Consider the following 106,970-nt stretch of genomic DNA (forward strand, 5'->3'; position numbering starts at 1 on the left):
CCGCCTCGTCCTCAAACGCCGGACGGGCTGAATATTCAGCCCCGGATGGGAGAAGGCCCCGCCGGCGGGGCCTTCGGAGCGGTTCGGCAGCGCCCCAAAGGGGCGCGGGAACTGCGCGACCAGCCACGACGGCGCCGCAGCGTAACGACGGCCCATCGCGGCACTCCCAGCGGAGCGTCAGATGTGGACTCCGCCCGCGCCCGCCTCCGCGTTGGCGCCGCGCTTCGTGAGCACGGCGACCAGGGCCGCGATGACCGCGATGATGCCGGCGACCGTGAAGGCCAGGCCCATGCCGGTCATGAACGTGTCGTGGATGACTCCCGTGATCCTGCTGAGGATCTCGGGCGTCATGCCCTGCGCCTTGGCGATCTCCTCCGGCACGTAGCCGATGGCCGCGGCCTTGTCGAGGCCGGGGGCCGGTGCGTCCGGCAGGCCGGCGCTCTTCCAGTTGTCCGCCAGCTCGGAGCTGACCTTGTTCGACATGACGGCGCCCAGCACCGCCGTACCGAGGCTGCCGCCCACCTGCATCGCCGCCTGCTGCAGGCCGCCGGCGACGCCCGAGAGCTCCAGCGGCGCGTTGCCCACGATGACCTCGGTGGCGCCCACCATGACCGGGGCGAGGCCGAGGCCCAGGAGGCCGAACCAGACGGACATCGGCAGGGTGCCGGTCTCGGTGGACATCGTGGTCATGCCGAACATCGAGACGGCCGTCAAGGCCATGCCGCCGACCAGCGGCACGCGCGGGCCGAACTTGGTGATCAGCGCGCCCGCGAGCGGCGAGGAGACGATCATCATGGCCGTCAGCGGCATCAGGTGCAGACCGCTGTCGACCGGGCTCATCCCGTGGACGTTCTGCAGGTAGAAGGTGACGAAGAACAGTCCGCCCATGAAGGCGAAGGCCATCAGCACCATCAGCACCGTGCCCGCGGAGAGCGCCACGGACCGGAACATGCCCAGCGGAATGAGGGGTTCCTTGACCTTGGTCTCCCAGAGGGCGAAGAGCGCGAAACCGATCAGCGATCCGACGAGGAACGCCCACGTCTTGCCGCTGCCCCAGCCCCAGGAGTCACCGGCCTTGATGAGCCCCCAGATGAGGGCGAACATGGCCGCCGACAGCAGGAGGATGCCGGGGATGTCGAAGGAGCGCGGCGCGTTCTCGGCGCGGTGGTCCTTGAGGATCCACAGGCCGACGGCGACCGCGAGGATGCCCACCGGCACGTTGATGAAGAACACCGACTGCCAGCTGACGTGCTCGACGAGCACACCGCCGAGGATCGGGCCGCCGGCCGTGGAGGCGCCGATGACCATGCCCCAGATGCCGATCGCCATGTTGAGCTTCTCGGCCGGGAAGGTGGCCCGCAGCAGGCCGAGCGCGGCAGGCATGAGGAGCGCGCCGAAGAGGCCCTGCAGCACACGGAACGTGATGACGAGCGCGACGCTGCCGGAGACTCCGATGGCCCCGGAGGCGATGGCGAAGCCCGCGACGCCGATGAGGAAGGTCTGCCGGTGGCCGAAGCGGTCGCCGAGCTTGCCTGCCGTGATGAGTGCGACGGCCAGCGCGAGGAGGTAGCCGTTGGTGATCCACTGGACGTCGGCGAGCGAGGCGCCGAGGTCCTGCTGGATGGCCGGGTTGGCGATGGCCACGATGGTGCCGTCCAGGGCGACCATCATCACGCCGATCGCGACGGAGATGAGCGTCAGCCATGGGTGGCCGCGCAGCCCCTTGGCCGGAGCCGGTGCGGGCGCGACCGAGGGGGCCTCGTCCGCCGGACCGGTCTTGTCGATGGTGGTCTGACTAGTCATACCGGCGAGATTATGACAGTTACTGACAGTTTACAAATCGTTTCACAAGTCGGTAACTGTCACGTTGCCCACCGGTATTCTGAGCTGCACATACGGGCGAAAAGGGGCCTTGAGTGAAGACGCGGCAACAGGCGGCGGACGTCGCGGAACGAGCGCGAACGACCGACACGGCAGCGCGGCCCGGACTGCGCGAACGCAAGAAGCAGCGCACACGCGACGCCCTCCTCCGCGCGGCGCTCGAACTCTTCACCACCAAGGGGTACGAGCAGACGACCGTGGACGAGATCGCGGACGCCGTCGACGTCTCGCAGCGCACGTTCTTCCGGTACTTCGCCAACAAGGAGGAGACCGCGTTCGCCGTCCAGGACATGGTGGAGTCCCGCTTCGTCGCAGCCGTGCGCGAAAGGCCCCCGCACGAGGCCCCCTTGGAGGCGATGCGCCGCGCCGTCCTCGACAGCTGGAACACGCTCGGCGAGGATGTCGCGGCCGTCGTCCCGGTCGAACTGCACATGCGTACGTTTCAGTTGATCGAGTCGACGCCCGTCCTCCTCGCCGCCCATCTGCGTCGCTCCGCGGAGCTGGAGGAGGAGCTGGCGCGCGTGATCGCCGAGCGCGAGGGCATGGACGTGGACTCCGACCCGCGACCCCGTGTCGCGGTGGCCGCCTTCAGCGGGGTGATGCGGATGACCGGGCGACTGTGGGGTGCCGGTGAGGACATCAGCATCGACTCCATCCGCAGGCTGACGGAGTCGTATCTCGACCAGATAGGACCGGCGTTGGCGGAGGACTGGGCCTGAGCGGAGCGCTCCGCTGGGGGGCCGCGATGTGCCGTCGGTTCGCTGTGGCGCCGTTGTGGCTGGTCGCGCCCACGCGGCGGAGCCGCATATCGATACAGCCCCGCACCCCTTTGGGGCGCTGCCGAACCGCAGCGACGTCGCCGACCCGCTAAGAGCGGCCGATTGTTACCTGTGAGGCGAAAGTTGCCTGCACGCTCTGTGATGGCCTCGTGCAAGGTGCGCCCGGTTTAGCCCAATTACCCCTCGCGAAACGTGATCTGCCTCACCCGTTGCATGGGTTGGCGTGCGGTTCTCCTAGGGTGTCCCGCAGTGACTTCTTTCGACTCGCCCCCGCAACTGAACGTGTGGCGCGCGCTGCTTGCGCTCGCCGTCGTTTTCGTCATGCTGGCCACGACCGGCTGGACGGCCGTGCGCCACCAGCGGGGCGCGTCGTCGCCGCTCGAGGCCGCCCGGTCCGCCTGGGCCCACGGCCACCTGGACGGGCGCCGGCTGCCCGGTCTCGACTCCTCGCCCCAGAGGATCGCCCGCTTCTTCGCCTCGCTCAGCGCGCACCAGCGCACCGGCCTCGCCCAGCGCTATCCGCTCGCGGTGGGCAACATGAACGGCGCCCCGGTGAAGCTGCGCTACCGCGCCAACCGCATCGCCCTCGACCAGGCACGCAGTATCGAGAGCAGGCGCATGCACGACAGGAGGCTCTCGGCCACCGGTCAGCTTGACGCCGGCCGCAGGATGCACCGGCTGGAGTCGCTGATGCGGCCGGACCGCAAGATCCTCGCCTTCGACCCCCTGGGTACCGGACGCGTCGCCGAGGTCATCGGGGATCTCAACCGGGCCAAGCGCGTGTCGGTGGTGGTACCCGGGGTCGACACCAATCTGCTGACCTTCCAGCGGAGCGACGACCGCGAGTACTCGGCCCCCGTCGGCATGGCCCGGGCCCTGTACCGCGCGGAGCACTCGGCCAGCCCCCGAAGCCGTACTGCCGTGATCGCCTGGGCCGACTACACCGCGCCCGCCGGGCTCGGCATGGAGGCGGCCACGGCCATGCGGGCCGAGAGCGGCGCAGTGCGCCTCAACGCGCTGGTACGGGCGCTGCCGGGCCGCTCCACCGTCGCCCTGTACTGCCACAGCTACGGCTCCGTGGTGTGCGGCGTCGCGGCCCACGACCTGCCGGACCGGGTTACCGACATAGCCGTCGCGGGCAGTCCGGGCATGCGTGCGGAGAAGGCCTCGAAGCTCGGCACGGGCGCGCGGGTGTGGGCCATGCGGGACCGCGACGACTGGATCCAGGACGTGCCGTACATGGAGGTCGGCGGGCTCGGTCACGGTGCCGATCCGGTCTCTCCGGCCTTCGGTGCGCGAGTCCTGTCCGCGGAGGACGCGACGGGCCACGCGGGCTACTTCGAGCCGGGCACGGACAGCCTCGCCAACCTCGCCGACATCGGCATCGGCGCGTACGGCGCGGTGCGGTGCGCGCACGAGGATGACGCGTGCCGGAGCGGTGTCTCCGGCAGGACGACGACCTGACGCGCGTAGAAATCGAAGGAACAACGGCCCGTCGCGGGAGGGACGCACGCGCGCGTGCCGCATACGATGAGCCGCATGGGTGACGTACTGGCCGGATTTCATGCCGCCTGGGAGTTCGAGTCGGACTCCGTGCTCATCCGCTTCGAACGGGGGATCAGGACGCCGAAGCTGTTCCAGGCGCTCGGTGAGCGCCGCATCCCCCACGAGGCGGTCGCGGCGGTGACGCTGACTCCCGGGAAGCGCGGGACCGTCGTCCTGCACGCCGTGCCCAGACCCGGCGCCGACCCGCTCATGGAGGCGGCAGCGGGCCAGCTCAAGGAGAGCGGTGACCCCTACCGGCTGGTGCTGCCGGCCGAGCGCGAGACGCTCGCCGAGTACTACGCGGACGAACTGCGGGCCGCGGTCGCCCGCGACGACGGCGAGCCCTCGGAGCGCTTCCTCGTGGCCGCGCCCGAGCCGCCGCTGCAGTTCAAGGCGTACGACGGGAAGGCGTCCTTCGACGGCGAGTCGGTGGCCTTCCGGTGGTTCTGGACGGGTGCTTCGTCGGCGAAGTGGAAGGCCGGCGACCAGAGGTTCCGGGTGACGGATCTCAGCGGCGTCGAATGGCGCTCCCCCGAGCTCTTCGAGGGTCATCTGCGGTTGCTGCACCGCGAGTCGTCCGTCGCGCGGCCCGCGCAGGCCGACCAGGATCCGGCGTCGGTCGTCTTCGGGCTCGGCTACGGCCCTGTGCACGAGTCGCTGCCCTTCGCCGCGTCGGTGCTGGCGGCGGTGCGGGCCTCCGGGGCGGCGGTGGACACCGGGGCGGCGGGGTCCCTGCCGGGCGCGGCGGTACGGGCTGCGCGGCCCGACCCGGCCGATATCGCGGACCGCATCCGCCACCTCGGCGAACTGCACAAAGCGGGTCTGGTGACGGACAAGGAGTTCACCGCGAAGAAGGCCGAGCTGCTGGCGGAGTTGTGAGCGGCGGGAGCACGCTCCCAGGCTCCGCGCCGGGCCGCCGAAGTGGCCCGGCGCGGACGGATTCCCAGCCCGTCTTCCCGGCTCAGATTCCCAGCTCGGCTTCCCGGCCCGGCGCGGACGGATTCCCGGCTCGGCGTCCTGGCTCGGCTTCCCGGCCCGTCTTACCGGCCCGCGTTACTCCCGCCCCGCCGAGGTGAACGACATGTCGGCGTAGCGGTTCCCCGCGACCTTGGCGGCGATGGGCTCCAGAAGCGCGAGCTCGTCGTCGGTGAGGGTGATACGCGTGGCGGCGGCGTTCTCCTCGACCCGGGTGCGCTTGCGCGTGCCGGGAATCGGGGCGACGGGCAGTCCGTGGACCTGGGCCCGCTGCTGCACCCAGGCCAGCGCGATCTGGCCGAGCGAGGCACCGTGCGCGTCGGCGACGGCGCGCACCGGCTCCAGCAGGGCCGCGTTGGCCGCCGCGTTGCCGCCGGTGAAGCGGGGGTGCTGGCGGCGGAAGTCGTCGGCGCTGAGCTCCTTGGCGGCGTCGACGAACGAGCCGGTGAGGAAGCCCCGGCCGAGCGGCGAGTACGGCACGAGGGCCACGCCGAGCTCGGCGGCGGCCGGGACCACGTGGTCCTCGATGTCCCGGCTGAACAGCGACCACTCGGACTGGACGGCGGCGATCGGGTGCACGGCCTGGGCCGCGCGCAGCTCGGAGCCGGTGACCTCGCTGAGGCCGAGGTGCTTCACCTTGCCTGCGGCGACGAGTTCGGCCATGACGCCGACCGTCTCCTCGATCGGCACCTTCGGGTCGCGGCGGTGCATGTAGTAGAGGTCGATGACGTCGACGTCCAGACGCCGGAGGCTCGCGTCGACGGCCTCGCGGATGTAGGGCGGGTCGTTGCGGATGATCCGCTTCGTCGGGTCGTCCGGCGGGATGGACAGCGCGAACTTCGTCGCGATGACGATCTCGTCGCGATGGGCCTTGACGAAGGGGGACAGGAACTTCTCGTTCTCGCCCGCGCCATAGGCGTCGGCGGTGTCGTACAGCGTGACACCAAGCTCAAGCGCCCGCTCGAGCGTCGCCCGGGCCTCGTCGGCGTCCGTCGGGCCGTAGGCGAAGCTCATCCCCATGCAGCCGAGGCCCTGAGCGCCCACCTCGGGCCCGCCCGTCCCCAGCTGCGTCGTCGGCATACCACTCATCAGGTTCAAACCCTCTCCGGCGCCGGCCTGGCGCCGCCGTAAAACTGGATCTTGTGGTCGAGCACGGCCAGCGTGTCCTGGAGCTCGGCGATACGGGCCAGCACGTCCCTGCGGGTCGACTCGAGCAGCTCCTGCCGCTCGTGGAACGTGTGGTCGCCCTCGCGCACCAGCTCGGCGTAGCGGACCATGTCCGCGACCGGCATCCCGGTCAGCCGGAGCTTGCCGACGAAGGCGAGCCAGTCCAGATCGCGGTTGCTGTAGCGGCGCTGGCCGGTGTGCGAGCGGTCGATGTGGGGCATCAGCCCGATCCGCTCGTACCAGCGCAGGGTGTGCGCGGTCAGGCCGGTGAAGGCGACGACCTCGCTGATCGTGTAGCGGTCCTGGCCGTCCGGGCGCGGATGGGCCTGCGGTGCCGAGGCGCAGACGTCGGTCTTGGTCGCGGTCTCGGTCGCGGTCTCGGTTGGGCTTGTGGTCGTGGTCCGTACGGGTGTGGCTGTGGTTTCCATCACCGTCATGGCCTCCACGCTATGGCCTTCGAGTGGACTCCAAGCAAGCGGGAACCGGTCAAGCCGCGGGAAAATCGGGAGACGGCCCGGCCCTCGGTCACTACGGTGCCGATCATGAGTCTTGTACGCCGCGCCCGGCCCGAGGACGCCGAGGAGATACTGAGGCTGCGTCAGATCATGATCGACTCGACCTTCGCCCCCGGCGAGCCGACCGACTGGCATGCGGCATCGATCATCACGGTACGCGGCAGACTCGCCGACCCCGGCGGGGACTTCGCGGCTTTCGTCGTCGACCATCCGGACCGGCCCGGTGCGCTGGCGACGATGGTGGCCGGGACGATGGAGTACCGGATCGGCCGCGCGGGCAATCCGCACGGCGCGGTGGGCCACGTCTTCAGCGTCGCCACGGACCCGGACCAGCGGCGGAAGGGATACGCACGCGCGTGCATGGGTGCCCTCCTCGACTGGTTCCGCGAGCGCGGGGCGGGCAGCGTGGACCTCAACGCCTCCAAAGAGGCGGAGCCGCTGTACGCCTCGCTCGGCTTCGTACGCAAGCCCGACCCCTCGATGCGGTTGATCTTGTAAGGCGCTTACGCTCGTACGCATGCAGAGCCTGGCGTTGATCGAGAACTGGCCGGTCCCGAACGCGGCCGCGGCCGTCGTCCGCGCGGACGGGACGCTCCTGGGGGCACACGGCCCCACGGGCCACCGCTTCCCGCTCGCCTCGGTCACCAAGCCGCTCGCGGCGTACGCCGTGCTGGTCGCGTACGAAGAGGGCGCGATCGAGCTCGACGAACCGGCCTGGCCCGAGGGATCAACCGTCCGCCACCTGCTCGCCCACACGTCCGGGCTCGCCTTCGACGAGCACCGGGCGACGGCGGCGCCGGGGACGCGGCGGCTGTACTCGAACGCGGGGTTCGAGGTGCTCGGCGACCATGTCGCCAAGGCGACGGACATCCCGTTCGCCGAGTACGCCCGGCAGGCCGTCCTGGAACCGCTCGGCATGACCTCCACGACGCTCGACGGCTCGCCCGCCAAGGACGGCGTCTCGACGGTCGACGACCTCGTCCGGTTCGCGGCCGAGGTGCAGGCGCCGCGGTTGCTCGACCCGCGGACGGTCGCCGAGGCGATGACCGTGCAGTATCCGGGGACGAAGGGCGTCCTGCCCGGGTACGGGCATCAGAACCCCAACGACTGGGGGCTCGGCTTCGAGATCCGGGACGGCAAGTCGCCGCACTGGACGGGGAGTTCTTCGTCAGCTCGGACGTTCGGGCACTTCGGGCAGTCCGGCACGTTCTTGTGGGTCGACCCCGTTGTGGGGGTCGCTTGCGTGGCCCTTACGGACCGGGCCTTCGGGCCCTGGGCCATTGAGGTGTGGCCCGCTTTTACGGATGCGGTGCTTGCCGAGGTCTGACAGCTGACGTTGCAAGGGCGTGCTCGGGGGTTTCAAGGGGTTGCCCGGCGTTGCGGGGTTCCGCTGTGCCCACCCGTTCCGCCCTGGGGGTACCTCCCAGGCCCTTAAGGCACTGGGGGAGGAACGATTGCCCACAGCGGAGGTCAGCCTGTGTCCGTCATCTCCCACATCAGTACCTCCGCCGGAGCCTCCGTGCCCGCCTCCAGTTCCAGGGCCTTCGCGTCGGCGATGCGGGCCGAGTCGCCGGGGCCCAACACCACGTGGTCCAGGTGGACTTCGCCCCTCACCACGTGGACGTAGGCGAAGGCGGCGTCCGGCACTGCGGTGCGCTCGCCCGCCGTCAGGCGCCGTACGTGCAGCATCGCGCCCGCCTCGGGCACCGCGTACGGCGTCGAGTCCGCGATGCCGTGGACGACCTCGTATGCGGGGTCGCCGCCCGGTTCCGCAGGGGCCAGCCACATCTGGATGAAGACCAGCGGCTCGGCGCCGTCGTTGCGCTCGACGTGCCGTACGCCGCCGCCCGCGCTGAGACGCTGCACGTCGCCCGGCCGTACGACGGACTCGTGGCCCTGCGAGTCGCGGTGGGTGAGCTCGCCCTCGACGACCCAGGTCACGATCTCGGTGTGGCTGTGCGGGTGCTCGGTGAAGCCGGCGCCGGGCGCCAGGCGCTCCTCGTTGCAGGCGATGACGGAGCCGAAGCGGAGATTGCCGGGGTCGTAGTGGGGCCCGAAGGAGAAGGCGTGCAGGGACTCGATCCCGGTGGCCGGGTCCCCTCCTCGATAGCGCTCGCCCGCGCGCCGTACGTCCATCACGGATCCCACGGTAGCCCCGGCCGGCCGCCCGTCCGTCCGGATGAGGCAGTCTTGTCCATGTGCCCGAACCAGAAGCCGCGCTGCCAGCGCAATCCGCATCCGTCCCGCATCCGCATGCCGCGACCCTGAAGCGGCTGGAGAAATCCTCCGGCAGCCTCGCCGCTCAGGCCATCGCACGGATGGACGAGACGCTGCCGTGGTACCGGGCGATGCCCCCGGAGAACCGTTCCTGGATCGGTCTGGTCGCACAGGCCGGTATCGCCGCGTTCACCGAGTGGTTCCGGCACCCGGACGCGCCCCAGGCCATCTCCACCGATGTGTTCGGGACCGCGCCGCGCGAGCTGACCAGGGCGATCACGCTGCGGCAGACCGTCGAGATGGTGCGTACGACCATCGAGGTGATGGAGTCCGCGATCGAGGAGGTCGCGGCGCCCGGCGACGAGTCCGTCCTCAGGGAGGCGCTGCTCGTCTACGCGCGGGAGATCGCCTTCGCGACCGCGCAGGTGTACGCGCAGGCGGCCGAGGCCCGCGGTGCATGGGACGCCCGCCTGGAGTCGCTGGTGGTGAACGCGGTGCTGTCGGGCGAGGCCGACGAGGGCGCCGTGTCCCGGGCCGCCGCCCTCGGCTGGAACTCCCCCGAGCATGTGTGCGTGGTGCTGGGCACAGCGCCCGACGGTGACAGCGAACTGACGGTCGAGGCGATCCGCCGGGCCGCCCGGCACGCGAAGCTTCAGGTCCTGACCGGGGTCCTGGGCGACCGCCTGGTCGTCATCGCGGGCGGCGACGACAATCCGCTGCGCGTGGCGAAGGCGCTGATCGGGCCGTACGCCCCCGGGCCCGTGGTGGCCGGGCCCATCGTGCCGGACCTGCTGGCCGCCACCAGGTCCGCGCAGGCCGCGGCGGCGGGGCTCAAGGCGTGCTCCGCATGGCAGGACGCTCCCCGGCCGGTGCTCGCCGACGATCTGCTTCCGGAGCGTGCGATCGCCATGGACCCCTCCGCACGCGAACAACTGGTGGAGGAGATCTACAGACCGCTGGAGGAGGCGGGTTCGGCGCTCCTGGAGACCCTGAGCGTCTACCTGGAGCAGGCGAGCTCCCTCGAAGGGGCGGCCCGGATGCTTTTCGTTCACCCGAACACCGTTCGCTACCGGCTCCGACGTGTGACTGACGTCACCGGCTGGTCGCCGTCCGATGTACGCTCCGCGTTCACGTTGCGCATCGCCCTGATTCTCGGGCGCCTGACCAACGGCGATCCTCAGTCGTAGCCAATTGTCGGGGGCCTACAATTCCCCCTGCGGTTCTTCGTCCCTGTCCCCACGGGCGGCTGCGGCCGTCCACAAGAGAGAGTGTGAGAGTGCTCGTACTCGTCGCTCCCGGCCAAGGCGCCCAGACGCCCGGCTTCCTGACTCCCTGGCTCGAACTCCCCGGGGCCGCCGACCGCCTCGCCGCATGGTCGGACGCCATCGGGCTCGACCTCGCCCACTACGGCACGCAGGCCGACGCGGACGCGATTCGCGACACCGCCGTGGCCCAGCCGCTGCTGGTCGCCGCCGGTCTGCTGTCGGCCTCCGCCCTGGAGGTCACGCCCGGCGCCGTCGCCGGCCACAGCGTGGGTGAGATCACCGCCGCCGCCTTCGCGGGGGTCCTGGACGACACCGCCGCCCTCCAGCTCGTACGGAAGCGGGGCCTGGCCATGGCCGAGGCCGCCGCCGTCACGCAGACCGGCATGTCCGCCATGCTGGGCGGGGACCCCGAGACCGTGGTCCCGCACCTGGAGAAGCTCGGCCTCACCCCGGCGAACGTGAACGGCGCGGGCCAGATCGTGGCCGCCGGCACCGTCGAGCAGCTCGCCGCGCTGGCCGAGGACAAGCCCGAGGGCGTGCGCCGCGTGGTGCCGCTGCAGGTCGCCGGCGCGTTCCACACCCGGCACATGGCCCCCGCGGTCGAGAAGCTCGCCGAGGCGGCTCAGGCCCTGACGCCCGCCGACCCGGCGGTCGCGTACGTCTCGAACAAGGACGGCCAGACGGTTGAGACCGGCGCCGAGGTCCTCGCGCGCCTGGTCGGCCAGGTGGCCAATCCGGTCCGCTGGGACCTGTGCATGGAGACGTTCCAGAAGCTGGGTGTGACCGCGCTGCTCGAGGTGTGCCCGGGCGGCACGCTGACCGGCCTCGCGAAGCGCGCGCTGCCCGGCGTCAAGACGCTGGCGCTCAAGACCCCCGACGACCTCGACGCCGCCCGCGAACTCATCGCGGAACACGCCGAGCAGACGGCCTGACAAGGAGCCTCGAGAGCATGTCGAAGATCAAGCCCAGCAAGGGTGCCCCGTATGCGCGCATCCTCGGTGTCGGCGGCTACCGTCCGACCCGGGTGGTGCCCAACGAGGTGATCCTCGAGAAGATCGACTCGTCCGACGAGTGGATCCGCTCGCGCTCGGGCATCGCGACCCGCCACTGGGCCTCCGACGAGGAGACGGTCGCGGCGATGTCGATCGAGGCCTCGGGCAAGGCGATCGCCGACGCCGGGATCACGGCCGAGCAGATCGGCGCCGTGGTGGTCTCCACCGTCTCGCACTTCAGCCAGACCCCGGCCGTCGCCACCGAGATCGCCGACAAGATCGGCACGAACAAGGCCGCCGCGTTCGACATCTCGGCCGGCTGCGCGGGCTTCGGCTACGGCCTGACGCTCGCCAAGGGCCTGGTCGTCGAGGGCTCCGCCGAGTACGTGCTCGTGGTCGGCGTCGAGCGGCTCAGCGACCTGACCGACCTGGAGGACCGCGCGACGGCCTTCCTGTTCGGCGACGGCGCGGGCGCGGTGGTCGTCGGCCCGTCCCAGGAGCCCGCGATCGGCCCGACCGTGTGGGGTTCCGAGGGCGACAAGGCGGAGCTGATCAAGCAGACCGTGCCGTGGGACCGCTTCCGGATCGGTGATGTGGCCGAGCTGCCGCTCGACAGCAACGGCGACATCAAGTTCCCGGCCATCACCCAGCAGGGGCAAGCAGTGTTCCGCTGGGCCGTGTTCGAGATGGCGAAGGTCGCCCAGCAGGCGCTGGACGCGGCCGGGATCAGCTCGGACGACCTGGACGTCTTCATTCCGCACCAGGCCAACATGCGGATCATCGACTCGATGGTGAAGACTCTCAAGCTGCCGGAGCACGTCACGGTCGCCCGTGACATCGAGACCACCGGCAACACCTCGGCCGCCTCGATTCCGCTCGCGATGGAGCGGCTCCTGGCGACCGGCGAGGCGAAGAGCGGCGACACCGCGCTCGTCATCGGCTTCGGGGCGGGTCTCGCATACGCCGCAACGGTCGTTACCCTCCCCTAGGCACCGTCCGGATCTTCCGGGCGGAAACCGCCACACCCTCTGGATACAGCGAAGGAGCGCCAACATGGCCGCCACTCAGGAAGAGATCGTCGCCGGTCTCGCCGAGATCGTGAACGAGATCGCCGGGATCCCCACCGAGGACGTCCAGCTGGACAAGTCCTTCACCGACGACCTGGACGTCGACTCGCTGTCGATGGTCGAGGTCGTCGTCGCCGCCGAAGAGCGCTTCGACGTCAAGATCCCGGACGACGACGTCAAGAACCTCAAGACCGTCGGCGACGCCGTCGACTACATCCTCAAGCACCAGGGCTGATCGACCGATCAAGGGCCTGGGCCCACCATGGGCATCGTGCCCGCCGCTCCGCCACCCGGCGGTGGCGCCGCTGAACCTTCGTATCCGTTGGAGAAAGAATTCCTGTGAGCTCGACCAATCGCACCGTGGTCGTCACCGGTATCGGCGCAACCACACCGCTGGGTGGCGACGCAGCTTCCACTTGGGAGGCTCTGGTCGCCGGCCGCTCCGGCGTCGGCCTCCTCGAGCAGGACTGGGCCGCCGAACTCCCGGTCCGTATCGCCGCGCAGATCGCCGTCGACCCGGGTGAGATCATTCCGCGGCCGCAGGCCCGCAAGCTGGACCGCTCGGCGCAGTTCGCGCTGATCGCGGCTCAGGAGGCGTGGAAGGACGCCGGTTTCACCGGCAAGGCCGGCGAGGACGCGTCCGTCAACCCCGACCGTCTGGGTGCGGTCATCGCCTCCGGCATCGGCGGTGTGACGACCCTCCTCGACCAGTACGACGTGCTGCGGGAGAAGGGCGTACGCCGCGTCTCGCCGCACACCGTCCCCATGCTGATGCCCAACTCCCCGGCCGCCAACGTCGGCCTGGAGGTGGGTGCCCGCGCCGGTGTCCACACGCCGGTGAGCGCCTGTGCGTCCGGCGCCGAGGCCATCGGCTACGCGATCGAGATGATCCGCACCGGCCGTGCGGACGTCGTCGTCGCGGGCGGCACGGAAGCGGCCATCCACCCGCTGCCGATCGTCGCGTTCGGCAACATGATGGCGATGTCCAAGAACAACGACGACCCGCAGGGCGCCTCGCGTCCCTACGACTCGGGCCGCGACGGCTTCGTCCTCGGCGAGGGCGCCGGCGTGATCATCCTCGAGTCGGAGGAGCACGCCAAGGCCCGCGGCGCCAAGATCTACGCGGAGGCGGTCGGCCAGGGCATCTCGGCCGACGGCCACCACATCACGCAGCCCGAGCCGTCCGGCAACGGCATCGCTCAGGCGCTGCAGAACCTGCTCGACGGGACCGACCTCAAGCCCGCCGAGATCGTGCACATCAACGCGCACGCCACGTCGACGCCGCAGGGCGACGTCGCCGAGATCAAGGCGCTGCGCAAGGTGTTCGGCGACGACGTCGACCACATGGCGATCTCCGGCACGAAGTCGATGACCGGTCATCTGCTGGGCGGCGCCGGCGGCGTGGAGACCGTGGCCTCGGTCCTCGCGCTCCACCACCGCATCGCCCCGCCGACCATCAACGTCGACAACCTCGACCCCGAGGTCAACGCCGACGTGGTCCGCGGCGAGGCCCGCGCCCTGCCCGAGGGCAGGATCGCGGCGCTGAACGACTCGTTCGGCTTCGGCGGCCACAACGTGGTGCTGGCGTTCCGCACCCCTCCTTGCGCCTAAACCGGCGCCGCTCTCGCGGACCTGGTTGCTCGCCGTTGGGGTTCCTCAATTAATGGTTGCGGTGTTCGTCGTTTCGAACACCGCAACCAGTACGTAACGAGAGAAGGCCCACCCGCATCACCGGGTGGGCCTTCTCTCGTTACGTGGGCTGAGTGCCCGTCAGACGACCTGGTGCAGCCAGCGCACCGGGGCGCCCTCGCCCGCGTACCGGAAGGGCTCCAGTTCGTCGTCCCAGGGCTTGCCGAGGAGCTTGGCGATCTCCGCCTCGAGGTCGGTCTCGCCGCGCTGTGCGCGGGCTAGGGCGGCGCGGAGCCGGTCCTCGGGGATCAGGATGTCGCCGTGGATGCCGGTGACGGCGTGGAAGATGCCCAGCTCGGGGGTGGCGCTGTAGCGTTCGCCCTCGGCCGTGGCGCAGGGTTCGGCCGTGACCTCGAAGCGGAGCAGGTGCCAGCCGCGCAGCGCGGAGGCGAGCTGGGAGGCGGTGCCCACCTGGCCCTGCCAGGAGAACTCGGACCTCCAGGTGCCCGGCGACGCGGGCTGCCTGATCCAGTCGAGGTTGACGCGCGTGCCGAGCACGCCCGCGACTGCCCATTCGATGTGCGGGCACAGCGCGCGCGGCGCGGAGTGCACGTACAGAACTCCACGTGTCGTCACCGGGACCTCCAGTGTGGGACGAGGTGCGCCATCGTCCGGCGGTCTCGCGCCCGTGCCAAGCGATTTTCCTCAAAAGGGACAGAGCAGACTTGTTGTAATTTAGCGGAACCGGTACAGCGGGGTGGACCGGCCGCCCTGTCGCTGCCGCGCCGGCAGCGTCCGGGCGCCACGGGGCCGAGGCTACCGTGCAGCGGGGCAAGGAGTGTGACGTACCGTCGGTCCCGCCGAAGGGAAACGCCCGGCATTCACCCGGCGGGACCCCCCGGGCCCCGGGAACGGCCACACAGGGCACATCGTTCACAGGGGGTGGACGGAACCACAGAGGGGAGCAGGCATGCGGAGCCGCAGCCGCCGCTTGTATGCCGCCGTCGCCGCTGTGACGGCGGCTTTGCTGGGCGCCGGCGGTCTGGTCGCCTGCGACGCCCTCGGTGGCGCATCCCCCGGTGCGACAGGTTCGACGAAGCGTCAGGCGGCGTCGCCCAAGCCGACGCCGGTCTGGGACCGCAGCCCGTCCTCGGTGGCCGCCGTGGGCGACTCCATCACCCGCGGGTTCGACGCGTGTTCGGTGCTCTCCGACTGCCCTGAGGTGTCCTGGGCGACGGGCAGCGACACGACGGTGCGGAGCCTGGCGGTGCGGCTGCTCGGGAAGCAGCGCGCGGCCGCCCACAGTTGGAACTACGCCGTGACCGGTGCCCGCATGGCGGACGTGGCCGCGCAGATGGAGAAGGCGGCGGCGCGCCGTCCCGAACTGGTGGCGGTGATGGCCGGCGCCAACGACGCGTGCCGCTCGTCGACGTCCGCGATGACCTCGGTGGCGGACTTCCGCGAGCAGTTCGAGAACGCGATGCGGACGCTGCGCCGCGAGCTGCCCAAGGCCCAGGTGTACGTGGCGAGCGTGCCGGACCTGAAGCGGCTCTGGTCCCAGGGGCGCACCAATCCGATGGGCAAGCAGGTGTGGAAGCTGGGCATCTGCCCGTCCATGCTGGGCGACGCGGACGTGGTGGACGCGGCCGCGACGAAGCGACGGGACACCGTGCAGAAGCGCGTGATCGCCTACAACAAGGTCCTGAAGGGCGTCTGTGCGCAGGACGACCGCTGCCGGTTCGACGGCGGAGCGGTCTTCGAGTACCGCTTCGGCACCCAGCAGTTGAGCCACTGGGACTGGTTCCATCCCAGCAAGGACGGGCAGGCACGGCTGGCCGCCATCGCCTACCGCACGGTGACGGCGAAGAACCCGCCCGGGTAGTACGGGCTGTGCCGTATCCGGGTGCCCGGAAGGTGCCCTGATCACGCGCCGCCACCGGCCCCGGCGTAGGGTCCTGATCATGCACAGCGAACTCTTCGGCACGCTCCCCGACGGCACGCCCGTCCACCGCTGGACCCTGGAACGGGGCGGTGTGCGCGTGCGCGTCCTGACGTACGGCGGGATCGTGCAGTCGGCCGAGGTCCCGGACCGGGACGGGCGCAGTGCCCAGGTGGCGCTGGCGCTGCCCGACCTCCAGGGGTATCTGGAGAACCCCGGGCCGTACTTCGGCGCCCTGGTCGGCCGCTATGCGAACCGGATCGCGAACGGCCGCTTCCAGCTCGACGGCTCCCTCTACCACCTGGCGCAGAACAACGGGCCGAACAGCCTGCACGGCGGCGAGGAGGGCTTCGACCAGCGGGTGTGGGACGCGGAGCCGGTGGAGTACGGCGTACGGCTGTCACGCGTGAGCCCGCACGGCGAGGAGGGCTTCCCTGGCCGCCTGGAGGTCTCGGCGACGTACTCGCTGGACGAGTCGGGCGCGCTGCGGATCGCGTACGAGGCGGTCACCGACGCACCGACCGTCGTGAACCTGACGAACCACAGCTACTGGAACCTGGCCGGCGCCGACGCGGGTTCCGCGGCCGCGGCCGGGCACGAGCTGCGGATCGCGGCGTCGCGGTACACGCCGGTCGACGCGGACCTGATCCCGACCGGTGAGCTGGCCGATGTCGACGGGACCCGGTTCGACTTCCGGGCGCCACGGAAGGCCGGCAGCGGATACGACCACAACTTCGTGCTGGAAAAGGGCGTGACGAGCGCTGCCGAGCAGGTCGCCGAGCTGTACGACCCGGCGTCCGGGCGGGTGCTGACCGTCGCCACGACGGAGCCGGGCCTCCAGCTGTACACGGCGGACCACCTCGACGGCGATCCCTACGCCCCGGGCGCCGGTGTCGCGCTGGAGACGCAGCACTTCCCCGACTCCCCCAACCGGCCGGAGTTCCCGAGCACGGTGCTGCGGCCGGGCGAGGTGTTCCGGTCGGAGACGGTGTTCGGGTTCGGGGTCCGGGACTGACATACCCCCGGCACGCTGGGCGGACGTACCCCGCACGCTGGGCGGGGTACCCCGCACCCCGTACTCAGACCTCGATCGTCGTGCTCAGGCGGCGGTCGGCGGCCGACCGGCCCGCCTGGATCTCGTACGCCCCGTTCACCACCGTCCAGGTGCCGGACTGCTCGTCCCAGATCTCGAAGGCACGGCGCGGAAGTGCGACGGTGACCTCGGCGGTCTCGCCGGGTGCCGCCTCGACACCCGCGAAACCGGCCAGCTGGCGCACCGGCCTGTCCGCGCCGGCCTCGACCGGCGCGACGTAGACCTGGACGACCTCGCGGCCCGCGCGCCCACCGGAGTTCCGGACGCGCACCGTCACCGTCGTGCCGTCCGTCTCGATCGATTCGTACGCCCAGTCGGTGTAGCCGAGGCCGTGGCCGAAGGGGTACGCGGGGGTGGTGCCCCTCTTGTCCCAGGCGCGGTAGCCGATGAACACATCCTCGGTGTAGTGCAGTTCGCCGTCGACCGGGGTCACCTGGGTGACGGGGGCGTCCTCGAGGGACACCGGCCAGGTGGTGGGCAGCCGTCCGCCCGGTTCGTATGCGCCGAGCAGGACGTCGGCCAGCGCGGCGCCGCCCTCCTGGCCCGGGAACCAGCTGAGCAGGACGGCCGCGACGTCCTCGCGCCACGGCAGCTCCACCGGCGAGCCGGAGTTGACGACCACGACCGTGTTCGGGTTCACGGCGGCCACGGCGCGTACGAGATCGTCCTGGCGGCCGGGGAGCTTCAGGTCCGTGCGGTCGAAGCCCTCGGACTCGACGCGGTCGGTGGTGGCGACGACCACGATCGCCGCCTCGGCGTCGCGCGCGGCCTCGACGGCCTCGGCGATCAGCTCGTCGGCGTCGCGCTGCGGCTCGCGGTGGACGAAGGAGAAGCCGACGGCCTGGATGGGGGCGTCGTCGATCTTGGCGACGACGCAGTGGAGGGAAACCTCGACCGGCTCGCCCGCCGTCAGCTCGGCCCGGCCGCGCTCGACCGGCGCCCCGAAGAACGCCTCGAACGGATCCGACTCCGTCCCGAGCCCCTGCGCCCCCTCGAAGAGCACCTCACCGGCGACGGTGAGCCGGAAGCCGCCGAGGCCGCGGGTGCCGAAGGAGTGGGCGCCGCTCTCGCGCGGGGTGAAGGTGCCGGTGAGTTCGACGCTGTGCAGGGCGTCGTAGGTGACGCCCTCGGGCAGGTCACTGCCCTGCCACTGGATCTGGCCCCCGGGCACGGAGGTCGTAGCGATGATCTCGCCGGCGGCGTCGCGGCAGACGGCCCGCAGCTCGAACCCCTTCCCTGCGGCGGCGAGTTCCTCGGTCGGGTCGGCGCCGAGCGCGTACGTCACGGCGCCCGCGGGCAGTGCGGCGGTGAGGCCGTCGAGCGGGGAGACGATGCGCCTGGGGAAGACGGTCGCGGAGCCGCCGCCGAGCACGCGCGCGTCGCGGGCGGCGGCGCCGAGGAGCGCGATCGTGCGGACGCGGGCCGGGTCGATGGGGAGGACGGGGTCCCCGCCCTGGACGGCTTCGTTGCGGACGAGGACGAACGACCGGCGGGCGACCTCGCGGGCCAGGGCCTCCCCGTCGATCTCGGCGGGCGGCTCGGTGACGACCGGTTCGGCGCCTTCCAGGGCGCCGACGCGGGCGGCGAGCCGCAGGACGTTGCGTACGGCCTCGTCGACCTGCGCCTCCTCGACCTCGCCCGCGCGGACGGCGGCCGCCAGCGCCTCGCCGTACACGGTCGCCGGGCCTGGCATGGCGACGTCCAGACCGCCCTCGATGGCGCCGGTCGTGGACCGGGCGGCCATCCAGTCCGAGACGTTGAAGCCGTCGAAGCCCCATTCGCCGCGGAGGATCTCGTTCACGAGCTGGCGGTGCTCGGTCATCGTCGTGCCGTTGACCGAGTTGTAGGCGGTCATGATGCCCCAGGGGCGGGCGTTCTCGACGATGGCCTCGAAGGGCGCGAGGTACAGCTCGCGCAGGGCACGGGCGGAGACCACGTTGTTCACGGTGAAGCGGTCGGTCTCGGCGTCGTTCGCGACGAAGTGCTTGACGGTGGTGCCGACGCCGCCGGACTGCACGCCCTGGACGTACCCGGTGCCGATGCGGCCCGTCAGATACGGGTCCTCGCTGTACGCCTCGAAGTGGCGGCCGCCGAGCGGCGAGCGGTGCAGATTGACGGTCGGCGCGAGGAGCACGCGGACGCCCTTGCGGCGCGCCTCCTGCGCGAGCAGGGTGCCGGCGCGGCGGGCGAGGTCCGGGTCCCAGGTGGCGGCGAGCGCCGTGGGGGAAGGCAGCGCGATGGACGGGTCGTCGGCGGTCCAGCGGACGCCCCGGACGCCGACGGGGCCGTCGGACATCACAAGCGACGCAAGCCCGATCTCCGGCAGCGCGGGCAGCGACCACATGTCCTGTCCCGCGAGCAGCCGCGCTTTCGCGTCGAGGTCGAGCTTGCCGAGCGCGGCCTGTGCGGCCGCCTCACGGGCCTGGTCTGCGTGGGTCTCCGCCACGGTGGCACCTCCTCGTTGAAGCCCCATGAGCGTCCTTCATCGCGCACCCGGCAACCTGTAGGGCGGTAGGTATCGTTATTTTCTCGTTACGGGGAGATGCCAGGGGCGGGAGCCGACAGGGCGCTGTTGACATGCAGCTGGTTGGCTGCCTATTTTTCATGCAGCCGAATGGCTGCATGAATGGGGTGGCGAGAGACGATGGACGAGGTGTTCAGGGCACTGGCCGATCCCAGCCGCCGCAGGCTGCTGGACAGCCTGAACGCGTGCAACGGGCAGAGCCTGCGCGAACTGTGCGCCGGGCTGTCCATGGCCCGCCAGTCCGTCAGCAAGCACCTCGCGGTACTGGAGGCGGCGAACCTGGTGACCACGGTGCGGCGCGGCCGGGAGAAGCTGCACTACCTCAACGCGGAACCGATCAACGCCATCGCCGAGCGCTGGATCGGCCAGTACGACCATGAGCGGGTGCGCGCGCTCGCCGACCTCAAGCGAGCATTGGAGCAAGAGCCCATGACCAGCAACGAGTTCGTCTACACGACCTACATCAACACCACACCGGAACGGCTCTGGCAGGCCCTGACCGACCCGGCGTTCACCCGCCGCTACTGGGGCGTGGCGTTCGAGACCGACTGGGCTCCCGGTTCGGCGATGGTCTGGGAGCAGGGCGGCGAGAAGACCGCCGACCCCGCCCAGGTCGTCCTCGAGTCCGAGCCCGGCCGCCGGTTGTCCTACACCTGGCACACCTTCACACCGGAGTGGGCGAAGGCCGCCGGGGTGAGCGACGACGTGCTCGCCCGGGTCTCCGCCGAGCGCCGCTCCAAGGTGACCTTCGAGATCGAACCGCTCGGGCAGATGGTCAGGCTGACCGTGGTGCACGACGGCTTCGATCCCGGGAGCACCGTGCTGGACATGATCCGCGGCGGCTGGCCGGCGCTGCTGTCCAGCCTCAAGACGCTGCTGGAGACGGGCGAGGCGCTGCCGGAGCCCGCGTCCGAGTAGCCGCGGCTGCTGTACTGGTCCGGCTGAGCCCCCACCGGCGAACGAGACGGCTGCAGCGGAACGGAAGGAAGCCCACACCATGGCCACCAGGGCACGAAGCGAGGAGCGCCGTGCGGAGATCCTGCGCGCCGCTCTCGAGGTGATCGCCGAGCGCGGTTACCGGGGCGCCAGCCTGGCCGCGGTCGCCGAGCGGGTCGGCCTCACACAGCAGGGGCTGCTGCACTACTTCCCCACCAAGGAGGCGCTGCTCATCGCCGTACTGGAGGAACGCGACCAGTGGGACTCGGTGCCCGACTCCCAGTGGCGGCTCGACCTGCTGGGCTCGCTCGTCGAGTACAACGCGATGCGGCGCGGCATCGTGCAGACCTTCTCGGCCCTGCTGGGCGAGAGCGTCGCGGAGGGGCATCCGGCGCGGGAGTTCTTCACCCGGCGGTACGCCGCGGTGCGCGGCAGCATGGCGCAGGTGCTGCGCGCCGAGTACGGCGACCGGCTGCCCGGAGGGCTGACCCCCGAGCAGGCCGCTCCGCTGATGGTGGCGGTGATGGACGGGCTGCAGTTCCAGTGGCTCCTCGACCCGGACGCGGTGGACATGCCGGACGCGTTCCGGGACTTCCTCCGGCTGCTGAGCGGCGACTGACCCGCGAACTGGGGTGCGGGAGCCGGTGCGACGGGGCGAACGTCAGGCTGATGCCCAGACCCGCGAGGACCGTGATGACGGCGACGGCATCAGTTCGGTCATGAGACGGCTGACTCCCCCTCCGCTATCTCCTCGTCGGCCTGGTCGCGCTGTTCCTTGTCGGCGGGGTGGTCCCGGGTGTCCTCGCCCAGCAGATCCCGCGCCATCAGCGTCGCCCCCGCCACCGCGCCCGGCATCAGGAACACCGCGACGAAGGGAACGAGGAACGAGACAGCCAGCGGAGCGCCGAAGCCCCAGGCCAGAGGCTTGCGGCCGCGCAACAGAGCGAGGCGGTCGCGGAGTTCGACGCCGCGGCGCTGCATCGCGACCGACACGAGCTCCTGGCTGAGGAAGAACCCGGTGACGAAGAAACCGAGCACGGGGATCACCGTCTGGCCGACGACGGGGATGAACCCGAGGGCGAAGAGCAGCACGCCCCAGAGTCCGGCCCGTACGAGGACGCGCAGGCTGTCCCGCGCGGAGATCCACAGCTCCCGCCAGAGCGGCAGCCCCGACTCCGGCGCGGTGCCGTCCGGCGACACGGAGCGGTCGACCCTCTCGGACAGCGCCTCGTAGAAGGGCTGTCCGACGAGCAGGGTCACCGCCGTGAAGGTGAGGACGGCGAGCAGCAGCCCCAGCGCGAACAGGACGGCGGTCAGGAAGCCGCGGAACAGGCCGAGCCAGGGCGAGGACCAGTCGTCGGCGAAGGGCGTGGCCCAGCCGACGAAGTCCCCGCCCCAGAGGGCGAGCGCGGTCAGTGCGGCGGCGTACAGCAGGAGGGTGATCAGGCCGGGCAGCAGCCCGAATCCGTACTGCCGCCCGTGCCGGGCCACCCACCGCTGTCCCTTGACCAAGTACGCGAATCCCGCCCCAAGATCGTGCATAGGGCGCACCTTACCGGGCGAGCCCCTTGGTCGGGCGCCTTGGGCGGGCACCGGTCTGGGCACACATCAACGCGGCATCAGCAAGGCCCTCCCCACCTGTGCGAACAGGCCCTTGGGATGGGCCCGGAACAGCGGCTCTGTGCCGAAGAGCACGACACGCGTACCGTCGGCGTCGCCGCTCACCACGGACGCCTGCCCGGCGGCCGCCGCAGGCCCGCCGCTCCCGTCGTCCAGAGCCCGCCAGTGGCCCGACACGAGCGGATCCTCGGCTGCGTACAACTGCTCGACGCGCACCCCGGATCCGAGGTCCGTGAACCACATCGGCGAGTACACGAAGCTGTGGTCGGGCGCGCCCGCGGTGACGGTGCCGCCGGCCGTGTTGACCACGCGCACCACGCCGTTGGCGTCTCCGTTGCCGGTGACGGGCTTCACCGCGAGCAGCCCGGCGTCGGCGTTGAGCGCGGCGCCGGTCGCCCCGCGTCCGACGAAGCCTCCGCCGGCGGCGAGGAACGCGTCGAGCCCGGCCCGCGCGGACGGGTTCAGCTGGTCACGGTCCAGCCCGGCCGAGACGAACAGCACGTCCGCCTTCGCCCAGTCGAATCCGGCGTTGAGGATCGCCGTGGACACCGGCACCACGTCGAAGTTCATCTCCCGCAGCGCGAAGAGTTCGCCGGCCGTGACGGCGGCCGCGACCCTGGTGCGGTGCAGCACGGCCCCGCCATCGGTCTTCGTGGCGTCGAAGGCCACGCCGTACGTCTCCGCGAGCGCCGCGGCCTTCGTGCGGGCCGACGACGGCACGATCACGCCGCTTCCGTCGTCCGCCTGCCGCACCGGAATCCCGTCGGCGAGGAGGGAGTTGAGGGCGGCGATCTCCCGCGGGTCGTCCAGCCGCAGCCGCAGGTCGCCGCTCGGCGCCACGTAGCCGGTGTTCGCGGCAGCATGGACCGTACGCGCCGGGACCGCGGACAGGTCCCCCGGCCCGCGCACCGTCTCGACCGTCGCGCCCCACAGCCGCCCCAGGCTCCACCCGGAGATGTCGTACATCGTGGACACCTTGTCGCTGATGTCCCGCCCGTCCGCGAGGATCACGTTCGCGAGGCCCCGCTTGGACTGGTGCATGTCGACGACGTACGAGCCCTTCGCGTACGACCGGCCGGCCAGCCGGAAGGCGCGGGTCGCGCGCTCCACGCTGACGTCGTTGGCGAGCAGGTGGTCCACCAGCCGTGCCGCGGCCGTCGCCGACCGCTGGGCGCGCCCGCCCGCCGGGATGACGTAGGCACGCGGGAAGTCGGTCGTGTACACGTCCTCCGGGCCGATGCCCGGCACGCCCGGCACCGTCTCCTCCGACACGGGCACCTGGGCGGCGCCCGCCGCGCCCCGCCGGAAGACCTCGATCTGGTCGGCGATCAGGGCGGTCCTGTGCGCCTCGGTGTAGGCGAGGGTGGCGCGCATGGCCGCGCCCGCGATGTCCACGTTGATGCCTGCCCTGCGCCGCAGTTCGCCGACGGGCAGCTCGTCGTACTCGTCGTTGTTGACGGCCATCGGGAACTCGATGGTGTGCGCGGCGACCGCGCCGTGGAACGGCATGTACTGCGGCGTGAAGATCGGCGGCCAGTCGTCCCAGCCCTCCGCCTGGTCCCGGAACGGGATCTGGGCGGGCTCGACGCCGTCCTTCGCGGGCGTGTAGCCGAGGCCGTTGACGGCGGCCTCCATGCCGAGGGCGTTGGCGTAGGTGTGCTTCAGGAAGAGGTCGTACTCGTAGTTCTCGCCGTGCGGGGGCGTCGTCGGCTCGATCAGGGTGCCGTTGACGTATCCGTGCAGGTCGAGCATCACGGCGGGCTGCTTGTCGATCGCGATCTGCCGGATCGCGCGGGCCTCCGGCTGGGACGCGGTGATGAAGTCGCGGTTGAGGTCGAAGCCGTTGGCATTGGCGCGCGTTCCGGCGATACGGCCGTCGGGGTTGGCGGTGATGTTGAAGTAGAGGCGGTTGTGCGCGAGCAGTTCGGCTGTCGCGGAGTCCTTCGCCTTCGCGAGCTGCTCGACGAGTTCCAGGGCTGCGTCCGTGCCCTCCCACTCGTTGCCGTGGATGTTGTTGTTGATGAACACGGGCGTCTTGTAGGAGGACTTGACGGTCTGGTCCTTGGCCGCGGCCGCGGGCGCGTTCTCGATGAGTTCGCGCATGCGTTCCTGCCGGGCCGCCTCGCGGGCCGACTCGGGCGCCGTGACCGTGACCAGGTACAGCGGATGTCCGCCGGCCGAACGGCCAGCGATCTCCACGCTCACGCGGTCGCCGAGGCGCTGCAGGGCGTTCAGCTTCGGAGCGATGGCGTGATACGGCGTCAGGCCGAGCTTGATGGACTTGTCGGCCGGGTTCTCCGGCTCCGAGGGGAGGATCTGGCGGCGCGGGTAGCCGAGTTGGGACCCAGAGTCGGATTCGGCTCCCCGGCCGGAGAGGTCCGGTGCCGGCTCGGTGAGGGCGCGCTCCGCCGCGGCCTCGGAGGCGCTGGCTGCCCGGTCGGGGGCGAGCGGTGAGCCCTCACGCAGGGCAGGGCTGCCCGGCTTCGGGACGGGATCGGCGACGGCACCGCCCGGGGCCAGCAGCAGGGTGCTCACCGCAGTGGCGATCGTGAGGGCGGTCAGGGCAGGTCTCGGTCTGTGCACACGGGCCTCCTGTGGGGTTCCCGGGACTCCTGAGATCGGTACGGGACTCCTGAGATCGGTACGCGAGGTGTATCGGTTCAACTCACGGACAACAAGAGGGCCTTGGCACATCGGACGCCCCCTGTGGAACCCGTACGTTCATGTGGGGAGGGCATGCTGAGGGCCGACCCGGCCGCCGCCGCGGGGCCGCACCGGAGCAACGAGGAGGGTCATGAACCCGATCCCCACCCGGATCCCCACCCCGATCACCATCCCGATCCGGATTCCGATCCCGACTCCGGACCACGCCCGGATCGTCCATCCCCGGTGTGGAGTCCGTGGCGCGCCTGGCGCGCAGCACGGGCGAGCTGTCGGGCCGGCTGTTCGACACCGCGGGGAACATCACGCGGATCGTCGCCAACACGCTTGATCCTCGCGACGGTTCGGGCGCGCAGACGCTGCGCATGCTGCAGCAGACCACCGCGGAACTCGCCGAGGCCAGCGGGTCGCCGCAGGCGCAGGAGGCCTTCTACCGGATCGTGGACACGCTCACGCGGCTCGGCACGACCGGTGCGCCGCTGGCCGTCCACCCCGTGAGCCGGCCCGCGCAGGCGCTGCTCACGGCGCTCGGGGACAGCCTGCTGCCGGTGCTGGACGCGGTGGAGCCCGCGGTCGAGGAGTGGGCGGCGGCGATCGACGAGCTGGTCGACGCGTCGTCGCCCCTGCTGCCGGCCGCGGCCGGGGCGGCGGCCGGGGCGCTGCTCCTCCTCACACCCGTACTGCTGGCCGCCGCCGATGTGCTGCGTGACTCGGGTCCCGAGCTGCAGCGGATGGCCGACGCGCTCACGGCGGCGCTCGCCCCGCTGCTGCCGATCCAGGTCGCGCTGGCCGAACGGGCGGCAGCCGCCGGGGCCGGGGTGGTCCGCTCCGCGCTTCCGCCCCTCGCGGACCTCACGGAGGCCGCGGCCCAGGCCATGAAGACGTTCCGCCCTGTCCTCGTCGCGGGCGAGGAGCTCCTGGTCTCCGGCCTGGAGCAGCTCCAGCCGCTCCTCCTCGCCACGGCGGCCCACACGGGCCGCCTGGCCCGCGCCGCGGCCGTCCGCGTCACCGCGGCGGCTTCGCCTGCGGCGGACCAGGGGGTGGTGGTGGCGGTCCACGCGACGTGACGGCTTGGTGGCGGATCGGCGGGGTCCGCTGGGTCGCCCGGGTCCGCGGGTCCGCCGGCCCCCCAAATGTCGGCTGGGGGCGGAGCCACCACCCAGGCGGCAGCCCCGTCAGTCGCCGTCGCCGCCCCCGACCCCCACCATCCTGCGCAGCATGTCCCGCAGGGACACCCGCTCGTCCCGGGAGAGGCTCGCCAGCGGCTCGCGGGCGAAGTCCAGTGAGTCCCGCAGGCTGCGCGCCGTCCGCACGCCCTCCTCCGTGGGCGCGGCCAGCTTGACCCGGCGGTCGGCGGGGTCCGGGCGCCGCTCCACGAGCCCGCGGGCCTCGAGGCGGTCGATGATCCCGGTGACGTTCGACGGCTCGCACTTCAGTCTCTGTGCCAGCTGCCGCATGGGCAGCGGCTCCAGGGACAGCAGCCCCAGGACGCGGGCCTGCGCGCCGGTCAGCGCGTGCCGGCCAGCCGCCCGCTCGTACTCCTCGTGGTAACGGGCCACGACGGTGCCGATGAGTTCGACGACCTCGAGGGTCAGGGAGTCTGTGCGGGTGTTCCGGCCGGCCATGCCCACCAGGCTACCGGGTTGCTTGACATCATGAAATATTCAGGAGCATGGTTGTTTCAGAACCTGAAACAACCCGGAAAGGCGCCTCCCATGTCCGTGAGCCCAGAGCAGCTGCCCGCGACCAGCCGCGAATGGCACCTGCTGAGCTACCCGCACGGCTGGCCCAAGCCCGAGGACTTCGCCCTGCGCGAGGTGGAGCTGCCGCAGCCCGGCGAGGGCCAGGTGCTCGTGCGCAACCTCTTCCTGTCCGTGGACCCGTACATGCGCGGCCGGATGAGCACGGCCAAGTCGTACGTCGCGCCCTTCGAGCTGAACCAGCCGATGCAGGGCGGCGCCGTCGGCCGCATCGTCGCGTCGGACGTCGAGGGCCTGGAGGCCGGCGACCACGTCCTGCACTTCGAGGGCTGGCGCGAGTACGCGGTGGTCGACGCCAAGCACGCCGTGAAGGTCGACCCCGATGCGGCGCCGCTGAGCACCTACCTCGGCGTGCTGGGCATGACGGGCCTGACCGCGTACGCGGGTCTGCTGCGCGTCGCCGGGTTCAAGGAGGGCGAGACCGTCTTCGTGTCCGGCGCGGCCGGCGCCGTCGGCAGCCAGGTCGGCCAGATCGCCAAGCTCAAGGGCGCCGCGCGCGTCATCGGCTCGGCGGGCTCGGACGACAAGGTCAAGCTGCTCGTCGAGGAGTACGGCTTCGACGCGGCCTTCAACTACAAGAAGGGCCCGGTCTCGCAGCAGCTGCGCGAGGCCGCCCCGGACGGCATCGACGTCTACTTCGACAACGTCGGCGGCGACCACCTCGAGGCCGCGATCGGCTCCCTCAACCGGGGCGGCCGGATCGCCGTGTGCGGCATGATCTCCGTCTACAACGCCACGGAGCCCGCGCCGGGGCCGCGCAACCTCGCCCGCCTGATCCAGACCCGCGGCCGCATCGAGGGCTTCCTCGTCGGCGACCACTACGACCTGCAGCCGCAGTTCGTCCAGGAGGTCGGCGCCTGGGTCCGCTCCGGTGAGCTGAAGTACCGCGAGACGGTCGTCGAGGGCATCGAGAACAACCTGGAGGCGTTCCTCGGGGTGCTGCGCGGCGACAACACCGGGAAGATGATCGTCTCCCTCGAGGGCTGACGGTCCGAGAACCAGCCGTGGGGCGTCGGCCGATGCGGCCGGCGCCCCACTCGCTCACCTCAGGTGCACCACCACAGAAAGCGCGTGCACGTCTCCGACGGCTCCGGCTCCGGCGTCGGCGCGGGGGCGGTAGGCCGGGGCGCCGACGCCGAGGGGCGGACCACCGTCGAGTCCGCGGACGAGGGCGTCCGCGAGGCGCCCGACGAGACGGGTCCCGAGCTGGACTCCCCGCCCTCCGACGTGCCCTCTTCACCCTTTTTCTGCTTTTCGCTCTTCTTCGACTCCGACGCCGATGGCGAGGCACTGGCGGACGCCCGGTCCGCCGCCGATGAGCCCGTCTCGCCACTGATCGGCCGTGCACTGCTCGCGCCGGTCGGCGCGCCGTCCACGGAGTCGTCCGCCACGGCGTCGGGCACGGTGGCCGCCTGATCGTCACCCGGCGACTCGAGCCCCAGCTCGGCCAGGCTCAGGCCGCCGACCGCCAGTGCAAGTCCCGCACCGATCAGCACCGTTCGGCGGCGTCGGCGGCGTCGCGCCCGCAGCGACGCGCGGGCTCCGCGACCGCGGCGGCCCCCGCCGTCGAACTCCGCCTCTTCTTCGTACGCGTCGTCCGCTCCGTCAGCCGCCTCCTGTGCGGCGACGGATTCCGCGTACGCACGGCAGGCTTCGGCGGGGGTTCCGCACCCCGGGCAGGCGAGGGCGCCGTTGAGGTGCCTTCGGCACGGGTGGCAGTAGTCCATGACGCACGCAGGCTAGGCGCAGCAGCGGTTAAGGAAAAAGTGACTGGTGTGAAAGTTGTGTAGGGAATGGCCCATTCCGGCGCGTCGCGCGAGGCCTCTGCGGCATGTCGCCGCAACACATATGTGCCCGAACCATTGACACCTGACCTGCGCCATCCTTACTGTCTCGCCAGCATTTCGAACGTGATCCGAAATTTCGAACAAGCACTGGGGGCAACTGCCGTGCGCATCACCGGAATCAGCACATACGTCGTGGGGACACCGTGGCGGAACCTGACGTACGTCCAGGTGCACACCGACGAGGGCATCACGGGTGTCGGCGAGACCCGGATGCTGGGCCACACCGATGCGCTGCTCGGCTACCTGCGCGAGGCCGAGGCCAACCACATCATCGGTTCCGATCCGTTCGCTGTCGAGGACCTGGTCCGCCGCATGAAGTACGGCGACTACGGCCGGGCGGGCGAGATCGTGATGTCCGGTATCGCCGTGATCGAGATGGCCTGCTGGGACATCAAGGGCAAGGCGCTCGGGGTGCCGGTGTGGCAGCTCCTGGGCGGCAAGGTCACCGACAAGGTCAAGGCGTACGCCAACGGCTGGTACACCACCGAGCGCACCCCGGAGGCGTACCACAAGGCCGCGCAGGAAGTCATGGCGCGCGGATACAAGGCGCTGAAGATCGACCCGTTCGGGACGGGCCACTTCGAGCTCGACCACGAGCAGAGCCTGTACGCGGTCTCGCTGATCGAGGCCGTGCGGGACGCGATCGGCCCGGAGGCCGAGCTGATGCTGGAGATGCACGGCCGCTTCTCGCCCGCGACCGCCGTCCGGCTCGCGCACGAGCTCGCGCCCTTCAAGCCCGCGTGGCTGGAGGAGCCGGTGCCGCCGGAGAACCTCAAGGCGCTGGAGAAGGTCGCCGCGAAGGTCGACATGCCGGTCGCGACCGGTGAGCGCATCCACGACCGGATCGAGTTCCGCGAGCTGTTCGAGAGCCAGGCCGTGGACATCATCCAGCCCGACGTCGGCCACATCGGCGGCATCTGGGAGACCCGCAAGCTCGCCGCGACCGCCGAGACGCACTACATGCTGGTCGCCCCGCACAACGTCGGCGGCTCGGTGCTGACGGCGGCGAGCCTCCAGGTGGGCTTCACCGCGCCCAACTTCAAGATCCTGGAGCACTTCAACGACTTCGCGGACGCGGAGATCAAGAAGGTCGTCAAGGGCGCCCCGCAGGTCGTCGACGGCTACTTCCACCTCTCGGACGCGCCCGGCCTCGGCGTCGAGCTGGACACCGACGCGGCTGCCGAGTTCCCGCAGCAGCAGGCCCGGTTCGACCTGTGGGCCGAGGGCTGGGAGAAGCGGAAGCCGAAGCAGAAGGAGGATCAGTGAGCACCGCGGTCGTCGTCGACGCGCCCGGCTCCTTCCGGCTGGTCGAGCACGCGCCGCGCGACCCCGCCCCCGGCGAGGCCCTCGTCCGCGTGCACGCGAGCGGGATCTGCGGCAGCGACCGCGAGATCTACCAGGGCAACCGTCCCGAGGGCTATGTGCGCTTCCCCCTCACGCCCGGCCACGAGTGGTCCGGGACCGTCGAGGCGGTCGGTGACGGCGTGCCCGCGGGGCTCGTCGGCCGGAAGGTCGTCGGCGAGGGCTTCCGCAACTGCCAGGTGTGCGACCGGTGCCACGCGGGCGAGACGACGCTGTGCACCGCCGGGTACGAGGAGACCGGGTTCACGCAGCCCGGCGCCATGGCCGCGACGCTGACGCTGCCGGCCCGGCTGCTCCACATCCTTCCGGACGACGCCGATCTGACGGCCGCCGCGCTCCTGGAGCCCGCCGCGTGCATCGCCGCGGCTGCGCTGAAAGCGAACGCCAGGCCGGGCGAGCGGGTCGCCGTGGTGGGCACCGGAACGCTCGGGATGTTCGCGGTGCAGTTCCTGGCCGCGGGCTCGCCCGCCGAACTCCTTGTGGTCGGCACCCGCCCGGACCGGCGCGAGATGTCGCTGTCCTTCGGGGCCACCGACTTCCGCACCCGGGACCAGGAGCTTCCCGACGACTTCGACGTGGTGATCGAGACCGCGGGATCGGCCTCCGCCGCCCGTACGTCGGCGGCCCTGCTGCGGCGCGGCGGACGGCTTGTCCTCACCGGCATCCCCGCGCCGGGCGCCGACGGGCTCGACCCGACGGACCTCGTGGTGCGCCAGCTCGAGGTGCAGACGGTCTTCGGCGCCCCGCCCTCCGCCTGGGCGCACACCGTACGGGCCTTCGGCGCCGGGCTGCTGAACCCGCTGCCGCTGGTCACCCACGAGCTGCCCCTCACGGGCTTCGCGGAGGCGATCGAGCTGGTGGGCTCGGGCGACCCCAAGGTCGGCAAGGTACTGCTCAAGCCGACCGCCTAGACCGTACGCCGGTACGGGGGCTCCTGACACCCCCGTACCGGCGTACACCCATACCTGCGAACCGCGTACGAAATATCAAACGCGTAACAGCAGCCACGAAACCGCTGCTGATGGACTATCAACGCTGCTGAGCGAACACCAAGGAGAACCGTGCCCGAGCCCACCGCCCCCCGCCGCCCCGGCGACAGCGCCCTCGGCCAGCTCGGCTTCGGCGCACCCGCACCGGAGCCGGCCGACGCCTCGCCGCATTCCTTCCCGGACGGCGGCACCTGGCGCACCGAAGTCCCGTCCGTGGAAGGACCCGAGGCGCTCGCCGTGGTCCTCAAGGAGTCGTCCCGGCTCGATGTGCCGATCCACCGCATCAGCCAGGGCAGCGGCGTCTGGATGCTCACCGACGCCGAGATCACCGAGATGGTCGAGGCCTGCGCCGAACGCGACATCGAGCTGTGCCTGTTCACCGGTCCGCGCGGCACCTGGGACATCGGTGCCGCGACCCGTACCCAGTCGGGGGGCGCGGGTCTGCGGGCGCGCGGGCACGACTCCGTCGCGGGCTGCGTTGAAGACGCCGTGCGTGCCACGGAGTTGGGCGTGAAGTGCCTGCTCGTCGCCGACGAGGGCGTGCTGTGGCTGCTGCACCAGCTGCGTGAGCAGGGTGTGCTGCCCGCCGACACGACCTTCAAGGTGTCGGCGCTGGTCGGGCCCGTGAACCCGGCGTCGTTCGCCGTGTGGGAGCAGTTGGGCGGTGACTCGATCAACATCCCCTCGGATCTCACCTTCCAGCACCTCACCGAGATCCGGCGGGTGAGCCGGGCGCCGATGGACCTGTATGTCGAGGCTCCGGACGACCTGGGCGGCTACGTGCGGATGTACGACGCGGCGGAGCTGATCCGGCGCGGCGCCCCGCTGTACCTGAAGTTCGGGCTCTCCAAGGCTCCCGGCATCTACCCGTACGGCGCGCACATGCGGGACACCGTGCTCGCGACCGCCCGTGAACGGGTGCGGCGCGGCCGCCTCGTTCTGGATCTTCTTGCCCGACACGGCGCCGACGGTGGCATGTCCCCGCTAGGCTCCCGACTGCCTGGTCAGCTCAAGCGTTTCGCGATTCCCACATAACGTTCCGGCCAAACCCTCTTCACAGAAGAAGACACGGCCGCGCAGAATCCGACACGACCTGCACAGGTCCGTCACATCTCGCTCGTCGCAGTCTCCTCGCCCGACCGAGCACCACCCCACACCAAGGATGTTGATCATGCGCAATCGCAGAGCCGTCACCCTCGCCACCGCCGTCACCGCTGCGCTGGCTCTCACCCTCACCGCCTGCGGCCAGAGCAGCGAGGGCGGCAGCGAGCAGGACAAGGGCAGCGCCAAGGGCGGCACCATCGGCATCGCGATGCCGACGAAGTCCTCCGAGCGCTGGATAGCCGACGGCAAGAACGTGGTCGCGGACCTGGAGTCCAAGGGCTACAAGACCAAGCTGGTCTACGGCGAGGACGACCCCGACCAGCAGGTCTCGCAGATCGAGAACCTGATCACCCAGGGCGTCAAGGCGCTGATCATCGCGGCGATCGACAACAAGTCGCTGAACAACGTCCTGCAGCAGGCCAAGGACGCCGGCATCCCGGTGATCTCCTACGACCGCCTGATCCTCGGCACCAAGAACGTCGACTACTACGCGACCTTCGACAACGAGAAGGTGGGCGAGCTCCAGGCCGGCTACCTCGTCGAGAAGCTCGGCCTGAAGGACGGCTCCAAGAAGGGCCCGTTCAACATCGAGCTGTTCGCCGGCTCCAACGACGACAACAACACGAGGTACTTCTTCGGCGGCGCGATGAAGGTCCTGCAGCCGTACATCGACAAGAAGCAGCTCGTCGTCAAGTCCGGCCAGACCAAGCTCACCGAGGTCACCACCCTGCGCTGGGACGGCGCCACCGCGCAGCGCCGCATGGACGACATCCTGACCAAGTCGTACAAGACCGACGAGGTCGACGCGGTGCTCTCGCCGTACGACGGCATCTCCATCGGCATCATCTCGGCGCTGAAGTCGGACGGCTACGGCTCCAAGGACAAGCCGCTGCCGGTCATCTCCGGGCAGGACGCCGAGGTCGCCTCGGTGAAGTCGATCATCGCCGGCGAGCAGTCGATGACCGTGTACAAGGACACCCGCGAGCTCGCCAAGGTGGCCTCGGGCATGGTCGACGCCGTCCTCAACGGCAAGAAGCCCGAGGTCAACGACACCAAGACCTACGACAACGGCGCCAAGGTCGTCCCGGCGTACCTGCTCGAGCCGGTGGCCGTCGACAAGAGCAACTACAAGAAGATCGTCGTCGACTCCGGCTACATCAAGGAGAGCGACCTCAAGTAACCCACCGCCACCGACCGACGATTCACCACTGATTGGAAGGCACGACCATGGCGGGACCCGTCCTGGAAATGCGCTCGATCGTCAAGACCTTTCCCGGCGTCAAGGCGCTTTCGGACGTCACGCTGACCGTCCAGCAGGGCGAGGTCCACGCCATCTGCGGGGAGAACGGCGCCGGCAAGTCGACCCTGATGAAGGTCCTCTCCGGCGTCCACCCGCACGGCTCCTACGAGGGCGAGATCCTCTTCGAGGGAGAGGTCTGCCAGTTCAAGGACATCCGGGCGAGCGAGCAGCAGGGCATCGTCATCATCCACCAGGAGCTGGCGCTGGTGCCCTACCTGTCCATCGCCGAGAACATCTTCCTCGGCAACGAGCACGCCACGCGCGGGCTCATCAACTGGAACGAGACCCTGCGGCACGCCACCGAGCTGCTGCGCCGGGTCGGTCTCTCCGACCACCCGGAGACCCGCGTCGCCGACATCGGCGTGGGCAAGCAGCAGCTCGTGGAGATCGCCAAGGCGCTGTCCAAGAAGGTGAAGCTGCTCATCCTGGACGAGCCGACCGCGGCACTGAACGACGAGGACAGCGGCAAACTCCTCGACCTCATCCTGGAGTTGAAGAAGCAGGGCATCACCTCGATCATCATCTCCCACAAGCTGAACGAGATCCGCAAGGTCGCCGACTCGGTGACGATCATCCGCGACGGGCGGTCCATCGAGACGCTCGACGTGAAGGCGCCGGAGACGACCGAGGACCGGATCATCAGCGGCATGGTCGGCCGCGACCTCGACCACCGCTTCCCGGAGCGCACCCCGCACGAGCCGGAGGAGGGCGCGGCCCCCGCGCTGGAGATCCGCAACTGGACCGTGCACCACCCCATCGACCAGCAGCGCAAGGTGGTCGATGACGTGACGATCAACGTACGGCGCGGGGAGATCGTCGGCATCGCCGGCCTCATGGGCGCCGGCCGCACCGAGCTCGCGATGAGCGTCTTCGGGCGGACGTACGGCCGTTACGGGGGCGGCACGGTCCTGAAGGACGGCAAGGAGATCCGTACGAAGACGGTGGCCGAGGCCGTGGGGCACGGCATCGCGTACGTCACCGAGGACCGCAAGCACTACGGCCTCAACCTCATCGACACGATCAACCGCAACATCTCGCTGAGCGCCCTCGGCAAGGTCGCCAAGCGCGGAATCGTCGACGAGCACGAGGAACGGCAGGTCGCCGAGGGCTTCCGCAAGACCATGAACATCAAGGCGCCGACCGTCTTCGAGCCGGTGGGCAAGCTCTCCGGCGGCAACCAGCAGAAAGTCGTCCTCAGCAAGTGGATCTTCGCGGGTCCGGACGTGCTGATCCTGGACGAGCCGACGCGCGGCATCGACGTGGGAGCCAAGTTCGAGATCTACACGGTCATCGACAAATTGGCCGCAGAGGGCAAGGCGGTCGTCTTCATCTCCTCCGAGCTGCCCGAGCTGCTCGGCATGTGCGACCGCATCTACACCATGGCCGCCGGGCGGCTCACGGGTGAGGTTCCGCGGGCCGAGGCCACGCAGGAAGTGCTGATGCGTCAGATGACTAAGGACAAAGAGGTAACGCGATGAGCACCGATGTGACCGACAAGAGCCCGGCGGCGGCACCGCCCGGCAGGAGCGGGGGCTCGGCCCCGGGCGGCGGCCTGCTGCAGCTGATGCTGGACGGCATGCGCCGCAACATGCGGCAGTACGGCATGCTGCTCGCGCTCGGCCTGATCGTGGCCCTGTTCGCGGTGTGGACCGACGGTGACCTGCTGCTGCCGCGCAACGTCTCCAACCTGGTCCTGCAGAACAGCTACATCCTGATCCTCGCGATCGGCATGATGCTGGTGATCATCGCGGGTCACATCGACCTGTCGGTCGGTTCGCTGACGGCGTTCGTGGGCGCGTTCGCGGCCGTGCTGACGGTGCAGCACAACGTGTCGTGGCCGATCGCCGTGGTGCTCTGTCTGCTGGCGGGCGCGGCGGCGGGCGCGGCGCAGGGCTTCTTCATCGCGTATCTCGGCATACCGTCGTTCATCGTCACCCTCGCCGGCATGCTGGTCTTCCGCGGTGTGACGGAGATCCTCCTGGAGGGACAGACCCTCGGCCCCTTCCCCGACGGGCTGCAGAAGATGGGCAACGGCTTCCTGCCCGAGGTCGGCCCCGAGACCAACTACCACAACATCACGCTGCTCCTTGGCCTCGTCCTGATCGCCTTCGTGGTCCTCCAGGAGGTCCGCGACCGCAAGCGCCAGCAGGAGTTCGCGCTGGACGTGGCGCCGCGCAACATCTTCCTGCTCAAGCTCGTCGCCATCGTCGCCGCGCTCCTCGTGGTCACGCTGCTGCTCGCCAGCTACAAGGGCGCGCCGATCATCCTGCTGATCCTTGGCGCGCTGGTGGTCGGCTACGGCTACGTCATGCGCAACGCCGTCTTCGGCCGGCACATCTACGCGATCGGCGGCAACCTGCCGGCGGCGAAGCTGTCCGGTGTGAAGGACAAGAAGGTCACCTTCCTGGTCTTCCTGAACATGGGCGTGCTGGCCGCCCTGGCGGGTCTGGCGATCGCCGCCCGTCTCAACGCGGCCTCCCCGAAGGCGGGCCTGAACTACGAACTCGAGGCGATCGCCTCGGCGTTCATCGGTGGCGCGTCCATGAGCGGCGGTGTCGGCACCGTGCTCGGCGCGATCATCGGCGGTCTCGTCCTCGGCGTGCTGAACAACGGCATGAATCTCCTCAGCGTCGGCACCGACTGGCAGCAGGTCATCAAGGGCCTGGCCCTGTTGGCGGCAGTCGGCTTCGACGTGTGGAACAAGCGCAAGGGCGTTTCCTGAGCCGCGGGTTCGGTTCACGGATCCGGTTCACAAGGCACTGATCGTCGCGGCGGCGGCAGCGGGACTCGCTGCCGCCGCCGCGGCGCGTACGGCATAACAGCAACGCAACAAGGACAGACAGAGGACAGGAGGAGACCGGTGAGCCCGGTGATCCCGGTGAAGGAACTCTTCGGCAAGCTCGCGGACGGCACGGAGGTCCACCGCTGGTCGCTGGCGAACGGCGGCACGCGGATGACGGTCCTGTCGTACGGCGGGATCGTCCAGTCCCTGGAGATCCCGGACCGGAACGGCGACTACGCGAACGTGTCGCTCGGCTTCGGGAGCCTCGAGGAGTACGTGGCGTCCAGCCCGTACTTCGGGGCGCTCATCGGCCGGTTCGGCAACCGCATCGCCAAGGGCCGCTACACGCTCGACGGCGAGACGCACGAGCTGCCGGTCAACGACGGCGAGAACTCGCTGCACGGCGGCACCGGCGGCTTCGACAAGCGGGTGTGGGACGTCGAGCCGTTCACCTCGGGCGCCGATGCCGGGCTCGTCCTGACGTACACGAGCGCCGACGGCGAGATGGGCTACCCCGGCACCCTCACCGCGAAGGTCACGTACACCCTGACCGCGGACGGCGACTGGCGTATCGACTACGAGGCGACGACGGACAAGGCGACGGTGGTCAACCTGACCAACCACGTCTACTGGAACCTCGCGGGCGAGGGCAGCGGCTCGGTCCACGACCACGAGCTGGAGATCGCCGCGTCCCGCTACACACCGGTGGACTCCGGCCTCATCCCGACCGGCGAGCTGGCGGAGGTGGCGGGCACCCCGTTCGACTTCCGCCGTACGAAGACGGTCGGCGAGGACCTCCGGGTGGCCGACCAGCAGCTGCTGTACGCCCAGGGCTTCGACCACAACCTGGTACTGGACAAGGGCGTCACGGCGGAGCCGAAGCACTTCGCGACGCTGAAGGACCCCGCGTCCGGCCGCACCCTGAAGATCGCCACTACGGAGCCGGGAGTGCAGTTCTACTCCGGCAACTTCCTGGACGGCACGCTGGTCGGCACGGCCGGCCGGATCTACCGGCAGGGCGACGCCCTGTGCCTGGAGACCCAGCACTACCCGGACTCCCCCAACCAGCCGGAGTTCCCGTCGACGCTACTGCACCCGGGCGAAACGTACAGGTCAACGACGGTGCACTCGTTCAACGCGTAACCGCGTAACCGTTGTGGGCAGGCGTTCCGCAGGGCGATGGGGGCACCTCCCATGCCCTTAAGGCAATGGGGGAGGGTGGGCACAACCCACGACGCACGGCGCCTCGAACCGTTGAACACGCCCCCTTCCGTGGCCGTACCAAGAGGCGGCCCGCGCCCCCCGCGGGCCGCCCACGGACGGGAGGCAGATCCCTTGGCACCGGCAGGAAACGTCACCTCGCTGTTCCGCACCACCGCGGCACACACCCCGTCGTACGCCGCGCTCACCAGGGAGAGCGAAGGGGACGGCCCGACGGACTTCTGCATCCCGTGCAACCCGTACTTCCCGTCCCCCGCCATGTTCGACGAGCTGTCGGTGCGGCTGCGCGAGATCCTGACGTACTACCCGAGCAGCGCGGACACCATCACCGCCGAACTGTGCGCCGTGCTTGGCCTGCCGGCCCAGTGCCTCGCCATGGGCAACGGCTCCACCGAGCTGATCACCTGGATCGACCACCTGCTGGTCCGCGAGTCGCTCGCGGTGCCCGTGCCCACCTTCGGCCGCTGGACCGACCAGCCGATGGAGACGGGCAAGCGCGTCGACATGTTCCCGCTGCCGGAGGCCGACGGGTTCGCGCTGGACCCGGCCGCGTATGTGCAGTTCATACGGACCAGAGGCTCCCGCGTCGCGGTCCTCTGCAATCCCAACAACCCGGACGGCGGCTACCAGCCGCGCCGGGCCGTCCTCTCTCTCCTCGACGCGCTGCAGGACCTCGACCTGGTCGTCGTCGACGAGTCCTTCCTGGAGTTCTCCGACGCGGAGACGGAGCCGAGCGTCGTGCAGGACGCGATGCTCCGCCCGAACGTCATCGTGCTGCGCAGCCTCGGCAAGAACTTCGGGCTGCACGGCGTGCGCTTCGGCTATCTCGTCGCCAACCCGGCGCTGGCGGGCAAGGTCCGCGCCGCCCTGCCGAAGTGGAACCTCAACTCCTTCGCCGAGACCGTGGTGTTCATGTTGAAGGAGCACGGCCGGGAGTACGCGGAGAGCCTCCATCTGGTCCGCCGCGACCGCATCGAGATGTCCCGCCTGCTGTCGGCGCTGCCGGGCCTCACCGTCTACCCGTCGCAGGGCAACTTCCTCTTCGTACGGCTTCCCGTGGGCACCGACGGCACGACGGTCCGGGACCGCCTGCTGACCGAGCACCGGATCCTGGTGCGCGAGTGCGGCAACAAGATCGGCAGCTCCAGCCGCTTCCTGCGCCTCGTGGTGCGCCCCCAGCCGGACGTCCTGCGCCTGGTGGCCGGCCTTGAACAGGTGCTCTACGAGGGCGGGAGGGGAGCCGCCGTGCCCGAGCCGGGGCAAGGAGCCCGGTACAGCTCGGGCACGGCGGCGGTGGACCGGCTGGTCGGTTCCACGAACGGCGCGGGCCTGGTGGGCCTGGCCGCCCAGATCCGGTCGGCGGGCCTGGCCGGGAGAGGTGAGGTGAGGTGAGGTGAGCTCAGCTCACGCCAGCCGGATCACGTTCCACGACAGCGGCTCAAGGGTGGCCGTCAGGGTGCCGTCCTGAAGGGCCGTGCCCGTGACCGTGTGCGGGGTGACCCGCTCCGGCTCGTCGACCGTGTTCTTCGCCTCCGGGTCGGCGTCGGCCAGCGCCATGTGCTCCACCACGTTCGTCAGCTCGAGCCCGTTCAGGGCGACTTCCAGCGGGAGCGGCTCGGTCTGGCTGCGGTTGACGGCGAAGACCGTCACCGCGCCCGTCTCCGGGTCCCGGACGGCGGTCGCGTGCAGCAGCGGCACCGAGCCGAACTTCTTCGTCTCGTACGTGGGCGAGTCCACGCGTACGTCGAGGACCTGCCCGCGGCCGTATCGAGAGGCCTGCGAGAAGGGGAAGAACGTCGTCTGCTTCCAGGCGGGGCCGCCGGGCTCGGTCAGGATCGGCGCGATGACGTTGACGAGCTGGGCGAGGCAGGCGACGGTGACGCGGTCGGCGTGGCGGAGGAGGGCGATCAGGAGCGAGCCGAAGACGACGGCGTCCAGGACGCTGTAGTTGTTCTCCAGCAGACGGGGCGCCTCCGCCCAGTCCCGCGCGGCGGAGTTCTCGATCTCGTGCCACTCCGTGGTGTACCAGACGTTCCACTCGTCGAAGGAGAGGTTGATCTTCTTCTTCGACTTGAGGCGGGCGCCGATGTGGTCACAGGTGGCGACCACGTTCTCGATGAAGGACTCCATGTCGACGGCGGAGGCGAGGAACGAGTCGATGTCGCCGTCGTGAGGCTGGTAGTAGGCGTGCAGGGAGATGTAGTCGACGAGGTCGTAGGTCTCGGCGAGGACCTTCGCCTCCCACTCGGCGAAGGTCGGCATGGCCTGGCTGGACGAACCGCAGGCGACCAGCTCCAGTTCGGGGTCGATCTGGCGCATCGCGCGGGCGGTCTCGGCGGCGAGGCGGCCGTACTCGTCGGCCGTCTTGTGGCCCGTCTGCCAGGGGCCGTCCATCTCGTTGCCGAGGCACCACAGGCGGATCCCGAACGGGTCCTTGTCGCCGTGCGCGACGCGCAGGTCCGAAAGCGCCGTCCCCGCCGGGTGGTTGGCGTATTCCTGGAGCTCCAGGGCCTCCGCCACGCCGCGCGTACCGAGGTTGATCGCCATCATCGGCTCGGCCTGCGGGCCGACCTTCTTCAGGAAGGCGATGTACTCGGAGAGGCCGAAGCGGTTGGTCTCCGTCGACCGCCAGGCGAGGTCGAGGCGGCGCGGCCGCTCGTCGACCGGGCCGACGGAGTCCTCCCACTTGTAGCCGGAGACGAAGTTGCCGCCGGGGTAGCGGATCGTGGTGACGCCGAGTTCGCGGATCAGCTCCAGCACGTCCGTCCTGAGGCCCGACTCGTCCGCCGACGGGTGGTCCGGCTCGTAGATCCCGGTGTAGACGCAGCGGCCCAGGTGCTCGACGAACGAGCCGAAGAGACGGGGGTTGACGTCGCCGACGGCGAAGGCGGGATCCAGTGTGAAGCGGGCGGGTGCGGTCATTTCTTCCTCAACTTCGTTCGATATCACGTACATTGGCCGGGTCGTCGGACAGACGCTAAGGCGGGCGCGACCGCAGGTCAATGGGTCGCGCCCGCCCGTTCCGTGCTCGGTTGTTCCGCCTGTCTCAGTCGCCCCAGGCCGCGACGGTCGGCCAGCCGTCCCTGCCCCAGCTCAGCGGGTTCAGGGCCAGCTTGGGCGTGCCGTTGTCGTCCACGTCGTAGTAGTGGTACGCGAGGATGTCGCGGCCCTTGTCGCGGAAGACGGACTCGCCTCCCGTGCCGATGAACCGGCCGTTCCCGGCGAGCAGCAGGTCGCCGCCGCCCTCGAGGAGCGGAGTGCCGTCGCTGTCGACATACGGTCCGGTGACCGACTCCGACCGGCCGACGCGGATCTTGTACGTGGAGTTCACGCCCGAGCAGCACGCGTCGTACGAGGCGAAGAGGTAGTAGTAGCGGCCGTGCTTGACGACGTAGGGGCCCTCCACCGCGTACGGCGCGTCCGGGCGGGTCGCCAGGTGGTGGACGGTCGCGCCGGGCACGGCCTTCCCCGTCTCCGGGTCGAGCTCGACCATGCGGATGCCGGTCCAGTACGAGCCGAAGGCCATCCACAGCTTGTCGTCGGCCCGGATCACTCCCGGGTCGATGGCGTTCCAGCTGTCGGTGCGCTCGGAGCTGAAGACCTTGCCGTGGTCGGTCCAGGTCCCGGGCAGTCCGCTCGGCGACGTGGCCACCCCGATCGCGGAGTGGTTGCTGCCCCAGGACGAGACGGAGTAGTACAGCCAGTACTTGCCGTCGCGGTACGAGATGTCGGGCGCCCACGGGTCACCGGTGTCGTTGTACTCGTACCACCAGCTCGGGGGCTCGGCGAAGGCGTTGCCCGCGTCGTCCCAGTGCTTCATGTCCGTCGACAGGCGGGCGCCGATGATTCCGCCGGTCGAGTAGGCGACGTACTGGCCGTTCTTGAGGTGGATGACGGTCGGGTCGTGGATGATCTGCTGGCCGGTGATCGGCAGCGGGTTCGGGTATGTGGTGTCCGCCTGCGCGGTGGTGGGCAGCAGGGCGAGGAGGGCGGCGGCGAGGACGGCCGCGAGTCTGATGCGCTTCAACGTACGTAGCTCCTTATCGGGAGTTACTGGCCCGCGAGGCCGGTGTGTGCCACACCGGCCACGATCTGGCGCTGGAAGAAGACGAAGACGATGATCAGCGGTAGGCCCGCCATCAGGCCGCCGGCCATGAGCTGGGCCCACTGGATGCCGTAGGAGTTCATGACGGTCGCGATGCCGTTCGGCATGGTCATCAGGTCGGGGTTGTTGGTCACCATGTACGGCCACAGGAAGTTGTTCCAGGACGCGATGAAGGTGAAGATGCCGACCGCGGCGAGGGAGGGGCGGGCGAGCGGGACCACGATGGTGAAGAAGACCCGCCAGCGGCCGGCGCCGTCGATGAAGGCCGCCTCCTCCAGCTCACGCGGGACGCCCTGGAAGAACTTGTACAGGATGTAGACCATCGCGGCGGGAGCGCACTGCGGCAGGATCATGCCCCAGTAGGTGTCGACCATCCCCATCTGCTGGACCGTGGTGAACAGGGGGACGCCGAGGACGGCCGGGGAGATCATCAGGCCGCTCATCACGATGCCCATCAGGACACCCTTGCCGCGGAACTCGGTGCGGGCGAAGCCGTAGCCGGCGAGCGCGGCGACCGTCAGGACGACGGCCGTCACGAGCACGGACACGACCAGCGAGTTGACGAACCAGTTGGTGATGTTGCCGGTCTCGTAGAGGGCCTTCCACGCCTGGCCCGTCCAGACCTCCGGCAGCCAGTGTGGCGGGATCTCGGCCGCCTCGGCCTCGGACTTGAGCGAGGTGAGCAGGGCCGCGGCGATCGGCGCCACGAAGACGGCGGAGACGGCGACGCCGATCAGCGTGAGGACGATCTGGCTGGGTGTCCAGGGCTTGCGGACCTTGGTGCGTACGGTGCGTACGGTCGTCTCGGCGGTGGTCATCGGCCGCCCTCCTCACGGTTGCGCAGCAGCCACATCCGCGTCAGGGCGACGGCCGCGATGATCACGAAGAAGATGATGGACATCGCGGAGGCGTAGCCCACGCGGTAGCTGGTGAAGCCCTGTTCGAGGGTGTACTGCACGAACGACCTGGTGCTGAGCTCCGGTCCAGGACTGAAGTCCATCATCACGACGGCCTGGTCGAAGAGCTGGAGCGAGGCGAGGATCTGGAGCGCGATCACCAGGCCGGTGATGTTGCGCAGCATCGGCAGGGTGATGTGGACAATGCGGTGCCAGGCGTTGGCACCGTCCAGCTTGGCGGCCTCGTACAGGTGGTCGGGGATGCCCTGGAGCGCGGCGAGGTAGAGCAGGAAGGAGAAGCCGACGGTCCACCACAGGGTCTCGATGACGATGGCGAGCATGGCGTACGACTTGTCGGTCAGCCAGGGGGTGTCGAGCCCGAAGGTCTGGTTGAACAGGCCGATTCCCTGGGTGAACAGCCACTGCCACATGTTGCCCGCGACGGTCGACGGCAGCAGGAACGGTGCGAAGAAGCACAGCCGCCACAGCCACTTACCGCGCTCGATGTTGTGTGCGAGCATCGCGAGCAGGAAGGCGAGCACGGTGATGCACGGCACGACGAGCAGCGTGAAGTACGCGCTGTGGCCGAGCGCGTCCCACATCGCCGAGTCGCCCAGGGCCTCGCGGTAGTTGTCGAGGCCGACGAAGCTCGCGCCTTCGCCGGAGATGTTGGCGTCCGTGAAGCTGAGGTAGACGCCGCGCAGCAGCGGCCAGATCACGAACAGCGCGAAGAGCACCAGGAACGGGGCGACGAACCAGCCCCCGTGCTGGAAGCCCTGCTTGCGGCGGACGGTCGCGGCCGCGGTCGCGGTCCTGGCGCGTGCCGGTGCGACGACGGTCTGAGCACTGGTCGTCATGCGACCGCACCTCCCTGCGCGGCGGTCTTGCCGTCCATCGGGTTCTTCGAAGCGAGGAGCTTGGTGAGCTGGGCCTTCATCCGCTGCGCGACGGCGGCCGGCTTGGCGGAGCCCATCGTCGAGGAGACGACGGTCGGGCCGAGGTCCTGGGCGAGGACGCCGGTGGAGCCCGCGAACCACACCTTCGGCTCGGTGGCCTGGTGGTCCATGGCGCTCACGTACTCGTTCTGCGGGGTGAGGTTCTTGTACGCGTCCGTGGAGAGCGTCGGCGTGTACGCGGGAATGTGGCCGCCGGCCGCCCACTGCAGGGCGTGCTGGACGACGTACGCGGCCAGCTCGTGCGCGGCCTCGTTGGTGGCGCCGCCGCGGCCGGCCTGGTGGGGCAGGACGAAGGCGTGCGACTCGGCGTGGGTGGCCTGCTTGCCGAAGACGGGCGGCAGCGGGGTCGCGCCGTAATCGAGCTTGGCGCCGGAGAAGACCGGCACGGACCAGTTGCCCTCCCAGGTGAAGGGGGCGCCGTTGATGAACTGCTCGCCGGTGGGGGCACCAGGGATGACGTAGCCGTCGGTGACGTGCTGGCGGAAGAACTCCAGGACCTGGGTGGCCTTGTCGACGTCGAAGAGGACCTCGGTGCGGGCGTCGTTGAACCACTCGCCGCCGAGCTGGGTGTAGAAGGCGACGAAGAACCACCACTGGAAGTTCTGGTCGTTGGTCCACAGGCCGATCGTCTGCAGCCCCTTCTTCTGGACCGCCTTGGCCTTCTTCAGGACGTCGAACCACTCGTCGGTGGAGGTGACCGGCACGATCCGGCCGTCGTCGCCGAGCAGGTCCGCCTTCTTCAGCACGTCCTTGCGGTAGAAGCAGAGCTGGACGTGGATGTCGAGCGGCAGGGCGTAGAGCTTGCCGTCGATGACACCGCGGTTCCACAGCGCGGGGTTGAAGTCCTCCTTCCGTACGCCGTACTTGGCGAGCAGGTCGACGTCCCACGGGTCGAGGAGCCGGCCCGGCGAGAAGCCGGCGACCCGGCCCAGGTGCATGACGCCGAGCTCGGGGGCGCGATTGCCCGCGGCGGCCATGGCCAGCTTCGTGTAGAAGGGGTTGCCCCACTGGAGCGTGGAGTCCTTCACCGCGATGCCGGGGTGCTCCTTACGGAAGGCGTTCAGCATCGCGATCATGTTGGCGCCGTCGCCGCCGCTGAAGAGATTCCAGTAGCGCACGCGGGTGTCCGCGCTGGAGGCCAGCGCGTCGGCCCCGGTCCCGAGCGCCGCGAAGGCGAGACTCCCGGCCACGCCCAAGCCGCCGAGGCCGGCGAGGAGTTGCCTACGGCTCAGGGAAGGTTGTCCCATGCCCAACCCTTACTGTTCGATATTCCGAATACCGCCCGTAACTTCGAACCCGGACCGTAGAGTCGAACAGATTTCGCGTCAATGGATTCTGCAAGAATTTCAGAAAGCGGTTACTTGAGTCGCCGTCAGGCAAACAGCAGGGCCCTCGCCGGCACAGCACGGCGAGGGCCCTCAAGGAACGGATCGCTGGTGATCGCTAGCCCGCGAAGGGCGGCTGCGCCAACCCCTTCCCCGCCCCCGGCACCACCAGCAGCGAGCCGGACAGCGGGTGCGGTGCCTCAAGTCCCGTACGGGCGGTGCTGATGTACAGGTCGGTCAGGTCGGCGCCGCCGAATGCGCACGCCGTGGGGCGGCGCACGGGCAGGTCGACGACGCGGTCCAGCTCGCCGTCGGGGGTGTAGCGGCGGACCGCCCCGCCGTCCCACAGCGCGACCCAGACGCACCCTTCCGCGTCGACGGTCAGCCCGTCGGGGAAACCGGCGCCGTCCTCGATGACGGCCAACGGGCGCCGGTTCACGACGCGTTCGGCGTCTTCGACGTCGAAGACGTCGATCCGCCGCGTCGGCGAGTCGATGTAGTACATCAGCCGCCCGTCGGGGCTCCAGCCGGTGCCGTTGCTGACGGCGACGTCGTCGAGGACGGTCTGCGTGGAGCCGTCGCCGGTGATCCGCGTCAGCGTGCCCCCGCCCGGCGCCTCGTCGTAGCGCATGGTCCCGGCCCAGAGGGAGCCGTCGGGTGCGACGGCGGCGTCGTTGCCGCGGCGGCCGGGAACGGGGTCGTGGTGCAGCCACCGGAAGTCCCCGCCGCCCGGGCCGTACAGCCCGACACCGTCCCGGAGGTTGACGACGAGGCCGCCGCCCGCGCGGGGCTTCGCGGCACCCACGTGCTGCTCGGTGACCATGACGGTACGGCGGCCGTCGGCCGGGTCGTACGTGTGGACGCGCGACTGGAGGATGTCGACCCAGATCAGCCGCCCGGCGTCGGCGTCCCAGGTGGGACCCTCGCCCAGCTCGGCGTACTCGCGCACCGCGAGTTCGACGCTCATCACACCCCCCGGTAGCCGAGACGCTCGGACAGGTCGGCCGCACCCTTGGCGGCGAGCTGCTCCAGCTCCCCCCGGCGCTCGTCGCTCCAGCGGATCATGGGTACGGAGATGGAGAGCGCCGCGACGACGCGCCCCGTCCGGTCGCGCACCGGTGCCGCGACGCAGCTCACGTCCGGGTTCGACTCGCGGCTCTCGACGGCGACCCCGCGCTCGCGGATCACGGCCAGGGCCTCGCGCAGCGCGGCCGGATCGGTGATGCTGTTGGGGGTCATCGCGACCAGGTCCGCGTCGTCCGGGACGCGAGAGGCGAGCTCGGCGTCCGGGAGGGAGGCCAGCAGCATCTTGCCGACGGACGTGCAGTGCGCGGGCAGCCGGCGGCCTGCGGCGGACACCATGCGCACGGCGTGCGTGGAGTCCACCTTGGCGATGTAGATGACGTCCGTGCCCTCGAGGATCGCGACGTGCACCGTCTCGTCGCAGGTCTCGGCGACGGAACGGGCGACCTGCTGGCCCTCGGCCGCGAGGTCCAGCTGCTCGGCGTACCGGCTGCCGAGCTGGTACGGGCGCACACCCAGCCGGTAGCGGCCCGGCTGGCCCTGCACCGGGACGATGTAGGAACGGGCGGCGAGCGTGGTGACCAGCTCGTGCACCGTCGTGCGGGGCAGCTGTAGCTTACGGACGATGTCCGGCGCGGACAGGGTGCCGTCACCGTCCAGGAAGAGCTCGAGTATGTCGAGCGCCCGGGTCACGGCGGGTACGAGGCGGCCCACGACCCCTCCCTCAATGTTCGAAATTTCAACGGTCGACCGGAATAACGAACACAGGTTATGCGGAGCGCTCTCGGCGGGGCAATGGGTGGGCGGCAGGGTGTCGCTCCCCGCGCCGGGCCCGGGAACGCGCCCGTACGCGACGATGGTCGGCATGCCGCCGTTCACACCCCGGGACTTCCAGCTCGTACTGCTGCGCCGCATGGCGGACCACAATCCGGATCTCGTGGAGGACGCCCGGCGTGAGATGGGCGTCTCGCTCGCGGACATGCGCGAGGCGAACCGCCGCTGGCAGGCGATGGCCCGCTCCCCACGCGCGCGTGGCGCGGCGTCCCGCTACCGCTCGGTCCTCGGCACGCCCGAGTCGACCGCCGTCCGCCGGATCGGCGACCTCGCATGCGAAGCCCTGCTGTGGCCGGTCCCGCTCTGGCCCGACCTCCGCTTCGAGGTGCTGCTCGCCCCGAACGGCGCCGTCTGGAACGAGTGGCTGGTCCGGGCACCCGGCGCTCCGGGCCCCTCCCTGCGTACGATCGCGGACCTCCGCCCGTGGTCGTGCACGGTCGACGAGGCGGCCCGGGGCTTCGCACCCGCCCGCCCGATGGAGGGGACGGCCCCCACACGCTGGCGCCTCGCGTTCACGGCGCCGGACGAGGACGGGGTGCGGCGACGGGTCGTCGCGGAGTTCACCTGGGGGCTGTTGCAGCGGCTGACGTCGGTGGAGTGAGAGGTGCGCGGCGACCAGGTTCGCCCTGGGCGGGCCAGCGTTCGCCGGCACCAGGTGTGCACGGGTACGCCACCGTCAGTCGAGAGGCGCGCGTTCGTCGTCCGGGTTCCAGTCCAGCAACCGCACCTTCGCGACCGTCCGTACGTGGCGGCGCATCGCCGCGGCCGCCTGCTTGGGCTGCTGGGCCTCGATCGCGCGGAGGATCGCCTGGTGCTGGGTCAGGGACCGGTTGGGCCGGCCCGGCTGGCGGAGGGACTCGTTGCGGCTCTCGGTGATCTGGTCGGCGATGGAGCGCATGAACTCCGCGAGCAGGCTGCTGTGCGCCGCGGCCGTCACCGCCGCATGGAACAGGCGGTCGCCCTCCACGCCGTACGCGTCCTGGGCGATCTCGTCGGCCATATGAGAGAGCGCCGAGCGCAGGGCGGCGAGGTCCTCGTCCGTACGGCGCTCCGCGGCCAGTTCGGCGAGCTTGGTCTCGAGCGCCTCACGTGCCTCGAGTACGTCGGGCAGGCGCCGGCGCCGCTCGACCAGGCGCTCCACGGGCTCCGCGTCGAGGCTGTCCCGCACCAGGTAGGTGCCGCCGCCGTGGCGGACCTCCACCAGGCCCTGGACCTCGAGCACGACGATCGCCTGCTTCACGGAGGCACGGCTGACACCCAGGCGCTGCGCCAGATCGCGTTCGGGCGGCAGGCGGTCGCCGGCCTTGAGTCCGCCTTCCGCCACGTAACGCCGCAGCCGCTCGAGAACCTGCTCGTACAGGCGCGGTTTCGCCATCGGGCGCAGTGCGTCGGTCATGTGGTTCCCCCTCGCGTGATCTCGCCCGTCGCGAGCGTAACACCGGGTCATGGCCGGTGGTTAGGTGGCTCAGTGGCCAAGTGGCTGAGCCAATCTTGCGTCCGACCCCTTGACGCTCGCTCCGGCCGACGCCCAATGTGGTGCAACCGCTCCGCCGAAATGGCCTAGTGGCTCAGCCACTAGACCATGAGGCCATCACAAGGGACCCAGGGACGGGAGCCCGCATGTCCGCCGAACTGATATCGATCCTCGTGCTCGTCGTGGTGTTCGTCATCGCCACCACCCGCTCCATCAACATGGGCGCGCTCGCCTTCGCCGCCGCGTTCGGGGTCGGCGAGCTGGTCGCCGGCCTCGACGCCGACGGCATCTTCGCCGGCTTCCCCGGGGACCTCTTCGTCGTCCTCGTCGGCGTCACGTATCTCTTCGCGATCGGCCGCGCCAACGGCACCACCGACTGGCTGGTGCACGTCGCGATCCGGCTGGTGCGGGGCCGCGTGGCGCTGATCCCCTGGGTGATGTTCGCGCTGACCGGTGCGCTGACGGCGATCGGCGCGGTCAGTCCGGCCGCCGTCGCCATCGTCGCGCCGATCGCGCTGAGCTTCGCCGCCCGCTACTCGATCAGCCCGCTGCTGATGGGTGCGATGGTGGTGCACGGCGCGCAGGCCGGCGGTTTCTCGCCGATCAGCATCTACGGTTCGATCGTCAACGGCATCGTCGAGCGCGAGAAGCTTCCGGGCAGCGAGATCACGCTCTTTCTGGCCTCCCTCGTGGTCAACCTCGTCATCGCGGGCATCGTGTTCGTCCTGTTCGGCGGCCTCAGGCTCTGGGCGAAGGGTGCTGTGACGGCCACCGGAACCGGCACGGCCACCGACGCCGGTGAGGACCGGGACCAGGACAAGGGGGCCGATACGCGGCTGACGCCCGCCCGCGGTGCGACGCTGGCCGCTCTCGTCGCGCTCGTCGTCGCCGTCCTCGCCTTCGACCTCGACGCCGGGCTGACGGCGATCACCCTCGCCGTGCTGCTCAGCGCCTGCTGGCCGCAGGACAGCCGGACGGCAGTCGGCCAGATCGCCTGGCCGACGGTCCTGCTGATCTGCGGTGTCCTCACCTACGTGGGCGTCCTGAACGAGATGGGCACCATCACCTGGGCAGGCGAGGGCGTCAGCGGCATCGGCGTCCCGCTGCTGGCGGCGGTCCTGCTCTGCTACATCGGCGCGGTCGTCTCGGCGTTCGCCTCGTCCGTCGGGATCATGGGCGCGCTGATCCCGCTCGCGGTGCCGTTCCTCGCGCAGGGCGAGATCGGCGCGGTCGGCATGGTGGCGGCCCTGGCGGTGTCGGCGACGGTCGTGGACGTGAGCCCGTTCTCGACGAACGGCGCGCTGGTCCTGGCCGCGGCGCCGGACGTCGACCGCGAGCGTTTCTTCCGGCAGCTGATGATCTACGGGGGAATCGTGGTGGCCGTGGTACCCGCAGTGGTGTGGCTGGTGATGGTCGTACCAGGGCTCGGGTGACGTCCGGCACGGTGGCGACCTGCCACCAGACTGCACATTGCGGGTACGGCGCACATATACGCCAGAAACACTGACGACTGCAGCGAAGCGACAGCGACCAACAAGGAGTACGACGCGTGTCCTCTCTCTTTCCGGCCATGACCGCAGGTCCCGGCGGCGGTGCGGACCGGCCCGCCCTGCGTTTCGGCGACCGCGCCCTGACGTACGGCGAGCTCGCCGCCGTGACCGGCTCGCTCGCCGAGCGCATCCGCGGTGCCGGCCGGGTCGCCCTCTGGGCCACGCCCACCCTCGAGACGGCGGTCGGTGCGGTGGCCGCGCTGGAGGCGGGCGTCGCCGCCGTGCCGCTCAACCCCAAGTCGGGTGAGAAGGAGCTCGCGCACATCGTGGCGGACAGTGCTCCGTCGCTGGTGCTCGCGGCGCCCGGCGAAGAGCTCCCTCCGGCGCTCGGCGCGCTGACCCGTATCGATGTGGAGGCCGACGCCCGGGCGGCGGGAGCGGCGACGCCGCGCTCCGCGGACGACACCGACGACGCAGCCCCGGCCTTCGTCGTCTACACCTCCGGGACCACCGGTCCGCCCAAGGGCGCCGTCCTCCCCCGCCGCGCCGTCGCCGCGACGCTGGACGCGCTGGAGGACGCCTGGCAGTGGACGGGCGACGACGTGCTGGTGCACGGGCTGCCGCTGTTCCATGTGCACGGGCTGATCCTCGGGATCCTCGGTCCGCTCCGGCGGGGCGGCTCGGTGCGGCATCTCGGCCGGTTCAGCACCGAGGGTGTGGCACGGGAGCTGAACTCCGGCGCCACGATGCTGTTCGGCGTACCGACCATGTACCACCGCATCGCCGAGGCGCTGCCTGAGGAGCCCGAGCTGGCCAAGGGCCTCGCCAAGGCCCGGCTGCTCGTATCGGGCTCAGCCGCGCTCCCCGTGCACGACCACGAGCGGATCGCGGCCGCGACCGGCAGCCGGGTCATCGAGCGGTACGGCATGACGGAGACGCTGATGAACACGAGTGTGCGGGCGGACGGCGAGCCGCGCGCGGGCACGGTCGGCGTGCCCCTGCCGGGCGTCGAGCTGCGGCTCGTCGACGAGGCCGGGGCGGCCGTCGAGGCATACGACGGGGAGACGGTCGGCGAGATCCAGGTGCGCGGGCCGAACCTGTTCACGGAGTATCTGAACCGGCCGGACGCGACCGCGGCCGCCTTCGCGGAGGGCGGCTGGTTCCGCACCGGGGACATGGCCGTGCGCGAACCCGACGGATACGTACGCATCGTCGGCCGCAAGGCCACCGACCTCATCAAGAGCGGCGGCTACAAGATCGGCGCGGGCGAGATCGAGAACGCGCTGCTCGAGCACCCCGGGGTACGGGAGGCCGCGGTGACGGGCGAACCGGACGACGACCTGGGCGAGCGGATCGTGGCGTGGATCGTCCCCGCCACACCCGAAGCCCCGCCGTCGGCCGACGAGTTGGCCGACCATGTCGCCCGCCGCCTCGCCCCGCACAAGCGGCCGCGGGCCGTGCGCTACCTGGGCGCACTGCCACGCAACGACATGGGCAAGATCGTGAAGAGGGCACTCCATGAGCAGGCACTCCATGACTGACGGCGGCACGGGGCCCGGGGACGGCGCCACGAGGCCCGGCGACGGCCGCACCAGGCACGGCGACGGCGGCACCGGGCGCGATGCGGGCACACCCGGGGCCGGGCCCGCGCCTCCCCACGGCCCCGCGCATCCCCGTCTCACCGCCCGCGAAGCCATCGCCCTCCTCGCCGACGACTTCCGCGAACTGCCATCCCCCTCGGCCGAGTACGCCCCCGACGGCCCCCTCTCCTGGCAGGGCTACGACGACGCGCGCGCCCGTGCCGCGGCCCGTACCGGCGAGCAGGAGTCGGTGGTCTGCGGCACGGCCACCGTGGGCGGCACGGGCGGCACGCGCGCCGTCCTGGTCTCCTTCGAGTTCGGCTACCTCGGCGGTTCGCTCGGCGAGCGGACCGGCGACCGCATCGAAGCGGCCTACACGTGCGCGCGCGAGCAGCGCCTCCCCGTCGTCTGCCTCGTCGCCACGGGCGGCAGCCGTATGCAGGAGGGCATGCGCGCGCTGGCCCAGCTCCAGCGGGTCGCGCGGCAGTCGGTCCTCACGCGCGAGGCGCGCCTGCCGCAGCTCGCCGTCCTGCGCGACCCGACGACGGGCGGCGGCTGGGCCACGCTCGGCGCGGGCGCCGACGTGATCCTGGCCCTGCCAGGCGCACAGGTGGGCTTCGCCGGATCGCGGGTACGCCCGCAGGACGCGGACCCGTACGCGTACACGGCCGAGGCGCAGAGGGAGGCGGGCGCCATCGACGCGGTCGTGGCCCCCGACCGGCTCCGGGCCGAGGTCTCCCTGTGGCTGGAGCTGCTGACGAGGGTGGCCCCGGCGACGAAACGGGTCGCCCCTCCCCCGCCCCACGCCCTCGCCGCCACTCCGCTCCCCCGCACGGGCTGGGACGCCGTCCTGCAGGCCCGCGCCCCCGGGCGCCCCCACGCCGAGGCGTACCTCGACGCGTACTTCACCCGGCGGGCCGCCATCAGCGGTGACCGTTGCGGCGGCGTCGATCCCGGCATGCTCTGCGGCTTCGGCGAGCACGCCGGGCGGACCGTCGCGTACGCCGCTCAGTGCGGTACGGCGATCCGGCCCGCGGGGTACCGGACGGCGGCCCGGCTGGTCCGGCTGGCCGGGCGGCTGGGGATTCCCGTGCTGACGCTGGTGGACACGCCGGGCGCCGCCAACGACGCGGCGGCCGAGCGGGCCGCGGCCGGAGCGGCCATCGCGGACCTGTTCGCCGCCGTCGCCGCATCCCCCGTGCCGATCACCAGCCTTCTCATCGGGGAGGGCGGCTCGGGCGGCGCGCTGGCACTGGCCGCGCCGGGCAACACCTGGGCCACTCCGGACAGTTACTTCTCGGTCATCGCCCCCGAGTCGGCGGCGGCCATACTGAAGCGGCCGCAGGACGAGATCCCCTCCACGGCCGACCAACTCCGCCTGCGCCCTCAGGACTTGGTCGAGCTCGGGGTCGTACGCGGCATCGTGGAACCGGAACCGGAGCCGGAGCCGGAACCGGAACCGGAACCGGAACCGCGACCCGAACGGGGACAGGAGCCCTAGGACGGGCGCCCGTCACCCTTCACCGACGCGGGTCCAGCGAGGCGTTGGCGACGCCCAAGATCGCCCGTATGGCCGTCCCCCCGCGCGGCCCATCCCCGCGCGCGCACCCCGCGTCACCGCCTGACGATGCACAGGAGGACCGCCGTCCGGCGGCCCGCACGCGGTCTGTGCTCTCGGGAGGACCTGCCATGACCGTCAATCTGGATCAGCTGCGCCGCTGCCACGTCGCCGTCGACCTGGGAGCGGCCAGGACCCGGGTGTTCGTGAAGGGTGCGGGCCTCGTCGTGGACGAGCCGAGCGTCGCCGCCGTCAACACCCGGACCGGCGCGCTGATCGCGGTCGGGCAGTTCGCCGAGAGGATGACGGGCCGCACGCCCCCGTACATCCGCGTGGTGCGCCCTGTCTCCGGGGGCACCGTCGTCGACATCGACATGGCTCAGCGTATGTTGCGCGGCCTCATCGGCGAGAAGCTCCGCCGCAACCTGCGCCGCAAACCCCGGCTGCGGGCCGCCGCCTGCACCCCGCACGAGGCCGACCCGCTGGCGCAGCGCGCCGCCGTCGAGACGCTGGTGGGCCTCGGTGCGCGGCGCGTCGAGCTGGTGGACACCCTGATCGCCGCCGCGGTCGGCTGCCGACTGCCCGTGGAACTCCCGGAAGCCACCATGATCATGGTGTGCGGGGCGGCGACCACGCAGGTGGCGGTGCTCTCGCTGGGTTCGATCGTGACCGCCGAGCGGATCCCGGTGGGCGGTGAGGCCATCGACCACGCGATCGTCCAGCACCTGCGCCACCACCACGAGTTGGTGCTGCCGTCCCAGTCGGTGCGCCCGCTGCAGCTCGCGCTCTCCGGCAACGGCCTCACGCCGTACGGCCCGCAGACCACGGAGATCCACGGCCGGGACGTGGCCACGGGCCTCGCCCGCTCCGTGTACGTCGACACCGCGGCCGTGCGCGACGCCATCCACACCCCGCTGACCGCCGTACTCGACGGCATCGGCAAGGTGCTGCGGGACTGCCCGCCCGACCTGGTGGCCGATCTGGCGGACCGCGGGATCATGATGGTCGGCGGCAGCGCCCTGCTGCCGGGACTCGACCAGATGCTGCGGGACGCCACGGGTATGCCGGTGACCATCGCCGAGCGCCCGGACGTGTCCGCGATCCTCGGCCTTGGCGCGATGCTGGAGGGTCAGGTCCAGCCGCTGGTCCTCAACCCGCTGGCGGGCTGACGGCCACGGCCGGCGACCACCCACGACGACCGGCCGACCCGTCCTCGGGCTCGGGCCCGGCGTCGGGCTCAGGCTGCGAGGGGCTCAGGCTGCGAGCCGGCGGGCCGCGCGGCTCTCGCTGCCGTCGCGGAACTCAGACGCTGCCGTCGGTCGCGCTGTGCGCGACAGTGTGCCGCGGCTCGTACAGCCCGAGTTGAGCCCCACTGGGCAGCGTCACCGCGGTGAGCAGCCCCCACCCCTGATCAGTCACCGGCCCCACCGTCACGCCCTTGTCGCGCAGCTGCGCCAGCGTGCCCTGGATGTCGTCGCACATGAGATACAGCTCGTGGCTCGGCCGTTCCGTGGAGGGATGGACCGCGACCTCCGCGGGCGGCAGCGCGAAGATCAGCCATCCGCCGCCGGCGTCGACGCCCGCGAACCCGAGGACGTCCCGGATGAAGGCACGATCGGCGACTGCGTCCCGGCTGTAGAGGATGACGTGAGCGCCATTGATCATGGGTTCATGGTCACACGGGTTCGGGGCCCGGGCCACACGGCCCACGCGACGTGACATGACGTACAGCCAGCCGTGCATCACGGCTTCAGCCAGCCGTGCATCACGGCTTCAGCCAGCCGTGGATCACGGCGCAAGGTACGTATGAAAGACCCCTTCCGGGTCGTACCGCGCCCGCAGCTCCTCCAGGCGTCGCCAGTCCTCGGGCGCATAGCAGCGCTCGGCGCGGGAGGGGTCGGCCGTGAGGTCGGCCTCGCCGACGTAGTGGCCGGTGCCGAGGGGTTCGACGGCGCCCATCGTGTCGCGGAGCCAGCGGATGTTGAGGGCGTCGTCCTCGGGATCGGTCCAGATGGCGAACGAGGCGACATAGGTGTCGCCGAGCGCTGAGAAGGCCATGTCCCGCCACAGTTCCCGGTTCCGGGACGCCGGCCAGAAGGGCGCGAGGACGAACGACTGCTCCGAGGGGGCTTCCGCGACGAACGGCGCCAGCCTGCGCAGCAGCGTGTCGAAGCCGTCGTCGGACCAGAGGGTGTCGACCGCGCAGCGGCGCCCCTCTGGCCACAGGGTCCCCGAGGTGGTGTGGAGGGACTCGTACGACACCGGCTCGTCGATCTGCCGGGAGAGGGCGCGGTCGGCGAGGGGACAGGTCCGGAGCGGTTCCAGCGACCGGACCGCTTCGTCGTGCGAGGCGGCGAAGGCGGTGGCGGTGACCTTGATCACCTTGGGTCGGTACGGTGCGGCGGAGAGGGCCGGGTCGGCCGCCCCGAGCAGGAAGGACGCCTCGACACCGGCCGGCAGCCGGCCCGCGGCTTCGGTGGTCCACGCGGCGACGGCCGGGAGCTCGTCGAGCGGGAAGGTGTAGGCGGTCTGCACGATGGCGCCCGGGAGCTCCCAGAGCCGCAGGTGGAAGCGTGTGACGACGGCGAAGAAGCCGGGGCCCGCGCCGCGGGCCGCCCAGAACAGGTCGGGGTGCTCGTGTTCGCTGCACCGGACGCCGTGCCCGTCCGCGGTGACGGCTTCGATCGCCCGCACGCTCGCGCAGCCCGGCCCCCAGGCGCCGGAGTTCCAGCCGAGGCCGCCGCTGAGAAGGTAGCCGCTCACGCCGACGCTCCCGCAGTGCCCGGCCGGGAACGCAAGCCCGAACGGGGCGAGTTGGGCGGCGAGCGAGCCGCCGGTGACGCCCGGTTGCACGGCCGCCGTGCGTGTCTCCGGGGCGACGACGCACTGGCGCAGTGCGGAGAGGTCGATGAGCATGCCGCCGTCGCGGACCGGGGAGCCGATCCAGCTGTGGCCGCCCGCGCGTACGGCGATCCGCAGACCGCGGGAGCGGGCCAGCCGGACGGCCTCCTGAACGTCCTGCTCCGACTCGGCCCGGACGATCATCTCGGGGAACCGCTGCGGTGTGAGCTCGTTCCAGACCATCTCTGTCCGGATGGCTTCATACGCACTGTCGCCTCGCCGGACGATTCTCGTCTCGGGCATGATCACAGTTCCTTCAGCCGGTGATCCGGTGGCGTTGGGCACCGGCCGCTGCCGTGCGCGGACACTTTCCTGCACGGTAGCGCGCACCGACGGGCCTGGCAGGACGGCAGAACGCGTCACCCGCCAAGACGCCGGCCGAAGGCGGCCCCCGCCACTGGCTGAGCCTCCCTACGCCGACTGCGCCGCCTCGACTTCCTGCTTCTTCGCGGCCCAGAGGCTGGTCATCGTGGTGACCGCCAGGACGAGCACGATGAAGCCGAGTGAGAAGGGAATGCTGATCTCGGGGACGTGGACCCCGGACTCGTGCAGTGCGTGCAGCACCAGCTTGACGCCGATGAAGCCCAGGATGATCGACAGGCCGTAGCTGAGGTGGACCAGCTTCTTCAGCAGGCCGCCGATGAGGAAGTAAAGCTGCCTGAGGCCCATCAGGGCGAAGGCGTTCGCGGTGAAGACGATGTACGGATCCTGGGTCAGCCCGTAGATGGCGGGGATGGAGTCGAGGGCGAACAGCACGTCGGTGGAGCCTATCGCGAGCATCACGACCAGCATCGGCGTCATCACCCGCTTGCCGTTCTCGACGATGAACAGCTTGGTGCCGTGGTAACCGTCGGCCACACCGAAGCGGCGCTCGACCGCCTTCAGCAGCTTGTTCTCCTGGTACTCCTCCTCGTGCTCCTCCTTGCGGGCGTCCTGGATCAGCTTCCAGGCGGTCCAGATCAGGAAGGCGCCGAAGAGGTAGAACACCCAGGAGAAGGCGGAGATGATCGCCGCACCGGCCGCGATGAAGACGGCGCGCAGCACCAGGGCCATGATGACGCCGATCATCAGCACCCGCTGCTGGTACTGCGAGGGCACCGCGAACTTCGCCATGATCAGGACGAACACGAAGAGGTTGTCGACGCTCAGCGACTTCTCGGTGATGTACCCGGCGAAGAACTCCCCCGTGGGCCGGCCCCCGCCGAAGACGAGCAGCCCGAGCCCGAACACGCAGGCCAGGGCGATCCACACCACGGTCCAGATCCCGGCTTCCTTGATCGACACCTCGTGGGGCTTGCGGCCGATGAAGAAGTCGACGGCGACGAGCGCGCACAGGGCTGCGACGGTCAGCAGCCAGACGGTGAGGGAAACGTTCACTGGTACTCCTGGTGCAGGTGGGGATCTGACAGCGTTGTCGCCGCCGGTGATCCCTCCCACCCCGACCTGGTGAACAACAGGTGACATCCGGGCATGGAGGAACTATCCAAGCAAGGGCGCGACCGGCGAGCGCGGGGCCTGGTTCCGCGACAGCGAAGGGAACATGCTGGGCGTCGGTCAGCCGGTCCGTTGAACGCCGCCGTCGAGACGGACCCTTGAGCCGCCTCACAGCGACCAGCGCGGCCTCGATCACCTTGATACGCGCGAACACGGCCGTGCCGTCGGCCAGTCCGAGCTCCGCAGCGGCCGCCGGGTGATCTCGGCGACGAGGTCCGGGGCCGGTCGGATGTGAGAGCACCCGCAGCTGGCTGCCGAGGGACGGGACGGCCCCCGCCGTGCCGGGGCCGTCGTGCTGCTTAGTGCGTGCCGGGGTTCTGCGCTAGCTGCGCTTCAGTCGCTGCGCTCGCTCGTCTCTAGCGGGGAGCGGTGGCGGTCCGACTGCGGCACGGCCACGGTCGGCGTAGTGCCGGTTCGCGCGCGGTCGGTGGTACGCATCCCGAAGGGGCCTCCCATTCGATGGGAGGCCCCTTCGCGTGTCCGAGTCTGGCTGCTGGCCCTGTGGAAGGCTCCGCGAGACCCTCTGCCGTGTGTGCGGCGAGTTCGCTCGGTCGCCGCGCCTGGTCACACCGTGAGCGGCACTGGGTGAATCTCGTCCGCTGGGTGACCGGTGCGTTCGTGAATGCGCTGAACGGCTTCCGCCGAAGGTGCCTCGGACAGGCAGTAGACAGTCCCCGATTCCGGGTCCGCCCAAGCCTGCTTGAAGTGCACGGATTCCTCGCTTTCGATCGCCAGGTCCGCGCGATGCGCCTCGCGCAGCTGCTCGTCCGTGATGCCCTTCATTCCGTGGTGGACATCCATGAACTCGGTCATCGCCACACACCTCCTCATCACGTCCGTACCTCCATGCTGCACCCGGCCTCCGAAGACGTACCTCCTGAGGCCGGACACATCACGTGCCCGTCATTCCGGCTGCAGGGCATCCGGCCGCCGTGCACGTGAAGGAGCCAGCCGGCGGGACGAGAAGTTGATCAGCCCGAGCGGCACAAGGAATCGCGCCACCAACCGGATACGCGGCGACTGGTCAGACGCAGACACTCAGAGCGCAGACATTCACCTTGCTGGCGTTGAGGACGATGTCGAAGTTCTGCAGATACGTGTTGAGGACGGTCCCCTCCAGCTTCAGCAGCTGAATTGCCGCGTTCTGATTTACAGAATTGCCGGAGGCGGTGGCCAGGGCGATCTCGATCTCGTCGAGCTGGTTGTCCGTGAGGACGTTGATATCGCCCACGGTGATAGTGGTGTTGTTCAGGACGTTGTTGACCGTGATCAGTCCGAAGCAGTTGACGGTGTGGTTCGGCCCACCACCCTTGTTGCTGCAGGTGTAGGTGTGCTTGGCGTCTTTGGGGCTGCTGACCTGGGCGGCGGCGGGCGTCAGTGCGCCCCCCGCCAGTGCGGCAGCGACCCCTGCAGTCAGGGCAACTCGAGCGAGTACGGACATGGTGGCGCTCCTTGTCGTCGGTCCACGGGGGAGTTGCCGCACACAGTATTGCGCTGTGGAAGCAATGGATTTCGACACGCGCCCGGCATAGGGGTGATTGCCATGGCGGGGAACAGACCGAACTATGCAGGCGGACGACAATCCTGCGCCGAAAGATTGAAACACACCTGTCGTATTCAGCTGACCTGCCGAAAGTGGCGAGCCTTTATGGCGCATTCGAGTTTGCGTAACAAGGAATCACGGATCGGGCGCCGTTGCGGCGGGCGGTTGTCCGGCCTCGGGGAACAGCGGAACAGCCATTATCGGCGAGATGGATCGTGGACGCGGAGGTCCGGCAGTCGATGCCGGGGGCCGCTGCGGTCTGCAAGAGGTCACTTGCAGCAGTCGCATCCCAGGCGGCAACCGCATACGTCCGCCTCGGCGGCGGACGGCACTGCCGCTGCGGTGGGGGTCGCGCAGCATGCCTTGCCTTGCCAGGCGTCGCGGCCTTCCTTGACGGCGATGGCTGCGATGACCAGGGCGGCGATCGGGTCGGCCCAGGGCCAGCCGAGGGTGGCGTTGAGTGCTAGGCCGATCAGGAGCACAGCGGACAGGTACGTACACAGGAGGGTCTGCTTGGAGTCGGCGACCGCACTGGCGGAGCCCAGCTCACGGCCGGCGCGGCGCTGGGCGGCGGACAGGAACGGCATCACGGCCAGGGACAGGGCGGCAAGAACAATGCCGGGGATGGAGCGTTCGGCCTCGCCGGTGCCGATCAGGGTGCGGACGGCATCGACGGTGACGTACGCGGCGAGCCCGAAGAATGACAGCGCGATGATCCGCAGGGTGACCTTCTCCCGCGCCTCCTGCACCGCGTGCTCGCGGGCGGAGAACTGCCAGGCAACCGCGGCGGCGGAGGAGACCTCGACGACGGAGTCCAGGCCGAATCCGATCAGCGCGGTGGAGGAGGCGAGGGTCCCGGCGGTGATGGCGACGATCGCCTCGATGACGTTGTAGGCGATGGTCGCGGCGACCAGCAGCCGTATCCGTTTCGCGAGCACGTCGCGGCGGACCGGGCTGGGGCCGAGTGACATGGATATCTCGGCGGCCATGGTCAGCAGCACCCGTTTTCGTCGGCATCGACGCACGTGCGGTCGGTCTCCACTGCGACCACGGCGGTGCGCAGGTCGTCCAGCGCGTGGCCGAGGCGTTCGTCCGCCAGTTCGTAGCGGATGCGGCGGCCGTCGGGCACGGTGATGACCAGGCCGCAGTCGCGCAGGCACGCCAGGTGGTTCGACAGCCGGGTGCGGGAGATCCCGAGGGCGTCGGCGAGGTCGGCGGGATAGGCCGGGGCTTCCCGCAGGGCGAGCAATATGCGGCAGCGGATCGGGTCGGCGAGCGCGCGGCCGAACCGGGCCAGCACCTCGATGTCGGAGGCAACAGTCAGCACACCACAACGATACACGCCAACCTGAATTCAAGGAATCGTGAATCCTCGCACCCGGTTCCGGAACCGCGCCTGGGCTTCGATCAGGCGGGCGTTCGCCCAGGCAATGGTGACCACCGGCAGGTAGTACTGATCGACGTGCACGAGCCGGGCCCGGGTCAGCGCCTCCTCGCCCCAACGGCACCCACTTCCCCGATCTGCGGCCGGAGTTTCTCATCAGTGCGATGTCCCACAGGCGTGCGGGCATCGGGTCACTCACCGGCGCACTGCGCCCGGATGACGATCGAGACTGCCACGGCCTGCTGCCGCTCGGGTGGGATGAGTTCCCTCATCAGCTGGATCACCTCCGGGCTGAAGAGGGGGTAAAGCGAGCAGTCGTCGACGCTCATTGGCTGCCGGTAGGGCACCTGGACCTCCCGGAATCCGGCCCGTTCCAGCTTTCGTACAAAATCCTCCTCGGCGAGCGCCCCAGCCACGCACCCCGCCCAAGCGGCCGGCTGGGTCAGGATCTCTGGCGGGAGATCTTCCTGTCCGACCGTCAGGTCCGCAACGCAGAACCTCCCCCCAGGCCGGAGAACACGCGCACACTCGGCCATCACCCTGGCCTTCCTGGGCGACAGGTTGATGACTCCGTTGGAAATGATCAGGTCCACCTGATGGTCCGGGAGCGGGATGGCCTCCATCTCTCCGTCCAGCATCTCCACGTTGCCCAGGCCCGCCTGGGCCACCGCACGGGCGGTGCGCTGAAGCATCTCGGGAAGGAAGTCGAGAGCGATCACCCGGCCAGAGGGACCGGTGCGCCGGGCGGCGAGAATGGTGTCGATGCCACCGCCGCAGCCCAGGTCGAGGACGGTCTCACCAGAGCGGATCGCGGCGAAGCGAAGGTGGTCGGCCACGCCGAGGGCGCGATCGATTGCTGCTTGGGGAACCTGGGCCAGCTCCTCGTCGCTGTAGAGCTTGTGGGCCACGGCGGCCGTGGTGGCGGGAATATTCCGGTAGGCGTCCCTGACCAGTTGCTTCACTTCGGCGCTGTGCATCAGATCCCGGCTCATCAGTCCAGCTCCTTCAGGGCCTGGTTCAGGCGCCGCATCACGTCGTCCGGGATGTCGCTGCGACCCGATGCGGCCAGAAGCCGCCGGAGCTCGACGGCGAACTCCAGCTCACCGCAGCAGCGCCGGCAGAGGGACAGGTGTTCTTCCATCGCCTCGCGCTCCCCTTGGCCGACCGTGGCATCCAGGTACTCCCACAGCTGCTTGACCGCGTCCGAGCAGGTGATCAACGCGACGCCTCCTTCAGCAGTCCGTTCTCCTGCGCGTAGTCCCACATCTGTTTTTCGAACAGCTTCCGACCCCGATGCAGGCGCGCGAGCACCGTCCCCAGGGGCACCTGGAGGATCGCAGCCGTCTCCTTGGCCAGGAAACCGTCCATATACACCAGGACAAGTGGGATCCGGTACAGCTCGGGCAGCCGGCGCAGCACGGCATGCACGTCCTCCCGGCCGAACTCCTGCAGAAAGTCCAGATGCAGTGAATCGGAGTAAGGAAACGGATCCTCGTACGCGATCTTGCGGTAGAGAGAGAACCTCTCGGCCTCCTCGAACTCCACCTCACCCGGTTGCCTGGCCTTCGCCCGGAGGCGGTCGCGGCAACAATTGACCAGGATGCTCCGCAGCCATGCAGCACCCGCTGCAAGGTCATTCAGTTGATCGAACCTCTCAAATGCCTTGACCATGCAGTCCTGCACCGCGTCCTCGGCATCGTCGCCGACCAGCGTCCGGGCAGTCCAGTACAGGCGCGGAAGCTGCTCTCGCACCAGTCGGCGAAATTCTTCCCTTTGATCCGCCCCGACGACCTGCACTGGCACCACAACCACGAGACGATTTCGACGCCCATTTTATTGCTTTCAGCCAGATGCAATAACGCTCAGCCCCGAGGTCGTCTCCATAGCCAGAAAGAAGCCGTGGGGGTCGTCCGTCTCCATAGCCAGAAAGTAGCCGTGGGCGTCCGAAGGGGTGTGGGCACCATGACCACGGTGGACGCTCGCCTCAGCCGCTTGAAGTCAAGATCGAAAACCTCCATCGGCATGTAGCCAAAGCATCTGGCTCCTCGCGGGTCAAAACCGCTGACCACCTCTTCCGCGGAGCAGCCGCCAAGGAGGCAATCATGACCACGGTTACCCACCGGACCACGGCCCAGGCTGTACATGGGCCCGGCGCACTCCGCCTCGGGTCCGGCCTCATGGCGCTCGCCGGTCTGGCATTCGTCGGATACGCGGTGATCTTCTTCATCCGCAACTTCACCGGCGCATTCCTGGAGCTGGGCATCGGCCCCGGCGAGGTCGACGTCGGCCGGTCCGAGATCAAGGCGTTCAGCCCTGACCTGTACGAGTACATCTCGCACCTGCACATCGCCGTGTCCGGCTTCATCGCGGCCGCCGGACTGGCCACCGCGGCCCTCGCCTGGTTCGGCGTACGCCGCGGCCTCTTGTGGGCCTATGTCACAGCAGTCGCCGTCCCCGTGCTCGGACTGGCCGTCGCCCTGCCCGCCCACTACCCCTACAACCTCGACACCCTCAGCCATCTCGGCCTCATCTACCTGTCGACAGCCGTCTTCGTGGTCGGGGCACTGATCGCCCTCAGGCCCCTGCTCGCGTCAGCGAAGGAGAAAGCCTGACCGACACGGACCCGACCGCCATCCTGCACCGAGCTGGTGCGGGGTGGCGGTCACAAGATGCCCTCAGCAACCGTCCGGCCGCTCTACAGCGACGACTGGTGCCGGTGCGCAGCGGGAGATCCCAGCGTGTCGGAGGTAGTACGGCCGCTGGGTCAGGCCGGTGGCCCGCAGGGCGTCGCGGTGCGGGCCACCTGGCGAGCGCGACCGCGATCAGGCCCAGGGGCTGACCGCCGTGAAGGAACTGTCTGCGCGGAAGGTGGCGTTGTCCTGGTAGGGGTCGATACGCAGCTCGTAGTTGTAGTGGCGGAGGTAGCGGCCGGGGTAGTTGTACGACTCCAGGCTGACCGAGCCAGTGGCCGAACCGGGCCGGGCGCAGAAGGTGGCGTCCTTGTTGAAGGGCGTCGTGCCGTTGCTCGCGTCGGCGCGGATCCGGAAGTCCTTGTGGCGCAGGTAGCGGCCGGACGAGTCACGGAACGAGTAGCAGCTGCCGTCGGCCAGGCCGGGGACGACGGTGAAGGTGGCGCTCTGCTTGACCGCCGTGGTGCTGGAGGACGTCACCGGGTCGAGGTAGCCGAGGCTGTCCGAGCGCACGGCGGCGTAGCGGCCCGGGTAGTTGACCGACTGGAGCGATCGGGTGGTGTTGGTCGGCAGGGCGGTGCCGCCGGAGATGGGGTCGATGCTGCCCAGGGTGGGGATGACCTTCTTGATCAGGCCGTCGGTGTCGAACTCCATCCTGTCGATGGTGGTTTCGCGGTGGGTGCCGTCACCGCCGGGGATGGCGAAGCGGTGGTAGGCGATGTACCAGTCGTCGGTGTTCGGGACCTGCACCACGGAGTGGTGGCCGGGTCCCTTGATGCCGAGGGCGAGGTCCTTCTCCAGGATCACGCCCCGCTTGATCCAGGGCCCGGTGGGCGAGGAGCCGGTGGCGTAGGCGACGCGGTAGTTCTCATCGCGGGTGTCGTTCTCCGACCACATGAAGTAGTAGGTGCCCTTGCGCTTGATGACGAAGGAGCCCTCGTTGTAGCCGGTGGGGGTGATGTTGGTGACCTTCGAGGCGTCGAAGGAGACCATGTCGTCGTTCAGGGGGACGACGTACGCCCTGCCCTGGCCCCAGTAGAGGTACGACTGGCCGTCGCCGTCGGTGAAGACCGCCGGGTCGATCATCTGGCCGGTGTAGGCGCCGCGGGCGATCAGCGGCTTGCCCAGGGGGTCCTTGAACGGGCCGGTGGGCGAGTCGGAGACCGCGACACCGATGTTCGTGTCGGCGGAGTAGTAGAAGTAGTACTTCCCGTTCTTCGCGGTCATCGTCGGGGCCCAGGCCCGGCTGTTGGTCCAGCTGATGTCAGGACCGAGGTCCAGGATGACGCCGTGGTCCGTCCAGTGGACCAGGTCCTTGGACGAGTACGCCTTGAACTGCGTACCGCTCCAGCCCGCGAAGCCGTCCGTGGTCGGATAGATGTAGTAGGTGTCGCCGAAGCGGACGATGTTCGGGTCGGCGGTGAGCCCCGGCAGGACCGGACTCCTCATGATCTGTGCGGAGACCGTCCAGGTGCGCTTCGTCCCGTCGGAGCCGGTCACCTCGTACGTCACGGGCTTGGTGAAGTCGCGCGGGGTGCCGGAGGCCGGGCTGATGGACGCGCCCTGGGCGAGGGTGAACTGCGGGGCGAGCGCGGTGAGGTCCGTGCCCTCCTTCATCGGCAGCGTGATCCTGCTGTTGGCGTCGTCGATGATGGCGGGGATCTTCAGCGAGGGGTCGGTGGCCGCGGCGATGCCCGTGGTGTTCCCGCTGACCGCGAGGACCTCACCGGGCGTCAGAGCGCGGTTGTAGACCCGGAAGTCGCGCATCCTGCCCTTGAAGAGCTTGTCACTGCTGTAGAGCGACTCGCCGATGTAGTTGGCCGTGGTGATACCGGACCCGATGGAACCGGGTGTGATGGTGACCGACGTGTTGCGGGCCACCTCCACGCCGTCCTGGTAGAGGACGCCCGTGGTGCCGGTCTGCGTGTAGGTGACGTGCTTCCAGACGGAGCGCGGCAGCGCGGTGGAGGTCCGGGTGTTCTGCTCGGTGGAGAAGCCCCCGGAGGCGATGGCGGTCCGGAAGGTGTTGCCGGTGGTGAACAGGTACCCGTTCCCGGCGCCGTTGCTGGTGTTGCCGAAGCCGTAGAGGAAGTACGGCGTGGACTGGGCGGCGTCGATCCGCACGTCCATCGAGACGGTGATCGCGTTCATCCCGCTCATGATGTTGTCCGGCACCTTGATGTAGGTGTCGGAGCCGTTGAACGTCAGTCCCTCCCCTGTGCCCGACCAGCCCGCGGCGCCGTTGACGGTTCCGTTCCGGCCGTTGCCCGACGCGTCCACCGCCACGGTGCCCGACGTCGCGTCGAGTTTGTACCAGAGAGCCAGACCGTCGGTGATCTCCGCCGCCTGGGCGGGGGCTGACAGACCGAGGACACCAGCCAGGAGCGCGGCGGCGGCCACGGTTGCAGCGGCGCCCGGCCAAAATCTTCGGCGGCGCTGAGGTCTCACGCTGTGCATGGGTTCACATCCCGTGACGAAGACATGCCTGAGGAGGGGGCTCAACACCTTGGCCGAGGTGCTGACGTGCCGCCCGAATGACATCGCGCTGCGTGAGTGTGGATTGAGCCGCGAGTCAACGTCAACACTTTGCGAACAATGTCCGACAGGCCGAACAACTTTCCTTCAGAGCAAGGCCGTTCAGTGTCAGGCCCAGGGCGCCACGACGACGAAGGAGCGGCTGGCCCGGTACGCGGCCGTGTTCTCGGAAGGGTCAAGCCACAGCTGGCTGTTGTCCCGGTGGCGGAGGTAGCGGCCGGGGTAGTTGTACGACTCCAGGGAGACTGAACCGGGCGTAGAACCGGAACGGGGGCAGAAGGTGGCGTCCTTCCGGAAGATGGCGGATCGGTCGTCGGTGTCCAGCCGGATGCGGAAGGCGTAGTGCCGCAGGTACCTGCCCGTGGCGTCCCTGAGTGAGTAGCAGCGGGGGTCGGCCAGGCCGGGAACGAAGGTGAAGGTGGCCGCCTGCCGGGTGGCCGCGGAGCTGGTGGCGCCGACCGGGCCCAGGATGCCGAGTCGGCCGGACTGGCTCACGTAGTCGCCGGGGTTGTCGACCGACCGTAGGGCATGCCGCCCCGAAAACCGCGCCTCAGCCGTCGTCGCCGGGGCTGCTGTCGGCGTCGGCGTCGATGTCGGTGTCCGTGAGGCGGACGTTCTCGGGGACGGCGGCACGGACGAGGCGGCGGGCGACGGCGGGGCCGCGACGGCGGGCCGCGGGGCCGGCTCGTGCGATTCCGTGGCGGTGTACCAGGCCACTCCGGCAGCCGCGAGCGTGACGGCACCTGCGGCTGCCGCCGCCGCGGGCTTGGCGGCCAGCCTGCCGAGCGTCCGCGCCGTGCGGCTTGCACCGCTCGCCGTACGCGTGCCCGCGCCGACGGTCGCCCCGGCCGAGCCCGCCCCCAGCGCCCTGGCCAGTACCAGGCCGGCCAGGCCGACCGGCACCGGCACCAGCGCGAGGCCGGCCAGCAGCCCCTCCGCCGGTATCAGGTCGGACGAGCTCAACAGGCACTGCGGACAGTCGCGGACATGGCGTGCCAGCCGCTTGCGCCACCGCGCGGACGGCCGCCCGTCCCACGAGGCGAGTACGGCGGCCAGGTCCGGGCAGCGCGGCGAGGCCGTCACGGCTCGTACGACGGTGCGCGCCGTCTCCAGCCGTTCCTTGACCCGCTGGATTCGGACCGCGGCGTGCTGCGGTGTGAGGCCGCAGGCCGCCGAGAGCTCGCCGCGGGTCAGTTCACCGGCGCTCTCCATCCACCACAGCGCAAGTACCTCGCGTTCCTCGTCCTCCAGCCAGCGGGTCGCCTCCACCGCTTCACGCCGCTGGCCCGACAGCGCAAGCCGAAGAATCGCCAGGTCGGAGAAGTCGGCCTGCAGGTCTGTTTCCTGGGCGTTCTCCTCCAGGGGTTCCGCGGTGAGCCAGGTGCGCCCTCTGCGCCACCGGTCACGGATCTGTCGCACGGTGATGGCGACGAGCCAGGACCGGAACCGATCCGGTTGCTCCAGTCCGGGCAACCCGTCCAGGACCCGCATCATCGTCTCCTGGACCACGTCGTCGACGTCGCTGTGCCCGTCCAGCGCCCGCCCGACGATGTTGTAGACCAACGGCAGACAGTCCCGTATCAGCTGTTCCGAGGCCTGCCGGTCCCCGGCCCGCGCCGCCATGACGACGGCGACGTCCGGCCGTTCCTGCCTGTCCTGCGAGCGCACCCCGCCCCACCCGTCCCGTCGCCGTGCCGATGTGTCGAGGGCGACAGTGTGTCAGGAGCGAATCCGGACGATTTGCGCGGGTCGCTTCTCAGGTGCCGCCCCACGCCTTCGTCCGTTCCGTGTTTTCCGTTATGCGCGACGCGCCGGTGCGTCTCCTGTGCGTACGCCCCCATTCCCGAGGACAGACGGAGGCCACGCTGTTTCTGCTGTCTTCATCCCTCTTGACACCTGCTTTACCTCCCTCTAACTTTTCGCCGAATTCGCGAACAATGTCCGCTATATCGAACAGGATGCCTGCTAGCCGGCCCTTTCTGGCTCGCCTCCGCTTCCGCTCCGCGACGTGAAACAAGGATGTCTCTGTCATGAGCGTTGCTCCCGCATCCGCCGGTCTGGAACAGATCGTCCCCCGGCCGTTCTCCACGGCGACGGCGCTCGCCGTCCTCGCCGGCGGTGCGACGGCCGGGACGGGGCCGGCCGTCCCCGTCGCGCATGCGGCCCCCGCGACGTTCCCGAACCCGCTCGGCAGTTCTGCCGATGGCACAGGCATCACTCCAGTACCCCTGCCCCTTCGGCACGACCAGCAGTTCGCATGGGTCGCGACCGACGGCTGTCACCGGCTCAGAGCCCGCCACAGCGGCAAGTGCGTCAACGTCGTCGGCGCCTCGACCGCGGACCTGGCCCTGCTCGGACAACGCACCTGCGGCACAGCCAGCGGCTTCCAGTGGTCACGCGTCCGGCACCCCGCTTCCACCCCGGCCCGGCACCCGTAGAAAGACAGGACACACATGTCAAGGCTGCTCACCCGGCTCGCGGCGATATTGGTCGCCGTCGGCCTCGTCTTCACCTCCCAATCCCTGGCCACACCTCAGCGGGCGGCCGCTGCCGACCCGGGCTACCTGATGCTGCACTTCACCGGGGAGGGGTCGACCGGTCAGCAGATGTACCTTGCGCACAGCGCGGACGGCCTGCACTGGAACGACCTCAACGACGGAGCGTCGATCCTGCGCTCCACGGTCGGCACGCGCGGGGTGCGTGACCCCGCACTGGTGAGATCGCCGGGCGGTGACAAGTACTGGATCATCGCGACCGACCTGTGCTGGGGCTGCGGGTCGACCGTGGACGGCTCCATCAACAACGGCAGCCGCAGCATCGTGGTGTGGGAGTCGACGGACCTGGTCAACTGGTCGGAGCCGTGGCTGCTCAACGTCGCCGGCGCGATCCCCGACGGGCGCAACGCCTGGGCGCCGGAAGCGATCTGGAACCCGGCCACCAACGACTACGTCCTGTACTGGGCGACGAACGTGCCCCTCGACGGCAAGACGAAGCACCGCATCTTCTACGCCCGCACCAGCGACTTCCGCACCATCACCACCCCACAGATCTACATCGACCGCCCCGGCACCCAGGAACTCATCGACACCCAGATCGTCGAGATGCCGGCCGGCGTCGGCAACTACCGCTACGTGCGGGCCTCCGGCGACGGCCAGATCACCCTCGAAGGCAGCAACTCGATCCTCGGGACGTGGACGAACCTCGGCAACCTCTCCGGCATCGGCCTCACCGGCTCCCAGGTCGAGGGTCCGATGTGGATGAAGTTCCGCGACCGCAACGAGTGGGCCCTGTACCTCGACCAGTACGCCTCCCGCGGCGGGTACATGCCGGTCACGACGACCAACCCCTCCGCCCCCGGCACCTACCAGATTCCGGCGTCGGGAAGCTACAACATGGGCGTCAACAAGAAGCGCCACGGCTCGATCCTGAACCTCACCGCCGCCGAGGAGACCCGCGTCCTCGCCCGCTGGGCCAGCACCCCGGCCAAGCGGCTCCAGTCGTACAACTTCCAGGACCGGTACGTGCGGCACGCCAACTTCGACGTGCGCATCGACCAGAACATCACCGGCCCGGACGCCCAGTTCCGGCTGCGGCCCGGCCTGGCGGGCACCGGCACCGTCTCCTTCGAGTCGGTGAACTACCCCGGCTACTTCCTGCGGCACTCCGGATACGACTTCCAACTGGTCCGCAACGACGGCACCGCCCAGTTCGCCGCGGACGCCACCTTCCGCCAGGTCGCCGGCCTCGCCGACCCCACCTGGTCCTCCTTCCAGTCCTACAACCACCCCGACCGCTACATCCGCCACTACGCCTACCAACTCCGCCTCGACCAGATCACCACCGCGACAGCACGCGGCGACGCCACCTTCCGCGTGACGAACTGACCCGAAACCGGGATGCCGGCGCCTCCTTGGGAGAGCGCCGGCATCCCCTTGCTCGGCCTCCCCATGCCCTCCGGACCAGCTCTCACCGAACGACGTTCGGCATAGCGAAAATCTGGAAAGGAAGTACCGTGCTCTTTCGCCATCTCAGGTTGTGGTTGGCCGGCGCCGTGGCCCTGCTCACGGCGCTGGTCTGTGCACAGGGACCCGCGTCCGCGGTTGACGGCCGCCCCTACACGAACCCGCTCAAGTCGGTGAAGGGCGCCGACCCCTGGCTGGAGTACTACGACGGCAACTAGACGTACATGGTCGGCAGCGGAAGAACGAACAGCAGCATGCCGCCCAGCCTGGTCATCGCCCCGATGAGCAACCCGCACACCGTCAGCGGGAACTGGAGTGTCATCTCCACGCCGACCCTCAGCTGGGAGACCCAGAAGGCAGCCATCAACTAAGGCCCGGAGGCACTGCAGCGTGACGGCCGCACCTTCCTCATTTACTCCGCGAGCGCCTGCGACACCCCGACTACCAGCTCGGCCAGCTCGAATTGACCGGTTCCGACCCGCTGAACCCCGCCGCCTGGACGAAGAAGCCGTCACCGGTCTTCCGCCGCGATGACGCGGCCGGCGTCTACGGCCCCGGCCACAACGGCTTCTTCACCTCGCCCGACGGCACCGAGAACTGGATCGTCTACCACGCCAACGACTCCACCACCGATCGCTGCGGCAACGAACGCACCACCCTCGTCCGTCCGGCCTCCGCTGTCCCGCCACACTTGGAGCTTGTCGTCCAGGATGCGGTCGACGACCCGGCGCGCGCCCTCCACGTCAAAGGCCACGAGCCCACTCCACTAGCTGCGTGAGCATCGCCTTCGTCAACGAGTGCGGGCCGGTGCCGAGGTCGGACCGCGCAAGGGCCGTGCCTTCCAGGGCCTCGGGGTCGATCGCGTCCAGGAAGACGGCCGCCGCCGGACCCGGGTCAGGAACGTCAGCGACCGCGACATGGGCCATGCCCGACCATTGGTTACTGCCGCGGTCGCTCACGTGCAGGAGGACCTGCGCTGGCTCTCCTGCGATGTGCGCGATGGTGTATGCGCCGACGGAGCGCGGGTCCACAAGCTTGCCGCCGATCTCGATGTCGGCCCGGTCACCGCGTGCCGTGATCTGGACGTGGCGGGGGGGGAGTCGTGGTGATCCATTCACTCGACGCTAGGACGCCTGTCGGACAGCAGCGAGCAGTCAAGATCATTCTTGCCCAATTGGGCAACTCGGGTGGACGACCGCCCCGGCCACCCACGTGCACGCTCCTTCACCAGCTGTAGGTCCGCCGTTCGATGCGCACTACTCACTGTGGGAATGCTGGAATCCGGGCGTGCTGCGCAGGGGTTGGATCGGGGCAGAGCGCGCAATCGTTAAGATCTTGGCGCTCGGGTTCGGCGCTTTCCGTGGTGAAGGATCGGCCCGACCTGAGGCGGTCACCCTCACGTGCGGCGGGTGCTCGCGGTGGCTGCGGGTGGCAGCCACCGCGAGCACCCCAGTGCCGGTTATCAGAGCCTCATGTCCTCAGGCCCGTGACCGCTCGTCGCGGCGTCGGCGTAGTTTGATCGTGGTCACTAGATGAGTGAGTCCGATGTTTGTGCTGGTAGCGACCACGGCGAAGCGCATCCGTTGATGAGTGCGTGAAGAAAGACCTGCTCAGACGACGACTTTACCTACGCGACCCCCGAGGCCGTCATTCAGAAAGGCGACGTCATCCTCGTCGCCGGAAAGAGCCACGTGGTGGGGAACCTTCGCCGAACTCAGCTGAAACCGCCGGAGCTACTTGTCGGCGCGGTAGAGCTTGATGTGCTTGTTCACGAAGAGGTGAACGTACCCGCACCTCCAGCAGATGAGCCCCCTCGCCGTCTCGTCCGCCCACGCCATCTTCAGGAACTCCAGGCCGACGCTGTTGAGCATCACACCCCGCTCCCGGAACAGATCACTGTCGCAGACCTGACAGGTGATCCAGACGTCCCCGATCGCGGCCCGAACCGGCTTGCGCGCCATGGCAGTTCTCTTCCCCGTGCGGTCACCGGTCTCCGGAAGAAGACCGGCGTCTGAGCTGGTAACGACCAAGGCGAAGGGCGCCCCTTGGTCAGTGTGCGTCCGCCCCGCCTCGGGCCGGTGGACGGTGCCCTGCTGTCAGGAGCGTCCCTGGAGGTAGCGGAGCCAGGTGCCGGTGTCGGCGGCCCTGCTGGGAGCGGGCCTGCGGCTGTGTCGTCCGGGGTCGTGCCTCTCCACGCGCTCGACGACGAGCCAGACCACGGGCAGCAGCACCAGCCACAGCAGCGCCACGCCCACCGGTCCGGTTCCGGTCTCGTAGCCGACGATGCCCGCCGGCACAGAGGCCAGCACGGCGCCCACGGCCCATCGGCCCCACAGGACCACGGAGCGGGGCAGTGATCGCCGCCGTGCGTGGCGTACCGCCGTGACCCCCGCGAAACCGCCGTAGCCTCCCACGGTCAGCAAGTCGAGCGCGAAGGCGGTCTGGATTTCGGGCAGACCCTCCGGGGTGTCGGTGGACTCCTGGGTCACCCCGTCCTTGTTGACGGCCATCGCGTAGTCGCGCCAGACGGTCACCGTGACGTGGTCGCCCTTACGCAGATGCCTCAGCAGCGGGACCTCGTCGTCCATGTCGAGTTCCGCGGGGATCGGGTGCGGGCCGTCGAGCTTGAGCAGATACAGCTGACTCCGGCCCTGGTTCTCGATGGCCGTTCCGCGCACCGTCGCGGGGTAGGTGCGCAGGCAGTTGGCCGTGGCGGCCCCCGGGAGGGTGCACGGCCGGGCGAAGCGAAAGGCCCGTACCTCGTCCACCGAGTCCGGCACCGTGGCCAGGACCACGACGCCTGCCGCGCCCGCCATGGCGGCCAGCGGCACCACGAGCAGCCCCCAAGCCCAGTTCCACCGTGCGCGCCGAAGCCGCCGCGCCTCCGCTCTCTTGCTCCTGCTCACCGGCCCCCCCCTTCCGCTTCCGCCCCCGTTCGCGGTTGGGCATATTCAGCCACAGTGCATTCCCCGGCAGGCAGGCGGGACCACGGCACGATCCAGACACAGGTGATTGCCGGAACCCGGCAGCATGAGGCCTTGGCATCCGCCTCCCGCCAGGCCGTCGACGGTTGAGTTTGATGTTCTCAGTGGTCATAGGCGATCAGAGATCGTTTGACCTTGGCGCCGGTGGTCTAGTTGTGCCAAATGGCGGCGGCCAGGGCGAGGAGGCGTTGTCCGGTCCGGGCGAAGACCCCGGCCAGGGTTCTGCCGCTGTGCTGTTCGAGGCTGAGCTGGCCTTTGAGGGTGTCGATGACCGCCTCGATCCACTGGCGGACACGGGCGATCTTCCCGTGCCGGACCGGCTCATCCTTGCGGTCCGGCCGCACCAGGTGAGCCCCGAGTTGGTCGGCGACAAAGGCCTCGATCTCCCGTCCAGCGAAGCCCTTGTCGGCAAGGATCACCTGCCCAGCCCGGATGAGGCGGTGGTCGCGTTCCAGCAGCGCGGCCATCACATCCCGCTCCCCGAGCTTGGGGTTGGCCAGGCGCCAGGACACCGGCATTCCCTCGGCGGTGGTGACCAGGTAGAGCCGGAATCCCCAAAAGAAGCGGGAGTGGCTGCGGCAGTAGCCGTAGCCGGCGTGCCCGGCCAGGTCGGAGCGTTTGACGGTCTCGCGGGAGGCGGCGCAGGGCAGCGGGGTGGAATCGATCAGCCGGAGGCTGTCGTGCCAGGTCGGCACCTGCCGGGCGAGCATCTCGATGACGTGGCTGATCAGCGGGCCGGCGGCGTTGAGACGCTTGTTGTAGGCGGACTGCTGGGGCAGGTGCCCGAGTCGGGCATGGGCGAAGCGGATCCAGTGCCGGGCGGAGGGAAAGCCGAGCAGGACCTGGGCGACCGCCAGGCACAGCAGTTCGGCGTCCGTGAGTTTCGGGGGGGGCGCCCGATCCGGCGACAAGGCGCCACATGGTCGTCGATGAACACGTACAGTGCCGCCAGAAGGGCGTCCAGGTTTGTCTTCACACACCGACCAACGGGCGCCCTTCGCCATGGTCGCGACCAGCACGCACATCGGACTCACTCATCTAGCGGTTGCGGCGGCGGTATGCGTACGCGGCCAGCAGCGCTGTCACGGCAGCCGAAGCGAGGCTGCCGACTGTGAGGATGGCCATCGAGGTGTTCCCGCCGCGATGGTCGGCCTTCTGCGGTGTGCCGAGGGTGATGCGGCTGGTGGTCTGCCGTTTGACGAGTCCGCTGGCGAGGGCCAGTTGTGCTGTCCACACACCGTCCGGGAGCCGTGGGTCGAGTGTGGTCTTCGCCAGCGTCGAGTGGCCCGGGCCGAGGGTGCCTACCTTGACGTTGAACGGGCCTGCGGACAGTCCGCCCGGCCCGTTTGACAGGGCGAGCTTGCCTGTCAGGTCGAGGGCGCGCTTGCCGGTGTTGTGCACGTGGGCGGTGACCACCGGTACGTCCTCCGCGGCGCGGGTAGCCGTCAGACCTTTGATGCGGAAGTCCGACGGCGGTTCTCCGCCGGGCCCGACGGACAGATAGACGCGTACCCCGGCGCGGGCCGCGTTGCGTACCTGCTGTGAGGGGTCGCGCTCGGGGCTGATCTCCGCCCAGATGACACCGTAGTGTTCGTCGGCGGTCGCGTCGTTCCCCACGGTGATCTCGGTCCATACCTTCGCTGTCTCGTCGGGCGCCAGGACGAGTTCGCTGTGTTCGAGCGTCACCCACCTCGTGAGCTCATTGCCGCTACGACCGGGGGCGAAGGTGAAGCCGTCCTTGTCGACTGCGGCGGCCGCGGGGTAGAGCTGTACGCGCTGTTGCGTGTCCGAGAGGTTGGTGACCGCGATGCGCCTGCGAATCTGCTGGCCTGGTTTGACGTGATCGATGATGTAGCGGTGGGCACGCTCGTCGTCGCGGCGGCTGACCGGCGCGTCGACGAGCCGGATGCCGACGCCCACGTCGTCAGACGCCGACTGCGGCGCCTGCGCGGCCACGGGCGCGACTGATCCGATGAGCAGTGACAGCGCAAGCAGCACTCCAGCCACGGGCTCACGCCACCGAATGGGTCACCGTCCCGCTATAGAGTCCGCCGACGGCGTCGTTGGGGATGGTGATCTCCAGGGTGGGGTTCCAGCTTGCCGTGTTGTTTCCGCTTCCGGAGGTCTTGGAGAATGCGGTGCGTGCCGTCTCCAGGCTCCTGCGGTCGGCACGCGTGGGCTGGCCGGGCACGAAGGTGCCGGTGCCGGTGGTGGAGGTCGCTTGCCCCGACCAGTAGTTCACCAGGTTCGGAAGGATGATCTCGGCAGGGGCGTCTGTTCCGGTGTCGAACTGCGTGGAGACCACCGACGCTGTCCACGTGGCGTTCGCCGCGGCCCGCTGGTCGTTCACCGTCACGGTGCCAAGCTGGCCGCTGATCGTCTGTCCCGGGAACCCGGACCCCAAGTTGCGTGAGGAGGGCACCTCGATCGTGAGGTTCGCCGTTGCCACGGTGAACGTCACGGTCGTGTCCCCCGACGGCTGGGCGGCGGCAGGCAGCGATGCCGCCCCGACCCCGGCGACGACGACACACGAAAGCAATGCTCTTCTGCGCACCTGATCACCATAGTCCGGCATGTATGGAAATTCTGGTATTGATCATGCTTCATGCGACGGAGTGGGTGACCGTCCCGGTGTAGGTGCCGCCCACGGCGGTCGCCGGCAGCGCGACCATCAGTGTCGGCTGCCAGGAGGTGGTGTTGTTCCCGCTGCCCGACGTCTTGGCGAACGCCGTACGCGGGACGCTGAGGCTCTGCGCCTGCGCACTCGTGGCCTGGCCCGGTACGCGGGCGCCGGGGCCAGTGGTTTTGGTGGCCGGACCGGACCAGTACGAGACCTGGTTCCTGGAGATCTGCCGGGCGGCGCCGCCACCGGGCGTGGTGAAGTCGGTAGCCGCCACCGTCGCGGTCCACACCGCGTTCCGCACACCCCGGGTATCCGACACCTGGACCGTACCGAGCTGTCGGCTCATCGATGAACCAGGCAAGGCCGCGCCGAGATGCACCGAGGCCGGCACGGTGATCGACAGCGCGCCCGGCGGTTGCGCGACGCGCACCACGGCGTGGCTCGCCACCGGCGCTGCCACGCCGGGCAGCACCGTCACCACGGCCGCCGACCCGACGCCTATAAGCGTCCACAGCATTCGCACGCCGCGACTATAGAGACCGCAACGGGCGCTTTCAGTCCATCTTCACTCTTTCAGACGGTTCATGACTGACTGTAACTGGATAGCGTTCCTCAACCGGTTTCGCCCCATCCGCACCCTCGGCGGATCTATGTCCAGGAGCCCCATGCGCAACTCCGCACGCACAGCGACGTACGCCGTCCTCGCCCTGGTCCTCGCCGCCTCCGCCAGCCCCGCCCAGTCCACGCCGGCGCACGACGACCGCGCAGAATCAAGCAGCCTCGTCAGCGCCGGCTACGACGACCTGAATCGAAACGACCGTCCAGCGTGGAGCCCGACACACCCGGACCCCACGCTGATCCGGCTACGCAACCGCACCTTCGATCCGACCACACCTGAGGGGGAACGCACCCGGCCGCGGGGACAGCTACGGACGGTCGGCGGCCGCACGTACCTGGTCCAGTTCGCCACCACGCCGCTCGACAGCCACCGCGCCGAACTAGAGCGCCTCGGTGCCCAGATCGGCGCCTACATTCCCGACGCGGCGTACGTGGTCCGCATGGGCACCGCGACCCGAGCGCGGGTCGCTGCGCTGCCGTACGTGCGATGGGTCGGCCCGTACGACGCCGGCGACAAGATCGAAGGCGGGGCCGTGCCGTCGACCACCCGCCGGTATCTCATCACGCTCGTGGAACGCAATGCCGCCGACCAGCGGGCGGTGGCCGAGCGGATCACCACGATCGGCGGGAGAGTGCACGTCGCATCTGCGAGCCGGCGACTGATCGAGGCAACCCTGGAGCCGGCGCAGGCGCTTGCCGTGGCGCACCTGGACGCGGTGCTCGCGCTCGATGCGTGGACGGCACCCGAAGTGGACATGAACAACGCTCGCATCGCGGGCGGCGCAAACATGGTCGAGACCGCGCTGGGCTACCTCGGCCAAGGCGTACGCGGCGAGGTGATGGACACCGGGCTGCGCACCACACACCAGGAGTTCGCGGCATTCCCGCCGATCATGCATACCGCCAACACCACCAGCACAAGCCACGGCACCTCGACCTACGGGCAGATCTTCGCCTCCGGAGTCAGCCCCAACGCCCGCGGTCTGCTCCCACAGGCGCAGCCCATCTTCGCCGCCAACAACGTGTCCGACCGGTGGACGCACACCGCGCAGCTCGTCGACCCCGCCGGCCCCTACCGGGCGGTCTTCCAGTCCAACAGCTGGGGCAGCGCCCTGACCTTCAGCTACAACTCCACCTCAGCGGCGATGGACGACATCGTCTTCGACCACGACATCCTGATCTGCCAGACCCAGGGCAACACCGGTAACCGCTCCGCCCGGCCACAAGCGTGGGCGAAAAACGTGGTGTCCGTCGGCGGCATCTACCACTACGACACCGTCTCCCGCACCGATGACGCATGGAACGGCGGCGGCAGCATCGGCCCCGCCGCGGACGGGCGAATCAAGCCCGACCTGTCGAACTACTACGACGCCGTCTACACCACCGCGAGCGGCAGCGACACCGCGTACACCGGCACGTTCAACGGCACCAGCGCCGCCACCCCGATCACCTGCGGCTACGCAGGCCTCATCTTCCAGATGTGGGCCGACGGGGTCTTCGAGGGCAGCCCCGGTCTGGACCGCGACGTCTTCGCCTCCCGGCCACACGCCGCCACCGTGAAGGCGCTGCTCATCAACTCGGCCGACCAGTACGCCTTCACGGGCGACTCCCACGACCTGGCCCGAATGAAGCAGGGCTGGGGCACGGCCAGCGCCGGCAACCTGTACCAGCAGGCGCAAGCCAACAACTGGCGGCTGCCGATCCTGGTGAACGAGACCGACGTACTGACGGCGGGCCAGACCGCGACGTACACACTGACCACCGACGGCAGCCAGCCGCTGAAGGCGACGATGGCCTACACCGACCCGATGGGCTCGCCATCGGCGGCCCAGGCGCGGGTCAACGATCTGACCCTGAAGCTCACCGCCCCGGACGGCACCGTGTACTGGGGCAACAACGGACTCGCGGCAGGCAACTGGTCAACGCCGGGTGGCTCGGCGAACACGATTGACACCGTCGAGAACGTCTTCATCCAAAACCCGGCCGCCGGCACCTGGACCATCCAGGTCATCGCCAGCCAGGTCAACGTGGACGGACACGTGGAAACCCCCGCGACCGACGCCGACTTCGCCCTGGTCGCCAGCGGAAAGGTCACCTAGCGCGCCAGCGAGGGATCAGCCAGTGTCCCGGCATACGCAATGCATGGGACGGTCAAAAGCCAAAAGGCACACGATGGGATGGCATTCGCGGTCTTTAATGCTTCTGGTGGAGTGACGGCAACCACTGCATCACCAGCAGTGGCAAGCGAGTTGAATCTAGGTCATGGACGGTACATCTGACAGCGCTGGATGCCTGCCGGGTCACACGCATCGCCACGTGACTTTCGCCGAACTCACTGACGCGTACTGGCTGAACCCACCGGATGACGCCGACCCGGCTGCGTCGGTTGCGTCGTGTCCGGAGGATGACGGGGTTCGCTCGGCGGCGGATGGAGAGGCCGCTATCGCTGGCCACCCGGCAGCCCGTGGGGGAACGGGATGCCGCCGGGTGGCCTAGAGTCCGATGTGCGTGCTGGTCGCGACCATGGCGAAGGGCGCCCGTTGGTCGGTGTGTGAAGACAAACCTGGACGGCCTTCTGGCGGCACTGTACGTGTTCATCGACGACCATGTGGCGCCTTGTCGCCGGATCGGGCGCCCCCGAAACTCACGGACGCCGAACTGCTGTGCCTGGCGGTCGCCCAGGTCCTGCTCGGCTTTCCCTCCGCCCGGCACTGGATCCGCTTCGCCCATGCCCGACTCGGGCACCTGCCCCAGCAGTCCGCCTACAACAAGCGTCTCAACGCCGCCGCCGACCCACGGTCGACCCCGATCCATCGCCCTCGCATCTGATCGCCGGGGTGCGGGTCATGACTGCGTGGTTGGTCAGTGACGTGCTTGTCCCAGCCGGAAGGCGTTACGGCCGGGGTATGTGGCAGGTGTCGTATCAGCGCCGGTGGTGCTCGTTGAGCGCAACGCTCAGCAGGAGCTCAGCGAGACGCATGGCGGCATCGGGCTTGCCCAATGTGCGGGCGGCCTTCGCCATCGCCCCGCGCCGCTCCCGCGACGTGAGGACCGGTTCCAAAGCGCGGCGTAGCTCACGCGCATTGGCCCGCTCCCCCACGAGTGCCACAGCAGCACCGGCCTCTTCGAGGTGGAGCGCGTTGTGCTCCTGTTCGTCGCCGGACGTCGGCGTGTGCGGCGCCCACGCCAGCCGCGCCGGGAACGACTCCCCAGCCGTCCACCCCTCAGCCCGACCCGCCTGGTACAGGCGCTGCACGAACTTGAACAACAGCCGGTACTTGTGCTCCCGCGCCAACCGCATCGCCCCCACCAGCGCATCCAACGGTGCAAGCGCAAGCTTGAACGCATACCCAGACGGCACCTCCGAGGCATCCAGCGTGCCCAACCCGACTGCCGTGATCCGCGAGTTCGACGCGATCCGGTCCAACAGGTGCTCCGCCCGAGAGCGCAGCTCCGCCAACTGCGGCGACGTGTCCAGCGCATCCATGCGCCCGCTGTCGCCGAGCTGCCACACCGCGCCCGCCTCCACCTTCAGCTGCTCGGGCTTGCCCGTCGCCCGGTCCAGCGGCAGCCGCGCGCCCGAGAGCGCGATGATCGGTGTGCCCGTCGTCGCGGAAGCGGCCGAGCTGTCCGAGTCCGTCGCCGCCAGCTCGTCCAGCCCTTGGAGTACCCGGGCAATCGCCGACCGCCCCCAGTGCTCCCCGCCCTCGGGGATCGTGTTCGTGATGTGGATGACCGGCACGAAGTCGATCATCAGATCCAGCCGGTTCAGCTCTGTGCCGTCCGGCCGGACCCGAAACGACGCCGTGTCCATCGGCATCCGGTCCAGCGTCTCCCCGCGCTTCAGGTCCTCCAGCTGCCACTCGGCATCCGTCAGGTAACACGTCATGTTCGACGGCCGCCCCGGCTCCCACGGGTACTGGCGCACCGTGCTCCCGTCGTCCTCGGATATCGGGCCCAGCTCGTAGGTCACCCGCCGCACCCGGGCCTTCAACCCCGCGTCCGTGTCCTCCGGCAGCTCCCACGTCAGGTGCACCCTCGCCGGAAAATTGCTGTCCTGCTCGTCGTCCCACTGCGGGAAGAAGACCCCGGATCGTAGACACGCAGCGTCGGCCGCTGCTTCTCCGGATTCCACGCCAGCACATACACGCTGTCCCCGAGCAGCACGGCATTCCGCTCCGCCTGCTGCACCCGCAGCGTCAGCAGCTCCTTCTCCGCCCACTTCCGCAGCCGCTCCTGCACGGTCGCGGCCTGCGTCGAGCCCGGCTCCGGGGCCTCCTCGTCCGCGTGCTCCGCGCCCGCCACCATGATCTGCTGATCCGACCCGAGCAGATAGCCCAGCGCCGTGTCGACCAGGTTCGCCGCGTCCCCCAACTCTCGCCGCTCCAGCGCCGCTTCATCACCCGACGCCGCCGCGAGCTGCCCCGCCTGATTGTTGTCACAAGCACGTCGGCAGCTACGGGGCGGAGCCGAGGGTCTGCCTCGCTTCATCAGCACGGTTACCAGCGTCTTCGCAGTGCTCTGGGCGAGATGGAGAAACTTCAGACGCGGCGCCCCGAAGCTCGGTTACTCCGGCCTGGGGACGACCGAGCACGCCGCCGCGGTCAGTGCCCGAAGATGTGGCGTCGGCGCCGCCGAGGAGCCGGCTGGTCCGGCGCCGACGACGCGCCCGCCCCACCCTGCCGTGCCGCGCTGAACAGGGACGCACGCATCCGGCGCTCCGATTTCACGCCGGCGGAGAGCAAGGCCAGCCCCAGGCAGAAGATCAGTGCCAGCACCACGCCGGAAAGGAACAGCCCCGACGCGTTCAACGTCGCGATCTGGTTGCCTGCAATCTCAACAGGGTAGTCGGGTGTGCCCGAGAAGTTGTCCACGACCGCAACGGCCGTGAATGCGCTGGTGGCGAGTACCAACAGGAGACCCAGCACAAGCATCGCTCTCACCTCGTCATCTTGCCTCCCCCTCTCCTCCAGTTACCCGGATTCGATCGCGCCACGCAGGCAGCATTGACCGGCCAGCGGTCCGACGGCAGAGAGCCCGCCCGCCGGTCTCGCCGTCGTTGAGCCGGTGGCTGCGGGCGGGTGACTTGGTGCCCGGCGAGGGTGCGCAGCGGATGAACGTATGGCTTGCGGGGCTCGAAGGGGCCGGGTCCCGTCGGTACAGGTACCGCAGCCGCCCGACACCCCGGCGCCGGGCAAGATCCGGTGGCGTAGCGGTGCGCGATCAGGCCGCCGTCGACAAGGTGGGGCACGATTGGCCCCGCATCTCCTGGCTTGCTCGCCGGGCGCCCCATTGGCCTGGCGCGCCGCTTCACGTCCGCCTCGACCTCGCTGCGAGTGAGCTCCCGTTCCTTCGCGTACTCGGTGATCGCGACCTGCACATCCGATCCAGATCACGTCAAGCCCGCCACGCCGTCTCATACGTCTGGGTCTGCCACTCCGCCCAGCCCGCAACTGCAGGATTTCAGGTAGGAAGCAGGCCACAGCCGCTCGCACGCCTGGTCCGCAACATTCGCCGGAGCCATGTGCTCGTCGCCGTCCTGAACGTGCTCGGCAGCCACGCCAGCCCGCACTCACCCTCGTCGCCCTATCAGGGTTCACGGCTCGAACCAGTCCACGTGGATCCGGTGCCGGTGCGCCGGCGGATCGCGCAGCGAATGGTGCCGCAGATCGGCCCGGACGCCCGGGCTGTCGATGACGTGTCGTTCCCCAAGGACGGAAGGATGTCGGTGGCGGTCGCTCCCCAGTACTGCGGTGCGCTGGGCAAGCAGGCCAACTGCCAGGTCGCCGTCAGCGTGCACGCGGTCTCCGACACCGCCTCGTGCCCGCTGAACTGGCGGCTGTTCCTGCCGCAGGAGTGGGCGGATGACGCCGTCCGGCGCCAGCGGACCGGCGTGCCGGAGGCGTCGGCACCGGGAGAAGTGGCGGCTGGCACTGGACGCCCTTGACGAACTGGCCACATGGCACCTTGGGCCGCCGGTCGTGGTGGCGGATGCCGGCTACGGCCAGAACGCCGACTTCCGCGCTGCCCCGGCCGAGCGGGGACACGCGCACGTGGTCGGCATCCGCGGCGATATCACCGTCCAGCCGCACGAGGCGCACCCCGCCGCTCCCGCCTGGTCCCGCAACGGCTACCGGCCGGTTCCCCGCTACCGACAGCCACCGGTGACGGTGGCGCAACTGGCAGCGGCCGCCGGACAGGAAGCCTTCAGCGAAGCGACCTGGCGGGAAGGCTCCCGCGGCCCGATGACCTTGCGCTTCCTCGCGCTGCTTGTCCGGCCAGCCGGGTGCGCTCGCGTCGGCTGGCCCAGGCAGCCGGTGGCCGAGCACGGCCGCTGGGACGGCGTCCTGCCCCAGGTGCGACTGCTGGCCGAATGCCCGACGGCAAGGACTAACCGACCGGTTCTGGCTGTCCGACCTGCCCGACGACACCCCGATCGCCGACCTGGTCCGCCTGGCAAAGATCCGCTGGCGCATCGAGCACGACTACCGAGAACTCAAGCACGGACTGGGCCTGGACCACTTCGAAGGCCGCTCCTGGCCGGGCTGGCACCACCACGCCACCCTGGTCACCGCCGCCCATGCCTTCCTCACCGAGCAGCGGCTGGCCCCAAAAGCCGACACACCGGACTCACCCTCTACCAGATCCTCGACGCCCTCCAGAACCTGCTGAACTGTCCTCGGACAACAGTCTGAAGCCAGCAGGCAGCGACGTGTCCAGTCGTGCCTCGATTGCGGGCCAGTCGGGTGGTTGCCGGAGCACTGCGTCGATGCCGCACAAGACCGTGAACCGCTGCTTCCAGGGTGGCAACCGCCTCGATGGGGTCCATGCGGCTGTGCCGAGGATGCTGCGTACCAATGAGGTCGTCCACCGCGACAGGGTGCCAGAGAGCAGGTCAAAAGCCGCTCAGCACCATGGGATGGAGGACATCGTTGTTAGCCGTAGACCACCGACCACGGGCGCGGGGAATCGTCCCCGGGGTGCGGGACGCCCTCGCGCCGTCGGGTCGCGGTGTGGTCACGGGCCAGGACGCCGCGTGCGAGTTCCGCGAAGCGACGGGCGGCCGGGTGGGCTCCGCGGCCGGCGGGCCAGGCGCCGCTGATGCGCAGGGTGAGGGGGCGGTCGGCCAGTGGCCGCCAGGCGACGCGGGGCTCCTTGCGGGCCACCGGGCCCTGGTCGAAGGCGACTCCGTGGCCTGCCGTCACGAGGGCAAGCAGAAACTCGGGGTTGGACGCGTGCCGCAGGCGACCGGGGACGAAACCTTCGGCACGGCACACGTCGAGGATCCGGTCGTACCAGCCGGGTGCGTGTGCCCGGGGGAAGAGCACCAAGTCGTGGCCGGAGAGCTCGCCGAGCGTCACCTCCGGCAGCCGGGCCAGCGGCGAGGTACGCGGCAGGACGACACCCAGGTCCAGTGAGATCTCGGGGCCGAGTTGCAGTTCGGTGGCGTCGACGGGATGGTGCACGAGTCCGACGTCCAGCCCACCGCAGGAGAGCAGCCGTACCTGCTCCTCGGTGGTGACCTCCTGCAGGTCGACGGAGAGCCCCGGAGCGTGCTCCGCGCAGGCCGAGAGCAGTGCGGACAGCACGGCAGCCGTGGTGTCGGGCGGTACGCCCGCGCGGAGCGTGCCGAGACCACCGTCGGCGGCGCGGCGGACCAGCGTGCGCAACCTCTCCTCCCGGGCGAGGAGTTCGTGAACCTCCTCCAGCAGTGCCGCCCCAGCAGGGCTCAAGCGGACGCCGCGCTGCGAGCGGTCGAACAGCTCTGCACCGAGCTCCTTCTCGAGCCGGCGGATCGCCTGGCTGAGCGGCGGCTGCGCCATACCCAGCCGCTCGGCTGCCCGACTGAAGTGCAGCTCGTCGGCTACGGTGACGAAAAGACGCAGGTGGCGCAAGAGATCCACGATCAAAGATCGTACGTCAGGGCCGCTCCGAGGGGGCTGGATTCGCTGGCAGCGCCGAGCACGACCCGAGGATCATGATGAACCGATAGCAGGGGAAGCAATGGTGGAGGAACGGATCCGACAGGTTTTCGCCGGGGCTGGGGCCGAAGGGCAGCTGCACGCTATTCCCGTTCACATGCGCACGACGGTCGCCGGGGAGGCCGGCGCAGAGCCGGGTGCCTGTGAAGTAGCCGTGGACGCCGACGATCTCGTCGTGATCGCCTCGATCTTCAAGGTGCTGTTGGTGCTGGAGTTCGCCCGGCAGGTCGTTGCCGGCCAGCTCGACCCGCGGGAGCGGATGCGGGTGACCGCGGCGGACCGGCTCGGTGGCTGGGGGACCGCCGGCTGTTTGGACGACGTCGAGCTGTCGCTGCGCGACTTGGCCCACTTCGCGATGTCGGTCAGTGACAACTCGGCGGCCGACCTGCTGCTGTCCCGCGTCGGTCTCGACACCGTACGACTGCTCGGGGAGGAACTCGGACTGGTTCGGACCCGGATCGTGGGCGGGCCGCGAGAGCTCCTGGAGTCGATGCTCGCGGAGGTCGGGGCGCGTGATGAACGAGAGTTCGCCGTGCGCTACCCGGCCCTGCCGGACGACCGCAAGAGACAGCTGGCCGTGCTGGATCCCCGCCACACCACGGCGAGCACACCCCGCGAGATCACCCGGTTGCTCCAGCTCATCTGGAGCGATGCCGCCGGGCCGCCGGAAGCCTGCGCCCTCGTACGTGACTTCATGAGCCGTCAGGTATTTCGCCACCGGCTGGTGTCGGGCTTCCCGGACGACGTCATCGTGGCGGCCAAGACCGGAACGCTGCCGGGGCTGCACATGGAGGCGGGCGTCGCCCGCTACCCCGACGGACAGTGCTACGCGATCGCCGTCTTCGCCCGCACCCAGGACCTGGCCGCCTCCCGCGCCACGGTGGACGCCGCGATAGGCAAAGCCGCCGGAATCGCTGTCGGCCTCCTCCGCGGAGACGGCCGCTGACCAGATCACATATGCGTTCGCATATCGTCAGGGCTGAAGGCTGGTCTTGGACACGGGAGTTCACGGCCTGATCTCCTGACGCCCATGCCCCAGGACAAACGTGTCACGAACAGATCAGAACTGCCCTCCGGCCGCAGACTCGACCGTCGTACCGTGCTGCGGGGCGCCGCGCTTGGCGCGGCCTCTCCGCTGATTCCGGCCCAGGCCGCCACCGCCTTGTCTGGGCATGGCGGCCGGGGCAGTGGCTCAGCCGCCGGTTCGACATCTTTCCGCTGGCTCGGTACCGCCGGCTGGCGTATCGACGTGGGCGACCGGACTGTTCTTTTCGATCCGTATCTCACCCGCTTCCCCACCGGCCTGTACGAGGGCGCCTTCGACCCTCAGACCCCCTTGCAGACCCGGCCGGAGGTCGTGGACGCGCACATCGGCCACCCTGAACTCATCCTGGTCAGCCACTCCCACTGGGACCACCTCGCCGACGTACCCCACATCGCCAAGACCACCGGAGCCCGCGTCGTCGGCACCGAGACCACGTACCACCTCCTGGTCGCCCTGGGGGTCGACGCGGGGCAGATTTCCGTGGTGAAGGGCGGCGAAGTGCTGGATTTCGGCGGGATCGTCGTCGAGGTCGTGCCGAGCCTGCACAGCCGCAACAAGAAGTGCGCCTACTTCGCCCCGGGCACGCTGAACGCCCCGCCCACGACCGTCCCGAGCACCATCTCTGACCTGCCGGAGGGCGACACCCTCGCCTTCCAGGTGACGGCCGGGGACAGCGGCCCGTCGGCGTTTCTCATGGGCGCCAGCGACTTCTCTGAGCGGGCGGTGCGTGGGCTGCGCCCCGATCTGGCGATGATCGCCGTACCCTCCAGCACAGCCACCCACCGCTACGTACCCCGACTGCTACGCACGCTGGACACCCCCAGCGTCGTCGTCCCCGTCCACTGGGACAACTTCGAAGTTCCGCTGAGCGGTCCCCCGGTACGTGACCCGGCGATGGATCTGGACGCGTTCCTCGCCCAGGTCCGGAAGGTGTCCCCGGCGGCGCGAGTCGTTGTCCCGGACTACCGGACCGTGTACGACGGCACCATGCGACCCACCAGCGCCTAGCGCGATGACCCCGGGCGTGGTGGCAGCGAAGCGAAGGGGACAGCTCACCGAGCCCGCGTGGGCGGCTTCCAGGGTGCAGTCACCATCGACCTGATCCTCAAATGGCCGTCGATTGGGCTGGTGCCACCGGGGTAGCCGGCAAGGACCAGGTTGGTGAGACTGCCGTCGGTAGATTTCGCGCCCGGGAGCAATCATGCACAACGCCGCGCGCCAGGATCCTAGACCAGTGATGGTTGGCGTCGAGGATGCTCATGACCAGCAGGCCGTAGTGCGGTACGCGGCTCATCAGGCGTCCCTGATGGGAACGGCGTTGCATGTAGTGCATGCTGTCCCGATACCTACCCCCATTGGGCGTAGGACCGACAATGAGGCCGAGGGCACGTCCAGGGCAAGGCATTTCCTTCGGGCCGTGATCGCGTGCGCCAACTCATGAGCCAGCAAACTGCCGAGGAGCAGCAGGGAACCGGCCACGCCAGCCAGCGAGTACACCATCGTTGACTGTCCCGGAACCGATGCGGGGAGTGTGTGGCGGCCGAGGGTGTATCCAAGGAGGATCACGAGAAGTGGCGCGGTCCAGTGGATCCGAAGCGGCACTCCGAGGATTCGTCCAATCTGTACCGAGTTGTTCATTGCCGTCTCCCGTCAGCTGGGGACGAGCGGTCATCATTCGTACTCGCATCACCTCTCGGGTGCGGATGGGTCGTCGAGGCCTTCGCCGTGATGTGTGCGGTGGGCTTTCGGAGTGTCCGAGCCGGTGCTGTCGGGCTGCTCGGCGGCCTGGGCGTGCTGGTAAATGTCGGGGATGCCGTCGGCGTTCTCGTCGGCGGCCTCTGCTTCGTACAGACGCCGGTATTTGTTGTTCCGCAGCCTCAGCAGCACGCACGCCAAGACGGCGGAGGTCAGGGATCCGAGGAGGACAGCGGCCTTGATGTGTTCCAGATCCGCGGGATTGACGTAGGCCAGTTCGCCGATCAGCAGCGAGACGGTGAAGCCGATCCCGGCCAGCATGGCCACCGCCAACACGTCCGCCCAGGCCAGGTCCGGGCCCAGCCGGGCTCGGGTGAAGCGAACAGCCAGGTATGAGCCGCCGAAGATGCCCAGAACCTTGCCGGCGGCCAGGCCCAGAGCCACTCCCAACGGCTCTGGTTCGCTGACGACATTGCCCAGGGTTTCGCCGGATACGCTGACTCCGGCCGCGAACAGAGCGAACAGCGGGACCGCCACGCCTGCGGAGATGGGCCGGACCAGGTAGGCGATGTGTTCGGCGGGCCGCCTGCCCCTCTCACCGTCTTTGGCCACCCGGAGTATCAGCCCCATGGCGACTCCCGCCACCGTGGCATGCACGCCGCTTGCGTGTGTCAGTCCCCAGATGACGAGCGCCAGCGGCACGTACCAGTACCAGCCGTGCACCCGCCTGCGGTCGTGGAGGTGGAAGAACAGTCCCAGCCCGAGCAGGGCGCCGATGAGGGCGGGAAGGTGGATCGTCGACGTGTAGAAGATGGCGATGACGACGATGGCACCAAGGTCGTCCACCACCGCGAGGGTCAGCAGGAAGGCGCGCAGGGCGGAGGGCAGGTGGGTGTCGATCACCGCGAGCACACCCAGTGCGAAGGCGATGTCGGTCGCCATGGGGACGGCCCAGCCGTTCCACGTTCCTCCCATGGACGTGGCGACGAGTCCGTAGACCAGGGCCGGTATGACCATGCCGCTGATTGCTGCGACCACGGGCAGGAGGGCTGTTCCCGGGTGGCGCAGCTCTCCGACCACCAGCTCACGTTTGAGTTCTGCGCCCGCAACGAAGAAGAAGATCGCCAGCAATCCGTCGGCCGTCCAATGGGCCACGGAGAGATCCAGGCCCAGCGCCCCGATACCGAAGTGGAAGTCCCGTACCGTCTCATAGGCGCCACGCAACGGGGTGTTCGCCCACACCAGTGCCACGGCCGCGGCGGCGAGCAGCACCATCCCACCGACGGTCTCCGTGCGCAGCGCGTTCGCCACGAAGGTGCGCTCCGGCAGCGGGAGACGGCCGAGGAATGTGGGCCTGCTGTTGCAGTTTCTGTTGCGGTTGGGCATGTGGCTTGCCTCTCGCCCTTTAGGACAGGAGTCCTTGGACACTTTCGACCAGCACGTGCTCAGGCGGCCTGAAGGAGCCGTTCCAGCAGACGCGTGGCTGTGACGACGCCGAGCAGTCGGCCTGAGGCACCCTCAGGGCGGTCGACGATGGCGACGAGGGGACTTCGGCCGCGAGCCATCAGTTCTGCGAGCTCGATCGCTGTCCAATCCGGACCGGCAGTGGGGAGGTACGGCCCTTTCACCGGTAGGCAGTCTGCGACCTTCCGCCCTTGGAGGGCGCGGCACAGGCGATCGGCATGCGGCTCGTCGATCACCTCGGCCAGCAGCCGGTCCTCTTGCACGTAGCGGGGAACCAGTGTCCTGACCACATCGCAGGCGGGCAGAATCGCATACGGCTGCCCCGTGGGATCAACCACAAGCAGACCGGGCAGACGCTGCTCCACGAGCACGCGCACCGCCTCAAGGGCATCAGCGTCATTCCTGATGGAGAGGTATGGCTCTGCGAGATCACGTGCACGCATGACATTCCCCCTTCGCCTGTGCCGTGGGTGAGCAAGCGGTGCGGCGCCTGCGCCTCGGCGGTGTCGCGGTGGTGGTTTCTGGGACCGACGAAGCCGGTGTTGGGTGTGTTCGGAGACGGACGGAGGAAGGCGTCCGGGTGGGTTCTGGTTGTCGTCGTCCCGCGGCGGTGCGCCGAGGATCGCGGTAAGGAGCAGGCCGAGAAGTGCCACGATCGTGAGCACTACAGCGGTCACCACTCGCCAGTCGCGCCGTTTGCCGGTGTCGTTGTGGTCGCCCTCGGAGTCCTGGGGGAACTGCCGGTTCAGGGTGTCGATCCGTGATGCGAGCTCAGGGTCGTCCCGGGCGAGGCGTCGTTCGATCTCTGCGAGGATGTGCCGGTCGTCCATCGAGGGGTTCATGCCGACCACCTGGATCGTGAGGGGCGGTGCGTGCTGCACAGCGTGTCGGCCTTACAGCTTTTTCTCGGCCGGGATGGCGGGTTGTGTGCCGCCAGTGGGCCGGAGCATGTCGACGAGGCGGAGGATCTCCATCGGCAGCGGGAAGATCAGGGTGGAGTTCCGCTCGGAGGAGATCTCCGACATGGTGGACAGGATCCGCAGGTGTATGGCCGCGGGATGGCCTTCGAGCCGCTCGGCGGCGTCGGCGAGCGTCTCGGCGGCCTCGAATTCGCCCTTGGCGTGAATGACCTTGGCCCGCCGGTCGCGTTCGGCCTCGGCCTGCCGGGCCATGGCGCGCCGCATGGCCTCAGGCAGCTCGACGTCCTTGACCTCGACCAGGGTGACCTTGACGCCCCACGGGTTGGTCACGTCGTCGATGATCCGCTGCAGCCGTTGGTTGATCTCATCCCGGTTGACCAGCAGCTCGTCCAGGTCGACCTGCCCGAGGATGCTGCGCAGAGTGGTCTGGGCGATCTGCGAGGTGCCCTTGATGTGGTCCTCGATGGCCACGACGGAGCGGTTGGGGTCGACGACGTTGAAGTACGTCACGGCGTTGACGCGTACGGTGACGTTGTCCTTGGTGATGACGTCCTGCGGCGGGATGTCCATGGTGACGGTCCGCAGCGAGACGCGGAACATACGGTCCACCACGGGAATGATGAAGAACAGTCCTGGTCCCTTGGCGCCGATGATCCGCCCGAGACGGAAGATCACGCCACGCTCGTACTCGGGCACGATCTTCACGGCGGCCATCAGAAGCAGGAGCAGAACCACTGCGCCAACGATGATGCCGAGCAGTCCTGGGCTCATGATCCATCCTCCTGTTCGGTCTCCCGGCCCGTGCCGGGCTCGGCGCTGTCGACGATCAGGTCGAGACCCTCGCGGTCCACGACACGGACGTACTGGCCTTCGGTGAGCGGGCCGTCGCGGCCGCGGACGGTCCACCAGGCGCCCTCGAGCAGTACCTGACCGGTGCCGCGCTCGACACGGCGCACCACGGCCTCGCATCCCAGCAGTCCCTCGTGCCCGGTCGTTGGCTGCGCTCGCCTGGCGCGCCAGGCGAGCCGGCCGGCGAGCAGTGAGCCGGCTCCCACGATGAGAGCGGTCGGCCAGAGCACGGCAGGGTCGACACCGAGCTCGCCTCGGAAGAGCAGCACTCCCGCGAACAGAAGGGACACGGTCCCCCCTGCAGCGAAGATCCCGACTCCTGGAGTGAGCACTTCTGCGACGAACAGGGCGGCGGCCAGGGCAAGGAGGAGCAGGCCGCCGACGTTGAAGGGCAGGACGCTGAGCGCGACGAAGCCAAGGACAAGCAGGATGACCCCGACGACGCCGGCGAATCCCATGCCAGGGCTGGCCAGTTCGTAGATCACCGCCAGTGTGCCGACCGACAGGAAGAGGAACGCCAGCTCGGGACTGGCCAGCAGTTGGCGCAGCTCGCCGGCGAACCCGAGATCATGCTGCACGACCTGCGCCCCGGCCGTGCGCAGAACGACCTCGCGCCGTGCGTCCTCTGGGCCCACGGCAACGCGGCGGCCGTCCAGCTCGCGGAGCAGTTCATCGCGGGACGGCGCCACGAGGTCGATCACGTCCATGCGCAGTGCTTCCTGGTCGGGCACCGCCACACCGTCGCGCACCATGTCCTCAGCGAACTTCGTGCTGCGTCCACGCTGTTCGGCGATGGAGACCGCGAACGCGGCCGCGTCGTTGACCACCTTCTCGCTCGCCTCCTCGCCCTGCCCCGTCACCGGCGTGCCGGCCCCGATGTGGGTGCCGCGCGCCATGGCGGCGATGTGCGCGGACATCGTGATGTAGGCGCCTGCCGAGGCAGCACGCGCGCCCGACGGCGTCACATAGACGACGACCGGGACCGGTGAGGCGAGGAAGTCCTGGACGATCTCCCTGGTGGACTGCAGCAGCCCTCCTGGGGTGTCCGTCTCGATCAGATACGCGGCATGCCGTTCGCGTTCGGCGATGCGCAGACCTTCCCTGAGGTGTTCGGCGACGACTGGTGTGATGGTGCCGTCGACCCGCGTCGCCAGCACGGTCGACGCCTGCGCCGAGCTCACGGTGGGCAGGGCGAAAAGCCAGGCAAGGGTCACAAGGAGTATCCGGGCGAGCACCTGGATCGGCGAGAGGGGTCGGCTTCGGGGCACGAGGCACTACCCCCCTTCGTCGCGGGGTCGTAGCGGACAAGTCCTGATGGTGACGGAACTACCCGTGCAGAGCCGTGCGGAGGCTCGCCGAAGGGGTGCAGAGGCGGCCGTTTCGGCGGGCCTACATTGCCGAACTACGGAAAAATAGGTGCATGGAACATGCGAGCACCTCGGAGCCGCTGCCAGATGGGTCTGTATCGGAGCCTTCGACACTCGTGCCTCCTCCGGCCGACAGACACGACGCGTACGCGACGGCACGCACGCTGGACCGATACGTGGAACGGCTCGCCGAGATATCCGTCAGCAGGCAAGCACTGTGCGACGAGGACCTCGACGGCCTGAGGGAACTGGCAGCGGTCGCGGCCGAGCACGGCATCGCCCTGCGCTCCCTGGTGGCCGAATACCTGACCTTGAGCCGCCGTGCGTGGGCAGACTCTCCGGGAGCCCGCCGGGCCCAGAACGTCGTCGACCTGCGAGAAGTGACATCCGCACTCCTCCGGGCCGTCGGCGATGCGACGGTGGCTCTGACCGAGGGCTACGAGACCGCCCACCGGGCTGCCATCCGCCGCGAAGAGGCCAGTCGGCGCGAGTTCGTCGACGACCTCCTCGAGGGCCGTACCGATCTGGGCCGGCTCGCCGAGCGGGCGGAACGCTTCGGTCTTCGCCTTGTCGGGCCGCACGGCGTCACCGTGGCCCGGGCAGGAAGCCCTTTCGGCGCCGGCGACCGGGCCACCCGCTACATCGAGGAAGCCCTGACCGCCAGATTCGGGGTACGGGAGGTGCTGATCACCACCAAGGACGGCCTGCTGGTGTGTGTGTCGCCCGGCGCGGCGTCGCAGGTGCCGCACCACTTCGCTACACAGGTACGCAACGCGGTCAGCAAGGACTACCAGGTCGCCATCAGCCGGCCCCGACTCGGCCCCAGCGGCATCGTCCGCTCCTACCAGGAAGCACGCAGCACCCTCGACCTCGCTGCCCGGCTGGGGCTGGACAACCCGGTGGTATGCGCCTCCGACTTGCTGGTCTTCCAGGTCCTCGGCAGGGACCGGGCAGCCATCACCGACCTCGTGGACACCGTGCTCGGGGCCCTGGAACACACACGCCGCGGCCCCCAGCCCCTGCTGGACACCCTCACCACCTACTTCGACAGCGGATGCCTGAACACCACAACTGCCCGCCGACTGGGACTGAGCGTCCGCGCGGTCACCTACCGGCTCGCCCGCATCCGGCAGCTCACCGGCTACGATCCGGCCGATCCCGACCAGCGATACACCCTGCAGACCGCCACACTCGGAGCCCGCCTCCTGGGCTGGCCCTCCCGCCCGCTCCAGCGCGCCGACTGATCACTCTCCCGTCAATGGGTACAGGACGGGTATGAGCTTGTGGTCGCCGAGACGCCACGAGGGGTATCCGCCGATCGAGGATTACGGGCTGATCGGCGATGGCCGTGGCTGCGCCCTTGTGGGGCGCGATGGCGCGGTGGACTTCATGTGCGTCCCGCGCTTCGACTCCCCGCCGGTGTTCTGCGCCCTGCTCGACCGGCATCGCGGCGGTTCCTTCCTGCTGACACCGGACCGGCTGCAGAGCTGCCGCCAGCACTATTTGCAGGACACCGGCGTCCTGGTGACGGAACTGCGCGCGGACACCGGCACTGTCCAGGTGACCGATGCCTTCGTCCTCGAACCCGGCGCTCACCTGGAGGAGGACACCCCGGCCGGCAAGGGTCAGCTGGTCCGTCATGCCCTCGTCACCCATGGGACCGTCGACCTCAGGGTGCTCATTCAGCCGCGGGGCGGCGCTGAGGCCCGACGTGATGCTGCCGGATGGCAGCTGGCCTGCCCTGGGCAGCAGCTGACGCTCCACCTGCGCGCATCCAGGCCTCTGCCCGACCCCCGGAGCACCCTGAGGCTGCACCAAGGGGAAGAGGTGTGGCTGGTACTGCAATGGAGCCAACCGCACGACGTCCACCAGAACCGCAGGATCGATGAGGAGATCACGGAAACCGTAAGGGCCTGGCGGCGCTGGTCGGCATACGTGGTGGATGACGTGCCGCAAGCGGACCTGGTGCGCCGCTCGGCCATCACCCTGAAGCTGCTGGACCATTTCGAGAACGGCGCGATCGTCGCCGCTGCCACCTCGTCGCTGCCCGAATGCATCGGCGGGCGCCGCAACTGGGACTACCGCTACGCCTGGATCCGGGACGCCGCATACACGGTCTTCGCCCTGCGCCGCATCGGGCTGCCCATGGAAGCCGGAGGCTTCCTCTCCTGGGCTCTGACAGCCGCACAGCAGGACGAGCACCCACGGGTCCTGTACGACGTGGACGGCCGCCCGCCGCCGGCGGAAGTGATCGACGAGGAGCTGGAGGGCTACCGGCGTTCCGCACCCGTGCGCTGGGGAAACGCCGCCGCTGAACAGGTGCAGCACGACGTCTACGGAGAGATCCTCGACTGCGCCTTCCAGTGGGCAGCCACCGGCGGACGCCTGGACGGCCGGCTCTGGCACCGCCTGGCTGACCTGGCCGAGCAGGCCCGCACCGCATGGAAGACCCCTGACCACGGAATCTGGGAGGTCCGCACCCACGGCCGCCCCTTCACCTACTCCGCCGCCATGTGCCAGGTGGCACTCGACCGCGCCGCGCGGCTCGCCCGCCGCCTGCACCTGCCGGGCGACCTCGACACCTGGGCCGCCGAGGCGCGCCGTCTCGCCGGGTGCATCCTCCACGACGCCTGGGACGAACGCAGCAACGCCCTCACCGAACACCTCGGCCCCGGAGGCGGAATCGACGCCTCACTCCTCGCCCTCCCCCTACGACGCGTACTTCCCGCCGACCACCCGCGGATGATCGCAACCACACGGGCCATCACCAGCCGGCTGGGCGCAGGCGACGGCCTGCTCTACCGCTACCTGCCCAAGGACTCACCCGACGGACTCAACCAGCCCGAAGGCGCATTCGTCCTGTGCAGCTTCTGGCTCGTGGACAACCTGGTCGGCCAAGGGCACGTCGACGAAGCCAGCGCACTTTTCGACACCGTGTGCTCCTACGCCAGCCCGCTCGGGCTGTTCGCCGAGCAGATCGATCCCGCCGACCGTTCCTTCCTCGGCAACTTCCCCCAAGGCCTCAGCCACGTCGGCCTCATCGCCAGCGCGGTGGAACTCGCCCGCGCACAGCGCGGAATACGCCCGGAGCTGTCCACTCACGCGTGGTTCCAATGAAGGCGTCCCTAGCCAGCCCCAGTCGGCTCCACGTGACGAACCATGGTGCAGGACCGACCCTGGAAGAGACACCAGGACGAGCTGCCGCGCGTAGTGTGCACTGCAGGGAGCCGCGATGGATGCAAAAGCGCCCCAGGCCAGGCGGCCGGTCCTGGTCGGAGTGGATGAGGGCCCCGACCGCGACAGCGTCGTCCGATTCGCTGCCGAGGAGGCAGCACGCCGTGAGACGGCCCTGCGCATCCTTCACGCCGTGGAATGGCCGCTCCCGGCCGGGATGCCCGACCACATCGGCGTATCCTCCACCGTCGAAGAGCATGCTGCAGCGGTCATCCGTCCCTGCGCAGCCCTGGTCGCCACCCACTACCCAGGGCTGCCGGTGGAACAGGCACCGACCTCGGGCCGACCAGCCGCCGCGCTGATCAATGCTTCTGAGCAAGCCGAGCTGATCGTGCTCGGCCACCGCGGACACGGCGGCTTCCCCCGACTCCCTCTGGGCTCAGTAAGCCTGCAAGTCGCCACACACGCAGCATGCCCCGTCATCGTCGTACGACCTGGAAAACTCTCTGCTCAGCCGGACAACCGGGTGGTCCTTGGCGTTGACATGCCAGGAGAAGCCCTGCCCGCTCTGGAGTTCGCGTTCACCGAAGCCGAACTGCGCGGCGCGCTGCTCCAAATCGTCCACGCCGACTACCGCCCGCAAGTCGTGACTCCCGGACTCGCGCCCGTCGGCCAGTCGAACCAGGCCGGGGTCGTCCGTGCGGAGCGACACGCACTCGAGGACTACGCTGCCGACCTCCGGGAGGACCACCCATCGGTGCAGGTCGAGACACGCATCGAACACACTCGCCCCGTGCGCGCTCTGCTCCGTGCGGCCGACGGCGCAGCTCTCCTGGTCGTCGGCTCCCACAGCCGTACCGGCCTGAGGAGACTGATCCTCGGTTCCGTCAGCGGCGAAGTGCTGCACCGCGCTACCTGCCCCGTCGCGGTTGTCCCAACGCCCGGCGTCGCCGAGGCTGAATGAGGGTGCGCCGCGCCGCGCCCTCGCAGTGGATCACATCATCGATGGTCGCTGCGGGATGGGCACGTGGGTGAAGGCCATGCGCAGCCAGGGCCCGCCGCGAAGGCGAGCCCCGCGGGTACGACGGCATCCGCCGCTACCTCGTCTCCCTCCAGCCGACCCTCACCGCGTGGACCACATCCGGCGTGACCACACTGCGGCAGATCATCTCGGCCCATGCCGAGGCGGCTGTGGAGGGACTGTCCGGCTATGCCCGAAGGGCACTTGCCATCACCCTGCGCAGCCTGTTCAGAGCGCTGAAGCGGGAACGGGTGATCTTCCGTAACCCTACCCGGGACCTGCCCGTCGGCGACCTCAAGGGCATCCCGAAGTCCGTCCCCTCCGACCTCCTGGCCTGACTGCTCGACCAGGCCAAGGCCCCGTTCGGCCGCCTCGTCATCGCGCTGGTCGCCATCCAGGCGCTGCCCGGACACGAGACCGGTGCCCTGCAGTCCAAGGACCTCGACATCTCCCGCGGCACCCTCGAAGCGCGTCGCGGTCTGCTGCGCCACACGCTCTACCTCGAGGAACTCACCCACCAGCTCGCAGCCGACTGGATGACCTACCGCCACCGCCGCTGGCCCGCCTCGACCAATCCCCACCTACTGGTCAGCACGAAGACCGCCGTCGACCCGGATCACCCTGCCGTCAGCATGGGCACGCTCCGCCAAGTACTCCCCAAGGGCCTGACGTTGAGCGGACTGCGCCAGGACCGCGTCCTCAACGAGGCGCATGAGAGCGGCGATCCGCTCAAGCTGATGCGCCTGTGCGGCATCACGGAGAAGACCGCCATGCACTACGTCGGCGTCGCACACCCGGAGCGCACCGCGAAGCTACCGCGCTGAACCTTTCCTGGACGGCGCGTCGGCGGGGCCTCCGTTGTGGCGGACTGGTCTGCCCAGCGCCGGCACCACCGTGGCTCCTGATGCCCAGGGACGAACCAGCTGCCGTCACCGTCTCGCTGGGCCCGCGGCGGTTGCGTCGGGTTCTGTTGTGGCGGCGTCAGTTCCTGCGGTGACGCGGCGGTAGGCGGCGCGAGCGTAGAGGAGGCGGGCCAGCGTCGTACCCAGGAGGACGGCGGTGAACAGGCAGGTGAGCCAGAACGCGTCACGCTGCCCGGCCCAGGTGAGGGTGCCAGCGGGTGGAATGGCGAAGCCGTTGAGGAAGAGCCAGCACAGAACGGCCGTGCCCGGGGCTGCGGTGTAGCGGGCGCGCAGTCCCAGCAGGGCTGCGAGCAGGGACAGAACGGCCAGGGCGAGTGAGGGCTGGTTCGGACCCACGAGCGCGTTGAGGAGTGCCACCAGCAGCAGTGCACCGCCGGACGCCGCAGCCCACACCAGCGGCGTGGCCACGGGCCGGGGAACGGGCCTTGCCCCAGTGCTGACGGACACCCACTCAACCATGCTTGCGTTTCCTTCCGGTGCTCCCCGTCCCAGCAGAGGTACACGCCAGCCGTGTCTGCGCGCCGGTCCCGGCAACCGGACGCCGCTCGCTCCCTGCCGGCTCGGGACGGAGCTGGCGAAGGCCGAGTTCCAGGCGATCGCTAGGGTGTCATTAAAGATTGGCCAAAGAAACACCCGAATCAGACAGGGGACAGCCGTGGGTGCTGCGCGTATGAGCAGTACGCCGTTGCCAGGGATCGGGGTCCGTTACGACCTCACCACGCGGGAGCAGCGTCCCCTGTCCGTGGTCGCGCACCGGGACGGGTCGCGGACCCTGAGCGCGTACCGCAAGGACGATCCGGATGCCTGCGCGCTGTCCGTGCGGCTGACCTCGGGGGAGGCGGAGGCGCTCATCGACGCGCTGATGCCGCAGCACCACAGCCCAAGTCTGCTGTCGACGACCGAGCTGGGGCTGGTGGCGGAGCGGATCGAGTTGTCCGCCACCTCGCACTGGAACGGGCGTCTGCTGGGTGACACCCGCATGCGTACGGAGACCGGTGTGTCGATCGTGGCGGTGCTGCGCCGGGCGGAGGCGATCCCGTCCCCGGGGCCGGACTTCCGGCTGGCCGGCGGCGACACTCTCATCGTGATCGGCACCCGCGAGGGCGTCGAGGCCGCCGCGGCGATACTCGGGCGGGAGTGAGTCTGCGTGCACTCCACCGCGGTCTTCTTGATTCGTGCTGATCCTGGTGATCCTCGGCCGGCTCGCCGCCCGCTACACCGAGCCCGTGGCCCTGCGGCTGACGGGCCGTCGGGGCAAGTCCGAACCGGCGAGCGGCGTAGTGGGCGAGGGCGTGGCGTCGCCTGCGGAGGCGAAGGAAGCGGTGGACGATCAGGACGCGGTCGGCCGGTCATGAGCGAGGACGGCTGGGCGGCGCTGACGGAGCGGGACACGGTCCTGCTGCTCGCTGCCCTGGCCGTCTACTTCGGTGGCGTCGTCGGGTTCGCCCGGAACCTGCCGAGGGTGCTGCGGCGCAGTGCAGCGTGGCGCCGGGATACGGAACTGCACACCGTGTCCAGCGTCTTCACCCTCACGGTGCTGATCGTGTTCTGGCCGGTGAGCGTCGTGTATCTGGCCTGGCGCATTGCGGTCAGGCGGCGCAGCTGGACCGAATGCATCAGGGCCCGCCTCATTCCTGCGTGAGGAAGTGTTCCATCAGCCGGGCTGCCGTGATCGCTCCCACCGTCCTCGTTTCCTGGCCGTCGCTCTCGACCACCGCCACCAGCGGCGTGTGTGTACGGATCATCAACGCGGCCACCTGCGCGATACCCGTGTCGGGCCCCACTACGGTCGGCAGGATGCGGTGGCGTGGCAGCCACTGTGCGACGGTGAGGCCCGCCAGCTTCTCCGCCAGCCGCTCCAACTCCGTGTCGTGCAGGGCGAGGGCCTGCGCGGAATCCTCCAGCGCGTAGTTCGGGACGACGACTCGCAACAGCTGCGATCCCGGCACGATCGCGTACGGCCGCTGATCAGAGTCGAGGACCAGCAGGGCCGGGAGTCGCCGGTCCACGAACAAGCGGGCTGCAGTCACCGCGTCGCCGTCAGCCGAGACCGCCGGATACGGTTCGGCCAGGTCACGTGCTCGCATGCGCGGTCTCCTCTCCTCGGCCGACCGAAGGGAGCAGAGAGGCGAACACGGCGGGACGGACAACAACTGCCGCATCACCAGGAGCTCACCCGGTCGGCGCCGACGCAGAGATCTTGTGAACAGCCGACCAGACTTCCCGGCACACCACTACCGACGGTACTGGCGTTACCTCCGCTGGTCATCGGATGCGATCCCGGTGAGGGGCCTACCCCAGCGGGCGTGCCTGATCACAGGGGCCTGGTCGGCCACTCGAGCAACCGGGCGCCGATGACCGCGGTCTGCAGGGTGTAGCGGTGGCTCAGGTCGATGGGTCGGTGCCGGTCAGAGCGTCGCCGCCGCTCAGTCGCGTCACCGCAGTCCCTGGCGAGAGCCCGAGGGTGGGCTCAATCGCCGGACGTCTGCCCCCGGCGCGGCACCTGGGGCGACATCGCGGCCGCGGCCTCCGCCTTGGCGTCGCTCACCGCGGCGGCGGCCTGCTTCTCCGCCTCGTCAGCAGCCGCCGCGGCGTCGAGCGAAACCGCCGAGCCTGTACCGAGCTCCGGAATCCGGCTTGCGTGCGATGTGTCGTCGGCGTCGGCGGCGGCTGCTTCCTCAGGTTGCGCGAGCTTGGGAGGACCCGCCGTCGACTGATCACCGAACGCACTGGTGACGGTCCGAACCGCCTCGGTCAGCTCCCCCGGGATCACCCAGAACGTGTTGTTGTCGCTGTTCGCCAGGTGCGGGAGCGTCTCGAGGTACTTGTAGGCCAGGACCTTGGGGTCGGCATTGTTGCGATGGACGGCCTGGAAGACGAGTTCCACCGCCTTTGCCTCACCGTCCGCCCGCAGGATCATGGCTTGCTGCGTGCCCTGCGCCTCCAGGATGTCCTTCTGCTTCGTGCCTTCCGCGGTAAGGATCTTTGCTTGCCGCTCCCCCTCTGCGTGCAGGATGGCCGCGCGCTTGTCACGCTCGGCCCGCATCTGCTTCTCCATCGCTTCCTTGATGGTGGCCGGTGGATCGATCGCCTTGATCTCGACGCGGTTGACCCGGATGCCCCACTTGCCGGTGGCATCGTCGAGGACGGCGCGGAGCCGGGAGTTGATCTCCTCACGCGAGGTGAGCGTCTCCTCCAGGTCCATGCTGCCGATGACGTTCCGCAGCGTGGTCACGGTGAGCTGATCGATCGCCTGCAGGTAGTCGGCGACCTCGTAGGCCGCCGCCCGCGGATCGGTGATCTGGTAGTAGAGGACGGTGTCGATGTTCACCACGAGGTTGTCCTCGGTGATCACCGGCCTGGGGTCGGACGAATAGACCTGCTCGCGCACGTCGAGTTTGGTGTTGATGCGGTCCGCCACCGGCAGGACCAGGTTCAGGCCGGGTTGCAGCGTCCGGCGGTACCGGCCGAATCGCTCGATGTTGTAGCGGCGCGCCTGCGGGACGATCCGCACAGTGGAGGCCACGAGGAAGACGACGATGATGGCCGCCACGAGAGTGAGGATGACAACTGGTTCCACGGTGCCTCCGTTGCTGTGTGTTCAGCCGTTCACGGAAGGAGTTCGCGGGGGTAGACGATGGCCGTGGCGCCTTCGATCTCCATGACGTCTACCAACGCTCCCACCGGTATCACCAGACTCTCGTCGAGGGCGCGGGCGGACCACTCCTCGCCGGAGAGTTTGATCAGGCCGTGGGTTGCCGTGACCTCCTGCATGACCTCGGCCCGCTTGCCGATCAGCGCATCGCTGCCCTCGCGTGTGAGGGGTTGCTGTGCCATGTGCCGCAGCGCGACAGGACGGACGAGGACGAGACCCGCTGCCGCTGCTACCCCGAAGGCAACGAGCTGGCCGACAACGCCGATGCCCACACCAGCGACCACGGCGGCCACCACCGCAGCGCCCGCCAGCAACCCGAAGACCAGTGTCAGGGTGAAGAACTCCGCGGCACCCAGCACCCCGGCGGCGAGCAGCCATACGAACCACGGCATCGAATCGCCCTCCTTACAGAGGTCTTCTCCACCAAGCTATCTTCGGTAACGCCGGGCAGAACAGACACGGGAGCCGTGGCTCTTGATTGTCGAAGCGTTTGCCCTGACCGGCGGGGTACATGCGGGCAGCTGAACGGCCGCGCCGGCGGTGTCAGGCTGCGTCATGGCTCCTCCCGCGGGACCGACGGATAGGGTCCATGCCACCGTCACACGCGGCCTTGCGGCATCGCCATCGGGGCCAGCACCCATTTCCGCCGGTACCCGACACCCATTACCAGCTGGCACCTGGGCGCCGACGATGAGTCCCTCCAGCGTCTCACCCAGCCGCTCCAGTTGCCGAGGGGGATCCCCGGCACACCCGGCCGACTGTGCCGGCAACGCCTTCGTCGGTTGGGCGGTGGCCTGGGGATGTGTCTGTGGATCACAGGGGTCTGGTTGGCCAGTCGAGCAGGCGGGCGCCGATGACCGCGGTCTGCAGGGTGTAGCGGTGCCTCGGGTCCGTGGGGTCGGTGCCGGTCAGGGTATGGATGCGTTCCAGGCGGTAGGTCAGGGCCCGTACGCTCAGGGACAGCCGGCGGGCCGCTTCGGCGGCCACGCAGCCGGTGTCGAAGTAGGCGGCCAACGTGTCCAGGAGCGGCTGGGCTCCACCGCGCGCCTGCTCCAGCGGGCTTAGGGTGCTGCATACGAGGTCCACCAGGGCTTGCCGGTCACGGGCCAGGACGGGGAAGACCAGCAGGTCGGCGGCGCGCAGCAGCGGGTCGTCGAAGCCCATGCGCTGGGCGACGTCGAGGGCGCCCCGGGCTTCTTCGTAGCTGTGTCCGATGCCGACGGCGCCGGGCCGGGGACGGCCGATGGCGACCTGGCCGCCGTCGGTGGCGGCGTGCGCCTGTTTGGCGAAATGGGTCAGGACGTCGCCCTGGTCGCCGGGGGCGATGCAGAGCATCCGGCCGTCCTTGGTGGTGAACAGGATCCGGCGGTTCTCGAAGCGGCCGAAGAGGGCGTCCTGCACCTGGCGGGGGACGGGGTCCGTCTCGTCGTACTTGGCGGGGCCTTCGGCGACGGCCACGGCGTGGGCGCGCGACAGGCGCAGCCCGAACCGTTCGGCGCGCGCGGCGAGGTGGCCGGGGTCGCCGCGTCCGTGGAGCAGGTCGTCGATGAACTCGCGTCGGGCTGCTTCCTCTCGCCGTATGACCAGGCGCTGTGCGCGCTCGTATCCGTCAGCGAAGGCATCGACGGCCTGCTCGATGACGGCCACGACACTGTCCGGCGCGGCTGCGGTGGGCCAGCCTGTGCGGCTGGCCGCGAGATGTTCGCGCACCAGCACGCGCCATCCGTAGCCCGACGCGGCAGCTTTCACGCCCAGTTCGCGCCGGGAGTTCAGTTCGTCGCGGGTGAGGCGGCGGCCGGTGGTGGAGGCGTCCGCCACGATCTCGGTGTAGCCGTCGAGGAACTCACCAAGTGTGTCGTGCACGGTCACATACCCCTCCTGCCAGTGCGTACGCGTGGGCCAGCGTGACCCGAAGCGCCGCTGCCCGCCGACCCGAGCTCAGACTCAGACGTGGGCGTGTGCGGACTCGGCCCGCTCCGCGTCGGCGGGGATGACGGCCGGTGCCGCCGCGGTGGAGCGGCGGGTGAGGCGGCGGGCCAGCGGCTCGGTGAAGCGGGCGGTCAGCGGGCCGACGATGACGAGGATCAGGACGTAGGCGGTGGCCAGGGGGCCGATGCGAGGCTCGACACCCACGGCGAGTCCGGCGATGACGATGGAGAACTCGCCACGGGCCACCAGGGTGCCCCCGGCCCGCCAGCGGCCCGCCCCCTGGATCCCGGCACGGCGCGCGGCATACCAGCCCGTGGCGATCTTCGTGAGGGCGGTGACGACGGCGAGGAGCAGGGCGGGTACGAGGACGGGCGGGATGTCGGCCGGGTCGGTGGACAGGCCGAAGAAGACGAAGAAGACCGCGGCGAACAGGTCCCGCAGCGGGGTGAGGAGGCTGCTGGCGCCCTCGGCGACCTCGCCGGACAGGGCGATGCCGACGAGGAAGGCGCCAACGGCCGCAGAGACCTGGAGTTCCTGCGCGATGCCGGCGACGAGCAGGGTAAGTCCGAGGACGACCAGGAGGAGCATCTCGGCGCTGTCGGAGGAGACGGCGCGGCTGATCAGCCGTCCGTGGCGCAGGGCGACGTAGAGGACGGCGCCGACGGTGCCCAGGGAGATCAGCAGGGTGACGGTGCCGCCGGCCAGGCTGACACCTGCAAGCAGTGCAGTGAGGATCGGCAGGTAGACGGCCATGGCGAGGTCCTCGATGACGAGGACGCCGAGGACGACGGGGGTTTCGCGGTTGCCGAGCCGGCGCAGGTCTCCGAGGACCTTGGCGATCACCCCAGAGGAGGAGATCCAGGTGACCCCGGCCAGCGCCACGGCGGCCACCATCCCCCAGCCCAGGATCAGTGCCGCGACGGCCCCGGGTATGGCGTTGAGGACGAAGTCGACCGCGCCGGAGGGGTACTGGGTCTTGAGGTTGGTGACGAGTTCGGAGGCGCTGTACTCCAGGCCGAGCAGGAGCAGCAGCAGGATGACGCCGATCTCGGCGCCCGTGGCGACGAACTCCTCACTGGCCTGCAGGGGCAGGATGCCGCCGTGGCCGAAGGCGAGCCCGGCCAGGAGATAGAGGGGGATGGGTGAGAAGCCCACCCGTCCGGCGAGGCGTCCCAGCAGACCCAGGGCGAGGATAATCGCTCCGAGTTCGATGAGCATGGCGGTGGTGCGGTGCACGGGCGTCGGTCCTCCGGTTCGGTGACGGCGGCGTCTGTGCCTTCTCGGCGTGCGGCGAGCGGGCGCTGCGCGTGAGGTCGGCGATGCAGGCGGGCGTACGGGAGCGCTCGGTCAAGTCGGGTGAGGCATGACCGGGCCGATCTCAGCGTGCTCGTGAGCGTCAAGACAGGCGTCAGTCAGCAAGTGGCCAAGGACCGGGCGGTGGCCGCAGGTGGCCTCGGCCCGCCTGCCCGTGGGCCGGGCCGCGATGTGCCGGCCTGGCAGCGGATGCAGAGGGAAAGCCTGGTGCGTGCGGATCGCCCAGGAGATCAAACGCTGGGAACGGCAGTACCCGAATCAGGAACGTTGTCACGAGCCGTGTTGTCGATGCGCACAGGCCGATCCATGTCACGTCCCCCCATCGCACCTAGATCCGGAAGCGCCGGAAATGCAGTCCCCACAGAATGAGCAATCAGCCGCTCAACGGAGCGTCAAGGCTCGGTAAAGAAGTTTAGCGCACGACGAACTGCACGTACGCCGCATTCAACTATTTACAGGGAGGAACAGCGCTATGGGTTACGGCAATTCACGGAGCGGTGCGGCGTCATTCCGTCCGTGCCGCAGTGGTGGGCTCGGGCTCGGGGGCACCATGTTCGCCGAGCCAGCGGGCGAGTTTGCCGCGGCGGCCGATGGCCCGCAGCCGGCGCTCCGCGGCTTCCCGAGTGTGGGGGGTGGTGATGAGCAGAAGCTCGTCGCCGACGCGTAGCACGGTGTCGCGGTCGGGGACGAGGGTGGTGCCCTCACGGACGATCAGGGTGACGACGGTCGGGGGCGGCAGCCGCAGTTCGAAAACGGCGACGCCGTGCAGCCGGGAGCCCGGCGGAATGGTGGCGGTGAGCAGGTCGGCGTCCAGTACGTCGAGGGGCGCGGTCTCGACCTGGATCTCACGCAGCGCGCCGGGGCGGGTCAGGCCCAGGCGCCGGGCGACGGCGGGCAGGGTGGGGCCCTGGATGAGGGTGAACAGGACCACGAGGACGAACACGATGTTGAGCACGTCGCGGGCCCCGGTGACCCCGGCCACGATGGGGAACGTGGCGAGCACGATGGGGACCGCGCCGCGCAGACCGGCCCAGGAGATGAACGCCTGCTCGCGCCACGAGATGCCCCGGAAGGGCAGCAGGCAGGCCAGGACGGAGACGGGGCGGGCGACCAGCAGCAGCACCAGGCCGACGACGAGGGCCGGGAGGATCGCGGAGGGCAGTTCGCTGGGGTCGACGAGCAGGCCGAGCATCACGAACAGGCCGATCTGAGCCAGCCACCCGGCGCCCTCGGCGAACGAGCGGGTGGCGGCGCGGTGGGGTAGCTTGGCGTTGCCCAGCACCAGGCCGGACAGGTAGGCGGCGATGATCCCGCTGGCGTTCACCGCTCCGGCGGCGGCGAAGGCGACGATGCCGAAACCGACCGTGGCCAGCGGGTACAGGCCGGTAGCGGGCAGCGCAATGTGCCGCAGCGCGGCGGCGCCCAGGCGGCCGATCAGCACTCCGAGCGTGCCGCCGACCGCGAGCTGGTAGAGCAGGTTACCCAAGAGCGATGCGGGGCCGGGCAGGTCGGCGGTGGCGGTGGAGAAGACCAGGACCAGGATGATGGTGGGGGCGTCGTTGAAGCCGGACTCCGCCCTCCACCAGTCCAGTCACCTTCTGCGGCAGCGGCAGCGCGCGCAGGACGGCGAAGACGGCGGCGGCGTCGGTGGAGGAGACGATCGCTCCGAGCAGCAGGGCCAAGTGCCAGTCCATGCCCAGCAGCCAGTGCGCCCCGGCGGCGGTCACCACGACGGAGACGGCCACGCCCGCGGTGGCGAGCACGCCTGCGGGGGCCAGCAGGCGCCTGACGTCGCTCCACTGGGTGGTCAGGCCACCCTCGACAAGGATGACCGCGAGGGCGGCGGTGCCCATGGCCTGGGCGAGCTGGGCGTCGTCGAACTCCAGGCCGAGCCCGTCCTCGCCGGCGATGACGCCGACCGCTAGGAACAGCAGCAGGCTGGGCAGGCCGATGCGGTGGGCGGCGCGGGCTGCGGCGATGCTTGCCAGCAGCACCGTGCCGCCGATCAGCAGCGTCAGGTACAGCTCGGACAAGGTCATCGATCGGTCCTCGTACCATCCGCAGCCGCCTGATGGTCGCTGAGGTCAGGACCGCGGCGGAGGGTTGCGGTGTCTGCGCGCCTCGCGCTGGGGGTCGAACAGTTCCCCGGCCATACCAGCGAGGACCAGGCCGGCGGCGATGAGCAGCCCGTTGGCCAGGGCGATGCCCGTGCCCAGCACGGCCAGGGCGACGGCGAGGAGCAGCCAGGCCCGGGTGTGCCGGTACTCGCGTGGCCGGCAGGGTCGGCCGGCCCCGAGGGCGCGGGCGAACCGAGGGTCCTCGCGGTGCAGGCGGGACTCGATCTCGCCGAGCCGCTTGTCATGGGATCCGGCCACGGCCTCCTCCTGCCAGCACAGGGCGGCGGGCAGGCGTGGCGGTCAGTGGTGGGGTCCATCTGGTCTCCTTGTGGGGGCGGGCCATCACGATCACACCGGGGCGAAGTAGCGCAGCCACGCATGCGCGGCCGCGATGGTGACGGTGACGGCGGTGACGATCAGTCCGTAGCGGCTGAACTGCCAGAACGAGATGTGGTGCCCTTCCCGCTCGGCGATGCCGATGACGACGACGTTGGCCGAGGAGGCGAGCGATGAGATAAGGGATCACGGGCAGCCCGAGCCGTCGGCAGACCAGGATCGTCACCGGCGCGATCAGCAGCACCGTGGTGACGTTGTCCAGCCAGGCGGACAGGAAGCCCGTCGCCACGGTCAGCAGCACCATCAGCCGGTACGGTCTTCCACGAGCTCACCACCGCTCCGCCCAGCGCGGCGGCGACCCGGTGCACCCACTCCGTCGCGATCAGCACGTAGACGGCGGCGAACACCGCCACCGCCATCCATGTCGTGACGCTCACCGCGCCCCCTCCCGCGCGCCGCACTGGCCTGTCCCCGCCGTTTCGGCGCCCGCCATGCGCCGCACCCACACAGCTGCCGCGCGACGCAACCGCAGCACCCACAGGACCAGGCCGGAAACCGCCTTGGTGTGACCATGTCGCTGTGGCACTGCGTACATCGGGGCGGCCTATGAGACAGCAGGTGGAAGCGATGGGCCGCTCCGCGGAAGTCCGTCGCGATGATCCACCCGAAGCCGGTCGCCCACGTGCCCCACGCCACTGAGAACAGTCCGCTGCCCCCACCACTCCCCGACATCCTGGCTCCCGCCTTTACCGTGATCTGTCCGTTGGGGGCACGGTAGGCGCCGGTACAGGTGGCCGGTCATGCCGGAATCAGGCAATCGCCGCCCACTGCCGCACCGCCTCCGCCGCAGTCCGCGACTTTCGCCGCACGAGCATGGTGGTGCAGCCACCCCTCGTGCGGAAGCCCGTCGCAGCCAGGCTGCTCGCAGGCCCACCGGCGCGCCGACGCCTCGTCAGCACGCACCAGGGCTGCCACCTCCGCCCGCAACTGATCCAGGCTCATCAGCCCCGGCTCGCCCAGGCCCTCGATCACATGTCGCTTCGCCCAGCCCCGGCTCACCGATCAGCCTCCGCGAGGCGACGCTCCAACTCACGCCGCAACTGGTCCATGCGCCTGCGCCGTTCCTCATCGGTCAGCGAGGCCACGTCCGGACCCTCGTCCTGCGGCAGCGTCCCCGTGAAAGGCGGTTCGTCACCCACGGCCCGCCTCTCGATCTCCGCCGCGACCTGGAAGTACCGCAGCAGATCGGCCGGAGATAGCTCCCTCGGGTCCAGCGACTGGAGACGTGCAACCGCCTTTCCCAAGAACGCCTGCGCGAGCTTCGCATGCCGCTGAGCGATGTCCCTACGCGCCTGGCGCCGCTCCGCCAGAAACACACGGTCCTGCTCCTGGTCATACGCCGCCGCCCGCATGACCCACGAATACGTGCGCGACCAGCGCCCCAGCAGAGAACGGGACTTATCCAACTGCCGTGCCGCTTTCGTGACACTGCGTGCCAGGCCAAGATCTCGGTAGATGACGAACGCCGCGAACGCAGCAGAAGACTCGCCCTCCTGCCGATTCCACGGATCACCGGACATCCGGTCGCTCACTGGGAAGCCTTGCCCTCTCCCCCACCGCCCGGCGACTGATCATCCAATCTTAGGTCGGAACCACGACGGGAGCCCAGTTTCGCAGGAGCGGTCACTGCGATCCGCACCCGTACGTCCGTCGGGACTCCGGCTCCTAGCTGACCGATGAGATAACCGGTGACAGTGCACGAACGCACCTCACCGGCGGTTGCCTGCGCCAGGATCCCGCCGATGGCGTCCGCGACATACGCGCCGGAGCGATGGCATCCAAGAGACGGCACCCGCCCCGTGGGCGGGCGACTCGATGGCCGCCCTGGCTTCCTGTGTTCCTCGGCAATTACGTCAGACCTGTAACGCGCCCACCTGCAGGGCGCACCCCGAGGCGGGGTGCAGTCCCGACGCTCAGCAGTGGGCTGCTGGGAGGGTTACCTCGAAGCAGCATCCGCCCGACACGTTGCGTACC

The 106,970-nt window shown here is 69.6% G+C and carries 97 protein-coding genes and 9 pseudogenes; 51 read left to right on the forward strand and 55 right to left on the reverse strand.

Annotation, left to right across the window (positions count from 1 at the left end; translation table 11 throughout):
* Positions 1-177: 177 nt before the first annotated feature.
* Positions 178-1,803 (reverse strand): MFS transporter, encoded by a 1,626-nt coding sequence (locus STSP_RS33270; RefSeq protein WP_067284755.1) that lies wholly within the window; start codon positions 1,801-1,803, stop codon positions 178-180.
* Between the two features lie 185 nt (positions 1,804-1,988).
* On the opposite strand from STSP_RS33270, the gene STSP_RS33275 reads away from it, so the two are divergent.
* The 3 genes from STSP_RS33275 to STSP_RS33285 all read left to right on the forward strand — a co-directional run bounded on the left by STSP_RS33275 (position 1,989) and on the right by STSP_RS33285 (position 5,084).
* Positions 1,989-2,600 (forward strand): TetR/AcrR family transcriptional regulator, encoded by a 612-nt coding sequence (locus STSP_RS33275; protein ID WP_067284830.1) that lies wholly within the window; start codon positions 1,989-1,991, stop codon positions 2,598-2,600.
* Between the two features lie 309 nt (positions 2,601-2,909).
* Positions 2,910-4,124 carry an alpha/beta hydrolase gene (locus tag STSP_RS33280; RefSeq protein ID WP_067284756.1) on the forward strand — a complete coding sequence of 405 codons (1,215 nt, stop codon included), beginning with the start codon at positions 2,910-2,912 and terminating at the stop codon, positions 4,122-4,124.
* Between the two features lie 66 nt (positions 4,125-4,190).
* On the forward strand, positions 4,191-5,084 hold the full coding sequence (locus STSP_RS33285; RefSeq protein WP_067284831.1) for a DUF4429 domain-containing protein: 894 nt from the start codon (positions 4,191-4,193) through the stop codon (positions 5,082-5,084).
* A gap of 174 nt (positions 5,085-5,258) precedes the next feature.
* Here STSP_RS33285 and STSP_RS33290 read toward each other — a convergent pair whose 3' ends face one another.
* Both STSP_RS33290 and STSP_RS33295 read right to left on the reverse strand, forming a co-directional pair.
* Entirely contained in the window at positions 5,259-6,269 is a 1,011-nt protein-coding gene (locus tag STSP_RS33290) for an aldo/keto reductase (RefSeq protein ID WP_067284832.1), read from the reverse strand.
* A gap of 5 nt (positions 6,270-6,274) precedes the next feature.
* Positions 6,275-6,784, reverse strand: a complete 510-nt coding sequence (locus STSP_RS33295) for a MerR family transcriptional regulator (protein WP_067284757.1) — start codon at positions 6,782-6,784, stop codon at positions 6,275-6,277.
* 105 nt (positions 6,785-6,889) lie between these two features.
* On the opposite strand from STSP_RS33295, the gene STSP_RS33300 reads away from it, so the two are divergent.
* Both STSP_RS33300 and STSP_RS33305 read left to right on the forward strand, forming a co-directional pair.
* On the forward strand, positions 6,890-7,360 hold the full coding sequence (locus STSP_RS33300) for a GNAT family N-acetyltransferase (protein WP_067284833.1): 471 nt from the start codon (positions 6,890-6,892) through the stop codon (positions 7,358-7,360).
* A gap of 19 nt (positions 7,361-7,379) precedes the next feature.
* Positions 7,380-8,189: a serine hydrolase domain-containing protein gene (locus tag STSP_RS33305; RefSeq protein WP_067284758.1), complete on the forward strand. Its 810-nt coding sequence runs from the start codon at positions 7,380-7,382 to the stop codon at positions 8,187-8,189.
* Positions 8,190-8,332: 143 nt separating this feature from the next.
* Here the strand turns inward: STSP_RS33305 and STSP_RS33310 are convergent, their stop codons facing one another.
* Complete coding sequence (locus STSP_RS33310; protein WP_067284759.1) at positions 8,333-8,998, reverse strand: pirin family protein; 666 nt, start codon at positions 8,996-8,998, stop codon at positions 8,333-8,335.
* A 62-nt stretch (positions 8,999-9,060) separates the two neighbouring features.
* Between STSP_RS33310 and STSP_RS33315 the strand changes: the two genes are divergently transcribed.
* The 5 genes from STSP_RS33315 to fabF all read left to right on the forward strand — a co-directional run bounded on the left by STSP_RS33315 (position 9,061) and on the right by fabF (position 14,014).
* On the forward strand, positions 9,061-10,266 hold the full coding sequence (locus tag STSP_RS33315; RefSeq protein ID WP_067284760.1) for a PucR family transcriptional regulator: 1,206 nt from the start codon (positions 9,061-9,063) through the stop codon (positions 10,264-10,266).
* Between the two features lie 89 nt (positions 10,267-10,355).
* Positions 10,356-11,276 carry an ACP S-malonyltransferase gene (locus STSP_RS33320; RefSeq protein ID WP_067284761.1) on the forward strand — a complete coding sequence of 307 codons (921 nt, stop codon included), beginning with the start codon at positions 10,356-10,358 and terminating at the stop codon, positions 11,274-11,276.
* A 17-nt stretch (positions 11,277-11,293) separates the two neighbouring features.
* Entirely contained in the window at positions 11,294-12,325 is a 1,032-nt protein-coding gene (locus tag STSP_RS33325) for a ketoacyl-ACP synthase III (RefSeq protein ID WP_067284762.1), read from the forward strand.
* A 64-nt stretch (positions 12,326-12,389) separates the two neighbouring features.
* Positions 12,390-12,638, forward strand: coding sequence for an acyl carrier protein (locus tag STSP_RS33330; RefSeq protein ID WP_067284763.1), 249 nt, complete (start codon positions 12,390-12,392; stop codon positions 12,636-12,638).
* Positions 12,639-12,742: 104 nt separating this feature from the next.
* A complete protein-coding gene (gene fabF / locus STSP_RS33335; protein WP_067284764.1) occupies positions 12,743-14,014 on the forward strand; it encodes a beta-ketoacyl-ACP synthase II in 1,272 nt (423 codons plus the stop codon).
* Between the two features lie 159 nt (positions 14,015-14,173).
* On the opposite strand, the gene STSP_RS33340 is transcribed toward fabF, so the two are convergent.
* The gene (locus STSP_RS33340; protein WP_067284765.1) at positions 14,174-14,668 is read right to left on the reverse strand and encodes a DUF3145 domain-containing protein; all 495 of its coding nucleotides are present in this window, start codon (positions 14,666-14,668) and stop codon (positions 14,174-14,176) included.
* A gap of 334 nt (positions 14,669-15,002) precedes the next feature.
* Between STSP_RS33340 and STSP_RS33345 the strand changes: the two genes are divergently transcribed.
* Both STSP_RS33345 and STSP_RS33350 read left to right on the forward strand, forming a co-directional pair.
* Positions 15,003-15,914: an SGNH/GDSL hydrolase family protein gene (locus tag STSP_RS33345; protein ID WP_067284766.1), complete on the forward strand. Its 912-nt coding sequence runs from the start codon at positions 15,003-15,005 to the stop codon at positions 15,912-15,914.
* A gap of 79 nt (positions 15,915-15,993) precedes the next feature.
* Positions 15,994-16,986: an aldose epimerase family protein gene (locus STSP_RS33350; RefSeq protein ID WP_067284767.1), complete on the forward strand. Its 993-nt coding sequence runs from the start codon at positions 15,994-15,996 to the stop codon at positions 16,984-16,986.
* A 64-nt stretch (positions 16,987-17,050) separates the two neighbouring features.
* Here STSP_RS33350 and STSP_RS33355 read toward each other — a convergent pair whose 3' ends face one another.
* A complete protein-coding gene (locus STSP_RS33355) occupies positions 17,051-19,510 on the reverse strand; it encodes a glycoside hydrolase family 3 protein (RefSeq protein ID WP_408646396.1) in 2,460 nt (819 codons plus the stop codon).
* A 198-nt stretch (positions 19,511-19,708) separates the two neighbouring features.
* Here STSP_RS33355 and STSP_RS33360 point away from each other — a divergent pair, with 198 nt between their 5' ends.
* Together STSP_RS33360 and STSP_RS33365 are read left to right on the forward strand one after the other, a co-directional pair.
* Positions 19,709-20,506, forward strand: coding sequence for an ArsR/SmtB family transcription factor (locus STSP_RS33360; RefSeq protein ID WP_067284769.1), 798 nt, complete (start codon positions 19,709-19,711; stop codon positions 20,504-20,506).
* Positions 20,507-20,585: 79 nt separating this feature from the next.
* Entirely contained in the window at positions 20,586-21,143 is a 558-nt protein-coding gene (locus STSP_RS33365) for a TetR/AcrR family transcriptional regulator (RefSeq protein ID WP_067284770.1), read from the forward strand.
* A 98-nt stretch (positions 21,144-21,241) separates the two neighbouring features.
* Here STSP_RS33365 and STSP_RS33370 read toward each other — a convergent pair whose 3' ends face one another.
* Positions 21,242-22,066, reverse strand: a complete 825-nt coding sequence (locus STSP_RS33370) for an EI24 domain-containing protein (protein ID WP_067284771.1) — start codon at positions 22,064-22,066, stop codon at positions 21,242-21,244.
* 66 nt (positions 22,067-22,132) lie between these two features.
* The gene (locus tag STSP_RS33375; RefSeq protein ID WP_067284772.1) at positions 22,133-24,727 is read right to left on the reverse strand and encodes a M14 family zinc carboxypeptidase; all 2,595 of its coding nucleotides are present in this window, start codon (positions 24,725-24,727) and stop codon (positions 22,133-22,135) included.
* A 317-nt stretch (positions 24,728-25,044) separates the two neighbouring features.
* Between STSP_RS33375 and STSP_RS33380 the strand changes: the two genes are divergently transcribed.
* Complete coding sequence (locus STSP_RS33380; protein WP_232789891.1) at positions 25,045-25,872, forward strand: hypothetical protein; 828 nt, start codon at positions 25,045-25,047, stop codon at positions 25,870-25,872.
* Positions 25,873-25,980: 108 nt separating this feature from the next.
* Here the strand turns inward: STSP_RS33380 and STSP_RS33385 are convergent, their stop codons facing one another.
* Positions 25,981-26,430: a MarR family winged helix-turn-helix transcriptional regulator gene (locus STSP_RS33385; RefSeq protein WP_067284773.1), complete on the reverse strand. Its 450-nt coding sequence runs from the start codon at positions 26,428-26,430 to the stop codon at positions 25,981-25,983.
* 90 nt (positions 26,431-26,520) lie between these two features.
* On the opposite strand from STSP_RS33385, the gene STSP_RS33390 reads away from it, so the two are divergent.
* Entirely contained in the window at positions 26,521-27,552 is a 1,032-nt protein-coding gene (locus STSP_RS33390) for an NADP-dependent oxidoreductase (RefSeq protein ID WP_067284774.1), read from the forward strand.
* A gap of 84 nt (positions 27,553-27,636) precedes the next feature.
* Positions 27,637-27,981 (forward strand): hypothetical protein, encoded by a 345-nt coding sequence (locus tag STSP_RS33395; RefSeq protein WP_067284775.1) that lies wholly within the window; start codon positions 27,637-27,639, stop codon positions 27,979-27,981.
* Positions 27,982-28,022: 41 nt separating this feature from the next.
* Here the strand turns inward: STSP_RS33395 and STSP_RS41455 are convergent.
* Positions 28,023-28,292 (reverse strand): annotated as a pseudogene (locus tag STSP_RS41455) (SCO2400 family protein); the annotation flags it as partial.
* A gap of 222 nt (positions 28,293-28,514) precedes the next feature.
* On the opposite strand from STSP_RS41455, the gene STSP_RS33400 reads away from it, so the two are divergent.
* The 8 genes and pseudogenes from STSP_RS33400 to STSP_RS33435 all read left to right on the forward strand — a co-directional run.
* A complete protein-coding gene (locus STSP_RS33400; RefSeq protein WP_067284776.1) occupies positions 28,515-29,678 on the forward strand; it encodes a mandelate racemase/muconate lactonizing enzyme family protein in 1,164 nt (387 codons plus the stop codon).
* On the forward strand, positions 29,675-30,685 hold the full coding sequence (locus tag STSP_RS33405) for a zinc-dependent alcohol dehydrogenase (protein WP_067284777.1): 1,011 nt from the start codon (positions 29,675-29,677) through the stop codon (positions 30,683-30,685). The genes STSP_RS33400 and STSP_RS33405 overlap by 4 nt, the downstream gene beginning before the upstream one ends.
* A 150-nt stretch (positions 30,686-30,835) precedes the next feature.
* A complete protein-coding gene (locus STSP_RS33410) occupies positions 30,836-31,798 on the forward strand; it encodes a hypothetical protein (RefSeq protein ID WP_067284778.1) in 963 nt (320 codons plus the stop codon).
* Positions 31,799-31,934: 136 nt separating this feature from the next.
* Positions 31,935-33,047, forward strand: coding sequence for a multiple monosaccharide ABC transporter substrate-binding protein (gene chvE, locus STSP_RS33415; RefSeq protein WP_078067712.1), 1,113 nt, complete (start codon positions 31,935-31,937; stop codon positions 33,045-33,047).
* A 47-nt stretch (positions 33,048-33,094) separates the two neighbouring features.
* Positions 33,095-34,645 carry a multiple monosaccharide ABC transporter ATP-binding protein gene (mmsA, locus tag STSP_RS33420; protein WP_067284780.1) on the forward strand — a complete coding sequence of 517 codons (1,551 nt, stop codon included), beginning with the start codon at positions 33,095-33,097 and terminating at the stop codon, positions 34,643-34,645.
* Positions 34,642-35,889, forward strand: coding sequence for a multiple monosaccharide ABC transporter permease (gene mmsB, locus STSP_RS33425; RefSeq protein WP_067284781.1), 1,248 nt, complete (start codon positions 34,642-34,644; stop codon positions 35,887-35,889). The genes mmsA and mmsB overlap by 4 nt, the downstream gene beginning before the upstream one ends.
* A 138-nt stretch (positions 35,890-36,027) precedes the next feature.
* Positions 36,028-37,092 (forward strand): aldose epimerase family protein, encoded by a 1,065-nt coding sequence (locus STSP_RS33430; protein ID WP_232789892.1) that lies wholly within the window; start codon positions 36,028-36,030, stop codon positions 37,090-37,092.
* Positions 37,093-37,284: 192 nt separating this feature from the next.
* A pseudogene (locus STSP_RS33435) lies at positions 37,285-38,535 on the forward strand (pyridoxal phosphate-dependent aminotransferase); the annotation flags it as partial.
* Between the two features lie 39 nt (positions 38,536-38,574).
* On the opposite strand, the gene arfA reads toward STSP_RS33435, so the two are convergent.
* The 7 genes from arfA to STSP_RS33470 form a co-directional block, all read right to left on the reverse strand.
* Positions 38,575-40,092, reverse strand: a complete 1,518-nt coding sequence (gene arfA, locus STSP_RS33440) for an arabinosylfuranosidase ArfA (RefSeq protein ID WP_067284782.1) — start codon at positions 40,090-40,092, stop codon at positions 38,575-38,577.
* 124 nt (positions 40,093-40,216) lie between these two features.
* Positions 40,217-41,197: an arabinan endo-1,5-alpha-L-arabinosidase gene (locus STSP_RS33445; RefSeq protein WP_067284783.1), complete on the reverse strand. Its 981-nt coding sequence runs from the start codon at positions 41,195-41,197 to the stop codon at positions 40,217-40,219.
* A 23-nt stretch (positions 41,198-41,220) separates the two neighbouring features.
* Entirely contained in the window at positions 41,221-42,093 is an 873-nt protein-coding gene (locus STSP_RS33450) for a carbohydrate ABC transporter permease (RefSeq protein ID WP_067284784.1), read from the reverse strand.
* Entirely contained in the window at positions 42,090-43,028 is a 939-nt protein-coding gene (locus STSP_RS33455) for a carbohydrate ABC transporter permease (RefSeq protein WP_067284785.1), read from the reverse strand. The genes STSP_RS33450 and STSP_RS33455 overlap by 4 nt, the downstream gene beginning before the upstream one ends.
* Positions 43,025-44,374, reverse strand: coding sequence for an extracellular solute-binding protein (locus STSP_RS33460; RefSeq protein ID WP_067284786.1), 1,350 nt, complete (start codon positions 44,372-44,374; stop codon positions 43,025-43,027). The genes STSP_RS33455 and STSP_RS33460 overlap by 4 nt, the downstream gene beginning before the upstream one ends.
* Before the next feature lie 196 nt (positions 44,375-44,570).
* Complete coding sequence (locus tag STSP_RS33465; RefSeq protein WP_067284787.1) at positions 44,571-45,419, reverse strand: SMP-30/gluconolactonase/LRE family protein; 849 nt, start codon at positions 45,417-45,419, stop codon at positions 44,571-44,573.
* Complete coding sequence (locus STSP_RS33470; RefSeq protein WP_067284788.1) at positions 45,419-46,189, reverse strand: IclR family transcriptional regulator; 771 nt, start codon at positions 46,187-46,189, stop codon at positions 45,419-45,421. The genes STSP_RS33465 and STSP_RS33470 overlap by 1 nt, the downstream gene beginning before the upstream one ends.
* Positions 46,190-46,340: 151 nt before the next feature.
* On the opposite strand from STSP_RS33470, the gene STSP_RS33475 reads away from it, so the two are divergent.
* Entirely contained in the window at positions 46,341-46,910 is a 570-nt protein-coding gene (locus tag STSP_RS33475; protein WP_232789893.1) for a hypothetical protein, read from the forward strand.
* A gap of 75 nt (positions 46,911-46,985) precedes the next feature.
* Here the strand turns inward: STSP_RS33475 and STSP_RS33480 are convergent, their stop codons facing one another.
* A complete protein-coding gene (locus STSP_RS33480; protein WP_067284790.1) occupies positions 46,986-47,705 on the reverse strand; it encodes a FadR/GntR family transcriptional regulator in 720 nt (239 codons plus the stop codon).
* A gap of 224 nt (positions 47,706-47,929) precedes the next feature.
* Here STSP_RS33480 and STSP_RS33485 point away from each other — a divergent pair, with 224 nt between their 5' ends.
* From STSP_RS33485 to STSP_RS33500, 4 genes are all read left to right on the forward strand, one after another.
* A complete protein-coding gene (locus STSP_RS33485) occupies positions 47,930-49,216 on the forward strand; it encodes an SLC13 family permease (RefSeq protein WP_067284791.1) in 1,287 nt (428 codons plus the stop codon).
* Between the two features lie 116 nt (positions 49,217-49,332).
* Positions 49,333-50,814: an acyl-CoA synthetase gene (locus tag STSP_RS33490; RefSeq protein ID WP_067284792.1), complete on the forward strand. Its 1,482-nt coding sequence runs from the start codon at positions 49,333-49,335 to the stop codon at positions 50,812-50,814.
* Complete coding sequence (locus STSP_RS33495; protein WP_232789894.1) at positions 50,792-52,354, forward strand: carboxyl transferase domain-containing protein; 1,563 nt, start codon at positions 50,792-50,794, stop codon at positions 52,352-52,354. Before STSP_RS33490 ends, STSP_RS33495 begins: the two co-directional genes overlap by 23 nt.
* 188 nt (positions 52,355-52,542) lie before the next feature.
* Positions 52,543-53,580, forward strand: a complete 1,038-nt coding sequence (locus STSP_RS33500; RefSeq protein WP_067284793.1) for a rod shape-determining protein — start codon at positions 52,543-52,545, stop codon at positions 53,578-53,580.
* Positions 53,581-53,713: 133 nt separating this feature from the next.
* Here the strand turns inward: STSP_RS33500 and STSP_RS33505 are convergent, their stop codons facing one another.
* From STSP_RS33505 to STSP_RS33515, 3 genes are all read right to left on the reverse strand, one after another.
* Positions 53,714-54,076 (reverse strand): VOC family protein, encoded by a 363-nt coding sequence (locus tag STSP_RS33505; RefSeq protein ID WP_067284794.1) that lies wholly within the window; start codon positions 54,074-54,076, stop codon positions 53,714-53,716.
* A gap of 123 nt (positions 54,077-54,199) precedes the next feature.
* Positions 54,200-55,555 carry an FAD-binding oxidoreductase gene (locus tag STSP_RS33510; RefSeq protein WP_067284837.1) on the reverse strand — a complete coding sequence of 452 codons (1,356 nt, stop codon included), beginning with the start codon at positions 55,553-55,555 and terminating at the stop codon, positions 54,200-54,202.
* Between the two features lie 168 nt (positions 55,556-55,723).
* Positions 55,724-56,689: a TerC/Alx family metal homeostasis membrane protein gene (locus tag STSP_RS33515; RefSeq protein ID WP_067284795.1), complete on the reverse strand. Its 966-nt coding sequence runs from the start codon at positions 56,687-56,689 to the stop codon at positions 55,724-55,726.
* 100 nt (positions 56,690-56,789) lie between these two features.
* On the opposite strand from STSP_RS33515, the pseudogene STSP_RS40640 reads away from it, so the two are divergent.
* Positions 56,790-56,882: pseudogene (locus tag STSP_RS40640) on the forward strand (VOC family protein); the annotation flags it as partial.
* 488 nt (positions 56,883-57,370) lie between these two features.
* On the opposite strand, the gene STSP_RS33520 reads toward STSP_RS40640, so the two are convergent.
* The 7 genes from STSP_RS33520 to STSP_RS33550 form a co-directional block, all read right to left on the reverse strand.
* Positions 57,371-57,619, reverse strand: a complete 249-nt coding sequence (locus STSP_RS33520) for an SCO4226 family nickel-binding protein (protein ID WP_067284838.1) — start codon at positions 57,617-57,619, stop codon at positions 57,371-57,373.
* Positions 57,620-57,830: 211 nt separating this feature from the next.
* Complete coding sequence (locus tag STSP_RS33525; protein ID WP_067284796.1) at positions 57,831-58,247, reverse strand: hypothetical protein; 417 nt, start codon at positions 58,245-58,247, stop codon at positions 57,831-57,833.
* Between the two features lie 371 nt (positions 58,248-58,618).
* Positions 58,619-59,338 carry a cation transporter gene (locus STSP_RS33530; protein WP_067284839.1) on the reverse strand — a complete coding sequence of 240 codons (720 nt, stop codon included), beginning with the start codon at positions 59,336-59,338 and terminating at the stop codon, positions 58,619-58,621.
* A 2-nt stretch (positions 59,339-59,340) separates the two neighbouring features.
* Entirely contained in the window at positions 59,341-59,676 is a 336-nt protein-coding gene (locus STSP_RS33535; protein WP_067284797.1) for an ArsR/SmtB family transcription factor, read from the reverse strand.
* A 248-nt stretch (positions 59,677-59,924) separates the two neighbouring features.
* On the reverse strand, positions 59,925-60,725 hold the full coding sequence (locus tag STSP_RS33540) for a methyltransferase domain-containing protein (RefSeq protein ID WP_067284798.1): 801 nt from the start codon (positions 60,723-60,725) through the stop codon (positions 59,925-59,927).
* Positions 60,725-60,952, reverse strand: coding sequence for a zf-HC2 domain-containing protein (locus STSP_RS33545; RefSeq protein ID WP_078067714.1), 228 nt, complete (start codon positions 60,950-60,952; stop codon positions 60,725-60,727). The genes STSP_RS33540 and STSP_RS33545 overlap by 1 nt, the downstream gene beginning before the upstream one ends.
* Positions 60,949-61,536, reverse strand: a complete 588-nt coding sequence (locus STSP_RS33550) for an RNA polymerase sigma factor (protein WP_067284841.1) — start codon at positions 61,534-61,536, stop codon at positions 60,949-60,951. The genes STSP_RS33545 and STSP_RS33550 overlap by 4 nt, the downstream gene beginning before the upstream one ends.
* A 299-nt stretch (positions 61,537-61,835) precedes the next feature.
* Here STSP_RS33550 and STSP_RS33555 point away from each other — a divergent pair, with 299 nt between their 5' ends.
* A complete protein-coding gene (locus STSP_RS33555; RefSeq protein ID WP_067284799.1) occupies positions 61,836-62,345 on the forward strand; it encodes a hypothetical protein in 510 nt (169 codons plus the stop codon).
* Between the two features lie 210 nt (positions 62,346-62,555).
* On the opposite strand, the pseudogene STSP_RS33560 reads toward STSP_RS33555, so the two are convergent.
* A pseudogene (locus tag STSP_RS33560) lies at positions 62,556-64,823 on the reverse strand (family 43 glycosylhydrolase); the annotation flags it as partial.
* A 243-nt stretch (positions 64,824-65,066) separates the two neighbouring features.
* Positions 65,067-66,626 carry a sigma-70 family RNA polymerase sigma factor gene (locus STSP_RS33565; protein WP_078067716.1) on the reverse strand — a complete coding sequence of 520 codons (1,560 nt, stop codon included), beginning with the start codon at positions 66,624-66,626 and terminating at the stop codon, positions 65,067-65,069.
* A 362-nt stretch (positions 66,627-66,988) separates the two neighbouring features.
* Between STSP_RS33565 and STSP_RS33570 the strand changes: the two genes are divergently transcribed.
* The 4 genes and pseudogenes from STSP_RS33570 to STSP_RS37880 form a co-directional block, all read left to right on the forward strand.
* Positions 66,989-67,396, forward strand: coding sequence for an RICIN domain-containing protein (locus STSP_RS33570; protein ID WP_067284801.1), 408 nt, complete (start codon positions 66,989-66,991; stop codon positions 67,394-67,396).
* A 15-nt stretch (positions 67,397-67,411) separates the two neighbouring features.
* Complete coding sequence (locus tag STSP_RS33575; RefSeq protein ID WP_067284802.1) at positions 67,412-68,842, forward strand: glycoside hydrolase family 43 protein; 1,431 nt, start codon at positions 67,412-67,414, stop codon at positions 68,840-68,842.
* Between the two features lie 128 nt (positions 68,843-68,970).
* On the forward strand, positions 68,971-69,138 hold the full coding sequence (locus STSP_RS41460; RefSeq protein WP_198547495.1) for a hypothetical protein: 168 nt from the start codon (positions 68,971-68,973) through the stop codon (positions 69,136-69,138).
* Between the two features lie 3 nt (positions 69,139-69,141).
* Positions 69,142-69,578: pseudogene (locus STSP_RS37880) on the forward strand (family 43 glycosylhydrolase); the annotation flags it as partial.
* An 85-nt stretch (positions 69,579-69,663) separates the two neighbouring features.
* On the opposite strand, the gene STSP_RS33585 reads toward STSP_RS37880, so the two are convergent.
* The 6 genes and pseudogenes from STSP_RS33585 to STSP_RS39825 all read right to left on the reverse strand — a co-directional run bounded on the left by STSP_RS33585 (position 69,664) and on the right by STSP_RS39825 (position 74,209).
* Positions 69,664-70,038 (reverse strand): hypothetical protein, encoded by a 375-nt coding sequence (locus tag STSP_RS33585; RefSeq protein WP_157902964.1) that lies wholly within the window; start codon positions 70,036-70,038, stop codon positions 69,664-69,666.
* Positions 70,039-70,653: 615 nt separating this feature from the next.
* Complete coding sequence (locus tag STSP_RS33590) at positions 70,654-70,881, reverse strand: hypothetical protein (protein ID WP_067284805.1); 228 nt, start codon at positions 70,879-70,881, stop codon at positions 70,654-70,656.
* 135 nt (positions 70,882-71,016) lie between these two features.
* Positions 71,017-71,826 carry a hypothetical protein gene (locus tag STSP_RS33595; protein WP_067284806.1) on the reverse strand — a complete coding sequence of 270 codons (810 nt, stop codon included), beginning with the start codon at positions 71,824-71,826 and terminating at the stop codon, positions 71,017-71,019.
* Between the two features lie 227 nt (positions 71,827-72,053).
* Positions 72,054-72,880 (reverse strand): annotated as a pseudogene (locus tag STSP_RS33600) (IS982 family transposase).
* Positions 72,881-72,942: 62 nt separating this feature from the next.
* On the reverse strand, positions 72,943-73,911 hold the full coding sequence (locus tag STSP_RS33605; protein WP_157902965.1) for a hypothetical protein: 969 nt from the start codon (positions 73,909-73,911) through the stop codon (positions 72,943-72,945).
* Between the two features lie 4 nt (positions 73,912-73,915).
* Complete coding sequence (locus STSP_RS39825; protein WP_198547496.1) at positions 73,916-74,209, reverse strand: hypothetical protein; 294 nt, start codon at positions 74,207-74,209, stop codon at positions 73,916-73,918.
* Here STSP_RS39825 and STSP_RS39830 point away from each other — a divergent pair.
* Positions 74,199-74,462: a hypothetical protein gene (locus tag STSP_RS39830; protein ID WP_198547498.1), complete on the forward strand. Its 264-nt coding sequence runs from the start codon at positions 74,199-74,201 to the stop codon at positions 74,460-74,462. The two genes, STSP_RS39825 and STSP_RS39830, sit on opposite strands and share 11 nt — an antisense overlap.
* Before the next feature lie 45 nt (positions 74,463-74,507).
* Here the strand turns inward: STSP_RS39830 and STSP_RS33615 are convergent, their stop codons facing one another.
* Complete coding sequence (locus tag STSP_RS33615) at positions 74,508-75,050, reverse strand: hypothetical protein (RefSeq protein ID WP_198547500.1); 543 nt, start codon at positions 75,048-75,050, stop codon at positions 74,508-74,510.
* Between the two features lie 142 nt (positions 75,051-75,192).
* Here STSP_RS33615 and STSP_RS33620 point away from each other — a divergent pair, with 142 nt between their 5' ends.
* Positions 75,193-77,244, forward strand: a complete 2,052-nt coding sequence (locus STSP_RS33620; protein ID WP_107441477.1) for a S8 family serine peptidase — start codon at positions 75,193-75,195, stop codon at positions 77,242-77,244.
* Positions 77,245-77,696: 452 nt separating this feature from the next.
* Positions 77,697-77,932 (forward strand): annotated as a pseudogene (locus STSP_RS33625) (IS982 family transposase); the annotation flags it as partial.
* A 136-nt stretch (positions 77,933-78,068) separates the two neighbouring features.
* Here the strand turns inward: STSP_RS33625 and STSP_RS33630 are convergent.
* From STSP_RS33630 to STSP_RS39835, 3 genes are all read right to left on the reverse strand, one after another.
* Complete coding sequence (locus tag STSP_RS33630) at positions 78,069-79,139, reverse strand: hypothetical protein (protein WP_157902966.1); 1,071 nt, start codon at positions 79,137-79,139, stop codon at positions 78,069-78,071.
* A 32-nt stretch (positions 79,140-79,171) separates the two neighbouring features.
* Positions 79,172-79,519, reverse strand: coding sequence for a hypothetical protein (locus STSP_RS33635; protein WP_067284811.1), 348 nt, complete (start codon positions 79,517-79,519; stop codon positions 79,172-79,174).
* Between the two features lie 230 nt (positions 79,520-79,749).
* Positions 79,750-80,079, reverse strand: coding sequence for a hypothetical protein (locus STSP_RS39835; protein WP_067284812.1), 330 nt, complete (start codon positions 80,077-80,079; stop codon positions 79,750-79,752).
* 672 nt (positions 80,080-80,751) lie between these two features.
* Here STSP_RS39835 and STSP_RS33645 point away from each other — a divergent pair.
* A pseudogene (locus STSP_RS33645) lies at positions 80,752-81,817 on the forward strand (IS701 family transposase); the annotation flags it as partial.
* Positions 81,818-82,080: 263 nt separating this feature from the next.
* Here the strand turns inward: STSP_RS33645 and STSP_RS33650 are convergent.
* Positions 82,081-83,049: a LysR family transcriptional regulator gene (locus tag STSP_RS33650; protein ID WP_232789895.1), complete on the reverse strand. Its 969-nt coding sequence runs from the start codon at positions 83,047-83,049 to the stop codon at positions 82,081-82,083.
* A 100-nt stretch (positions 83,050-83,149) separates the two neighbouring features.
* On the opposite strand from STSP_RS33650, the gene STSP_RS33655 reads away from it, so the two are divergent.
* The 3 genes from STSP_RS33655 to STSP_RS38935 all read left to right on the forward strand — a co-directional run bounded on the left by STSP_RS33655 (position 83,150) and on the right by STSP_RS38935 (position 85,613).
* The gene (locus STSP_RS33655) at positions 83,150-84,073 is read left to right on the forward strand and encodes a serine hydrolase (protein ID WP_067284813.1); all 924 of its coding nucleotides are present in this window, start codon (positions 83,150-83,152) and stop codon (positions 84,071-84,073) included.
* An 84-nt stretch (positions 84,074-84,157) separates the two neighbouring features.
* Positions 84,158-85,180 (forward strand): MBL fold metallo-hydrolase, encoded by a 1,023-nt coding sequence (locus STSP_RS33660; protein WP_078067719.1) that lies wholly within the window; start codon positions 84,158-84,160, stop codon positions 85,178-85,180.
* A 229-nt stretch (positions 85,181-85,409) separates the two neighbouring features.
* Entirely contained in the window at positions 85,410-85,613 is a 204-nt protein-coding gene (locus tag STSP_RS38935; protein WP_232789901.1) for a hypothetical protein, read from the forward strand.
* A gap of 245 nt (positions 85,614-85,858) precedes the next feature.
* On the opposite strand, the gene nhaA is transcribed toward STSP_RS38935, so the two are convergent.
* From nhaA to STSP_RS33680, 4 genes are read right to left on the reverse strand one after another with little or no spacing between them, the layout of a single operon-like run.
* The gene (nhaA, locus tag STSP_RS33665; protein WP_078067720.1) at positions 85,859-87,253 is read right to left on the reverse strand and encodes a Na+/H+ antiporter NhaA; all 1,395 of its coding nucleotides are present in this window, start codon (positions 87,251-87,253) and stop codon (positions 85,859-85,861) included.
* Between the two features lie 59 nt (positions 87,254-87,312).
* Complete coding sequence (locus tag STSP_RS37890) at positions 87,313-88,173, reverse strand: CBS domain-containing protein (RefSeq protein ID WP_157902967.1); 861 nt, start codon at positions 88,171-88,173, stop codon at positions 87,313-87,315.
* A 51-nt stretch (positions 88,174-88,224) separates the two neighbouring features.
* Complete coding sequence (locus tag STSP_RS33675; protein ID WP_067284814.1) at positions 88,225-89,022, reverse strand: slipin family protein; 798 nt, start codon at positions 89,020-89,022, stop codon at positions 88,225-88,227.
* Entirely contained in the window at positions 89,019-90,368 is a 1,350-nt protein-coding gene (locus tag STSP_RS33680; protein ID WP_232789896.1) for an NfeD family protein, read from the reverse strand. Before STSP_RS33680 ends, STSP_RS33675 begins: the two co-directional genes overlap by 4 nt.
* 215 nt (positions 90,369-90,583) lie before the next feature.
* Between STSP_RS33680 and STSP_RS33685 the strand changes: the two genes are divergently transcribed.
* The 5 genes from STSP_RS33685 (at position 90,584) to STSP_RS33705 (ending at position 95,486) form a co-directional block, all read left to right on the forward strand.
* Complete coding sequence (locus tag STSP_RS33685; RefSeq protein ID WP_232789897.1) at positions 90,584-91,711, forward strand: helix-turn-helix domain-containing protein; 1,128 nt, start codon at positions 90,584-90,586, stop codon at positions 91,709-91,711.
* Between the two features lie 31 nt (positions 91,712-91,742).
* Positions 91,743-93,584 carry a glycoside hydrolase family 15 protein gene (locus STSP_RS33690; protein WP_067284815.1) on the forward strand — a complete coding sequence of 614 codons (1,842 nt, stop codon included), beginning with the start codon at positions 91,743-91,745 and terminating at the stop codon, positions 93,582-93,584.
* Between the two features lie 115 nt (positions 93,585-93,699).
* Positions 93,700-94,605 (forward strand): universal stress protein, encoded by a 906-nt coding sequence (locus STSP_RS37895; RefSeq protein WP_078067723.1) that lies wholly within the window; start codon positions 93,700-93,702, stop codon positions 94,603-94,605.
* Between the two features lie 182 nt (positions 94,606-94,787).
* A complete protein-coding gene (locus STSP_RS33700; RefSeq protein WP_067284817.1) occupies positions 94,788-95,000 on the forward strand; it encodes a hypothetical protein in 213 nt (70 codons plus the stop codon).
* A gap of 198 nt (positions 95,001-95,198) precedes the next feature.
* Positions 95,199-95,486, forward strand: coding sequence for a hypothetical protein (locus STSP_RS33705; RefSeq protein ID WP_232789898.1), 288 nt, complete (start codon positions 95,199-95,201; stop codon positions 95,484-95,486).
* A 105-nt stretch (positions 95,487-95,591) separates the two neighbouring features.
* Here STSP_RS33705 and STSP_RS33710 read toward each other — a convergent pair whose 3' ends face one another.
* On the reverse strand, positions 95,592-96,044 hold the full coding sequence (locus tag STSP_RS33710; RefSeq protein ID WP_067284818.1) for a hypothetical protein: 453 nt from the start codon (positions 96,042-96,044) through the stop codon (positions 95,592-95,594).
* A 211-nt stretch (positions 96,045-96,255) separates the two neighbouring features.
* On the opposite strand from STSP_RS33710, the gene STSP_RS33715 reads away from it, so the two are divergent.
* Genes STSP_RS33715 through STSP_RS33725 form a run of 3 tightly spaced genes read left to right on the forward strand, consistent with a single transcriptional unit; the run spans position 96,256 to position 97,227 of the window.
* Positions 96,256-96,726, forward strand: coding sequence for a cation:proton antiporter regulatory subunit (locus STSP_RS33715; RefSeq protein ID WP_067284819.1), 471 nt, complete (start codon positions 96,256-96,258; stop codon positions 96,724-96,726).
* A gap of 34 nt (positions 96,727-96,760) precedes the next feature.
* Entirely contained in the window at positions 96,761-96,940 is a 180-nt protein-coding gene (locus STSP_RS33720; protein WP_067284820.1) for a hypothetical protein, read from the forward strand.
* The gene (locus tag STSP_RS33725; RefSeq protein WP_067284821.1) at positions 96,937-97,227 is read left to right on the forward strand and encodes a hypothetical protein; all 291 of its coding nucleotides are present in this window, start codon (positions 96,937-96,939) and stop codon (positions 97,225-97,227) included. Before STSP_RS33720 ends, STSP_RS33725 begins: the two co-directional genes overlap by 4 nt.
* On the opposite strand, the gene STSP_RS33730 is transcribed toward STSP_RS33725, so the two are convergent.
* The 9 genes and pseudogenes from STSP_RS33730 to STSP_RS33770 all read right to left on the reverse strand — a co-directional run bounded on the left by STSP_RS33730 (position 97,214) and on the right by STSP_RS33770 (position 106,528).
* Positions 97,214-97,672, reverse strand: coding sequence for a CBS domain-containing protein (locus tag STSP_RS33730; protein ID WP_067284822.1), 459 nt, complete (start codon positions 97,670-97,672; stop codon positions 97,214-97,216). The two genes, STSP_RS33725 and STSP_RS33730, sit on opposite strands and share 14 nt — an antisense overlap.
* Before the next feature lie 383 nt (positions 97,673-98,055).
* The gene (locus STSP_RS33735) at positions 98,056-99,165 is read right to left on the reverse strand and encodes an SPFH domain-containing protein (RefSeq protein WP_067284823.1); all 1,110 of its coding nucleotides are present in this window, start codon (positions 99,163-99,165) and stop codon (positions 98,056-98,058) included.
* Between the two features lie 29 nt (positions 99,166-99,194).
* Positions 99,195-99,632 (reverse strand): NfeD family protein, encoded by a 438-nt coding sequence (locus STSP_RS33740; RefSeq protein ID WP_067284824.1) that lies wholly within the window; start codon positions 99,630-99,632, stop codon positions 99,195-99,197.
* Between the two features lie 421 nt (positions 99,633-100,053).
* Entirely contained in the window at positions 100,054-101,109 is a 1,056-nt protein-coding gene (locus STSP_RS33745) for a PucR family transcriptional regulator (protein WP_067284825.1), read from the reverse strand.
* 75 nt (positions 101,110-101,184) lie between these two features.
* Positions 101,185-102,405, reverse strand: coding sequence for a cation:proton antiporter (locus STSP_RS33750; RefSeq protein ID WP_067284826.1), 1,221 nt, complete (start codon positions 102,403-102,405; stop codon positions 101,185-101,187).
* Between the two features lie 583 nt (positions 102,406-102,988).
* Positions 102,989-104,522, reverse strand: a pseudogene (locus tag STSP_RS33755) (potassium/proton antiporter).
* A gap of 45 nt (positions 104,523-104,567) precedes the next feature.
* Positions 104,568-104,858 (reverse strand): DUF3040 domain-containing protein, encoded by a 291-nt coding sequence (locus tag STSP_RS33760; RefSeq protein WP_067284827.1) that lies wholly within the window; start codon positions 104,856-104,858, stop codon positions 104,568-104,570.
* Complete coding sequence (locus STSP_RS40650; RefSeq protein ID WP_232789899.1) at positions 104,842-105,240, reverse strand: SLC13 family permease; 399 nt, start codon at positions 105,238-105,240, stop codon at positions 104,842-104,844. Before STSP_RS40650 ends, STSP_RS33760 begins: the two co-directional genes overlap by 17 nt.
* A gap of 751 nt (positions 105,241-105,991) precedes the next feature.
* A complete protein-coding gene (locus STSP_RS33770; RefSeq protein WP_157902968.1) occupies positions 105,992-106,528 on the reverse strand; it encodes a hypothetical protein in 537 nt (178 codons plus the stop codon).
* Between the last annotated feature and the right edge of the window lie 442 nt (positions 106,529-106,970).

This window comes from Streptomyces jeddahensis (assembly GCF_001642995.1).
Taxonomy (GTDB): domain Bacteria; phylum Actinomycetota; class Actinomycetes; order Streptomycetales; family Streptomycetaceae; genus Streptomyces; species Streptomyces jeddahensis.

Excerpts from the sequence above, each read along its gene's own strand:
- STSP_RS33270 (WP_067284755.1), bottom strand. The coding sequence starts at position 1,803 with ATGACTAGTCAGACCACCATCGACAAGACCGGTCCGGCGGACGAGGCC.
- STSP_RS33285 (WP_067284831.1), top strand. The coding sequence starts at position 4,191 with ATGAGCCGCATGGGTGACGTACTGGCCGGATTTCATGCCGCCTGGGAG.
- STSP_RS33290 (WP_067284832.1), bottom strand. The coding sequence starts at position 6,269 with ATGAGTGGTATGCCGACGACGCAGCTGGGGACGGGCGGGCCCGAGGTG.
- STSP_RS33295 (WP_067284757.1), bottom strand. The coding sequence starts at position 6,784 with ATGACGGTGATGGAAACCACAGCCACACCCGTACGGACCACGACCACA.
- STSP_RS33300 (WP_067284833.1), top strand. The coding sequence starts at position 6,890 with ATGAGTCTTGTACGCCGCGCCCGGCCCGAGGACGCCGAGGAGATACTG.
- STSP_RS33305 (WP_067284758.1), top strand. The coding sequence starts at position 7,380 with ATGCAGAGCCTGGCGTTGATCGAGAACTGGCCGGTCCCGAACGCGGCC.
- STSP_RS33310 (WP_067284759.1), bottom strand. The coding sequence starts at position 8,998 with ATGGACGTACGGCGCGCGGGCGAGCGCTATCGAGGAGGGGACCCGGCC.
- STSP_RS33325 (WP_067284762.1), top strand. The coding sequence starts at position 11,294 with ATGTCGAAGATCAAGCCCAGCAAGGGTGCCCCGTATGCGCGCATCCTC.
- STSP_RS33330 (WP_067284763.1), top strand. The coding sequence starts at position 12,390 with ATGGCCGCCACTCAGGAAGAGATCGTCGCCGGTCTCGCCGAGATCGTG.
- STSP_RS33345 (WP_067284766.1), top strand. The coding sequence starts at position 15,003 with ATGCGGAGCCGCAGCCGCCGCTTGTATGCCGCCGTCGCCGCTGTGACG.
- STSP_RS33350 (WP_067284767.1), top strand. The coding sequence starts at position 15,994 with ATGCACAGCGAACTCTTCGGCACGCTCCCCGACGGCACGCCCGTCCAC.
- STSP_RS33360 (WP_067284769.1), top strand. The coding sequence starts at position 19,709 with ATGGACGAGGTGTTCAGGGCACTGGCCGATCCCAGCCGCCGCAGGCTG.
- STSP_RS33365 (WP_067284770.1), top strand. The coding sequence starts at position 20,586 with ATGGCCACCAGGGCACGAAGCGAGGAGCGCCGTGCGGAGATCCTGCGC.
- STSP_RS33370 (WP_067284771.1), bottom strand. The coding sequence starts at position 22,066 with ATGCACGATCTTGGGGCGGGATTCGCGTACTTGGTCAAGGGACAGCGG.
- STSP_RS33385 (WP_067284773.1), bottom strand. The coding sequence starts at position 26,430 with ATGGCCGGCCGGAACACCCGCACAGACTCCCTGACCCTCGAGGTCGTC.
- STSP_RS33390 (WP_067284774.1), top strand. The coding sequence starts at position 26,521 with ATGTCCGTGAGCCCAGAGCAGCTGCCCGCGACCAGCCGCGAATGGCAC.
- chvE (WP_078067712.1), top strand. The coding sequence starts at position 31,935 with ATGCGCAATCGCAGAGCCGTCACCCTCGCCACCGCCGTCACCGCTGCG.
- mmsA (WP_067284780.1), top strand. The coding sequence starts at position 33,095 with ATGGCGGGACCCGTCCTGGAAATGCGCTCGATCGTCAAGACCTTTCCC.
- mmsB (WP_067284781.1), top strand. The coding sequence starts at position 34,642 with ATGAGCACCGATGTGACCGACAAGAGCCCGGCGGCGGCACCGCCCGGC.
- arfA (WP_067284782.1), bottom strand. The coding sequence starts at position 40,092 with ATGACCGCACCCGCCCGCTTCACACTGGATCCCGCCTTCGCCGTCGGC.
- STSP_RS33450 (WP_067284784.1), bottom strand. The coding sequence starts at position 42,093 with ATGACCACCGCCGAGACGACCGTACGCACCGTACGCACCAAGGTCCGC.
- STSP_RS33455 (WP_067284785.1), bottom strand. The coding sequence starts at position 43,028 with ATGACGACCAGTGCTCAGACCGTCGTCGCACCGGCACGCGCCAGGACC.
- STSP_RS33460 (WP_067284786.1), bottom strand. The coding sequence starts at position 44,374 with ATGGGACAACCTTCCCTGAGCCGTAGGCAACTCCTCGCCGGCCTCGGC.
- STSP_RS33465 (WP_067284787.1), bottom strand. The coding sequence starts at position 45,419 with ATGAGCGTCGAACTCGCGGTGCGCGAGTACGCCGAGCTGGGCGAGGGT.
- STSP_RS33475 (WP_232789893.1), top strand. The coding sequence starts at position 46,341 with ATGCCGCCGTTCACACCCCGGGACTTCCAGCTCGTACTGCTGCGCCGC.
- STSP_RS33480 (WP_067284790.1), bottom strand. The coding sequence starts at position 47,705 with ATGACCGACGCACTGCGCCCGATGGCGAAACCGCGCCTGTACGAGCAG.
- STSP_RS33485 (WP_067284791.1), top strand. The coding sequence starts at position 47,930 with ATGTCCGCCGAACTGATATCGATCCTCGTGCTCGTCGTGGTGTTCGTC.
- STSP_RS33495 (WP_232789894.1), top strand. The coding sequence starts at position 50,792 with ATGAGCAGGCACTCCATGACTGACGGCGGCACGGGGCCCGGGGACGGC.
- STSP_RS33500 (WP_067284793.1), top strand. The coding sequence starts at position 52,543 with ATGACCGTCAATCTGGATCAGCTGCGCCGCTGCCACGTCGCCGTCGAC.
- STSP_RS33505 (WP_067284794.1), bottom strand. The coding sequence starts at position 54,076 with ATGATCAATGGCGCTCACGTCATCCTCTACAGCCGGGACGCAGTCGCC.
- STSP_RS33510 (WP_067284837.1), bottom strand. The coding sequence starts at position 55,555 with ATGCCCGAGACGAGAATCGTCCGGCGAGGCGACAGTGCGTATGAAGCC.
- STSP_RS33520 (WP_067284838.1), bottom strand. The coding sequence starts at position 57,619 with ATGACCGAGTTCATGGATGTCCACCACGGAATGAAGGGCATCACGGAC.
- STSP_RS33525 (WP_067284796.1), bottom strand. The coding sequence starts at position 58,247 with ATGTCCGTACTCGCTCGAGTTGCCCTGACTGCAGGGGTCGCTGCCGCA.
- STSP_RS33530 (WP_067284839.1), bottom strand. The coding sequence starts at position 59,338 with ATGGCCGCCGAGATATCCATGTCACTCGGCCCCAGCCCGGTCCGCCGC.
- STSP_RS33540 (WP_067284798.1), bottom strand. The coding sequence starts at position 60,725 with ATGAGCCGGGATCTGATGCACAGCGCCGAAGTGAAGCAACTGGTCAGG.
- STSP_RS33555 (WP_067284799.1), top strand. The coding sequence starts at position 61,836 with ATGACCACGGTTACCCACCGGACCACGGCCCAGGCTGTACATGGGCCC.
- STSP_RS33570 (WP_067284801.1), top strand. The coding sequence starts at position 66,989 with ATGAGCGTTGCTCCCGCATCCGCCGGTCTGGAACAGATCGTCCCCCGG.
- STSP_RS33575 (WP_067284802.1), top strand. The coding sequence starts at position 67,412 with ATGTCAAGGCTGCTCACCCGGCTCGCGGCGATATTGGTCGCCGTCGGC.
- STSP_RS33590 (WP_067284805.1), bottom strand. The coding sequence starts at position 70,881 with ATGGCGCGCAAGCCGGTTCGGGCCGCGATCGGGGACGTCTGGATCACC.
- STSP_RS33620 (WP_107441477.1), top strand. The coding sequence starts at position 75,193 with ATGCGCAACTCCGCACGCACAGCGACGTACGCCGTCCTCGCCCTGGTC.
- STSP_RS39835 (WP_067284812.1), bottom strand. The coding sequence starts at position 80,079 with ATGCTTGTGCTGGGTCTCCTGTTGGTACTCGCCACCAGCGCATTCACG.
- STSP_RS33655 (WP_067284813.1), top strand. The coding sequence starts at position 83,150 with ATGGTGGAGGAACGGATCCGACAGGTTTTCGCCGGGGCTGGGGCCGAA.
- STSP_RS33660 (WP_078067719.1), top strand. The coding sequence starts at position 84,158 with ATGCCCCAGGACAAACGTGTCACGAACAGATCAGAACTGCCCTCCGGC.
- STSP_RS38935 (WP_232789901.1), top strand. The coding sequence starts at position 85,410 with ATGGTTGGCGTCGAGGATGCTCATGACCAGCAGGCCGTAGTGCGGTAC.
- nhaA (WP_078067720.1), bottom strand. The coding sequence starts at position 87,253 with ATGCCCAACCGCAACAGAAACTGCAACAGCAGGCCCACATTCCTCGGC.
- STSP_RS37890 (WP_157902967.1), bottom strand. The coding sequence starts at position 88,173 with ATGAACCCCTCGATGGACGACCGGCACATCCTCGCAGAGATCGAACGA.
- STSP_RS33675 (WP_067284814.1), bottom strand. The coding sequence starts at position 89,022 with ATGAGCCCAGGACTGCTCGGCATCATCGTTGGCGCAGTGGTTCTGCTC.
- STSP_RS33690 (WP_067284815.1), top strand. The coding sequence starts at position 91,743 with ATGAGCTTGTGGTCGCCGAGACGCCACGAGGGGTATCCGCCGATCGAG.
- STSP_RS37895 (WP_078067723.1), top strand. The coding sequence starts at position 93,700 with ATGGATGCAAAAGCGCCCCAGGCCAGGCGGCCGGTCCTGGTCGGAGTG.
- STSP_RS33705 (WP_232789898.1), top strand. The coding sequence starts at position 95,199 with ATGACCTACCGCCACCGCCGCTGGCCCGCCTCGACCAATCCCCACCTA.
- STSP_RS33710 (WP_067284818.1), bottom strand. The coding sequence starts at position 96,044 with ATGGTTGAGTGGGTGTCCGTCAGCACTGGGGCAAGGCCCGTTCCCCGG.
- STSP_RS33715 (WP_067284819.1), top strand. The coding sequence starts at position 96,256 with ATGAGCAGTACGCCGTTGCCAGGGATCGGGGTCCGTTACGACCTCACC.
- STSP_RS33725 (WP_067284821.1), top strand. The coding sequence starts at position 96,937 with ATGAGCGAGGACGGCTGGGCGGCGCTGACGGAGCGGGACACGGTCCTG.
- STSP_RS33730 (WP_067284822.1), bottom strand. The coding sequence starts at position 97,672 with ATGCGAGCACGTGACCTGGCCGAACCGTATCCGGCGGTCTCGGCTGAC.
- STSP_RS33740 (WP_067284824.1), bottom strand. The coding sequence starts at position 99,632 with ATGCCGTGGTTCGTATGGCTGCTCGCCGCCGGGGTGCTGGGTGCCGCG.
- STSP_RS40650 (WP_232789899.1), bottom strand. The coding sequence starts at position 105,240 with ATGGTGCTGCTGACCGTGGCGACGGGCTTCCTGTCCGCCTGGCTGGAC.